The sequence below is a fragment of the Salinimicrobium catena genome (genome assembly GCF_900102915.1).
Lineage (GTDB): Bacteria > Bacteroidota > Bacteroidia > Flavobacteriales > Flavobacteriaceae > Salinimicrobium > Salinimicrobium catena.
This window is the reverse complement of the sequence record NZ_FNGG01000002.1, coordinates 288358-399046: the sequence shown is the minus strand read 5'-3', so window position 1 is coordinate 399046 and position 110689 is coordinate 288358. Positions and strand designations below refer to the sequence as shown.

At 41.8% G+C, this 110689-nt stretch carries 86 protein-coding genes, 2 tRNA genes and 2 pseudogenes (1 of these 90 cut by a window edge); 21 read left to right on the top strand and 69 right to left on the bottom strand.

Features of this window, described 5'->3' with window-relative positions; all coding sequences use genetic code 11:
* Positions 1-113: 113 nt before the first annotated feature.
* Both BLS64_RS06335 and BLS64_RS06330 read right to left on the bottom strand, forming a co-directional pair.
* Positions 114-188: transfer RNA gene (locus BLS64_RS06335), tRNA-Pro, on the bottom strand.
* An 84-nt stretch (positions 189-272) separates the two neighbouring features.
* A tRNA-Ser gene (locus BLS64_RS06330) sits at positions 273-357 on the bottom strand.
* Positions 358-670: 313 nt separating this feature from the next.
* Here BLS64_RS06330 and BLS64_RS06325 point away from each other — a divergent pair.
* Positions 671-2317 carry an ABC1 kinase family protein gene (locus BLS64_RS06325; RefSeq protein WP_093112667.1) on the top strand — a complete coding sequence of 549 codons (1647 nt, stop codon included), beginning with the start codon at positions 671-673 and terminating at the stop codon, positions 2315-2317.
* Position 2318: 1 nt separating this feature from the next.
* On the opposite strand, the gene BLS64_RS06320 is transcribed toward BLS64_RS06325, so the two are convergent.
* Positions 2319-3659: a capsule assembly Wzi family protein gene (locus tag BLS64_RS06320; RefSeq protein WP_093112666.1), complete on the bottom strand. Its 1341-nt coding sequence runs from the start codon at positions 3657-3659 to the stop codon at positions 2319-2321.
* An 89-nt stretch (positions 3660-3748) separates the two neighbouring features.
* Between BLS64_RS06320 and BLS64_RS06315 the strand changes: the two genes are divergently transcribed.
* Positions 3749-4507, top strand: a complete 759-nt coding sequence (locus BLS64_RS06315) for a tyrosine-protein phosphatase (RefSeq protein ID WP_093112665.1) — start codon at positions 3749-3751, stop codon at positions 4505-4507.
* Here the strand turns inward: BLS64_RS06315 and BLS64_RS06310 are convergent.
* From BLS64_RS06310 to BLS64_RS06155, 33 genes and pseudogenes are all read right to left on the bottom strand, one after another.
* Positions 4485-6872, bottom strand: a complete 2388-nt coding sequence (locus BLS64_RS06310; RefSeq protein WP_093112664.1) for a GumC family protein — start codon at positions 6870-6872, stop codon at positions 4485-4487. The genes BLS64_RS06315 and BLS64_RS06310 overlap by 23 nt on opposite strands.
* Positions 6873-6875: 3 nt before the next feature.
* Positions 6876-7643, bottom strand: coding sequence for a polysaccharide biosynthesis/export family protein (locus BLS64_RS06305; RefSeq protein ID WP_093112663.1), 768 nt, complete (start codon positions 7641-7643; stop codon positions 6876-6878).
* A gap of 52 nt (positions 7644-7695) precedes the next feature.
* Positions 7696-9699 (bottom strand): polysaccharide biosynthesis protein, encoded by a 2004-nt coding sequence (locus tag BLS64_RS06300; RefSeq protein ID WP_093112662.1) that lies wholly within the window; start codon positions 9697-9699, stop codon positions 7696-7698.
* A gap of 6 nt (positions 9700-9705) precedes the next feature.
* On the bottom strand, positions 9706-10881 hold the full coding sequence (locus tag BLS64_RS06295) for a DegT/DnrJ/EryC1/StrS family aminotransferase (RefSeq protein WP_093112661.1): 1176 nt from the start codon (positions 10879-10881) through the stop codon (positions 9706-9708).
* 23 nt (positions 10882-10904) lie between these two features.
* Positions 10905-11567: an acetyltransferase gene (locus BLS64_RS06290; protein WP_093112660.1), complete on the bottom strand. Its 663-nt coding sequence runs from the start codon at positions 11565-11567 to the stop codon at positions 10905-10907.
* 38 nt (positions 11568-11605) lie between these two features.
* Positions 11606-12211, bottom strand: coding sequence for a sugar transferase (locus BLS64_RS06285; protein WP_093112659.1), 606 nt, complete (start codon positions 12209-12211; stop codon positions 11606-11608).
* Positions 12212-12561: 350 nt separating this feature from the next.
* Entirely contained in the window at positions 12562-13461 is a 900-nt protein-coding gene (locus tag BLS64_RS06280) for a glycosyltransferase (RefSeq protein WP_093112658.1), read from the bottom strand.
* A 3-nt stretch (positions 13462-13464) separates the two neighbouring features.
* Positions 13465-15228 carry an ABC transporter ATP-binding protein gene (locus BLS64_RS06275; protein ID WP_093112657.1) on the bottom strand — a complete coding sequence of 588 codons (1764 nt, stop codon included), beginning with the start codon at positions 15226-15228 and terminating at the stop codon, positions 13465-13467.
* An 85-nt stretch (positions 15229-15313) separates the two neighbouring features.
* Positions 15314-16495 carry a glycosyltransferase family 4 protein gene (locus tag BLS64_RS06270; RefSeq protein ID WP_093112656.1) on the bottom strand — a complete coding sequence of 394 codons (1182 nt, stop codon included), beginning with the start codon at positions 16493-16495 and terminating at the stop codon, positions 15314-15316.
* Between the two features lie 112 nt (positions 16496-16607).
* Positions 16608-17591, bottom strand: coding sequence for a polysaccharide deacetylase family protein (locus tag BLS64_RS06265; protein ID WP_093112655.1), 984 nt, complete (start codon positions 17589-17591; stop codon positions 16608-16610).
* A 20-nt stretch (positions 17592-17611) separates the two neighbouring features.
* A complete protein-coding gene (locus tag BLS64_RS06260; protein WP_245693382.1) occupies positions 17612-18727 on the bottom strand; it encodes a hypothetical protein in 1116 nt (371 codons plus the stop codon).
* Between the two features lie 96 nt (positions 18728-18823).
* The gene (locus tag BLS64_RS06255; protein WP_093112653.1) at positions 18824-19765 is read right to left on the bottom strand and encodes a GNAT family N-acetyltransferase; all 942 of its coding nucleotides are present in this window, start codon (positions 19763-19765) and stop codon (positions 18824-18826) included.
* A gap of 11 nt (positions 19766-19776) precedes the next feature.
* Complete coding sequence (locus BLS64_RS06250; protein WP_093112652.1) at positions 19777-20925, bottom strand: glycosyltransferase; 1149 nt, start codon at positions 20923-20925, stop codon at positions 19777-19779.
* A gap of 64 nt (positions 20926-20989) precedes the next feature.
* Positions 20990-22090, bottom strand: coding sequence for a glycosyltransferase (locus BLS64_RS06245; protein ID WP_093112651.1), 1101 nt, complete (start codon positions 22088-22090; stop codon positions 20990-20992).
* A gap of 2 nt (positions 22091-22092) precedes the next feature.
* A complete protein-coding gene (locus BLS64_RS06240; protein WP_093112650.1) occupies positions 22093-22968 on the bottom strand; it encodes a GNAT family N-acetyltransferase in 876 nt (291 codons plus the stop codon).
* Positions 22969-23047: 79 nt separating this feature from the next.
* Positions 23048-24193, bottom strand: a complete 1146-nt coding sequence (locus BLS64_RS06235) for a glycosyltransferase family 4 protein (RefSeq protein ID WP_093112649.1) — start codon at positions 24191-24193, stop codon at positions 23048-23050.
* Complete coding sequence (locus tag BLS64_RS06230) at positions 24193-25053, bottom strand: sulfotransferase family protein (protein WP_093112648.1); 861 nt, start codon at positions 25051-25053, stop codon at positions 24193-24195. Before BLS64_RS06230 ends, BLS64_RS06235 begins: the two co-directional genes overlap by 1 nt.
* Entirely contained in the window at positions 25050-25865 is an 816-nt protein-coding gene (locus BLS64_RS06225) for a polysaccharide deacetylase family protein (protein WP_093112647.1), read from the bottom strand. The genes BLS64_RS06230 and BLS64_RS06225 overlap by 4 nt, the downstream gene beginning before the upstream one ends.
* A 9-nt stretch (positions 25866-25874) precedes the next feature.
* The gene (locus BLS64_RS06220; RefSeq protein ID WP_093112646.1) at positions 25875-26771 is read right to left on the bottom strand and encodes a glycosyltransferase family 2 protein; all 897 of its coding nucleotides are present in this window, start codon (positions 26769-26771) and stop codon (positions 25875-25877) included.
* The gene (locus BLS64_RS06215; RefSeq protein ID WP_093112645.1) at positions 26768-28108 is read right to left on the bottom strand and encodes a hypothetical protein; all 1341 of its coding nucleotides are present in this window, start codon (positions 28106-28108) and stop codon (positions 26768-26770) included. The genes BLS64_RS06220 and BLS64_RS06215 overlap by 4 nt, the downstream gene beginning before the upstream one ends.
* 1 nt (position 28109) lies before the next feature.
* A complete protein-coding gene (locus tag BLS64_RS06210) occupies positions 28110-29546 on the bottom strand; it encodes a lipopolysaccharide biosynthesis protein (protein ID WP_093112644.1) in 1437 nt (478 codons plus the stop codon).
* Between the two features lie 893 nt (positions 29547-30439).
* Positions 30440-30524: pseudogene (locus tag BLS64_RS15465) on the bottom strand (DapH/DapD/GlmU-related protein); the annotation flags it as partial.
* Positions 30525-30605: 81 nt separating this feature from the next.
* A pseudogene (locus BLS64_RS15460) lies at positions 30606-30755 on the bottom strand (hypothetical protein); the annotation flags it as partial.
* A gap of 150 nt (positions 30756-30905) precedes the next feature.
* A complete protein-coding gene (locus BLS64_RS06200) occupies positions 30906-32162 on the bottom strand; it encodes a sulfate adenylyltransferase subunit 1 (RefSeq protein WP_093112642.1) in 1257 nt (418 codons plus the stop codon).
* Between the two features lie 50 nt (positions 32163-32212).
* Positions 32213-33118, bottom strand: a complete 906-nt coding sequence (gene cysD, locus BLS64_RS06195) for a sulfate adenylyltransferase subunit CysD (RefSeq protein ID WP_093112641.1) — start codon at positions 33116-33118, stop codon at positions 32213-32215.
* Positions 33111-33707 carry an adenylyl-sulfate kinase gene (gene cysC, locus BLS64_RS06190; protein ID WP_093112640.1) on the bottom strand — a complete coding sequence of 199 codons (597 nt, stop codon included), beginning with the start codon at positions 33705-33707 and terminating at the stop codon, positions 33111-33113. Before cysC ends, cysD begins: the two co-directional genes overlap by 8 nt.
* Before the next feature lie 33 nt (positions 33708-33740).
* A complete protein-coding gene (locus tag BLS64_RS06185) occupies positions 33741-34235 on the bottom strand; it encodes a DUF2061 domain-containing protein (RefSeq protein WP_093112639.1) in 495 nt (164 codons plus the stop codon).
* Complete coding sequence (gene cysQ / locus BLS64_RS06180; protein WP_093112638.1) at positions 34225-35031, bottom strand: 3'(2'),5'-bisphosphate nucleotidase CysQ; 807 nt, start codon at positions 35029-35031, stop codon at positions 34225-34227. Before cysQ ends, BLS64_RS06185 begins: the two co-directional genes overlap by 11 nt.
* Positions 35032-35035: 4 nt before the next feature.
* Positions 35036-35977, bottom strand: coding sequence for a glycosyltransferase family 4 protein (locus BLS64_RS06175; protein WP_176763437.1), 942 nt, complete (start codon positions 35975-35977; stop codon positions 35036-35038).
* A gap of 329 nt (positions 35978-36306) precedes the next feature.
* Positions 36307-37701: a UDP-glucose 6-dehydrogenase gene (locus BLS64_RS06170; protein WP_093112636.1), complete on the bottom strand. Its 1395-nt coding sequence runs from the start codon at positions 37699-37701 to the stop codon at positions 36307-36309.
* A gap of 12 nt (positions 37702-37713) precedes the next feature.
* Positions 37714-39009, bottom strand: a complete 1296-nt coding sequence (locus BLS64_RS06165; protein WP_093112635.1) for a nucleotide sugar dehydrogenase — start codon at positions 39007-39009, stop codon at positions 37714-37716.
* 21 nt (positions 39010-39030) lie between these two features.
* On the bottom strand, positions 39031-40029 hold the full coding sequence (locus tag BLS64_RS06160) for an SDR family oxidoreductase (RefSeq protein WP_093112634.1): 999 nt from the start codon (positions 40027-40029) through the stop codon (positions 39031-39033).
* Between the two features lie 126 nt (positions 40030-40155).
* Entirely contained in the window at positions 40156-41163 is a 1008-nt protein-coding gene (locus tag BLS64_RS06155; protein WP_093112633.1) for a LacI family DNA-binding transcriptional regulator, read from the bottom strand.
* A 342-nt stretch (positions 41164-41505) separates the two neighbouring features.
* Here BLS64_RS06155 and BLS64_RS06150 point away from each other — a divergent pair, with 342 nt between their 5' ends.
* The 3 genes from BLS64_RS06150 (at position 41506) to BLS64_RS06140 (ending at position 43298) form a co-directional block, all read left to right on the top strand.
* Positions 41506-41829: a phosphoribosylpyrophosphate synthetase gene (locus BLS64_RS06150; RefSeq protein WP_093112632.1), complete on the top strand. Its 324-nt coding sequence runs from the start codon at positions 41506-41508 to the stop codon at positions 41827-41829.
* Between the two features lie 79 nt (positions 41830-41908).
* On the top strand, positions 41909-42400 hold the full coding sequence (locus BLS64_RS06145) for a Dps family protein (protein WP_093112631.1): 492 nt from the start codon (positions 41909-41911) through the stop codon (positions 42398-42400).
* Positions 42401-42410: 10 nt separating this feature from the next.
* Entirely contained in the window at positions 42411-43298 is an 888-nt protein-coding gene (locus BLS64_RS06140; protein ID WP_093112630.1) for a mechanosensitive ion channel family protein, read from the top strand.
* A gap of 68 nt (positions 43299-43366) precedes the next feature.
* Here BLS64_RS06140 and BLS64_RS06135 read toward each other — a convergent pair whose 3' ends face one another.
* A complete protein-coding gene (locus tag BLS64_RS06135; protein ID WP_093112629.1) occupies positions 43367-47083 on the bottom strand; it encodes a metallophosphoesterase in 3717 nt (1238 codons plus the stop codon).
* Positions 47084-47139: 56 nt separating this feature from the next.
* On the opposite strand from BLS64_RS06135, the gene BLS64_RS06130 reads away from it, so the two are divergent.
* Positions 47140-48327: a Pycsar system effector family protein gene (locus BLS64_RS06130; RefSeq protein WP_093112628.1), complete on the top strand. Its 1188-nt coding sequence runs from the start codon at positions 47140-47142 to the stop codon at positions 48325-48327.
* On the opposite strand, the gene BLS64_RS06125 is transcribed toward BLS64_RS06130, so the two are convergent.
* Positions 48324-50699, bottom strand: a complete 2376-nt coding sequence (locus BLS64_RS06125) for a GAF domain-containing protein (protein ID WP_093112627.1) — start codon at positions 50697-50699, stop codon at positions 48324-48326. The genes BLS64_RS06130 and BLS64_RS06125 overlap by 4 nt on opposite strands.
* A gap of 120 nt (positions 50700-50819) precedes the next feature.
* Here BLS64_RS06125 and BLS64_RS06120 point away from each other — a divergent pair, with 120 nt between their 5' ends.
* The gene (locus tag BLS64_RS06120; RefSeq protein ID WP_093112626.1) at positions 50820-51953 is read left to right on the top strand and encodes a TlpA disulfide reductase family protein; all 1134 of its coding nucleotides are present in this window, start codon (positions 50820-50822) and stop codon (positions 51951-51953) included.
* Positions 51954-52030: 77 nt separating this feature from the next.
* Here the strand turns inward: BLS64_RS06120 and BLS64_RS06115 are convergent, their stop codons facing one another.
* Entirely contained in the window at positions 52031-52711 is a 681-nt protein-coding gene (locus BLS64_RS06115) for an SIMPL domain-containing protein (RefSeq protein ID WP_093112625.1), read from the bottom strand.
* 44 nt (positions 52712-52755) lie between these two features.
* Complete coding sequence (locus tag BLS64_RS06110; RefSeq protein WP_093112624.1) at positions 52756-53409, bottom strand: rhomboid family intramembrane serine protease; 654 nt, start codon at positions 53407-53409, stop codon at positions 52756-52758.
* A 52-nt stretch (positions 53410-53461) separates the two neighbouring features.
* On the opposite strand from BLS64_RS06110, the gene BLS64_RS06105 reads away from it, so the two are divergent.
* Positions 53462-54373 carry a lysophospholipid acyltransferase family protein gene (locus tag BLS64_RS06105; protein WP_093112623.1) on the top strand — a complete coding sequence of 304 codons (912 nt, stop codon included), beginning with the start codon at positions 53462-53464 and terminating at the stop codon, positions 54371-54373.
* Here BLS64_RS06105 and glmM read toward each other — a convergent pair.
* The gene (gene glmM / locus BLS64_RS06100) at positions 54360-55751 is read right to left on the bottom strand and encodes a phosphoglucosamine mutase (RefSeq protein WP_093112622.1); all 1392 of its coding nucleotides are present in this window, start codon (positions 55749-55751) and stop codon (positions 54360-54362) included. The two genes, BLS64_RS06105 and glmM, sit on opposite strands and share 14 nt — an antisense overlap.
* Before the next feature lie 147 nt (positions 55752-55898).
* On the opposite strand from glmM, the gene BLS64_RS06095 reads away from it, so the two are divergent.
* Positions 55899-56486: an acyl carrier protein phosphodiesterase gene (locus BLS64_RS06095; RefSeq protein ID WP_093112621.1), complete on the top strand. Its 588-nt coding sequence runs from the start codon at positions 55899-55901 to the stop codon at positions 56484-56486.
* Positions 56483-58189 (top strand): gamma-glutamyltransferase, encoded by a 1707-nt coding sequence (gene ggt / locus BLS64_RS06090; protein WP_093112620.1) that lies wholly within the window; start codon positions 56483-56485, stop codon positions 58187-58189. Before BLS64_RS06095 ends, ggt begins: the two co-directional genes overlap by 4 nt.
* 55 nt (positions 58190-58244) lie before the next feature.
* On the opposite strand, the gene BLS64_RS06085 is transcribed toward ggt, so the two are convergent.
* The 6 genes from BLS64_RS06085 to BLS64_RS06055 all read right to left on the bottom strand — a co-directional run bounded on the left by BLS64_RS06085 (position 58245) and on the right by BLS64_RS06055 (position 67589).
* Positions 58245-59294: a M12 family metallopeptidase gene (locus BLS64_RS06085; RefSeq protein ID WP_093112947.1), complete on the bottom strand. Its 1050-nt coding sequence runs from the start codon at positions 59292-59294 to the stop codon at positions 58245-58247.
* 1099 nt (positions 59295-60393) lie between these two features.
* Complete coding sequence (locus BLS64_RS15430; RefSeq protein WP_218124600.1) at positions 60394-62058, bottom strand: thrombospondin type 3 repeat-containing protein; 1665 nt, start codon at positions 62056-62058, stop codon at positions 60394-60396.
* Positions 62059-62175: 117 nt separating this feature from the next.
* Positions 62176-63114 (bottom strand): hypothetical protein, encoded by a 939-nt coding sequence (locus BLS64_RS06070; RefSeq protein WP_093112618.1) that lies wholly within the window; start codon positions 63112-63114, stop codon positions 62176-62178.
* Positions 63115-63209: 95 nt separating this feature from the next.
* Positions 63210-64598, bottom strand: coding sequence for a hypothetical protein (locus BLS64_RS06065; RefSeq protein WP_093112617.1), 1389 nt, complete (start codon positions 64596-64598; stop codon positions 63210-63212).
* A gap of 153 nt (positions 64599-64751) precedes the next feature.
* A complete protein-coding gene (locus BLS64_RS15425) occupies positions 64752-66434 on the bottom strand; it encodes a thrombospondin type 3 repeat-containing protein (RefSeq protein ID WP_317039629.1) in 1683 nt (560 codons plus the stop codon).
* A gap of 156 nt (positions 66435-66590) precedes the next feature.
* Positions 66591-67589: a response regulator transcription factor gene (locus BLS64_RS06055; RefSeq protein WP_093112616.1), complete on the bottom strand. Its 999-nt coding sequence runs from the start codon at positions 67587-67589 to the stop codon at positions 66591-66593.
* A 395-nt stretch (positions 67590-67984) separates the two neighbouring features.
* Between BLS64_RS06055 and uvrA the strand changes: the two genes are divergently transcribed.
* The 4 genes from uvrA (at position 67985) to BLS64_RS06035 (ending at position 77142) form a co-directional block, all read left to right on the top strand.
* Positions 67985-70816 carry an excinuclease ABC subunit UvrA gene (gene uvrA, locus BLS64_RS06050; RefSeq protein WP_093112615.1) on the top strand — a complete coding sequence of 944 codons (2832 nt, stop codon included), beginning with the start codon at positions 67985-67987 and terminating at the stop codon, positions 70814-70816.
* A gap of 19 nt (positions 70817-70835) precedes the next feature.
* A complete protein-coding gene (locus BLS64_RS06045; RefSeq protein ID WP_093112614.1) occupies positions 70836-71525 on the top strand; it encodes an LOG family protein in 690 nt (229 codons plus the stop codon).
* Positions 71526-71718: 193 nt separating this feature from the next.
* Positions 71719-74532, top strand: a complete 2814-nt coding sequence (locus BLS64_RS06040) for a gluzincin family metallopeptidase (RefSeq protein ID WP_245693381.1) — start codon at positions 71719-71721, stop codon at positions 74530-74532.
* Positions 74533-74727: 195 nt separating this feature from the next.
* The gene (locus tag BLS64_RS06035; RefSeq protein ID WP_093112613.1) at positions 74728-77142 is read left to right on the top strand and encodes an alpha-ketoacid dehydrogenase subunit alpha/beta; all 2415 of its coding nucleotides are present in this window, start codon (positions 74728-74730) and stop codon (positions 77140-77142) included.
* 88 nt (positions 77143-77230) lie between these two features.
* Here BLS64_RS06035 and BLS64_RS06030 read toward each other — a convergent pair whose 3' ends face one another.
* From BLS64_RS06030 to BLS64_RS06010, 5 genes are all read right to left on the bottom strand, one after another.
* The gene (locus BLS64_RS06030; protein ID WP_093112612.1) at positions 77231-77773 is read right to left on the bottom strand and encodes a hypothetical protein; all 543 of its coding nucleotides are present in this window, start codon (positions 77771-77773) and stop codon (positions 77231-77233) included.
* A 78-nt stretch (positions 77774-77851) separates the two neighbouring features.
* Positions 77852-79357 carry a PH domain-containing protein gene (locus BLS64_RS06025; protein ID WP_093112611.1) on the bottom strand — a complete coding sequence of 502 codons (1506 nt, stop codon included), beginning with the start codon at positions 79355-79357 and terminating at the stop codon, positions 77852-77854.
* Positions 79350-79880 carry a PH domain-containing protein gene (locus BLS64_RS06020; protein ID WP_093112610.1) on the bottom strand — a complete coding sequence of 177 codons (531 nt, stop codon included), beginning with the start codon at positions 79878-79880 and terminating at the stop codon, positions 79350-79352. Before BLS64_RS06020 ends, BLS64_RS06025 begins: the two co-directional genes overlap by 8 nt.
* On the bottom strand, positions 79868-80707 hold the full coding sequence (locus BLS64_RS06015; protein ID WP_093112609.1) for a 1,4-dihydroxy-2-naphthoyl-CoA synthase: 840 nt from the start codon (positions 80705-80707) through the stop codon (positions 79868-79870). The genes BLS64_RS06020 and BLS64_RS06015 overlap by 13 nt, the downstream gene beginning before the upstream one ends.
* 95 nt (positions 80708-80802) lie before the next feature.
* Complete coding sequence (locus BLS64_RS06010; protein WP_093112608.1) at positions 80803-81210, bottom strand: DUF2059 domain-containing protein; 408 nt, start codon at positions 81208-81210, stop codon at positions 80803-80805.
* A 162-nt stretch (positions 81211-81372) separates the two neighbouring features.
* Here BLS64_RS06010 and BLS64_RS06005 point away from each other — a divergent pair, with 162 nt between their 5' ends.
* A complete protein-coding gene (locus tag BLS64_RS06005; RefSeq protein WP_093112607.1) occupies positions 81373-81876 on the top strand; it encodes a hypothetical protein in 504 nt (167 codons plus the stop codon).
* Here the strand turns inward: BLS64_RS06005 and BLS64_RS06000 are convergent.
* From BLS64_RS06000 to BLS64_RS15455, 5 genes are all read right to left on the bottom strand, one after another.
* Complete coding sequence (locus BLS64_RS06000; RefSeq protein WP_093112606.1) at positions 81864-82694, bottom strand: CvfB family protein; 831 nt, start codon at positions 82692-82694, stop codon at positions 81864-81866. The genes BLS64_RS06005 and BLS64_RS06000 overlap by 13 nt on opposite strands.
* A 58-nt stretch (positions 82695-82752) precedes the next feature.
* Entirely contained in the window at positions 82753-84486 is a 1734-nt protein-coding gene (gene menD / locus BLS64_RS05995; protein ID WP_093112943.1) for a 2-succinyl-5-enolpyruvyl-6-hydroxy-3-cyclohexene-1-carboxylic-acid synthase, read from the bottom strand.
* An 89-nt stretch (positions 84487-84575) separates the two neighbouring features.
* Positions 84576-85742: a chorismate-binding protein gene (locus BLS64_RS05990; RefSeq protein WP_093112605.1), complete on the bottom strand. Its 1167-nt coding sequence runs from the start codon at positions 85740-85742 to the stop codon at positions 84576-84578.
* Positions 85742-86164, bottom strand: coding sequence for a PaaI family thioesterase (locus tag BLS64_RS05985; RefSeq protein ID WP_093112604.1), 423 nt, complete (start codon positions 86162-86164; stop codon positions 85742-85744). Before BLS64_RS05985 ends, BLS64_RS05990 begins: the two co-directional genes overlap by 1 nt.
* A gap of 129 nt (positions 86165-86293) precedes the next feature.
* A complete protein-coding gene (locus BLS64_RS15455; RefSeq protein ID WP_093228633.1) occupies positions 86294-89020 on the bottom strand; it encodes a thrombospondin type 3 repeat-containing protein in 2727 nt (908 codons plus the stop codon).
* 584 nt (positions 89021-89604) lie between these two features.
* On the opposite strand from BLS64_RS15455, the gene BLS64_RS05975 reads away from it, so the two are divergent.
* Positions 89605-90246: an alpha/beta hydrolase gene (locus tag BLS64_RS05975; RefSeq protein ID WP_093112942.1), complete on the top strand. Its 642-nt coding sequence runs from the start codon at positions 89605-89607 to the stop codon at positions 90244-90246.
* Positions 90247-90486: 240 nt separating this feature from the next.
* Here BLS64_RS05975 and dnaK read toward each other — a convergent pair whose 3' ends face one another.
* Positions 90487-92418: a molecular chaperone DnaK gene (gene dnaK, locus BLS64_RS05970; RefSeq protein WP_093112602.1), complete on the bottom strand. Its 1932-nt coding sequence runs from the start codon at positions 92416-92418 to the stop codon at positions 90487-90489.
* Positions 92419-92627: 209 nt separating this feature from the next.
* Here dnaK and BLS64_RS05965 point away from each other — a divergent pair, with 209 nt between their 5' ends.
* A complete protein-coding gene (locus tag BLS64_RS05965) occupies positions 92628-94052 on the top strand; it encodes an L-serine ammonia-lyase (protein WP_093112601.1) in 1425 nt (474 codons plus the stop codon).
* A 251-nt stretch (positions 94053-94303) separates the two neighbouring features.
* On the opposite strand, the gene BLS64_RS05960 is transcribed toward BLS64_RS05965, so the two are convergent.
* Positions 94304-94780: a 3-methyl-2-oxobutanoate hydroxymethyltransferase gene (locus tag BLS64_RS05960; RefSeq protein ID WP_093112600.1), complete on the bottom strand. Its 477-nt coding sequence runs from the start codon at positions 94778-94780 to the stop codon at positions 94304-94306.
* 65 nt (positions 94781-94845) lie between these two features.
* Between BLS64_RS05960 and panB the strand changes: the two genes are divergently transcribed.
* The 3 genes from panB (at position 94846) to BLS64_RS05945 (ending at position 98466) form a co-directional block, all read left to right on the top strand.
* Positions 94846-95664 (top strand): 3-methyl-2-oxobutanoate hydroxymethyltransferase, encoded by an 819-nt coding sequence (panB, locus tag BLS64_RS05955; protein ID WP_093112599.1) that lies wholly within the window; start codon positions 94846-94848, stop codon positions 95662-95664.
* Between the two features lie 155 nt (positions 95665-95819).
* The gene (locus BLS64_RS05950) at positions 95820-96518 is read left to right on the top strand and encodes an RluA family pseudouridine synthase (protein ID WP_093112598.1); all 699 of its coding nucleotides are present in this window, start codon (positions 95820-95822) and stop codon (positions 96516-96518) included.
* Positions 96519-96729: 211 nt separating this feature from the next.
* Positions 96730-98466 (top strand): cache domain-containing protein, encoded by a 1737-nt coding sequence (locus BLS64_RS05945; protein ID WP_093112597.1) that lies wholly within the window; start codon positions 96730-96732, stop codon positions 98464-98466.
* A gap of 12 nt (positions 98467-98478) precedes the next feature.
* On the opposite strand, the gene argH is transcribed toward BLS64_RS05945, so the two are convergent.
* The 8 genes from argH to BLS64_RS05905 are packed head-to-tail and all read right to left on the bottom strand — an operon-like array spanning position 98479 to position 106550.
* Positions 98479-99759 (bottom strand): argininosuccinate lyase, encoded by a 1281-nt coding sequence (argH, locus tag BLS64_RS05940; protein WP_093112596.1) that lies wholly within the window; start codon positions 99757-99759, stop codon positions 98479-98481.
* A 12-nt stretch (positions 99760-99771) separates the two neighbouring features.
* Positions 99772-100854: a M20 family metallo-hydrolase gene (locus tag BLS64_RS05935; RefSeq protein WP_093112941.1), complete on the bottom strand. Its 1083-nt coding sequence runs from the start codon at positions 100852-100854 to the stop codon at positions 99772-99774.
* On the bottom strand, positions 100854-101633 hold the full coding sequence (gene argB, locus BLS64_RS05930) for an acetylglutamate kinase (RefSeq protein WP_093112595.1): 780 nt from the start codon (positions 101631-101633) through the stop codon (positions 100854-100856). Before argB ends, BLS64_RS05935 begins: the two co-directional genes overlap by 1 nt.
* Positions 101633-102580, bottom strand: coding sequence for an N-acetylornithine carbamoyltransferase (locus tag BLS64_RS05925; RefSeq protein WP_093112940.1), 948 nt, complete (start codon positions 102578-102580; stop codon positions 101633-101635). Before BLS64_RS05925 ends, argB begins: the two co-directional genes overlap by 1 nt.
* Positions 102581-102584: 4 nt before the next feature.
* A complete protein-coding gene (locus BLS64_RS05920; protein WP_093112594.1) occupies positions 102585-103724 on the bottom strand; it encodes an aspartate aminotransferase family protein in 1140 nt (379 codons plus the stop codon).
* A 10-nt stretch (positions 103725-103734) separates the two neighbouring features.
* Positions 103735-104700: an N-acetyl-gamma-glutamyl-phosphate reductase gene (gene argC / locus BLS64_RS05915; protein ID WP_093112593.1), complete on the bottom strand. Its 966-nt coding sequence runs from the start codon at positions 104698-104700 to the stop codon at positions 103735-103737.
* Complete coding sequence (locus tag BLS64_RS05910) at positions 104697-105884, bottom strand: argininosuccinate synthase (protein WP_093112592.1); 1188 nt, start codon at positions 105882-105884, stop codon at positions 104697-104699. Before BLS64_RS05910 ends, argC begins: the two co-directional genes overlap by 4 nt.
* A gap of 33 nt (positions 105885-105917) precedes the next feature.
* The gene (locus tag BLS64_RS05905) at positions 105918-106550 is read right to left on the bottom strand and encodes a GNAT family N-acetyltransferase (protein WP_093112591.1); all 633 of its coding nucleotides are present in this window, start codon (positions 106548-106550) and stop codon (positions 105918-105920) included.
* Between the two features lie 474 nt (positions 106551-107024).
* On the opposite strand from BLS64_RS05905, the gene BLS64_RS05900 reads away from it, so the two are divergent.
* Positions 107025-108428: an aldehyde dehydrogenase gene (locus tag BLS64_RS05900; protein WP_093112590.1), complete on the top strand. Its 1404-nt coding sequence runs from the start codon at positions 107025-107027 to the stop codon at positions 108426-108428.
* Here BLS64_RS05900 and BLS64_RS05895 read toward each other — a convergent pair.
* Positions 108415-109950: a carbon-nitrogen hydrolase family protein gene (locus tag BLS64_RS05895; protein WP_176763447.1), complete on the bottom strand. Its 1536-nt coding sequence runs from the start codon at positions 109948-109950 to the stop codon at positions 108415-108417. The genes BLS64_RS05900 and BLS64_RS05895 overlap by 14 nt on opposite strands.
* A 225-nt stretch (positions 109951-110175) precedes the next feature.
* On the bottom strand, positions 110176-110689 hold the 3' portion of the coding sequence (locus tag BLS64_RS05890) for a 5-oxoprolinase subunit C family protein (RefSeq protein ID WP_093112589.1). Its footprint extends 356 nt past the window's final position; 514 of the gene's 870 nt are visible here — the last part of the coding sequence; its start codon lies beyond the right edge, outside the window; the stop codon is at positions 110176-110178.

Here is a 110689-nt window from a genome sequence, read left to right as displayed (position 1 = left end):
CGGAACCTTTTTTAAGTCGGGGTGGCAGCCCCGAAGCATCGGGGGAACCTGCGGCATTATTATTTTGTAAAAAATAAAAAGGCTCCGCATTAACATACGGAACCTTTTTTAAGTCGGGGTGGCAGGATTCGAACCTGCGGCCTCCTGCTCCCAAAGCAGGCGCGATAACCGGGCTACGCTACACCCCGAGATCAGCTTAAGCTGATAAGTTTAAATAATCAACATCCAAATTTCAATTTTTGAATATTGAATTCAGAATACTGAATCTATCGCGGAGAGTGTGAGATTCGAACTCACGCGACAATTGCTCGTCGACAGTTTAGCAAACTGCTCCATTAACCACTCTGGCAACTCTCCTTTAAAAAAATATGAACTTGCAATTATTTTGCGGTTGCAAATGTATGTTATCAGATACTTTTGTGCAAACCTTTTCTGCCTTTTTTCGCTGACTTTTTCCCAAGCTATTTTGCTTCAGAATGTTATATTTCTAAAATAAATCCTTCCGTTTTATATTAGCCATGGGCTCTTTAACCCCACGGAAGAAAAAGAGACCACTTCAGCAGAATCACAAAGTTTCCTAAAATCTGCCGTATTAAGTAGGAGAATACTTAAGAGATAATCCTGAATTAATTAACTTAGGTAGTCAAAGTGCAAAATCTAACCAAAAGTTATGTCTCTTCTACCCGAAAATCTTGAGCGCTACCAAAAATTCCTCAGTTTCATGCTCAAATACTGGAACAGCGACCTTTTGAATGAAACCACCTCCCATGCCATGGAGGAAGAAACGGCAAGGAACTTTTCTGATTATGAGCAAACTCCCGAAGAACTTGTGGAGGACCTGAAGAAAATGGGGCCTACCTACGTCAAACTGGGGCAGCTTCTTTCCACCCGCCCCGATCTTCTTCCCGACAGGTATCTGCAGGCACTCGCAAGCCTTCAGGATGACCTGCCCCCTATTCCCTACGAAGAGGTTGAAGAAATAGTGGAGCATGAAATTGGAACCAAAATATCTAAGGCTTTTAATTCTTTTGACGAAGAACCCCTCGCAAGCGCCTCCATAGGCCAGGTGCATAAAGCTGAACTTAGATCGGGAAAGACAGTGGCAGTTAAAGTGCAACGCCCGGGAATCCGGAAAAAATTCCTTGATGATCTTAATACCCTGGAGGAAGTCGCTGCCCTGGCCGTCAAACATACGCAGGTTGGCAAACAGTACGGTTTCAAAGATGTACTTTCTGAACTTAAGCGGATCATGCTGCAGGAGCTGGATTATCTTAGGGAAGCCAATAATCTCATAAATCTTGGAACAAACCTGAAGGAGTACAGACGTCTTATTGTGCCACAACCCATTCCGGATTATACCACTTCAAAGGTGCTCACCATGGAATATGTCAAAGGCACCAAGATCACAAGTGTCAATCCTTTGAAAAAGACAGAAACAGATTATACCCCATTGGTTGATGAACTGGTTGAAGCCTACCTCAAACAAATCGTAGCTGACGGTTTTGTTCATGCTGACCCACATCCCGGTAACATTCATCTCTTGGAAAATGATAAGATCGCCCTGATCGATCTGGGGATGGTTGCCAAGTTTTCCAGAAAGATGCAGGAACATCTGCTGCGTTTGTTGCTCGCTTTAAGCAAAAATGATGGAGAAGAGATCGCAGACATTCTTCTTGACATGAGTGAAAGGCAGCTGGATGCTTCAGAAAAAGAATTTAGAAGGCAGATCTCCATAATGGTAGAGGATAGCAGGAACACTACTGCAAAAGACATGCAAACGGGGAAACTACTCATTCAAATGAACCGCAGCGCAGCCAAAAATGGCATTCACCTGCCTGTTGACGTAAATATCCTGGGGAAGATCCTGTTGAACATGGACCAGATCATCGCTTTTCTTGCCCCCGAATATGACCTTCGGGAAGCTGTAAAGAACTACATGAAAAAACTGATGCAGAACAAGATGGTGAAGGAACTGGCTCCTGAAGAATTGTTCTCTGTCTTGCTGGAATCCAAGAATCTGATAGGTCATCTGCCTGAAAGGGTAAATAAGATCACCGAAAATCTCGCCAATAACGACTTTAAAATAGTCATTGACGCGATAGATGAGAAAAGGTTTACAGATGGTTTTCAAAAAGTGGCCAACAGGATCACTTTAGGGCTTATCATAGCGGCAATGATCATTGGGGCTGCCATGTTGATGAGTGTCCCTTCTGCTTTTATGATCTTTGGGTACCCGGGTTTAGCGATAATTTTTTTCCTTCTGGCAGCAATGGGGGGAATCTATCTCAGTTATACTATTCTCTTTAGGGATGAGTAAGCTAGAAGAATTTTTTACTCAACTTTATGCCTGCTCCCAGAGTGGTTTGATCAAGGAGATCCACATCTACCCCTGCCTGTAGATTAATTGTAAAAAACCTCTCCCATAATCTTATATCTAAATACGTTGAAAGTATCTTACTGATGGGATTTTCCTGCCCTCCTTTTACTCCGTAATTCATACGGTAACTCCCTAAAAACCTGTAGGGATAGTTGAAAAAGGCTGTTCCAGCCAATCCAACATGATGGACATAAAAGGTGTTATTGTCAATTCTGAATCTTTCATCATCTAACAAGAAGAACGGAGCTCCTAAAATGCGATTTTCATAGGTCCAGCCCGAGCGATAGAGGTTATTATTAAAATAATTGTCCTTTCCGTCGCCCGTCGGAGTGTTTTTACTTTGATCCCGTGTATAGTAAAACTCATACATTAAAGCCGTGATCCACTTGATCTCATCATCCCGGTCTTCAATATAGATCCCGAAGCGACCATCGGGCGTATTACCCAGAACCCTGCCTGAATTATCTTCAAAAATGGTATTATAGATCAGCTGTACATCATAATGTGAGAATGAAGTGTTGAGATAAACCTCATAACTCCCAAGATGGTTTCCCAGGGCATTGGCTTCCTCTCCCTGCACATCATCCTTGCCTTCTTTTCCCACCCACACATTGAGGTAATCATGGAAGGTCTGCGGTAAACGCCCATAATCGGGAGAAATTCCGCCCCATTGGGCAAAATGCTGCAGGCCAAAGACCAACTCTATGTTTCTGATCTTGGTAAAAACAAAATGAAAGCTTTTATGATGGATTTTAAGGTTATCTACATAGCGTTCATCATCTGTGATATATTCTTCCCAGGATGCTTTAAAACCTAATCCTCCCTCCTTCCAAAACGTAATGGGCTTTTTGATCTCAAAACCTACACCGGGCACAGGACGAGCATGTAGAGACCAGAGAATATTGCTGTTGGTCGCACTTAAACCATTATAAATTTCTTTTTTCTGTTTCCTCCCTATAAAAGCATGGTATTGGTCATTTTCAAAGCTAACATAATATTCGTCCAGCCAAAACTCATTATTATATCCGTTTTGATAGGCACCTCCTATTCCGGCATCCAAATATGAGTCAGGGGTAATAAAGTAGCGGGCAGAAACGTTAGACCAACCGGCAAGGGTTGTTGCTTCGTCAATTCTGCCCCTGGTATTGCTGTGCATCCAGAAAGGAGATTCTTCTTTTGAAGAATAGATTCCCTGAAGAACCGCAGAAGCAGAATAATCAAAATACTGTGCCTGCAGGCTTGTATAAAAAATTAAAAAAAGTAGGGGTAATCTTTTCACCATAGATGATCATTTCTATAAGATAATAAACTCAATATTCATTTTGAGGAAATATAAAATCAGTAATTTTACACTATAAAAGTTTACTATAAATGTTATCCATTTTTAAGAAAAAGTTCTACCTCCAAGACCTTCTTGAAGGATATATCGATATTCACAACCACATTCTGCCGGGGATCGACGACGGCGCGGCAGAGGTAAAAAACTCCCTTGAGCTCATCAATAAATTTGAGGAGATGGGAGTCCATAATTTCATCGCTACTCCTCATATCATGAACGATTATTATCCCAATGATCCCGAAACGGTGGATGCCGCCCTTCATAAATTAAAGGAAGCTTTGGAAAGCACGGGAAAAACCAATGTGCAGGTCAAAGCCGCCGCCGAATACATGATGGATCATGCCTTTATGGAGACTATGGAAAAAGGTGATCTCCTGTGTCTTCACCAGAACTACGTCCTGGTTGAGATGTCTTATTTTCAGCCCCCCATCAATCTCAATGAGATCCTGTTCACACTGCAGACCAAAAAATACAGACCGGTGCTCGCCCACCCTGAGCGCTACGCGTACTTTCACTCAAAAAAGCTGGAGAAGTACGAGGAAATGAAGCACCGCGGATGCTCCTTCCAACTCAATATCCTTAGTCTCATCGGCCACTACGGAAGCAACATCCAGGCTGCCGCTTTCTCGCTGCTAGACAACGGCATGATAGACTTTATTGGTACCGATACACACCAGCTAAGACACCTGGAAAAACTCTCTGCCGCAAAAATTCCGGAAAAGAGGTTTAACCAGTTAAAGCCCATTATTGAAAGTACCAGGAACACCTTTATGCCTGCTTTTTCCGGGTAAAATATTTCTTTAAACCTTTTTCTTCGTCTACGCCGTAACCGTAACCGTAGCCGTAGGCATATCCGTATTTTCCTCCGTAAGAGAACTTCTTGTAGTCAACATCATTGAGCACAACAGTTACTTTCTGCAGTTTTCCTTGTTCCTTCAGGTCTCTGGGGAATTCGAGTAACTTTTTGTCGGTATACCCTGCACGGGTCACGTAGATAGTAGTATCTGCGAGTGGGCTAATCAACAGAGTATCAGTAACTATCATAGTGGGCGCGGTATCCACGATAATGTAATCATAGTTCATCTCCTCTTCCCTAAGTAGTTTTTTCAACCTGTCATTCATAAGCAGTTCTGCCGGGTTTGGCGGAATGGCTCCTGAAAAGATCACATCTACCGGAATTCCGTCCTGCTGGGTTTCATTAATGATGTCTGCAGACCTTGTGTCATAGTCATACAGATAATCTGATAGACCTTTTGAATCGATCTTTTCTTCAGAATACTTCTGAAGCTTTGGATTTCTAATATCGGCTCCTATAAGCAGGATCTTTTTGTTCGTACTGGCAAGCGTCCTTGCCAGATTAAAGGAAACAAAGGTTTTTCCTTCCCCTTTGATGGTCGAGGTCACAAAGATCACCTCGGCTTTTTCCCGGTTCCTCGACTGCACGAAGTAAGCCAAATTGGTTCTTAATATCCGGAAGGATTCTGCCAAAGGAGAACGATCGTTGACCTGGATCACCTCATTCTGATCGCTCGCTACTTTAGGAATTTCTCCTAAGAACGGGATTTGATCTGTCAAAGGTTTGAGATCTCCTTTATGGTGTACCTTAGTATCCAAAAAGTTCACACCAAAAATGATCAAAAGCGGAATTATGAAGCCAATGACACCTCCTCCCGTCAGGATCAACCATGGCTCTGGATCCACCGGATTGTTATATGTAAATGCGGGATCAATAACCTTAGCTACAGGCCCTGTAGCCGCAAAAGAAATAGCCGATTCTTCCCTCCGCTGTAAAAGGAACAAATAAAGCTGTTCTTTAATTTGTTGCTGGCGTTCAATGGTCCTTATCCCTTTTTCCAGCCCAGGGAAAGTGCTGAACTGCCCTTCTGCCTGCCTATCCAGCTGATTCAACTCTCTCAGCTGAATATTGATAGATTGTTTGCTGGTTTCAATATTGTCAAGCAGATTATCTTTAAGAGCATCAAGCTCCTCTGTAATACCTTCTACCAGGGGATTTTTAGTGGTGGAGGTTTTTAGATAGGCATTCCTTTCCAGGACCAGGATGTTGTACTGTGTTATTAGTGATGAAACTCCCCCGTCTGCAGCTTGCATATCGGTAGGTAGCAACCTGTAAGGTTTTGCAGAGGTAAGAGTCTCCTTTAGCGCATTAAGGATCATCAACTGTGTTTCCAGTTCAAAGATCTTTTGTTCAGCCTGAGAGGATTTTGCCATGTATTTACCTGCGCTACTGCTTATATCCATAATGCGGTTCTCCCGCTTAAATTCTGCTATGCCACCTTCAACAGAATCCAATTCCCCGGAAATGATCTCCAGGCGCTCCTGAATAAAGGCAGCAGTATTCTCTGCTACCTGACGTTTATCTGCTACTCCATCCGCATTAAAGTGGAACATTAGGGAGTTCAAAAAATCCTGGGATTTTTCAGGAACCGGTCCGGTGACATAAAGAGAAAGAATATCGTTAGCTGCTCCTTTAGGAAAGATATTCATTCGGTACACATAATCATTCGCCACATATCTCAATGGCTGTACCTTGATATTAACCGTGTTTGAAAAGCTCCTTTCCTCTTTTTTAGGGGAAATCGTGAATTCAACTCCATTCAACTCAACCGGCTCCCCATAGCGGTGGACCTTTGAGTACTGGCTCTCTTCTTCAACGAGAGTATAGGTCTCACCTGATCTTGGAGTAATGAAGATATCAAGATAGGATTCATGTACCACCTTTTCAGGTGAAAGAAATTCTATTTCAACTGGTGGATTTTTATAGACTTCGACAGCAATCACCTTTCCTTCAATAAAATAGGAAATATTCAGATCCAGTTCATCCACCACTTTTTCTACCAGCCTTTTGGATTTTAAAGTTTCGATCTGGTTATCGAGGGTATTCTGCTGCAGGGACAGCACAGAAGATCCTCCAGAAGGTAACGCTCCCACCACATTGTTGTCTTCCTTGCTAAGGATCATCATAGAAGCCTCGGTCGCATATTCAGGAATGGTATAGCGATTATATAAATAAGCTACGGCCAATCCTAACAGACATCCAATAACAAGCCAGTACCAGTATTTCAGGTACTTATATATTTCGGCTTTCAGATCAAGACCCGAATCTTTCTTTTCTGAAAAGTCTTGTAATTCTTCCATAAACTATCTTGTGAAAAGTACAATTAAACTAAAAGCTGTAGTGACGATAGACACTATACCTTGCCAGCTGGTTATAAAACCGGCAGATTTCACTTTTCTATAGGTTGGTTCGATATAAACGATATCGTTCTGCTTTAAATAGTAGTAAGGATTTTTGAATATATCTGCACTAGTAAGATCAACCCTTCCATAGGTAAGTTTGCCATTATGATCCCTTATCACGAGAATATTATCCCTCTTTCCGTCATAAGTAATATCCCCTGCCATGGCTATTGCCTGTGGCACCGATATCCTTTCATCGGGTACATCAATGACACTGCTCCCGGTTTCACCCAAAACTGTGATTTTAAAGTTAATGATCCTCACCCTTACGACTGCATCTGTCACATATTCTCTTAACCGGCGGGTCAAATAATCTTCCAACTGGCCCCGGGTTTGGTTGATCACACTGATCTCACCAAGTACGGGAAATTGAATGTTTCCTTCGGTATCTACCAAATAGCCATACATTGAGGCATTATTACTGCCCGAACTGCCACCGCGATTTCCAGACTGTCCTCCCATATCCATTCTGAAAGGTTCTACAACTTCATCGTTCATAGAAGAGACATTGATGCTCAGCACATCATTTATCTCTATACGGGGTTCAAATTTCCTGAGGGAATCGAAATTTTGAATTCTTTCGATATCCTGAAAATAAACGATCTCTTTACGGGTGGAACAACTTGAGAAGATTAGGAGGCCAATAACTATTAATAGGAATTTCTTCATATTATGGTTTAAACGAGTTGAGGCTTAACTTATTCCCCAAAATCGCATGTTTCTAACTTATTTTTTTATGAGTAATTTCATTCGGTTCATCATCTATATCTTCAGCAGACTCCTTGTCCAAAATCTCGAACGTGGAGTTGTTACTTTTAAATTCCGGGATCAGGTTCTTTAAATGGCCTACCACCTGTTGTGCTTTAAGCCCATTGGCCGCTTCTATGATCATTTCCACGGAATATTTGATCTTTTCAAAATCTCCCGGCTGATCCTGGGCGATCATGATCTTCTTGTGGTGAGTGGGCAGGGTTTTGCTCTTATCACTCAACAGCTCTTCATAGAGCTTTTCACCAGGTCTTAACCCGGTGATTTTGATCCCTATATGTTTATTAGGTGTAAAACCTGCAAGTTTTATCATTTTGATTGCAAGGTCCATGATCTTTACCGGTTCTCCCATGTCAAAAATGAATATCTCTCCTCCTTTACCCATAGCCCCGGCTTCCAAAACCAGCTGACAGGCTTCGGGGATGGTCATGAAATACCTGATAATATCTGGATGAGTAATGGTAACGGGCCCCCCTTTTTCTATTTGCTTTCTGAAGAGAGGTACTACAGAACCGTTCGATCCTAATACGTTTCCAAAACGGGTGGTAATGAATTTAGTTCTCATATCATTACCTGCAAAACTGTGGAAAAGAGACTGTACATACATTTCTGCAGCCCTTTTTGAAGCCCCCATTACATTACTTGGATTGACAGCTTTATCTGTTGAAACCATCACGAAATGACCTACTCCATGTTTTACTGCCATATCTGCCAAATTCTTTGTTCCCTGCACATTTACGAACACGGCCTCATGTGGATTTTCTTCCATCAGGGGTACATGTTTGTAAGCAGCAGCATGATAGATCACATCGATTCTAGATTTTTTCAGTAACAGGTCCAACCTGTTCCTGTTCCCGACATCACAGATGATACACTTGAAGTTAAGCTCAGGGAATTTTGCTTCTATCTCCAGACGCAGGTTGTGTAGTGGTGTTTCTGCCTGGTCAAGGATAAGTAGTTTTTTCGGTTTGTAATCTGCTACCTGCCTTACTATCTCGCTACCTATTGAGCCCGCTCCACCAGTGACAAGAATGGTCTTTCCGGTCAACTGTTGTCTCTTATTCTCTTTGTTTAGCAAAATAGGTTCTCTGTCTAAAAGATCTTCGATCTGAAGAGACTTAACCTTATTGGATAATGCTTTTTCATCTTCATAGTTCGAGACAATAGGCGCATTAAACACCTGAATATTGTGTTCGAGACAATCTTCAACTATGGCATATTTTTCTTCCGCAGTAAGAGTATTTCCCGAAAGTATCAAAGCAGAAGCACCCAACGCATCTATTTCCTTGCTGGTCTTACCTCCGTTATGAACCACGGGTTTATCCAGAATACGAACATTTCCCCGGGAGCTATCATTCGTGATAAACCCTTTAATAAGAAACCTTTTCGGATGTTCGATCTCAAGAGCTCCTGCAATGGAAATCGCATTCTCATCAGCTCCAAAGATCACTGCATTTTGAAGGTTACCGTTCTCCTGAGTTCGTTTGAAATATTCATACACCTGTTTTACACTCAGCCTAAAAAGGAACAACAAGGAAAACGAAATGAGGAAGTAAAAAATAAGGCCGGCAACCAGGTATATCTTTTCACCCACCACTGCATAAGTGGCGTAATTAATGAACAGCAGAGTTACAAAGGTACAGAAGCAGGCCAGCATGATCTTCAATGCATCAAGGAAGGAGGAATGCCTAATGAGCCCCGCATAAGTGTGGAACACAAAGAAATAAAGGATGTTCACAAGTACGACCAATGACATTCTTACCGGTTGGCTTAAAGTATCATAAAACCTTTCGGTAAGATCCTCTAAAGCCAATACTGTGAGGTATGCCGACAATACAATTATTGAAACATCTATGGCTAAAATGGCCCAGCGGGGCAGGTATTTGATATTTCGAATATCAAGCCTGTTCTCCTGTGCTAAAATTTGTTGTATGGCTGAATTAAGTCCTCTTCCCATTCTTAGTTAGATTTCCAGCTTTTCTTTCTTCTCTTCAAAAAAGCCTTTTAATGCATTAGCTATTCTTTCTTTTTCGGCTTCCCTCAGGTTCGATCCTGAAGGAAGGCAAAGTCCGCGTTCGAATGCTGCGGAAGCTATCCCGCTACCGTAAAACGGCGCGTCTTTAAAAACGGGCTGCAAATGCATTGGTTTCCATAAAGGTCGGCTTTCAATATTTTCTTTTTCAAGATGTTTTCTTAAAGCTTCACTCGTGAGTGAATTTTTTCCGCTCAACTCGATGATCGTCAACCAGTGATTAGAGAAAATATTCTCATCAGGTTCAGAAAAAACTTTCACATTATCGGAATTTATGAAAAAATCCTGATAAAACTGATGCATTTCCCGACGTTTTGCTACATGATCATCAAGCACTTCCATTTGTCCCCGGCCAATTCCCGCACAAATGTTACTCATTCGGTAGTTATAACCAATGTGACTGTGCTGGTAATGTGGCGCTACATCTCGGGCTTGCGTGGCCAGGAAAACAGCTTTTTCTTTCATTTCTGCAGTTCGGGTCACCAGCGCACCACCTCCCGAAGTGGTAATGATCTTATTCCCGTTGAAGGAGAGTATGGCCAGATCTCCAAAAGTTCCACATTTCTGACCGTTATAAGTACTTCCTAAAGCCTCTGCACTGTCTTCTATGACCGGAATTTCGTACTTGGCAGCTATGGAATGGATCTCCTCCACTTTATATGGCATTCCATAGAGATGTACCGCGATCAAGGCTTTCGGTTTTTTTCCTTTAGTTATTCTAGAACAGATCGCCTCTTCAAGATGTTCAGGTGATATATTTAGAGTTTCGGCTTCACTATCCACAAAAACAGGTGTCGCTCCCTGGTAGACGATAGGATTCGCAGAAGCTGCGAATGTAAGGCTTTGACAAAGCACTTCATCCCCTCTTTCTACTCCAAGCAGGATAAGAGCCAGGTGAAGCGCGGCTGTGCCCGAACTCAAAGCCGCAATTGAATTTTCTTTACTACCATGACCAGTAGAAAAAAGATACTTTTTCAGATCTTCTTCAAAACCATTTACGTTTGGCCCCAAAGGAGCTATCCAGTTCTGATCAAATGCCTGGTTGATATATTTCTGCTCACTGCCCCCCATATGAGGAGAAGAAAGCCATATTTTTGGCTGGTTCATTGACATGTATCTATATTTGAAAATTACAGATATTTTTCACTCTTCTTTCTCTTTTTAACAATTCGTGCAGGAACTCCGTAAGCTACGGAGTTATCCTCAATATCTTTATTGATCAAAGCCCCACCTCCAATCACACAATGGTTCCCTACACTTTTGCTGTGCAGGATATTGGCACCTATTCCTATTACAGAACAATTTCCCACGTTCACTCTTCCACCGGTTGTCACTCCCGGGCTAAAACTGGAATAATCTCCCAGATTTGAATCATGATCTAAAGAGGACCTGGTCAACAGTATACAGTGATCTCCCACACTGGAATTGTTATTCAGGATCACTCCTGGCATGATCAGGTTCCCCTCTCCTATTCGTACTTTCTTTCCAATGATCACCGAGGGATGTATGGCATTTACAAAATTGAATTCCGGACGTAGCTCCAGGATCGATTTCACCACCTTATATCTGGTAAAGTTGTCTCCTATAGCCACAATTCCGCCATAAACCCCATTGTCCTCTATTAGTTCTCTTATATTCTCTAAGTATCCAAGAACCGGATAACCTTCAAAAGTGGTTCCTTGCTCCAGTTTCTTATCAAGAATACCATAGATCTCATATTTTTTTTCCTGTTCAATTACATCAATCGTACAACGGCTTTGATCTGACGCCCCTATCACTACTATTTTTTTCATACTGCCGATCAGATGGAATTTATTTGATTCAGAAATGATTAATTATGTCCGTTGTAAGGTTCTGTGGTGGCTACATTCTCCATGTTAACGCCTTCCGATTTCACTACTTTCAAAACGGTCCTTCCTATGATCTTTAGATCGAGTAAAAAGGAAACGTTCTTCACATACCACACATCATATTCAAACTTCTTTTTCCAGCTTATGGCATTTCTTCCATTCACTGCCGCCCAGCCTGTAATGCCCGGTCTTACCAAATGTCTTTGCTTTTCAAACGAATTGAACATTTCAAGATATTCAGGTAAAAGAGGGCGCGGCCCCACTAAGCTCATATCCCCTTTTAAGACATTCAACAACTGGGGAATTTCATCAAGGGAGGTTTTTCTTATAAAACTTCCCACCCCGGTGAGCCGCTCAGAATCTGGTAAAAGATTCCCTTTATTGTCTTTAGCATTAGACATGGTCTTGAACTTTATGATCCTGAACAGTTTTGCATTCTTCCCCGGTCTCACTTGTAGGAAAAACGGATTGTCTTTATATACGATCCATAATACCAGAGTAACTAAAACAAACACCGGCAGAAAAATGATAAATGCCATAAGTGCTACTAAAAAATCAATGAGGGGCTTGAAAAAATTCCGGTACACGTTTTTTGGTTTAAGACAAAACTAAGGGTTTTCTTACGATGCCCCCACGTAAAGTTTTGTTAAATAGTAGTGAAGATTTCCGCTCATTACAAGCTTATTTTCAGAGGATTATACTTACTAAAATAATCTTAAATGAGCCTCTTATCTTATTCTTTTTGTGTTGCTTCCCTTTTTCTTCTGAAGTCCTTCCTACACCTACCACACCATCATCAATTGTTAATGCCTACTTCTTAAAAGTTAAATTTCTTATAACACTAAAAATTTGGCCTGCAGGTTTTACGAACCCGTCCTGGTTCTACTGAAAATGTTCTTTGTGGTATACACCTAAAAAATTGAAAGTTTCTTCGAATCTACCTGCCAAACCGCCCGGCAAGGAAATGTAGAATACCACGCCATTGCAAGCTGAAATTCTTTCTCCCGTAATTCCATCCATATCTCCAGCCGGCAAAGGATTTGAGGATCGATTTGACAAGGATAAAAAGGAAGGCTTTGTAAAAGTGATTTTTAAAGTAGATGTAAAGGAGGTTTCGGGTACTGTAGTAATCGCGCCAAAGAACCTCCCTTTTTCCGAAGTTGGAGGCCTTCCACTTAAAATCTTTATTATTAAAGCCAGCTTTAGAATTTTCTTTCAACCAAATTTCAGCATTAGCCAAAACTCTGTAACCGTTTTTCTTCACTTTCAGACAGAAATCAAATTCCTCAAAACCAAAGAATAGTTTTTTATCTGGAAGGATCTCTTCGCGAACCACTCGTGCGTTTACCAGCATAGATCCTCCACCAGGCACAGAGTCGACTTCCAGAATTGGCTGCTCTTCCAATTCATGATTTGAAAAGGTATTTATCCTGCCAGTGGTCCTGTTGAGTCTTCCACCCTTACCTCCTAATATTCCTACTTTCTGAACATCTTCCAAATTTTCAAGAACCCTGAATTGCTCTTCAAAGACCCATTTTTCAAAGGGCGGATCATCATCATCTCCCCAGTAGATCCATTTGTAGCCCCGGTTGGCCAGTACTTTCAAACCAATTCTTGCAGCTCCCGCCGGACCTGAATTATAACCAACTCTATAGTAGCCAACATCTTCCCCGGCCATTTCTTCCACGGCAAGACGGGTAGCTTTAGTTTCACTATTGTCAATAATATAAATAAAAGCTGGTGGAAAGGTCTGTTCCTGGAGATTCCTGATAGTCTTCAGAAGCGTTTCCGGGCGCTCATAGGTCATCACAAAAGCAGCAAATTCGGAGTTCTTCATTTGCTACAGGTTTTGAAATTCTATCATTTCCTGAAAAACTTCAGAATCGGTCATAAGCTCCTTATAGGAACCCATTGCTTGGATCTTCCCGTTTTTCAGGACCACGATCCTATCGGCGCTTTTAATGGTAGCCAGCCTGTGAGCAATAATAATGATAGTCATTTGTCCTTTTAACCGGTCAATGTTCTGCTGAATGGTGGCTTCGGTTTCTCCATCAAGGGCCGAAGTTGCCTCGTCAAGCAGCAAAAGGTCCACTTTCTTGAAGAGTTCACGGGCTATGGCCAGTCGTTGTTTTTGACCACCACTCAAATTGATGCCGTTATTTCCAAGGAATGTTTCTTCTTCTTTAGGAAGTCCTTTTATAAAATTGTAGATGGCAGCCTTTTCGACAGCTTGCTTAAATTTTTCCCGGTTTTCAGAAGTGTCTTCAGCCCAAAAAGTGACATTATTATAGATAGTGTCATTAAAAATATTCACATCCTGAGACACATAACCTATGTGGCGGCTAAGAGAGGTATTTTCGAGTTCTGACACATTCTGCTTGTCAATAAAATAGTTTCCTTTTGAAGGTTTCAACAATCCGGAAATGATGCCGATCAAAGTTGATTTCCCCGAACCGCTTTCCCCTACCAGGGCAACTGTCTCGTTCTTCCGGATCTCGAGCTCAATATCCTTGAGCACTTCTTTGCTGTCATACTGAAAGGAAACATGATCTAATCGTATTTTATCGCGTAATCCTTGAAAAATTTGACTTCCACTTGATTCCCTTCCGACTTTTAATTCTTCTGAAAATTTCTCCATGTTCTCCATAGAACCGGATACTCCCAGGAAGAAATTCCACTGCTCCTGCATGGCCATAAAAAAGGTAAGGGCCCGGTAGAGCAGCAAAAGGCTCAACAGGATCAAGCCAACGTTTTGGTCAAAAAACACTACCTGCAGGTAGATCGCCACCACAATTATGAGCACCACCACAGGCTCTCGGAGTGCTGCAAGCATAGAATCAATGATCCCGATCTTCCGCTGCAAACCTTCCAAAGAACGGATGTTCCGCTTCAATTTTTTACTGTAAGGTATGTTTAATCCGGTGGTTTTTAAATACTTAAAAAAAGCTACTTTCTGGATCAAAAGGTCCTGAAAAATATGATTTTCGGAAGTCAATTTTCGGGAAAGATATTTTGTTCTTTTATACAAAAAAGTGAACAGAAAATTAGTAAGTATTCCACCTGTGACCACCATTAGAGAAAACAAAGGATCAGCGAAAAATGCCATACTTACATAAACCACTACAAGCACCCCGTATTGAAAAGCCTTAAAATAAAACCTGAAGGCTGAGTTTACCTTTCCAACTTCGCCGGTAAATGTATTCTGAATCCTCCCAACATCAGCTTTTATAAAATTCTTATAATCATAAGAATTCAGAAGATCTATGTTCGAGATCCTGATCTTGCGCATAAAGTATTGCTGGTAACGCACCCTCACAAAACCCTCGAGGAATTTCGCGACTCCCTTTAAAGCAAAGAAGACGAAGATCAAAAGCAGAATATTTACAAGCGTGGGCGGGATCTCAAGGTAATTAACTACCAGTTCACTCACCGGATCTTCTCCTGCACCTTCGGCAGAAGTCGCAACCAGTTTTAATAAAGGTATGAAAAGTGCAAGCCCAACGCCATCTAAGAGGCCAACAAAAAGGCTGACGAAAAAGGTGATAAGGAGCCTGTACCCCAGATAGTTATAAAAATAGGAAAAGTACTGCAGGTTATTTTTCACTCATTAAAAATTCACGACGTCTTTCAAATCTACAAATATTCGAGAGGTTTTTAACATTAAAGCCGACAAATCATCATCTTGTGGTTCAGGTAGTTTGAGGAATCACATTCTTTTCGTACTCCTTTTCCAGTTCCCTGTATTCATTAAGGATGGCTTCCCATACTCCTTTCCTCTCATAATTTTCTTTGATGGTGATCCTGGAAAGCCTGCTTAATTTCTCTCTTTTGAAATCGTTAGCTACCAGTTCCTTCATTGCTTTAAGAAGGGCATTTTTATCGCGAACGGGAATAAGGGTTCCGTTCTTATCTTCTTCAATGATCTCATTACACCCATTGATATCGGTCACAATTGCCGGTAAACCCATGGCTCCTGCCTGCATCACCACGTTTGGAAATCCTTCCCGGTAACTGGGGAAGGCCAATACATCTGAACAAGCGAAAAACGGCCTTACATCATCCTGAAAGCCCACTTCGAATATTTTGGAGTGACTCTTTATTTTTTGGAGAGTGGTTTCTTTTACGGGATCCAATTCCTGTTCAAAAGGGCCCACCAACAGCAGGGATGTTTGAGGATGCATTTGATTGAGTGGTTCAAAAGCCTCAACCAGTTCATTAATGCCTTTATCCTTTACCAACCGCCCCACAAAGACAACGACTACATCCTCTTCTGGAATTCCAAGAGATTTTCTTTGCTCTCTGCTGGCTTCTTCTGTAAAGATGGCCGGGTCAAAATGTGCCGTGTCAATACCGTTAGAACTTCCCTTTCCTATGACCTTAAGTTTATCCGCAGGCGCGAATTTTTCCTGTACCAGAAACTGATGAATTTTTTGGGAATTCGGATACACCCTGGTGGCTGAAGCATAGGTAAGCTTCTCCACTACCTCCAGGATCTTTCTGGTCATTCCTTTAGCTTCCAAAAGGGGCAGGCCGGCTACAGTATGGAGCCTTATAGGCACTCCGGCCATTTTTGCAGCCAACATTCCAGCTATTCCCGCCTTGGGAGTATGGGTATGGACAATTAGGGGTTTTTCCTTTTTAAAGAACCTGTATAACCGCCACACTGCCTTCAGGTCTTTATCAGGAGTTATTTCCCGGGTCATTTCTACCGAAAAGGTATCCACCTTTATTGTTTCACCCAGTTTTTTCAATTTTTTCTCGTCGGAAGCTACTGCGGTTACGCGATAGTGATCCTGCATGAAATTAAGCTGACCTTCAAGTAGTTTTTCCAGAGAAAGAGGAACCGTAGTGACCCTGATCAATTTATTCATAGTTCGTATAGGTTTCGGCTGAAATGATTGGAAAGCGCATAATTTGATAGTTCCTCAAAAATATTGATAATGGCACACTTCTTCTGAAGAATGGCCAAATTTTAGGATTATCTTAAACAATTTCCGGCTGTTTCTGCCTCTGTAGATCGTACAACTCCTTCATGCTGACCGACTCAAAGCCGAATTCCCTGTTCAGCTGTTTATAGGTAGTCAGGATTTGCCTCAAATCCTCCAGGTTCTTTTCAGGGTTTTCTCCAAAGTTATGCGGGTGCCACCAAAGATGGTAGATCTCTTTCTTCATGGCCGCGGTTTTCATTTCAGCTTTTACTCGATTTAACTTCAACCGGTTCAAAAAGCTATTTTCGGAATAGGGCCGTAAAAGCCTGCTGGCCTTTTGCTCCATAGGTCTCCCCGGTTCCTGTTTAAGGGCCGAATAAGGGTAGCTTTTATCCTTTTTTCCGAAGTAGGCATCCCCGGTCCTAAAAACCTTTTTCAGAAATGAGGAATCTTCCGTCTCCTTCCAGTACCAGTTCTCGGGGTTTGATCTCACGGTTCCAATCCCCAGTTGTTTACAAATTTTCAGGTACTCCGGATTAAGCTGATTTCGGGGAAACACCAGGGATTTCAGTTCAACTCCCATTGCTTCGGCCATAGTTATGGCTTTCTGGAGATCGGCCTGAAAAGCCTCTACAGTTTGTCCCTTTTCAGAACAATAGTAATGGGAATAAGTATGCGTTGCCAGTTCCTGTCCCGGAGTTTCAGCGATCTGCCTCACCAAATCAGGAGCAAAACAGAGGTCTTCGGTTCCATTCGCTTTAACTGAATTTCCAAAATTGTAGGCAGAAAGTTTTGAATTGATATAAGCCGGTAATTTTTGGGGCCGGTTACACTCCCACTCGTTCCAGTTACTGTTAAACAGCATCCCTACAGTCGCCCAGGTACAGGAGATCTCAAATTCTGAAAAAAGCTGAAGGATCCTGGGAATGACCTGGCGGGTATTTTTGAAATAGGTAATCTTTTCCTCGTGGTGCACCTTGTCAAAAACTCCCCACAAGAGTTCAAAATCAAGAGAGATAACGAATTTCCCATTTTCCATTTGTTACTGAAATTTGATTATTAAACCGCTTCGGCCTGTGCTTTTCTCAGTGCCTCTTCCCTCGCTTTTTTCTTTTTCCGGAGTTTCATGATCCGCGTGTATTTCTTCTGCGCCAGGTAATAAAAGATCACAAAGAACAGGAAATACATTACCATGGACTTCTGCCGCATGATAATCCCCAAATTCGACATTACAAAGGTCATGGCTAACGAGGAGAGAAAGAAAACCGTAAGGCTCATTTTTACACTAATAGGAGAATTCCGAAGAAATCGTATAAAGTCCTTTTTCAGGATCTTAAAGAACAATAAAAGGTAAACCAGGTTCTCTACGGAAACGATCAACCCCAGGAATCCCGGGGCATCGAAGAACAATGGCCTAAACCAGAAAGTGAACAGTTTAAGAGGCAAGGGATATGAGGCCATGTCCACTCCTGAAGAAGACTTACTCAACTCCTTCGCCCTATCTTCTGAAAAATCCTCAAAGCCTTCAACAAGATCTTCAGAACCGGAAAGGCCTGCCATTTCCAGGATGGTATCTTTTGCCAGGAGCAGTCCGCCTATCATGACTCCATAGATCATCACCTTTCTCCAAAAAGATATCTTCTCGCTTCCGGTCATATATCCAAGTACTGTTCCAACTGCAACAAATAGAAATACGTGGGGACGAATAAAATAGATCAAAAAGGAACCAAGCGCCAGGGTGATCCATCTGGATTTAGGTCTGGCTATGGCATAGGCATACATCATTAACCCCAAAAAAATAGGCGCACCTTTCCCCAGGGAAGCAGTCCAAAAATGCATGTTTGGTAAGAACAAGAGCAATACCAACAAGTCAACGTTAAACACCTTGATCTTAATTGGGATATTTTCCCTGAAAAACAAATAGGCATATACAAAACCCAGGTACCCAAGCCAGGAAAACAACAACATCATCATTTCGTAACTAAAGCCAAAGACATTAATGAAGGGCCAGGTTAAAAAATCGATAAAGGTGGTACTTGTACCCCAGTAATATTCCCAGCTTCCATACCAGGTAGGCCGTTCAAAGTATTTTTTAGAATCTGAAGGATTGAACAGCGCATAGGTGTAATAAACTCCCGCAAAGAACAGGTGGTAGAAAAAGAGGATATTCATCATCTTTTTTGAGAAGAAACGGTGTTTCCTCTCAAAACCATTAAAAATGGATTGAGTGATAAGGAACAAAAAAACCAATAACACCAGTGCTCCTATCATCTAAAACAACTCTAAATCACCAAGGCTATAAGCCCAGGAATCAATGTTTAAAAATTCATTTTCTGTCGCTTCGGAAACTTCTATATTTCGAAAGGTAAGCACGGGACCAAATTTTCCAGAAACGGCAGTCAAAAATTTCACGTCACTAATGGGACTGAAACTAATGAAATGCACTCCGTATTTACGGGCCCAGCTTTTTATTTCTTTTTTAAGTACAGCGTTAGATATCTTTGGAGACTTAATGACTTCAGAGACTCGAAGTTCCTTGAATTTCCCCTGCTTTTTTACATATGCCGCCAAAAAAAGGTTGGAGGTGGCCAAAACATGGTAGTCCTGTAGCGGGTTTTTGGCGTACCTCCATTTTAGGTAAGCGGTATCTTTAGGAGTAAAGAGTTCTCCTTTATTGACAAGTTTTTCCTTATGATCGTTCAGGAAATCAAATCCATTATTATCATTCCAGGTTTTGGGATAGGCGGAAATCCCATTCGTGGATTTCCAGAAAAAAGGATTTACAGGTCGTAAGGAAGTTTTAAGCTTATCCACCTCTTTCCATCCCATCTTAAGGTATCCCGGTTTACTTTGGGTGTTAGGTGTATTAAAAACAAAATGGTCCCCTCTTTCCTTTCCTATTTCTAGCGCCTTTAAAGTAAGTTTTTTAAAAACTCCTTTCCCCTGGTGGTCCGGATGGGTTGCGGTATCTACTGCTCGAAACGCAGAAAACGTTTCTTCTCCCCGCTGCCATTTCCAGCGCATAAAAGCCCTCACTCCAATCACCTTTCCATCCTCAACGGCTAATAGCACCAAAGATTTTCCAAAAGGGTTATTTACATGCTTAAACCTCCAGACCTCTTCGGTCTTTTGAGAAGAAGTCTCTCCCAGACTTGCCCTTAGCACTTCTAAAATTGCAGGTATATCCTGTTCTGTACCTTCTTTGATCTCCATGATTTCGTGAATTAGACTTTACTTAAAGGATAAGATTTGTTTTTTGTTGAAATTGTCTTGGTATGAACCGCATAATACTCCTCCAGTTCCTCAACCATCTTTTTCAGACTAAAAGACTCTACCACCCTTTTTCTGGCAGCGCTTTTATACCTTTCCAGTTGGTGCTGATCATTGATGAGCAATTCACAACGGTCAACTAAATTTTGCCAGTTTTCCACCGGACAGGTGAGACCATCTTTTTCATTTCTTATCACTTCTTTGATACCTCCGGCATCTGTAGCCACCACAGCGCATTCCATGCTCATAGCTTCGAGTAATGCGATGGGAAGACCTTCGAACTGGGAACTCATCATAAAAATATCCATGGCTTCAAAATAAGGTCTCACCTCAGTCTGAAGCCCCGGAAGGAATACCTTCTTCTCGAGCTTCAAACGTTTCAGTTCGGTCTTGATCTCATCTTCCAGAGGCCCTGCTCCCACAATGATCCCATAAACTTTGGGATTTCGCTTCTGTATCTCCTCAAAGACCCGAAGCCATTCCACCAGTCTTTTCTGAAATCTAAAAACGGCGACATTTCCAATTACAATTGCATCTTCAGGAATACTAAATTCTTTTCTTATTTCTGAATTCCCTTTCCGCACAAAGCTCGTTGTATTCACCCCATTAAGCACGGTTTCCACAGGAATACGTGGGTGTATATTTTTTCTAATGGAATTGGTAACATCGTCAGAAACCCCAATGGCCAGGTTCTGGGAATTGAAAGTGAACTTATTAATGGTCTTGGTCGCTATATGGTACCGTTCCTGCATGTTATGCTCTGTATATAATACAGGAATACCGGTCTTTTGATGCACCAGTCTGCCTACAAATCCTGCCCAGGGTAAATGGCAGTGGATGAGTTCGATCCCATGTTCCCGGCAGTAATTGATCACCTTTTTATATTGAAGGATAAGCCGGATATTATCTTTAGCCCGGAAGCAGGTGACTTTTCCGCCTTCTTCCTGTATTCTACTGACCATTTGATCCTTCCATGGCAGAAAATAAATATAATGGAATTCGTATTTTTCCCTGTCGTGAAGCTGAAGGGTTTCGGGCAACAACATTTCGGCACCCCCGCGACCGAGGGATTTGATAATGTGGAGGACTTTAATTTTTGGCATTTATGGGACTTTATTTTAACAAAGTTAGGGTAAATGCCAGCCCAGCCAAGATTTTAAAATAACTTTAAGAGGATTGGCGTATTAATCTCTGCTTCGATACAATTCTTTGGTAGGCTTCAGAAAACTTTCGGGAGATTTCTTTGTTCATATAATGGCTACACACCTGCGCATAAGCAGACTCAATTCTTGCCAAGTCTGGGTTCAAAAGGTTCTCCTCAATCCTTTGTGAAAATGAATCTTCGTCATCTTTTTCTACCAAAGAACCGGTTCTTTCGGAGACAATTTCAGATATTCCACCAACATCATATGCCACTAAAGGGGTTTTGCAGTACATTGCTTCCAGTAAAACGCCGGGCAAGCCTTCAATTATACTGGGTAACACCAGTACATCGGCGGATTTGATAAAGTCCAGGGGATTATTAACGAACCCATAAAAAGTCACTCTATTCTCTAAGTTCATCGCTCTTACCAGATCTTCTATTTTAGACCGTAGAGGCCCATCCCCCACTAAATGTAAATGAGCACCGGAAACTGTCGATAACACTTTCTGAAAAATGTTTATTAGACCTTCATGATTTTTTTCAAAACTGAAACCACCAACATGCACTACATGATGGTTCCCCTTTGAGCGTAAATCAATAGCTTTAATATATGATTTTTCTTCAAGACCAATAGGAATGACTTGGGATCGAGATTGTAAAAAGGGAAAATGGTTAACCAGATCTTTTTTTGAAGCCTGGGAAACAGAAATCACCCAATCCACATGTTTGTAGAGAAACCGATTAAATTGTTTTTGAAATTTGGAATTCAGATAACGGCCCACTTCACTGGCATTCCTGAAAACTACGGGAACGTTCCATCTGAATATTAACTTTGAAAAAACAGCATACTTTAAAGTATCTCCTGCATTGGTCTGGATCACGTCAGGCTGAAATTCGCGAACAATTCTGTTAAGCCTTTTCCAGGCAGGAAAATCCAGAAAGCGATTTTTTACACTGGCCCTTAAAGAAGATATCTCTCCTTTCCAGGGCAGTTCGGCTTCGCCTGAAAAGATCGAGACCAACTTCACTTCATGACCTTGCGTGAGTTGATGATTTGCCAATTGGCATGCAAATGTTTCTGCTCCTCTGTTTTGAGGTTTTTGTATGAGGTGGAGGATTTTCATAATTATAGTGTACCTTCAAGATCACCCATAGAAAAATTCAACTGATCAGCTGAAACTTCTTCATTTTCTTTAAGCACGACCACTGCCTCCTTTCTTTCAAACGAAGTAAGCAGTCTTAGATCATGCAAATCTTTTGAGTTATAGTAATAAACCAAATAGGCGTTAAACCTTCTTGCTACCACTAAAAGTAAGTCATTGAAATACTCTTTCTCACCCAGCAATTCATAAACTATAAAACTTTTGATTCCTTTTATTCTAGTGATCGAAAAAACGATTACACCTTTATCAAAAGTGTAAATTTTATATTTAGGGTCAACATATCTCCATTTCAAATAGTTTTTGGTTTTATTGGTTTCCAAAGCTTCACCTGAATCGTTTAAAACAGGTAAGGTATCGAGTTCTTTCCTTAACAAATGAGGTTTGGTCTGAAAAGGATTGATCACTCCAACACGGAAAGTCGAACTATTAGGAGATTTTTCCCAGCCCATTTTCAAATAGCCCGGAAGACTATTATTGTTAGGGGTATTAAAAATAAAATCATATTGCCCCTTGCAGTTCTCCAATCCCTGTAAGGTAAGTTTTTTAAAGAGGCCCCTGCCCCTGTAATTGGAGTCTACCACGGTATCTACCGGGCGAATGCTTCTTAGAATTTTTCCATTCCTAATAAATTCCCAGAACATGAAAACCCTTAAACCCACTATCGTATTTCCAGACCAGGCAACCAGTCCATAGGATTTTCCAAAGGGGTTTTCCAGGTGTTTCCATTTAAAGAATTCAGTAGTAAATTCAGGATCAAGGTTGGATCTAATTAATTCAACAATTTGAACTAATTCTTCTTCGGTGTAATTTAAAGGTTTAATTAGTATTTCTTCTTTCACGGTTCAAATGGTTAAGTTAGTTAATGTAGTTGGGGTGCTCTTTAGAGCATATTTCTTTCAGGTAGGCACCATTTTTTTCTTAGGTTGAATGGGGTATGGAATGGTAAAGTTCAAGCATTTGCTGATTCACCCCTTCCAACCTAAAATTCTTCTCATAATTTTCAAGGCTTTTTTCACCCATTTTAATAAGATCTCTATTTAAAATTCCTGTAAGCTGTGTACTTAAAGCAGTGGGATCATTGGTTTGATGAAATACCGCATTATCTTTCGTAACCACCTCCTGAAAGACAGGGATATCTGAACAAATTAAAGGCAATCCTGCCGCCTGAGCCTCTATTAATGATCCCCCAAGCCCTTCAAACAATGAAGGAAAGACAAAGATATCTGCAGCGACCAGTAACTCATAAATATCATTACGGTGCCCCAAAAATTTAATTGTGGTTTTAAGATCATTGGTAGTCAGAAAATTCTCGATCTCTTTAGTAGAGTTTCCTTTTCTCCCACAAAATAAAAATTGAGCATTGGAATCTGATAGTTCCCGGTCAACAATTTTTATAGCCTTTAATATATCCAAATGAGCTTTCTGAAATTCCTGACGTCCAACATGAATAAAAATAGGGCCATTTGGGTTTAAATTGAGTTCCTTGACCACTCGAGATCTTAGCTTAGCTTTCTGCGTGATGAAATTATTTTTCTTCCTGCCCCTGTAAATTACAGAAATTTTAGTCGGTTTGATCATAAGGTGTTTTTCATAGTGGCTTTTTACTTCTTTTGTGATGGCGACAAAATGATCTACCCCGAATTTAGCTGTATATCTATCTACAAACTCGTAAACTTTTAAAAGCCTGGCATTCACTTTTGGATCTTTGTACCTGATTTTATCATATGTACAATTTACCAGACTTTCTATATTGATGAATTTCGTTTTCAGTTTAGCGAACCTGGTTCGCAAAGCAGCCTTAAAAAGAACTGAATGAACTATATCTGGTTGGAAATCTTCTATAATCTGTTTGACCTGAGTCACATGACTCCAAAAAGAACCTTTCTTTAGAAAGACGACGTCAAATCCTTTATCTAGGATCTCTTTTTCAACTCCACTGGTTCTGTGTTCCAGCACTGCAATTTTAAGTCTAACACCTTTTTTTCTAAGGTAATACCACAACTCGGCATTCGACCTTTCTGCTCCTCCCGCTCCTAAACTATCCTGAATGTAAAGTATTTTCATCAGTTAAATATTTTGTAATCATATTCTTTTAAATATGCACCGGCCACTTCATTTATCATTTTTATCTGAGATCTGGTCAAGCGATCAAAACTAGATTGATTCATATTCGTGATGGTGCTTTCCTTTTCGTGTATCGAAAAGGACTTTTGAAAATAATCTGCTGAAAAGCCATCCAGTCTCAATATTCCAAGAACTTCATTGATCACCTGATTTGGGTTAGAAGTTAGATCTTCATATTTTATTTCGATCACATTGGGTAAATCATTTTTAACGTCATTAAAAACTTCCAATGATCTGACCCACTGTCCGGCACAATCTTGAATAGGATAACGTTCCCGACTTCCGAAATACGGATTTCCTTTCATAATCCTCGCCTTTCTGTATATCCCTTCGGCAACGGCATAACCGTTTCTTACAATATGGATGAACCATGCAGGTTTAAAGTTTTCCTGAAAGAATTTTAAGCGGGTCATATTGGAAATGGATTTTTCCAGTAGGAAGGGCTTTTTGCAGTCATAAAAGTGAGACCAATGTCTTTTAATTAATTTTGGATCCTTATGCCTATTTCTAGGCGCCCCCTCCATTTCCTTTTCGCATTGGGCCCACATTCTTCTCCAGCCAAAATCTTCAGGCCTTACCAGTTGATTGGTTAACATCACCCCTTCATCTGGCAAACCACTAATTTGAGGATGGGTTGCCAAAATTTGATCCAGTAAAGTGGTACCCGAATTATAACAGCCTGTAATAAAAATCCAATTCTTATTGGCCAGACCAGTACCAGATAAATTCAGAATCCCTGCCCATACCGGGTTATATTTATACCGTGCGGTTACTTTATGCAGGAAATCCTTTTTAGTCATCTTCTTAATTTACCTAAAGTTCTCGTTACCGGCAGTACTCTGCTATGCCATCCACTTAAGATGAATTTTAATTTCCAAATTGGAGTATTATCATTCACTTTTAGCCTGGAAATACGCAACGGATTAAGTTTACCGGTATTGATCTTGTGGTCAAATAAAAAGGAATATTTTATACCATGCTGAACTAACTTTTTCTCAGCCCTTTCTGAATAATTCCCGTTTGGATAGGCGAAATACTGATAATTAAAATTTCGCTCCTTCAGCTTTTCAGTAGAATTAAAAAGTTCTTCTTCCAATTCATCTTCCTCACATTTATCCAGCATTGGGTGAGTATGGGTGTGATTAGCAATAAGTATGTTCGCATGTTGCATCTCCTTTAACTCCTGAATAGAAAGTTGAGGATATTTATATTGCTCTTTATTTGATTTTGATCTTAATTCCTGGAGATATTGGACTCTTTTCTTATTGGGCCAGGTTTTGACTTCCCAGACCTTATTGTTCCCTTCTTCTTCCCCTAACAGGTATTCCAACTCATCCCACCAGAAAGGTTCATTGGTTCCGATTAAATTTGTAATTACAAATATGATAGCCGGAATATTTTCTCGTTTTAAGACCGGAAATGCATTTTTATATAATGTAGAGTCCCCGTCATCAAAAGTTATCATCAAGGAATTCTCTGGTAAAGATTTTCCGTGGCAAAGGTGATCCTCAAGGCAAGTAGGGTCTATAATATTATAGCTGCGTTTGAGAAACTTAATCTGCTTCTCAAACTGAGTTTTATCATGGATTTTATGGTAGACTAAAACTTTCATTGTAGGGATTTATATTGTGGAACCACTTAATTTATTATGAATGTTCCGGGCAATATTTGTAGGTAAAAAATTATACAGTATAAAGGAATAAAAAGCTTTTAATTTAAAAACACCATGCTTCAATTGTCTCAACAAAAACTTATTTCCATTTCCTAAATTACCAGACTGATAATTTAACCATTGTAGCTTATATAAGAATTTAAATAAAATAGAAGGATCGGAATAAATATCCTTTTTATTCTTTTCTAGAATAATTTCATACGATTTTAGAAGCTTACTTTTATCATTTCTTACTCGTTCGCCTTGGTGTTTAACAACAGTGACCAAACATTCATCAATTACCTCATATGAAAACTCTTTTTCCAATCTTATAAGCCAATCCGTATCTACAGCCACTCTTAACCTCTCATCAAAAAATCCTATTTTTTCAAAACACTCCTTTTGAACTAATAAACCACAACCGGTACCTATTTTTAGTTCTCGAAGGAAACTTTTGGACGGATCGGGTTTCCACATTTTTTTATTCTTGGTTCCGGTTTCTTTATTTAATATATAATAACCTCCAAATGCGAATTTGGTCTCAGGCTTGTTTTTTAATAATTCAGAAAACAATTCAAGACAATTCACTTCCATTTGGTCATCACTATCGAGAAACACAATATATTTACCACTTGCATTCTTCACCCCTTCATTTCTGGCTCCTGCATTCCCTTTGTTTTCTGGTAATTTAATGAATTTTAAACCTTTTCTTCCCTCAAGTAATTCCTGAGTTTGATCGGTTGAACAATCGTCAACAACGATCAACTCCCAGTTTTTATAAGTTTGGTTTTCTACACTCTTTATGGCATCAAGAATTATATGATGTCTATTATAGGTAGGGATTATAACAGATATTAAATCAATCATTCATTTATTCTTTCTAGTGAGAAAATATTTTCATCCAAACTGGAATAATAGTCCTTTAATTTTTCAAGATCATAATAGTTGACTTTGTTATTGGTGACACTGGAATATTTTTTTTGATGTTTCTTTTTTACCTTATTCGTGACCTCAGGTTTCCAATCGGAGTTAAATTCGTTACTAACGAATTCAAAAAAAGATTTTGCATTGGTATTGATATCTTCTAACTTTAAAAGATATTTTTTATTCGAAACAGATCTCAATTGGTGTTCAATTAATTTATTCCAATAAAACCAATACCATAGAATTTTATCATCATGACTTAAAGACAGCCATTCTTCTTTCGTAAATTCATCAGTAAAATCTCCAGTTAACCTACAGGCGTCAGACATCATCTCTGGAGTTATTAAGACCTGATTATTTAAGACCGTAGGATAGTCATTTAAAAACCACCCTCGTGCCTTTGCACTTTTCAAGAAGCTACCAGGACTTCTAATAAGCCATATAAATTTAGCCTTTGGGAAAAGTGAGGAAATTATCTTAATAAAAGGAACAAGCTTTTGATCTGATTCTAAGTAAATCTTCTTCCTTTGGGAGATTGGTGCAGACAAATATATTTTGATCAAATTGTTCTTTGCTTCTTCTTCAGAAATAAAACCTGCAGAATAATTAAAAGCTAAGATCTTTATCTGAGCATAAAAAGGTTCATGGAAAGCATTGATCCGAGGATTTTTATTCGCCAGAGTTTCAATGGCGTTAGAGCCTGATCTTCCTGTAGAAAACACAAAAACGACTTCATCTGGGAATTCCTCGTATTTTTCGATTACTGATACTCGATCATACTCTTGCCTTTTTGCTCCGTGAAAATTTTGAGCAGTTGCAGTAGTTCGTGACAAATCTGCAGGAGTACCGATAAATGAATAAGGTGGGATGACCGTGTTGGAAGGAATTTCAACTTCTGACCTGATTATACTTCCTTTACCTATTAATACATTATCGCCTATGATAATTGACCCGGGTAGTTCTGAAATAAAAGTGGGGTCATAGTTATTGCGAACCACAGGGTAACTTGAAATAATTCTACAATCATCCTCAATTATAACATCATTTCCGATTATAACTCCTCCATGGCATCTCATTTCAACGTCTTCTCCAAAATATACATTACCGCCTACGGTTAAACCAGCATTATTAATAACTTTGATTTTACCGGTTATCTTTACTCCTTCGCCAGTCTTTTGAACATTTTTGAAGAAAAGGTATTTAAAATACCCTACCCTGGTTGGCTCAAAAATTAGCAGGAATATTTTGGTCAGTATAAAATTAATCTTCTGTATCAACATTTTATTTTTTTAAATAGGATCTAAACAACTTTATATACCTTTCTATAGTATTTTTTGCAAATAACATGTAGGCAGCACCTAGAACCACCAAGTAGATAATCAATTCAAAATACCAGGAAAATGGAACATTGAAAATGTAAAAGATGGCAAATGGAATTAAACCTATCAATAATGAACTTTTGACTTCCTTCAGTATTTCCATGGGAGTTATTCCGAACAATTTATTCAATAAATAGATTCCAAATATCACCGTTAAAACTTTGGCAATTAAGTGTGCCCAGGCGGTTCCCATTATACCATAATAGTAAGTTCCAATAAAAATTAAAGGAAGATAAAAGACTAAAGCTCTAATAAATTGAAAATTAAGTTCTGTTTTTGGCTTTCCCGACCCCCTGATCATCGCCGTAATGGAAACTAGAGGCATATGAATAATTACAGCCCATGCAAATATTTTAACGATCGGTATAGCTGCATCCCATTTATGCCCAAACAAAAAAGTTAATAAACCTGTAGTAAAATAAATTAGTAACAGCATTGGTGGGATTATTACCAAAGAAATCACTTTAAGTAATTCCAAATAGTAATATTTCAGCTTTTCCGTATTATCCTGATCCTTACTAAAAATAGGATACATAACTTTAGTGAAAACATTTATAATCTGAGCCCGTATCATTTCGGTTACTATAAATGCAAAAGTGTAAACCCCTAAAGAGATTTTTCCTACCAACTTTCCCACTAACAAATAATCCATCTGGCTCGTCACTTTAATTAATAAAGACGAACCGGTAGTAAATACTCCAAAACCAAAAATGTCTTGAAATGCTTTTTTATCCCATATAAACTTTGGAATAAAAGAAGTGGCCATAAAATAAAGTGGAATGCTTAAAATTACGGGAGTTACGACATTAAAAACCAAAGCCCACACACCATAGCCTAAGAAGGCTAAAATTATTGCTACAATCCCTGCTGCAATGCTTGTACTAAAACTTATGAAGGAGAGTTTTTTAAAATCAAAACGCTTAGTAAGAATAGCCCTTTGAATGGAAACTAGTGGACTAAACAAAATACTCAGACTCAATACCCTGACTATTGCCAAGAGTTTATGTTCATTATAGAAATCTACTATCAATGGGGCAATTAAAAAGTAGATCAATGCATAAATAACCCCAGACCAAATAATCCCAGTCCAAAACGAGGTATAATAATGCTTATCATCCAGTAATTCCTCTTTTCTTTGAACTAATGCCGCATTCATTCCTATATCATTAAACACCTGAATGAAAGAAATAAAAACAGTTGCCATACCAATAAGACCAAAGTCCTCTGGAAAAAGAAGTCTGGCAAGAAGTAATTTTATAAAAAATCCAGCTGATCTGGAAATAACTTCTTGAAGTACATTCCAAAAAACACCAGACAATATAGCTTTTCCAACATTCATGTTTTAAGAAGACAATTTTTCTGAAGCTACAAATTGATCATAGGCCTGATTATATTCTTTTAAATCCATAGTGTTATCTCCGTCAAATTGTGATTCTTTTCTATAAAAATCAGGTCCAGATATTTTAATGTCGAGCTGTAAAAATTTCCCGAATTCTTTTAAATCTGAATTTTGAGATGATTTTAATAGGAATTTATGCGATGGTGGAATTTGTTGAAATGAACCATAAATTATCGAATTCCACCTTTTCCAAAATCGTAATTCCTCAACTGATTTATTCGAATTTTCAATTTCACTTTTCTCCAAACCATTGATTTCACAATAGCTTTCATAGACGGTAGCCCTACTTAAGTACTCATTATGAATTTTTGGGTAACTCTCATTCACTAATCGGGGATGCTCAACAAACCAAACAAACTTGGCATCTGGGAACACTTCTAAAAACAAGGATAATAATGGAATTGAAGTGGAGTGAAACTCAATGAATTTTTCATTCCGGTTGGCAACAGAAATACTGGAGTAAAGTTTCCTTAAATCATCTTCCGCTTCTAATTTTGTTATCAATCCTCTTAGATATTGAACACACAAAGTACTCAACTGGGTCGAAAAAATTTCTTTGGTAAATTCAACCTTATCAGCGCTGCTAACAAATTTTAAACTTTTATAGCTGCTTGTAGAAAATATGAATATCACATTTTGTGGTGTTGATTCATATTTTTCTTGAATAGTACATTTTTCAGAAACCCAATTGGAGCTGACCGGATACCCAGATCTACCGCCAACTTTTGTTGTTTTTAATTTTTGATCAAAGGAATCTATATTTCTTTCAGCAACTAATCTTTGCTGGTTAGAAACTGCAATCTTACCAGCAGGTACATCTTTTGAAATGACAGATCCCATTGCAATTATAGCCCCATCACCTATTTTAACTCCAGGTAAAATGGAAACATTCATACCTATCCACACCCCTTTTCCAATAATTACACTGTTGCAAATAAGGTCACTGTTGTAAGGAATTAAGTCACCCTCGTAATCATGATTAGTTGAATAAATCGTAACATTCCTACTTATATGGGTATGATCACCAATAACAACTCCACCTCTGCAGTCAAAATGAGCATTTTTCCCAATGTGAACGTTATTCCCTAAAGATAGGCCTTCAGGAAAAATAAGGTTAATCAGCCCATTGAAAAATACTTCCTTCCCCATGTAACCAATGGATTTTTGATATTTTTTATAGACATATTTTTTCTCCAAAGACCTTTGTCTATTTTTATAAGTCTCATAGAGAAAAAACAAACCTTTATTAATTATACCTTTCAAATGGAGCTAATTTTTGATCGATTACCTTTGAAATGATCACACAATCATCCCCGCCGCCACGGTTTCATTGGTATTTTCATCAATTAAAATTATACTTCCCGTATTTCTATTGTCCCGGTAAGCATCGGTCATTAAAGGACGGGTACATCGAATCTTGACGCGACCAATATCATTCATGCTGAGATCCTTGTCATCGGTAATTCGATTATAGGTGTTGATATCAACCTTGTAAACCACGTCCTTGATCATCGCTCTCTGTTCGTTAGAGGTATGCATGATCGTGTATTTGGCTCGAGGTTTGGCAGGCTCATTGTTCAACCAGCATAACATTATATCAAATTCCTGTGAACTCTCCGGCTGATTATTTGTTTTCACGATCATATCTCCCCTGCTAACATCAATATCATCGTCTAAAGTGATCGCTACAGACATGGGTGCAAAGGCTTCCTGCACTTCAGTCTCTCCGGCATTTATTGAACGAATTTTAGAAGTAAAGCCAGATGGCAGGACCGCAACTTCATCACCAAGTCTGTAAATTCCACTAGCGACCCTACCCGCGTATCCGCGATAATCCCTATGCTTCTCACTTTGAGGCCTTAATACCGTCTGCACGGGGAAACGGGCATCAATTTTATTGATATCACTGCTTATGTGCAGGGTTTCCAGAATGTTCAGTAAAGTACCTCCCTGGTACCAGTCCATATTCACTGACCGGTTGACCACATTGTCTCCATTTAAGGCACTAATAGGTATAAACCTAACGTCTTTCACTAACAGTTTAGAGGAGAATTCCTCGAACTGCCCAATGATATCATTATATACATCTTCAGAATAATCAACCAGGTCCATTTTATTGATGCACACAATCAGGTGTGGAATGTTCAACAAAGAGGCTATGAATGAGTGTCTCTTGGTCTGTTCAATAACTCCGTGACGGGCATCTATGAGAATCACGGCGGCATTGGCCGTAGATGCTCCGGTCACCATGTTCCTGGTGTATTGAATATGCCCGGGAGTATCGGCTATGATGAACTTTCTTTTTGGGGTGGTAAAGTACCTGTAAGCAACATCTATAGTGATCCCTTGCTCTCTTTCATCTCTAAGGCCATCAGTAAACAGGGCCAGGTCCACACCATCGTGCCCTTTTTTGGCACTGGTTGCCGTTACGGAGTCCAGTTGATCTTCAAAAATGGATTTCGAATCGTATAAAAGCCTTCCGATAAGGGTGCTTTTTCCATCATCTACACTACCTGCAGTTGTGAATCTTAAGAGTTGGTTGTTATTTATTTCCATGGTGATTGTATGCTATTCTTGTATAATAAAAGTCTGATAGAAATAGGATTTTAGAAGTACCCTTGTTTTTTTCGGTCTTCCATTGCAGTTTCGGAACGTTTATCATCTGAACGATCCCCTCTTTCGGTTTTTCTCATTGCCGATACCTCCTCAACTATCTTCCCAAGAGTATCTGCATCAGATTCAATTCCGCCGGTGATAGTAATATCTCCTAAAGTTCTAAAACGGATCTTCTTCTTATGGATCTCCTCTCCTTCTTCTAAATTCAGAAATTCTGAAGTAGGAATCCAGGAATTGTTTCTCCACACCACTTCTCTTTCGTGAGCAAAGTACAGGGATGGAATTTGAATGTTTTCTCTTTTAATATAGTTCCAGACATCCATTTCTGTCCAGTTACTGATAGGAAATGCCCGAAAATGCTCTCCTTCAAAGTGTTTCCCGTTAAGAAGGTTCCACAGCTCAGGCCGCTGATTTTTGGGATCCCATTCCCCAAAATCATTTCGATGTGAAAAGAAGCGTTCTTTGGCCCTGGCCTTTTCTTCATCTCTTCTTCCCCCACCAATGGCGCAATCAATCTTGTTTTCTTCTATCGCATCAAGCAAGGTGGTTATCTGCAGAGCATTTCTTGTCGCATTTTTTCCTTTTTCCTCGGATACTCTTCCGTTGTCAATAGACTCCTGAACAGATCCTACAATAAGTTTTACTCCTAATTCTTTAATAAGATCATCCCTGAACTTAATGGTTTCAGGAAAGTTATGTCCGGTATCCACATGCATCAGGGCAAAGGGGATCTTCGCCGGATAGAATGCTTTTTTAGCCAGATGAGTGACCAAAATGGAATCCTTCCCACCCGAAAACAAAATGACCGGATTTTCAAATTGAGCCCAAACTTCTCTAAGGATATAGATCGCTTCAGACTCCAGCTCATCTAGATAGTTCAAAAAATATTTACTCATTGTATGCTAGTTTTCCTTTTAGAACCTGAAAAATCCTTTCCACCGATTCCTCGATACTTTCATTTTCAGTTTTAATTTCAATATCAGGATTTACGGGGGCTTCATAAGGCGAAGAAATTCCCGTGAAATTTTTGATTTCCCCCTGCCTTGCCTTTTTATACAGGCCTTTTACATCCCTTTCTTCACAAACTTCCAGCGGGGTATTTACGAATACTTCGATAAAATCCTCATCTCCAATTACTTCCTTCGCCTTCTCCCGGTCTTCTGCAAGAGGAGAAATAAAGGCTGTTATAGTTACCAGCCCGGCATCCATAAAAAGTTTGGCAACCTCGGCGATCCTTCTGTTATTCTCTGTCCTGTCTTCCTCGGTGAACGACAAACCTTTGTTCAATCCACTTCTAATATTATCCCCATCCAGGGAATAGGTTTTAACCCCGAGATCAAAAAGTTTTTTTTCCAGTTGATTGGCAATAGTTGACTTTCCTGAACCTGACAATCCTGTAAACCAGATCACAAAAGAGTTATGCCCGTTTTGGCTGTTCCGGTCTTCCCTGGATACATGGTAGGTATGTTTAATGATATTCTTCAAATTTTTATTTTTTCTTAAAAGACTTACCTCTTCTTATTCCTGTTCGATGATCTTTTCATTCTTTACAGTGCCCACCTGAGGCTCGGCTTCATTCTCTTTTTTCTTCCTTTTCCTGTTCGGTAAACCAAAATCGATTTTATACCAGGTGCGCTCGTGCAGATAATATAGTATCATTTTGGTTACCACTTCGGCCGCACCAATTTTGAAACCCGTTAAAGGACTTCCCGAAATGATCCAGGCAAGGATCATGGTATCCAGAGTTCCGACGAACCTCCAGGTGAAAGTTTTCGCAAGGTGTCGTTTTTTACTGTCATCACCATTCCTTTTAACACCCATTTTAACTTTAAACCATACCCTTTCGTGGAGATAGTAAAGGACCATTTTAGTAATCACTTCAGAAATTCCAACTTTAAGGCCGGTATAGGGATTTCCTGAGATCAGCCAGGCCAGGACAATAGTATCCAGAGTACCTACAGTTCTCCAGGTAATGGCTTTGGCAATATGTCTCTTGTAGGTTTTATCCTTCATAAGAAACTGAAAAATGGCCATTCAAAAGATCCTCCCGATTATAGGTCATAGGTTCCCCTGTTTCCTTGAAAACACATTTCAAACCTACGGCTTCACAAATAGCATGGCCTGCTGCCGTATCCCATTCCATGGTGGGCGCAAATCGCGGGTAAATATGAGCATTACCTTCGGCCACGAGACAAAATTTTAAAGAGCTACCTCGGGAAACTATCTCAATTTCTTCTCCGTAGGTTTGTTTAAGATCTTCAATATATCTTTGGGTATCCTCATTCATATGAGATCTACTGCCTACCACTTTTAGGCGCTCACCTTTGGAAGCCGCGGGATTTATCTCTTCCGCCGTATCCAAAACTTCTTCTGCAGACACCCCTGTTTCAGAAATAATATACTTAAAGGCTTTTGATTCTGAAACCACAGCAAAATACAAGGTATTCAATGCAGGTGCAAAAATAACCCCCAGTTCAGGTTTACCTTTTTCAACAAAAGCTATATTGACCGTGAATTCATCATTCTTTTTAATGAATTCTTTTGTACCATCCAACGGGTCTACGATCCAGCACTGTGTCCAGATCTTTCTTTCCTCGTAGTCTATTTGTTTATTCTCTTCACTGATAATGGGTATTGCATGCGGAACAAGAAATTCATTGATGATCTCATTGGCCTTTTTATCGGCCAGAGTCAAGGGGGAATCATCTTCTTTATTTTCTACTCCAAAATCATCATTCCTGTATATTTCCATAATCGCTTTTCCCGCGGCCACAGATGCTTCAATAGCTGTTTTAAGCTTCTCTCTCATAACCTTAAATATCTAAAAAGTTCATAGCCTTTTCCAGTTCCTGCTCCCAGGTTCCTGAACCAAGGATCTTCTGTTTTCCATTCTGCGCTATTTCCTGTTTTTTATCATCATTCTCAATGAGGAACAACATTCCGTTTTTAAGACTCTCAATATTTCCTGCATTAAATAACTTCACATTTTGTTCATCCTGAAAGGTAGAAGGGATCTCCCCAGCATTAGGCGCCAACACTGCTTTACCTGCAGCCATATACTCCCTCAACTTTAAAGGAGAATAATGAAAACCCTCACCACTCCTTGCGCTGACAACTGCGACGTCAAACAGTGAAATATACTGAGGGATCTCTAAAAACTTTAACCTCCCGGTAAAGATCACTTTATCATGTATCCCTAACTTTTTTACAAGCCTCTCAGAATTTTGACGTTCCGCACCATCTCCTACCAGCATTAAAATAGTATGAGGATGTTTGTCTGAGACCTTTTTAAAAGCTTTGATCACGTGGTCAAGACCATGAAACTTACGAAAACTTCCGGTCCATCCAATAACGAACTTATCTTTCAGTTTATAGGCTTCATTGATTTCCTGGGAGAGTTGTTTATTTTCTGAAAAAAGCTGAGGCTCAACGGCCATGGGAGAGATCAGTATCTTTTCTTCAGCTACTCCCATTGTCATTACCTTCTCCTTTACTTCTTCGGAAACCACTGCTACCAGGTCCGCTTTTCTAAGACTCTGGGCCTCTAATCTTTCGAGCCACTTTCCCCACCAATATCTTTTCACCCCCCATTTTGAAGCTTCCCATACTACCGGGGCATGAACATAACTGATAAGAGGTACATTTAATTTTTGCGATAATTTCTTTCCGGGTCCAAAAAATAGATCATGCTTCTCCCAAACAAATGCCGGATTTTTACCCTGAAGAAGATCACTTTTAAGTAATTTCCAATCCATCAGATTTTTGCAAACAACCAGATCGTTAAATAATGTCCTGCAAAAAGAAGGAAAATAAGAGTATCTTCTTTTTGCCACCTGCCTGCCGGATTTCTGGTTTAGAGGGTAATTCCAAACCTCACTAGGTTCTGCAATCCTGTCAGAGGTAACAACAATAGCATTACCAAATTTTCTTTTTGCTGCCGAAGCCCACCCTGCTGCTGTTATCCACAACGCCTCAGAACCTTCCCAGGAACTACTTGAACGCGGCATTATAAAAATTGCAGTATCAGATCTTTTTTCTGAGTTCATCTATTGTGTATTATCTCAGCAGGGGAAATGAGTTGTTGTTAGTTTCCTATCGCGTAAAATTCAAATCCTATTTCTCTTTTTGTATCTGGGCGAAGCAATCGCCTTCCATCAAACAAGAATGCAGGTTTGAGCATATTATCATAAACCTCTTGCCAGTCCAGCTGTCTGAATTCATCCCATTCTGTCAGCACCGCTATAGCGTGTGCGCCTTTACATGCCTGCATAGGATCGTTCACTACAGTAACGGCCTGCCTGTTAGCATCATTGCTTCGGCTGCCAAGGTAATCGAGGTCGGAATAGATCTGTTCTGCAGTTACCTTCGGGTCGTACACCAGGATCTCTGCCTGCTCATTCAGCAGGTAATCGGCTACATAAATGGCTGCAGACTCCCTGGTATCGTTCGTATCTTTCTTAAAAGCCCATCCCAGAATAGCGATCTTCTTATCTGCCACTGTATTGTACATGGTCCTGACCATGTTGGCTGCAAAACGCCTTTTCTGATGATCGTTCATGATGATCACCTGCTCCCAATAATCGGCTACTTCCTGCAGGTTGAAGCTTCGTGCGATATAAACAAGATTAAGAATATCTTTTTGAAAACAAGATCCTCCAAAGCCCACAGAGGCTTTTAGAAACTTGGGTCCCACTCTGCTGTCCATTCCAACGGCCTTTGCTACTTCATTCACGTCGGCACCGGTCTTTTCACAGAGTTCAGAAATGGCATTGATCGAAGAAACTCTTTGAGCTAAAAAGGCATTTGCCGTTAGTTTAGAAAGTTCTGAAGACCATACATTGGTAGTAAGGATCTTTTCCTTGGGCACCCAGGAAGCATAGATATTCACCAATGCATCCATAGCTTCCCTTCCTTCTTCAGAATCAATGTCCCCACCAATCAATACCCTGTCCGGATTCCTAAGATCTTCCACGGCTGTTCCTTCAGCAAGAAACTCGGGATTGGAAAGGATCTGAAATTTTACTCCATTCCCCGTACTATCCAGGATGTCTTTCAAAGCAGCCGCCGTACGTACCGGTAAAGTGGATTTTTCAATAACAATTTTATCAGATTTTGATACTTCAGCGATTTGTCGTGCACAGAGTTCGATCCACTTAAGATCTGCGGCCATACCTTTCCCGATTCCGTAGGTTTTTGTAGGGGTATTGACAGAAATGAATATCATGTCGGCCTCATCTATCGCCTTTTCAACATCGGTGGAAAAGAACAGATTTCTGCCCCGGGCTTCTTCAACAATTTCGGAAAGGCCGGGTTCGTAAACAGGAATATTATTCACATCGGGATCATTCCATAGCTGGATCCTTTGCTCATTAATATCAACTACGGTAACCTTTACTTTTGGGCATTTTTGCGCAATGACAGCCATAGTTGGCCCTCCAACATAACCAGCTCCAATACAGCAAATATTTTTAATTTTCATGAAATGCTTCTTTTAAAGTTTTTTATCACACCTGTCTTTTAAGACACCTTTGACGTCATATATCACTGTTTTCTGATTTTTTAAGACTTCCAGATCCATTTCCAGGAATTCATTATGGGCAACAGCCAAGACTACCGCATCAAATTTATCCTCAGGTATTTTAATTACCGTTTTTAGACCGTACTCGTGTTCAACTTCTGCAGGACTAGCTAAGGGATCATATATTGTTACATTAGTGCCATACTCTTTGAGATGTTTTACCACATCTACCACTTTTGTGTTTCTGACATCGGGGCAATTCTCCTTAAAGGTTATTCCCAAAACAAGAACTTTTGAGCCTTTTACTTTCATGTCATTTTTCAGCATAAGCTTCACTATTTCACTGCTTACGTAGTGTCCCATACTGTCATTCATTCTTCTCCCGGCCAGGATAATTTCAGGATGATATCCTATTTCCTGAGCCTTCTGAGCCAGGTAATAGGGATCTACTCCTATACAATGCCCTCCAACTAATCCTGGTTTAAAAGGTAAAAAATTCCATTTTGTTCCCGCCGCTTCTAAAACATCCTGGGTATCAATATCAAGCATATTAAAGATCTTTGCCAGCTCATTGACAAAGGCAATATTTATATCCCTCTGAGAGTTTTCGATAACTTTTGCTGCTTCAGCAACTTTAATAGTTGGTGCCAAATGGGTCCCGGCAGTGATCACAGATGCGTAAAGTTCGTTTACTTTCTGTCCCACTTCAGGAGTGGAGCCTGCCGTAACTTTCAGGATCTTTTCTACAGTATGCTCTTTATCTCCCGGATTAATTCTTTCAGGAGAATAGCCTACAAAAAAGTCTTCATTATATTTTAAGCCGCTGCTCTTCTCCAGCACAGGTACGCATTCATCTTCGGTAGCGCCAGGAAACACAGTAGATTCATAGATCACGATATCTCCTTTTTTAAGCACCTTACCTACACTTTCACTGGATTTGTAAAGCGGAGTAAGATCTGGCCGGTTATTTTTATCTACCGGTGTAGGCACAGTGATGACATAGTAGTTGCAGTCTTTAATATCATCCAACTGATCTGTACAGAATAATCCGCTTTCAGCATTTTCAGCACCTAAAGGGTTTGACTGCAACAAAACCGACTGCAAAACATCATTTTCAACTTCTAAGGTTGTATCCTTACCCTCCCGAAGCTCTTCAATTCTTCTTTTATTTATATCAAATCCCACAACAGGATATTTGGTGGCAAATAGGCGAGCCAAAGGCAGCCCCACATAACCAAGGCCGATAACGGCGATCTTCTTTGATTCCATTTAATCTGTTCTAATTAATTTTTATTGCAGGTTTTTCCAGTACCAGTTCACGGCTTCTTTAAGTCCGTCTTCTATTTTATATTCAGGTTCGTAGCCCATCAAGTTTTTGGCTTTGTCTACAGATGCCAGGGAATGCGGAATATCTCCCGGCCGGTTAGGCCCATGCTTCACTTCCACCTTCTCGATTTCAGGATCGTATGCAGAAAGATATTTCCTGAGTAATTGAGTAAGCTCCACAAGATTGGTTCTATCTCCAACTGCTGTATTGTAAACTTCGTTCAACGCTTTCTCATTTGAAGTCGTCAGCGCCAGCAAATTCATTTGCACAACATTATCGACATAAGTAAAATCCCTGGAGTAGGTTCCGTCACCATTGATCACGGGACTTTCATGTTTCATGAATTTCATCACGAACTTTGGGATCACCGCCGCGTAAGCTCCATTGGGATCTTGCTTTCTTCCGAAGACATTAAAATATCTTAGGCCAATCGTATCAATACCATAGGTCTTGTGAAAGATTTCAGCATACAGTTCATTGACATATTTGGTGATAGCATAAGGAGACAGTGGTCTTCCTATTTTATCCTCAACTTTTGGAAGTGCTTCGGAATCGCCATAGGTAGAAGAGCTTGCAGCGTAAACAAAACGTTTCACCCCTGCATCACGTGCTGCCACAAGCATATTGACAAAGCCTGAAACATTCACATCGTTACTGGTAATGGGATCATTAATGGACCGGGGAACCGAGCCTAATGCCGCTTCATGTAGGACATAATCTGCTCCAGAAACCGCTTTTTTACAGTCTTCCAGGTTTCGAATATCGCCTTCTATTAAAGTAAAATTTGGATGATCTTTAATAGCCTCCAGGTTCTCTCTTTTACCTGTAGCAAAATTATCAAGGCAGACCACCCGGGCATTTAGTTCTAATAAAGCTTCACAAAGATTGGAGCCTATAAAACCCGCTCCACCTGTCACCAAAACTTTTGCAGATTGAAGAACTTCAAACTGTTTATTGTTCATTAAGAATTATTTGGGTTGATTAATCGTTCTTGTCCAAAGATAAAATTTCCCTGTAAGGTTATTCCTAATTTAATCTTAAAGATGAACAATTACAAAAACAGCTCAAAATAATTCTGAACCACCTTCTTAAGCCGATGCTGTTGACTCTAAATGAACAAGTTCCGTTTCCACGATTTGAGTATCCCTTCCCTTCTCATTTGGATTATTTATACGTTTCTTTAAGAGAATCATCGCATTTTCACCGATACGTTCCGGTTTTTGATCTACATAAGAGACAGAAGGTGCCAAATATCTGGCTAGTTTTCCATTGATGAAGCCCACAATCTTCAGGTCCTTCGGAATCCCTAAACCATTTTCAAAAGCAAGACGATAGGCCATCATCGTACTCTCAAAATCGCTGCACAGAAGAGCGTCAACCTTATCCTGAAGCATTAATTTCAAAAGTTTTTCTCGAAGGCTATCAGGCTTGGCTGAATTGGCTATGAAAAAATCTTCCTTACTGGCTAAAGCTTCTTTGTAGCCTGTTATCCTTAACTTCCCAACCCCCATGTGGTGAATGGACGTTGCAATTCCTATTTTCTTTAAATTTAAAGTTTGAAGATATTTTGTAGCATCAAAAAAGATCTTTCTGTCATCAACACCTATTTTATCCACTGTCATGTCAAAATCGATTCGATCATATAGAACGACGGGAATATCATAATCAATTAGGTTTTGAATGTGCCCGAATTCCTTTTTTCTCTGTGTTTCTTCCGCGATGGCTATCAAAACCCCATCAACAAAACCCGTTGCCAGCATTTCGACGATCTTCTTTTCTTCTTCCCAGGATTCATTTGAAATATAGGTGATCACCTGTAAACCTTCTTTCTGTGCCTGCGCTTCTATTCCCGAAAGTACATTGGCAAAGAAGGCATTTGAAATATTAGGAATGATCACGCCAATGGTTCCGCTCTTACTACTTTTTAAATTGACAGCCGTGGGATTTGGGCGGTACTTATGCAAAGCAGCCAGTTCTTTTACCCGCTGAATGGTCTTGGGACTAATTTCGGGGCTGTCATTCAGAGCTTTTGAGACAGTTGACACAGATACATTGAGCAACTTGGCAAGTTCCTTTAAGGTGATGCGATTTTTCATAAACTTCAATAGGCTAAGCTACAAATGTAGTAAAGCCTCACAAATTGAAGTTCAAAAAAGGTCTCGAGAAGTTTCTTTTTTATAAATTATCTGGAGAAAATCAACCTAAAGATGAAATTTTTAAGGTCCTATTGGTTTTATATTCTTGCAGCCGTTATTACCATAATTGGATTAGTAACGGGATGGTATCTTTTTATCTTCCTTGTGATCCCTTTTAGTCTGTTTACCCGCAATAAAAATGACAGAGATCAGTGACAAGTTAAAGTTGTATTAAAGCAAGGCTTGTTTTTGCATAGCTACTACTTCGGGCGTAATTTATAATAAACTTCAAAATTCAAGATCATGAAACAGAAAGGAACATTATCTGAAACTATAAATATGCTGAGGACAGAAGAAGGTTATGATGAAGATTTCAATCTCCTGGATGAACATCTGGAAATAAAATCCAAAAGTGAAAAATTAGGACCCGATGATTTTACCGTCGACCAGGTGTTTAGATTTGAGGGAGAATCAAATCCCTCAGATAATGCAATTTTATATGCCATTACAACTTCAAGCGGACATAAGGGAGTTTTGGTGGATGGTTATGGTTATTCCAGCGGACAGGTATCTGATGAAATGATGGCAAAGCTTAATGCCAAGAAAAATCGGCCAATATCTGACTAAGATCAGTTCAAAAAATTTGGTTATACAACCAAACTATTGTATTTTAGAATTGAATTTTAAAAACCAATAAACAAAAACTATGAGCTACTTAGGATTAGACGAAAAAAAAACGTCAAATACCGTTCAGGAGTTAAATGTCTTACTGGCAGATTATCACCTGTATTATCAAAAATTGCGCAATTATCACTGGAATGTAATAGGCAAGAACTTCTTTGACCTTCATGAAAAATTTGAGGAACTCTATGATGATGCCAAGGAGAAGATAGATGAAATAGCAGAAAGGATCCTTACCTTACGTTTTCAGCCCACCAGTAACCTGAGTGAGTACCTTGAAAAATCAAATCTAAAAGAATCCAAATCTGATCTCTCTGATTCGCAAATGATCAAAAATCTTTTGGATGACCACGGCGCTCTTTTGAAGCAGATGAGAAAAGTAGTTGAAGTAGCCGAAAAAGGAGAAGATGAAGGAACCATTGACCTCATCGGAGCTTATATAAGGGAACTGGAAAAGACCAGCTGGATGCTTGACGCCTGGAAAATGAAAACCTCCGAACAACATAAGCCAGTCTAAACTTTTCTGAATGCAAGAAAGTTTTGACATAAACGATTCCATAGAAGGAATTTGGGAAAAATTAGGCGAATGGACAGATTCATTGATCTTAAGTTTGCCTAATTTTATTTTGGCCATTCTGGTCTTTGTCTTGTTTGTTATCGCGGCTAAATATGTGGGCAAACTGCTTGGCAGGATCTTAAGGTTCAAAGTAAGACAGGATTCTATTCGCGAGATCACTATAAAGATCGTGAAGGTTTTGGTGATCGTACTGGGCTTTTTTGTGGCCCTGGGGCTGCTCAACCTTGACACAGTACTCACCTCTGTGCTTGCCGGTGCCGGAGTTGTTGGCTTGGCAATAGGCCTTGCCCTGCAGGGAACTCTAAACAACACCTTTTCGGGAATACTTTTAAGCTTTCTTCCTGAAATTCAGATCGGGGATTGGATAGAGAATAACGGTTATGCCGGTAGAGTTGTAGAGATCAACCTTAGGAGTATTGTTATCAAAGAAGCCGATAATAATTATGTTGTCATACCCAATTCACAGGTCGTTGATGCACCTTTCAAAAATTTCTCCAGGACCTCCCGCTCAAGGGTGATGCTGGATTGCGGGGTAGGATACGAATCAGATCTTGAATTGGTAAAAGAACTTACAATTAAAGCCATTTCTGAACATTTTCCGCAGAAAGGAAATGAGGAAGTGGAATTCATGTACAAGGAATTCGGTGACAGTTCAATCAATTTCGTGGTACGGTTCTGGACCGATGTTACCTCGAACCGGGAAATTCTGCTTGCACGCAGCAAGGCTGTCATTGCCGTTAAAAAGATTTATGATGAGAATGATATCAATATTCCGTTCCCAATAAGAACTTTGGAGTTTAATAACAAACTCAACATCGATCGCTCTTCTGAAGATTGACCTTTTCAAAACTATAAAAAAACTCCCGAAGAATTCGGGAGTTTTTTATCATCAAATTTTTGTTTTTCCTAAAAATTCAGTCCGAATCCAAAGCTGAACCTAAAGCCTTCCTCTCCGGTAAAGAAATTGAACCTTCCGCTTAACGCCTGCGCACTGGTAACCCAGAATCCGCCTCCATAGCTTTCATGCCATGGGTTACTGTCCTCTCCATCCTGCCAGATCTTTCCGGCTTCATATCCCACAAATACCCCAATTTGCACGGGCAATACTGGAGTTTTGAACTGGTTAAAGCTATATCTCAGATCGGCACCCGTAGCAAAGGCACTTTCTCCGGCAAATCGATGCAGCCTGTAAGCTCTCAGTCCATTGTCGCCTCCCAGATTAGCAGCCTGATAGAATTCAAAGTCATCACCCAGGTTTATTTCTGCCTGTACTCTTGGATTAAGTACCAGCTTGTCGCTCCTTGTAATCCCTCTAAAAAATCCGAGATAAGGGTTTATATATCCATAAAAATTGTCGGTGTGCTGAGTGTTCATCTTTCCTCCAACTACCAGTTCGAATTTCATTCCGTTGGAAGGATTGATCACATCATTATAACTTTCATAGCGAAAGGTGCCCTCGATGCCCAAAAAATATTTTCGGTTAAAGAAGTCGGGACTGTCTGCAAATTCTTCGGTGATAAATCTTCCTTCAGTCTCCTCAACCTCTACTCCTTCAAATGTGGCTACATATTTAAAATAACTTCCAAAGGGACTCTCACGCACAAAGCCTGCTTCCCCTCCAATCCGACTTATTTTAACCCGGTTATAATCTTTTCCCAGCTCATCTTCAGGATTAAAAGTGTCATTTCCATACCCAAAGAAGTTGCGTGTAAAATTAGGGCTTGTAAAATGAGCTCCTATCATCAGATTATAAGTACCAAAAACGTTGGCAAATTCCCCGTCATAATACACATCAAAACCCTGGGTGGCAAAATAATACCCCCCGCTAATACTGTGACGTGAAGTGAAAGGATTCCTTCTAAAGCCATAAGTAGTATAAGAACCTCGTAGTCCTATTTTGATGCCGTCATCGGGATTGTAACCTACTGCAGGAATAACCCGGGTAGTGGAATAGATCTTTCTATCCTTATCAAAAATATTCACTTCATAATCATCGGTGAAATTAATATCCCCGCCCTGGTTCACTTCAATAGTGTTGGGTTTTGATTTATGATCATAAACCTTCAGGTTCTTTCCATTTCTTATCCGATAAACATCATTGTTCTGCCCCCCTATCAACCGGGTAAGCAGCGGATCTTCTCCCTCTCCGAAAACCTCAAAAATATCATCATCATCAAGACCATAAACCCAGATCTGCTTTGTAAATTCATCTGAATAAACTCTTGAATTCACCACATCTGCCTTTTTACCTTCTTTGATCCTAAACACTGTGACTTTTGTCTTACCCTTAGGCAACCTTTCCACTTCAATATGATCGTCCTTGTCTGTACCGGTCACAATGGCGGTTTTGGCAAGAACTTTATAATATCGCTTGGTAATATCTACGAGGTTTTCCCTGCGGGCTTTCAGACTTTTTATGATATTTTCTGAAGATTCCCCGCGGGTCTCCTCGGGAAGCCTGGAAAATGCTGCATTTATGACCTCATCTGTAATGTGCTCCTGAAGGTATTTCGCCTGCTCTATCCATTCTTCCCTTCCGGTATTTTGCAAAAGGCTCCTGTCAAGACCCAGTGCGGCCGAATTGAACCATTCCACATCTTTGATATCTTCGTTGTACAAAGCAAATTGATTGGCAATACCAGTAAGTCCCCTGAGAGTGGCCAGGAAGGCACCGTCAAAATTGGAAAATACCTGGTCCCTGTCTCGCGGAATTGGCTTAAAAAGGTGATTTCCTTCTTCATCTTCAAATTCGCTCCACCTCCATTGATCCTGATGACGGTCCCAATCACCTACCAGCATGTCAAAGATCCTTGCCCGAATATAAGCTTCTTCATCAAGCCTGTATTTTTCATCTCTTCTCAAACGTTCGAAAACTCCTGAGGTGCTCTCAATATCATGATCTGGGGAACCGAAAGATTCATATCCTGTCCAGTTCTCTTCAGGTCGCTCCACGATCATATACAGCTCATCACCATATTCATCATTATACGGTCCTAAAGCTTTTTGTTTTGGTACATAATATAGCTTCGGATTGGTATGAAATATTCCTGCGGCCTTGGATAAAGTAGGAATAGCCATAAATCCGTATGGATGTGCGGAAGTATAAAAATCTTCAATAATGTCCTCAGCCAGTGTATTTTCAAATTCAGATTCTACTGAGGCATCCTTGAAAGCCACCGTCTGGAGAAACTGTACCGCACTTTTCTTAATAGCTCTCAAATTATAGTCCCTGCCCTGCTTGTCTTTCAACCTTAGGGAACGGGTTTGGTGCCCACCACCGGTTCTGACCACTTCCAGGCCGCCAAAAAGGGTGTCCAGATCCACTACTTCGGCTTTTATTTTGGTACCGTATATTTCCCGGTAACGATCTCCCCAAACGCTTTCGTAAACTTCGTTCTTTTCAGTCTCTTCCGGCTCATAAACAGAGGCCTCTACAAACTTTGGAAATGAGGTGGCCAACGTATCCAAATTAACTGGTTTTGGTGCAGGAAATACTTCTTTTTGGTACAGAAGTTTTGGCTGGTTGTCAAAACTTCCGTAGAAACTTGCCCAGGTAGAGCCGTCTTCAAAAACATCCAAAACAGCAAAGCCCTGCCCCTCTATGGCAAAGAGCCCATCATTTCCAAGGGAAACATTGGTCGCTTTGGACCCAGAGCCTGAAACGATCTGTTTGACACCTTCATGTTCAATATATTGGAGGCTGTGCTCATGGCCGGAGACAAAGATCACATTTCCCCATTGTTTGGAGATCGTGGAAAGCCTTTTTACAAGGGTCTTGTATCGAAGGTTTTGCGCATCCTGAATAGAAACTCCCCCACTCGTCCTTATCAACATGGCAAGAGAACCTAAAATTGGTACCGGGATCTTCTTTTGTGACGGATATAAATGCTGGTTGAAATTATAATGTCCCCCATGTACCCCATTCGTATACAGCGGGTGGTGCAAGGCAAAAACCACCGTTTTGTTCTGATTCTTTTTTAATTCGCTTTCTATTTCAAGGAAAAGCGCTTCCCTGGTTTTGATCGGACATTCATCATTAATAGAAGGATGGTTATCCCAATTAGTGAGATACCATTGGGAATCAACCACCAGCAGCTGGATATTTTCAGATACTTCTATACTCTCAAAAGCACAACCTGGATCGGGATGAAACACGTCTTCTCTTTCCAGTACTTCCTCCAGATAATCCTTCTCTCTTTTCAACCCGGGAACCCCTTCATTATACCAGTCGTGATTACCAGGAATGAAAATAACTTTTCCGTCATAATTTTCAACAGCATCAAGCTGAGCGTCCAGTCTGTATTCTGCCCTTTCCCTCAGCGGATGATCTTCCCGAACAAGGCCATCGGGATAAATATTATCTCCAAGGAAAAAAGTGTAATTCCCAAATTGCTTTACTGAATCAAGGTAAGTCTTGAAAGCCAGCAAACCTTCAGAGGTTCCTCCCGGAAGAGCGTAGCCGCCATCCCCAAGAAGGTAGAAAGACTTCTCGATCTTTTTGTCGGTGGGGTAGCTAAAATCAGCTTTGGGTTCTCCTTCTTTGTACTTGGGAACATTGTAGGTAGAACAGGCAGTAAAGGCAATAAGTACAATCAGTGTTAGAAATTTGTTATTTTCTTTCATAGAAATTAAATCGGGGGATTTTTTTGTAATTTGGCAATGAACCTAACTCATACTGAATGACACCCCTTGTTGAGAAAGCTGAAAAATTTGTCAAGAAATTATTCCGAGAAAAATTACCCAATACTTTCATTTATCACAACTTTAAACACACACAAAGGGTAGCTAAAAGTACTAATGAATTAATTGAAAAATCTGAAATTCATGTTAAACAAAAGGAAGCGCTCCTTTTGGCGGCATGGTTACATGATACCGGCTACACCGAAACCTACTCGGGGCATGAAGAAAAAAGTATTGAGATAGCGAACGATTGGCTCAGGAAAAATGGGGCCGACGAGGAATTGATCAGCGATGTGAGCCGCTGCATAAGGGCCACCAAAATGAGCGTGGAGCCCAGTGACCTTCTGGAAAAGATCATTAAAGATGCCGACACTTCTCACCTGGCACAGGATTATTTTAGTGATGTAAGTGAATTACTGCGGCAGGAACTTCGGCTGCAGCACATTAAGAATTTTGGTGCCCAGGAATGGGTGGAACAGAACATCAAGCTCTTTACCCAAAAGCACCAGTTCTATACAGATCATGCGCTGAAGAAATGGAAGGAGCAAAAAGATAAAAACCTTCAGGACCTCCTGGAGAAAGAGAGAAAGATCAAGAAAAAGATCGCCAAGGAAGAGACCAAGGCGAAATTAAAGGTAAAATATAAGGATAAAAGTCCGGACAGGGGAATTCAAACCCTTTTTCGGGTGACCATGAGAAATCACCTAAAGTTAAGCGATATTGCGGATGCCAAGGCGAACATCCTGCTTTCGGTGAATGCCATCATTATCTCGCTGATGATCGCCAATCTAATACCGGACCTTACCGCACCCACGCCAGATTATCACCTGATGATACCAACGTTGGTCCTAATTTGCTTTAGCGTAGCCTCAATAATTGGAGCTATCATGTCTACCAGACCTGATATTACTACCGGGGAATTTACCCGTGAACAGGTCAAAAAAAGGGAAGTGAACGTCTTATTCTTCGGAAATTTTCATCGCATGCCATACGACCAATTCGAGTGGGCAATGAACGAGATCATACACGACCACAGTTACGTTTATGAATCGCTGATGAAAGATCTTTACCTCCTGGGAGTAGTGCTGAACAGGAAGTACCGATTACTGAGGATCACCTACAATATCTTCATGGTAGGTATTATTCTGTCAGTTTTAAGTTTTATAGTTACCTATTACGTGGTCTAATCCAGTTCGTTGATCAGATCTTCATAGGTGATGACCTGTTCTGAAGAGTCTTCACCGGGCATATTGTAAAGTACATCCACCCGTATGGCTTTTAAGCCTATTACACCCTGTACATCTTCCATTTCCAGCATTTCCACATTTTGCCCCAGGTATTTTTTGGCCTGCAGATATTCAATGTAGCGCAGGTATTCGCGTTCATCTTTCCTGTTGGAATAAATGATCGCGATCTTCCCTTTTTCAGTGATCCTTTCCTCGGTACCTTTAATAAAGGCCTTGTCTATTCGCTTTTTAATGATCTCGTATCGCGCGTTGTAAGTACCGTCAACATCGAATTTCTTCTCATCCATTCGATAACGGATAGAAAGGGTGCTGTTGTAAACGAGTATTAAGGATGCAGCCTCCAGCTTTAGCGGCATGTTTTCCTGCACCTGGTAGAACCTGTTTTCCATTTCACACATGGTGCTCAATTGCCATAATCTAAGATTGAAGAGGTAAACTTCATCAAAAGGTTTTATCCTGTCGTTTGTAAGGGCGGCGCCAATGTAAATATTATGCTCTACCCCGTCGGTCTTATAGCGTTCAAAGTAATGCGGATAGATCTTCTGGGCCTCGACCTGCTTGCGATCAATATATCGGGCCATGGTTCGGTTGATCTGCTGTACAGCCTCATCATAATTCTTCCGGTGGTTGTAAATAATACCGGTATCTGAATTGATCTTCTTCCGGTAGTTCTCAACACTTTCCTTTAAACGAGGAGTCTGTTTCTGAATATGATCCAGTACCGGACGTATTTCCCGCTGAAGCAGATTGAACACCTTTTGTTCACTGGAGGCGTTCAGGCTTTGAGAAAGTTCATCTTCAAATTCCTTTATCCGGAACTTTACCTGCTCATAAATGTCCAGTTTCTCCCTCGCTTCGGCTTCATCCACTATCTTTCTAATGAGCAGCAATTGATCGAGTAGATCCCGCTGAATCGCATCATTACGGGCTTCCGAAGAAGCCACAATATCTATTTGCCCAAAGAGGGGATGAATATTTTCAAAAGAAATATCCTTAAAAGACGCCAACCCGTCTTCATCAAGGTCTTTGATGAATTTTCGAGCCTCCTTTTCAAAGATCCAGAGCACGCTGGGATGTATTGAGGTACATTCGCTCTGAATGACCGCCTTCACCCGGTTCTCATATTCGGTTTTATTTCGCTCTACCGCAGTGACGATGTAAGGCAGGATATCTTCAAGCTTGGTAGCGTTCACGCTGTTGAGCTCATTCTTTCTGAAGGAGGCGATCTCAAGAACTCCGAGTAAAATATCATTTTTGGCAATGGGCGCTAAAATGGCACTTTTCACTCCTCTCTCCATAAGGTTTTTTCCGAGGAGATTATCGGGATAATCTTTCGTATATTGTTCAATATTTGAGATAGAAAAGTAAGTATGCTGCTGCATCAAAGCTTCATAAGCGTCATCTCCCATCGCCGCCCTGCAATCAAGGGTGCTTTCTGAATTGAGAATGAAGCTATTGGTACCCTTTCCACCCATTTTTTCAAAACAAGATTCCTGTTCGTTGTAAAGCGTAAAACCGACACGAAGATCCGGGATCTTATAAATGGACTTAAATATCTCTTCAAATTTTTCGACCTCTTCCTTTCCTGAAGTATTCCGTTGCAACAAAGTCGTTTTCAGATCAGAGATGGCGTCGTCTACTGTTACATCGGTAAGAGTAATAATGGTAAAACCTTTAAAGATCCAACTGCGCGGAGGAAATTTTTTCTTCCACAGCTCAATATCTTCAATATTCTGGAGCAGGGAATCAACATCTCTATCAGAGATCTCAATGGCCTGCTCTGTAGGTTCTATCTCGACAAAATCTGAATTCAGGTCAATCCTGTAGTGTCTAATGATCCCTTTTTCATCGGGTATATCATAATACAATGGGCGCGAAAAATCAATATCGTAACCATAATGAGTGTTCAGGATCATGATACAGGCAAAAATGTAATCCAGATCCTCATTAAGGTTTCTCATGGAAAGATTATAATCCTCCCCTGCCTCTTTCAGAATTTCCCTGAAGCGGGCCGTAGAATTAAAGATCACATTATGAAATGGAATAGAGATAGCCTTGATCTGGTTTTCAGAAAGGATCTCTGGAAAAAGGTCTTTCATAAGGATCTTTATAGGATCTTTATATTTCACCAGGTCCTCTCCACTTTCAATCCCTTCAGTAAGCGCCGGAAACTGCGCCACATAATTCAACATCTTCTCAATGTATTCTCTGGAGATCGTACTGGTCTCACATTCCAGCTGCCTCCGGTAAAGCTGAGTGATCTTATGAAAGCTGATCTTGATATTGAGGGGAAAATCCTTTTGCTTCTTCATATTTTAAAAATAGATATTTTCTCCCCGAAGCCTGAATTGGCTCTTTATATTAACAATATTTTATACAAATGGGGTTCCGCACAAATACAAGTTGATTATTTTTGCACAAAACAATTAATTATGCGCAAAATTTTAATGCTTGGTGTACTTGCTGCTTTTGCTTCCTGTGAGGAGGACAAAGAAGGCTACTTCATCAGCGGAACGGTAGAAAACGCTACCGAAGGACAAGAGATCTATGTTTCTGAACTTAATGAAAGTAATACTCAAACTGTACCCGTTGATACCGTACAAGTAGTTGATGGAAAATTTGAGCTTGACCTGCCTGAAAAAGACAGTCCGGCCATTAGTTTCCTGAATTTAAAAGGTACCAGGGGTAATATTTTATATATCGCCGACAATACCCCTATCTCTTTTACTATTTACCCGGACAGTCTTTACGCCTCTACAGTGACGGGCGGAAAAGATAACGAGATCCTTTACAATTACCTGGGTGAGATCAAGGAGAATAACAGGAAAATGGGTGAGGCAAGAAACGCCATGAGAGAGGCTTTTTCCACTCAGGATACAGCGAAACTGAAGGCTCTACAGCAAACTCAGCAGGAGATCACCGATAAGGATAAAGTGAACAAAAAGGAACTGGTAAGCCAGAACCCAAATTCTATAGTATCGGTAATGGTACTTCAGGATATGCTGAACACTAAAATGTATTCTACTTCTGAACTCAGGACTCTCTTTGATAATCTTTCTGCGGAAGTAAAACAAACTTCCCTGGCTCAAAATCTTGATCAAAACCTGAAGAACATGAGTCGCACCGATGTAGGCAACAAAGCACCCGGTTTTAGCGCTCCAACCCCCGAAGGTAACGAGCTGTCGCTTCAAGAGGCACTGGGCGAGGTAACTTTGGTTGATTTTTGGGCCTCCTGGTGTAAGCCTTGTAGAGTTGAGAATCCTAATATCGTAAAGGTTTATGAAAAATACCACGACAAAGGTTTTAATATAATTCAGGTTTCTCTTGACCGTCCCGGTCAAAAGGACAAATGGATAAAAGCTATTGAAGATGATAATTTAGGTAACTGGAATCATGTTTCAAACCTTAAGTTCTGGCAGGATCCTATCGCTGCTCAATATGGGGTAAGGGCTATTCCTGCAGCCTTCCTTCTTGATAAGGAGGGAAATATCGTAGCAAAGAATTTAAGAGGCGAAAGTCTTGAGCAAAAGGTTGGTGAACTTTTGAACGCTGAAGCTTCCAATTAATATTCTAACACACTTATAGAAAAAGCCTCCAAAAATGCAATTTTGGAGGCTTTTTCATTTTAAGTTTTCTCAGTTATCTACTTCAGAAGAAATCCAATATTAACTTTTGCCGTGATCTCCATTTCTCCCGGAGCCAAAGTCTCCTGCTGCTCACTATCTGCAGCCTTCATTTCCATGGTTCGGTACATGGGTAGAGGGTAATTTCCATTTTCTATCTCGCTGATGGTATGAGCAGCTCCAATTTCCTGCCCTAGTGCTCCTGCAAATTCCTCAGCCTTTTGCCTCGCATCTAAAACAGCCTTTTTGCGGGCTTCAGATTCCAGTTCTTCTCTTTTGGACGACTGAAACTGGATCCCATTGATCCTGTTCAAACCAGATTCAAGTAAACCGCTCATAAGCTTCTCGTATTTGCTAAGATCATCAAGGGTAATAGAAATAGCCTGGTTAGCTGAATAAAAGGTTTCTTTAGACTGGTAATTATAATCTTTATTTAGGGTAATGTATTCGGTCTGAAAATTTTTGGAAGGAATATCCTGTGATTTCAGGTACTTGATCACATCATTTACAACCTTGTCATTTTGCGCCTTAACTTCAGTAGCATCTTTTCCCGTATGTTCTATTCTGGCCCTTATAACCACTTTATCGGGAACCACTTTTACGGTACCTTCGCCGGTAACGTTGACCAGTGATACAGGTTTTTCCTGAGCCATTCCGGCTATACATACAAATAGAGAGAGGGTAAAAATCAGTTTTTTCATAACAAATTTGGTTTAGTTTTTGTTTTTGGCAAAATCAATACCAATTATCCTATTTTCCCCGCTTTTTGCAGAAAAAATAATAATACAATTGGGATAGCAAGGAGAATGACCATCAGTAAATGATCTGTAAAGATCCACGGCGCAAGTACCAACGTTAGAAGGTAACCCCCTACGGCTCCTCCAAAATGGGCATCGTGACCAATATTTCCCAATTGTCTTTTCATTCCGTAGATAGAATACAGCATATAACCAATTCCGAAGACATAAGCCGGAATGGGAATTGGTATCAAGAAAAGATACAGGCTCATATCAGGGTACAACAGTATGGCTGCATAAATTATCCCTGAAACCGCCCCGCTGGCACCTACGGCGTTATAGGAATAATCGTGTTTATGAAAGTAATAGGAAAGCAGGTTACCCACAAGAAGGCTGGCAAAATAGATCAGTAAAAATCCAATGGTACCCATAGAATCTATTACCACATCGGCAAAGAAATAAAGGGTTAACATGTTCAGGAAAAGATGGGAGGTGTCTACGTGAAGAAATCCGGAAGAAAGAATTCTGAGTTTCTCCCCTCTTTTTACGGCTGCTGCGTTGAATTTATATCGGTCAAAAAAATATCTATCTTTAAATCCTTTGTATGAAATGATGACGTTGGTGGCAATTACCAGTATGGTCACCAGGTTTAAATCTCCCATGAACGGTTCTGTTTACTGCCAAATATAGCATATATTTGCCTAAATTTTTTTCATGCAGCGTTTAGTTTTCTGGCTTGCTTACCCCCTGCTCTGGTTTGTTTCCATTTTACCCTTCAAACTCTTCTACATGGTTTCTGATGTGGTATATGTGCTGGTGTATCATGTGGTGAGGTATCGCAGAAAAACAGTCACTTCAAACCTAGAGCTGGTCTTTCCAGAAAAGTCTTCCGAAGAAATAAACAAAACAAGAAAAAAGTTCTACAAGCACATGGTAGATATGTTCCTTGAAATGATCAAGAGCATTTCTATTTCAAATGAAGAGCTGAAAAAGCGGTTCACCTTTACCAACCTGGAGGAACTCCAAAAGATCAGGAAGATGAACAAGAGCATTATCCTTGCCTGTGGGCATTACGCCAGTTATGAATGGATGAACGCACTACAACTATATGGGTTGGATTATAAAGGCTTCGGAATTTATAAAAAGGTCAAGAACAGATATTTTGACAAGCTGGCAAAAGACATACGTGGGAGATACGACGGAGTTTTAATATCGACCAGCAAAGCTACCAAGACCATAACCGAAAACCAGGAAAAAGGAATTTTAGGGGTATACGCAATGATCGCAGATCAATCTCCTAAATTAAGCCGAACCCGAGCCTGGGCCAAATTTATGGGAATAGGTGTTCCGGTATTTACAGGAACAGAAAAACTTTCAAGAAGCCTGGATATGGCAGTGGTCTACCTTCATGTAGAAAAAGTGAAGAGGGGGTATTACGTAGCTACATTTAAACCCCTTACCTGCCAGCCGAAACAAGAGCCTGAATATGAAATTACCCGCCAATACTTCAGCTTACTGGAAGCACAGATAAAAAAGGCTCCCGAGTATTATCTCTGGACCCACAAAAGATGGAAACACCGGAATGCTTCCATCCCTCATGATGCCGTAGTCATTAAACCAGATTAGCTATTTCTTTGATCTCGGAGATCATTTTTTGTGCAACCTCATCGGCCTTTTGTTGTGAACCGGCCTCTGTATAGATCCTGATAATAGGTTCTGTATTCGATTTTCTCAGGTGCACCCAGTGATCCTCAAAATCTATTTTTACACCGTCTACCGTAGACACTTCTTCTGAATCATATTTTTCCTCCACATCTTTAAGGATCTTATCCACATCCAGTTCGGGTGTTAGTTCGATCTTATTTTTGCTCATATAGTAGGAAGGATAGGTTTTACGAAGTTCAGAAACCTTCATTTTTTTCTCGGCTAAATAGGTCAGGAATAAAGCTACTCCCACAAGACTATCCCTTCCATAGTGCAATTCAGGAAAAATGATCCCTCCATTGCCTTCCCCACCAATAATGGCATTGGTATCCTTCATTAGCTGAACTACATTTACTTCGCCCACGGCACTCGCTTTATAAGTTCCACCGTGTTTTTGAGTGATGTCTCGCAACGCCCTTGAAGAAGAGAGGTTACTCACGGTATTTCCGGGGGTTTTGCTCAACACATAATCGGCACAGGCCACCAGGGTATACTCCTCTCCAAACATCTCTCCATCCTCGCTGATAAAAGCTAGACGATCCACATCCGGGTCGACCACAATACCAAGATCGGCATTCTTTTCCTTAACAAGTTGGCAGATGTCTGTAAGGTGTTCTTTCAAAGGTTCCGGGTTATGCGGAAAATGACCGGTAGGTTCACAGTACAACTCGATCACATTCACTCCCAGCCTTTTCAGTAAACGCGGAATAGCGATACCTCCTGTGGAATTCACCCCATCAACTGCTACTGTAAAATTGGCTTCAGAAACCTTTTTTGCATCCACCAAAGGCAGCATTACCACCTCTTCAATATGAGTATCGATATAATGAGTGGCCGGTTTAATATTTCCAAGAGAGTCTACATCTGCGAATTCAAAAGTGGCTTTTTCAGCCATATCCAGGATCTCAGCGCCGTCAGAACCGCTTAAGAATTCCCCTTTTTCATTCAACAGTTTAAGAGCGTTCCACTGTTTGGGATTATGGCTGGCTGTAAGGATGATCCCGCCGTTGGCCTTCTCCATTGGCACCGCCACTTCTACAGTAGGGGTTGTGGACAGGTCAAGATCTATGACATCAATTCCCAGGCCTATGAGCGTGTTCATTACCAGTTGCTGGATCATTTCTCCCGAAATTCGGGCGTCTCTTCCCACCACTACTTTCACTGAATCTCCTTCTGTACGTTCTTTAAGCCAGCTGCCATATGCCGCTGCAAATTTCACTGCATCTATAGGTGTAAGATTATCTGAAGGCTTTCCTCCAATTGTTCCTCGAATTCCGGAAATCGATTTTATTAAGGTCATTAAAGTTGGTTTAGTATTAGAAATTAACTTCGGCTCACAACGTCCTATGAACAGGATTTCTTCCGAAGGCATACAAATATACAAGGCTTCTGAAGCAGTAACAAAACTTAACAAAAATTAAACAGTCAAATTAGTACCTTAGTCTGCATGAATTTTCTTGCCCATATATATCTATCAGGAAAAGATGAGGAGCTCACCGTTGGGAATTTTATCGCCGATTCAATAAAGGGCAGGAAATATCTTGATTATCCTCCGGGAATTCAAAAAGGCATCCTTCTGCATCGCGCAATAGACACTTATACAGATGCTCACCCTGTGGTTAGAAAAAGTGCCGGTCGACTTTACAAAAATTACAGTCATTACAGTCCGGTGATAGTGGATATATTTTACGACCATTTCCTGGCTTCGAACTGGAGCTACTATTCCGACCGGCCACTGGAGGACTTTATAGCCGATTTTTACCTGCTACTGAAGAAAAGATTCTCTATACTTCCCAGTGCAGTACAGCAATTTTACCCTTACATGGTTGAAGACAATTGGCTGTTGAGCTATGCGAGCATCGAAGGAATTAAACGCATATTGTATCAAATGAACCGGCGCACCAAAGGCAGATCAAAAATGGATGAAGCCGTCAAAGAGCTTAAGGAACATTATTCTGAGTTTGAAACCGATTTCAGGACCTTTTTTCCAGATCTGCAGGAATATTCAGACCAAAAGATCAAATCCCTTTTATGAAAAGAATTCTACTATGGGCTTTTATCGCCCTACACCTCTCCTGTAAAACAACAATTCAAGAACTTCCGGCCACCCACCTTAAGGAAGGCCGTGGCGTAACAGCCAAAAACGCGATGGTGGTCTCTGCCCGTGAGGAAGCCTCTAAAATAGGATTAGAAGTTCTGAAGTCCGGCGGGAACGCTTTTGACGCTATGGTGGCTACAGAAATGGCCCTGGCAGTAGTTTATCCCTTTGCAGGAAACCTCGGCGGAGGTGGCTTTATGGTCTATAGAATGGCTGATGGGGAGACGGGCGCATTGGATTACAGAGAAAAAGCACCTTTAAGAGCCCACAGGGATATGTACCTGGATGAGAATGGAGAAGTTGTTCCTGAAAGGAGCCGCTTGGGAGGACTGGCCGTAGGTGTCCCGGGAACGGTAGCAGGAATATTCGCTACCCATGAAAAATTTGGGTCCAAACCCATGAAGGACTTATTAGCTCCTGTGATCGCACTGGCTGAAAAGGGATTTGCGGTCTCCGATAATCAGGCGAGGAATTTCGAGCATTACCGGGATCTTTTCCTGGAAGTGAATATAGACACCATACTTTTTGCAAGGCAACACCAATCTGGAGATACAATTAAAAATCCGGCGCTTGCTAATACGCTGGAACTTCTTGCGGAAGGTGGAAAAGAGGTTTTTTATGAGGGGCAGGTTGCGAAGCAACTGATAGATTTTCTCCAAAGCCATGGAAGCATTATCACTTTAGAAGATCTGGCTGCCTATGAAGCTAAATGGCGGGAGCCGATATCTGTAAAATATAAAGATTATACTGTGCTCTCGATGTCACCGCCTTCGAGCGGCGGAATTGTACTTTCCCAGATCCTCAAGATGGTCGAACCTTACCCCTTGAGAAAATTCGGACACAATTCTTTGAGATCAATTCAGGTTTTAACCGAAGCAGAAAAAAGAGCATATGCCGACAGGAGTCATTTTCTGGGAGATCCCGATTTTGTGGAAATCCCCACCTCCTTCCTCACAAGTGTGGAATATTTACACAATAGAATGAAATCCTTCAGTTTTGATAAAGCCACTCCTTCAGTAGAAATAAGTCATGGAAATATACCCGGTTATGAAAGTATGGAAACAACCCACTATTCAATAGTAGACCAGTATGGGAATGCAGTATCAGTTACTACTACGCTTAACGGCGCCTACGGCTCAAAGCTTTATGCAGAAGAGCTTGGTTTTTTCCTGAACAATGAAATGGATGATTTCAGTGCAAAGCCCGGAGTACCCAACATGTTCGGCCTTATTGGCGCTGAGGCAAACGCTATAGAACCGCAGAAAAGAATGCTGAGTTCAATGACCCCAACTATAGTTGAGAAGGATGGAGAATTGTTCATGGTCCTGGGGTCTCCCGGAGGCTCTACTATCATAACCTCGGTCCTCCAAACAATCCTAAACGTTACCGAATATGGCCTTACCATGCAACAGGCTGTGAATGTGGCAAGGTTCCACCACCAGTGGCTTCCTGACGAAATCGTGTTTGAACCCGACTCTTTTGATCCTGAACTTTTGGAAGAACTAAGAGCAAAAGGATATGAATTAAATGAAAGAAATTCCAGGATCCTGGGAAAGGTAGATGCGATCTTAAAGCTGGACAACGGCTGGCTTGAAGGCGGTGCAGATCACAGGGGCGATGATACTGCCGTTGGTTTTTAAACATAAAAAAACCCGGCGTAAAGCCGGGTTATCTTACAATTCTTGATTGGATATCTTACACCCAATACCATCTATCATTGATCAATTCTACTCGTTTATATCCGTATTTAGTACTGAAATACCAGGTATCAAGATAACGAAGCACTGTTAATCCACTTATGTAATAGGTCTCCCCGTTTACATAAATTTCCTCTTCGGTCTCACCACCCGAGCTATAAGGGTACATATTATTAATTCCAGTAACATCTCCTGACGATAGACCACTTCTTTGAATGTTAAAAGTGCTTCCGTCTTTTTTAACAATAGTAGGCTGCCCATTAGCAGAAAAGGAATACGAACCATACATCATTATAGATCCAAAATCTAGAGCACTGGTGAACTCTGCTCCATCAAATCCCTGATCGGCATATGTGTAAAAATTATGTTCTCTTCCACTCTGGATATTACCATAATTAATAGTGATGTAGTTCTCTCTGTCTACCCTGCTTTGTTCGTGCCACAGGCCTATTGCGTGACCTATTTCATGAATAGTATTTCCAGTAGAGCAGCTGCTGGAAAGCGTAATATTCTGTTTTCCCCCAATCATTCCAATATAAGAGGAGCAACCTGATCCGCTCACGAAATAGACATAATTGGATTGCGAAGTTCTCTCAACAAATTGAATATTGGTTTTTGACTCCCAGTGAGATATAGCATCGTATACCCTGGATTTATTATCTAAATTACTGTCTATGGCATAATATACAGTATTATTTGGCCATCTTGCCGAAGTTCGCCCCACACTTTTGTTCTCAGGCGAATCTCCCTTATCATACACTACCTGCACTTCTTCTGCAGATACCATGTCATTTGGTAAAATTATGTCTCCCTGATAAACATATTCCCCATTAAATTCTTCAACAGGAACTTTATGACCCCCAAAGTACATTTCACGTACACTTCCGGGAGCATCAGCATTAGCAACTTCAGCCATCGCATCTGTTTCAACCATTTCTACGGCAGTCTCCGTACCGTCTACTTCTTCTAATTCATTAGGATCGTCTTTACTACATGACGCCAATAAAGCCAAAGCTGGCAACAAATAAACAAATTTCAACTTTCTCATAAGTAGGTGTTTTGCATTAGTTAGCAACATACCTTTGGGTAGTACATTGCTTTTATGATTATTATAGGTTTTGATGATTTCCAATTTTTCGTTAAAGCTAGATTCTGAAAACATAAAAAAATCTTAATTTGATTCTCTGCTGTAACATTTGTAATAACTGTGCCAAAAAAAAAATTCTGTAAACTTTAACTTTTAAATGATCTTTCTTTTTTAAATCTAATTCGCTAATCCTTTAAACAGGCCCATTTTTTAGATCATTTGAAAAAATTCATGTTTCAGATTAACGAGATTTTATATACTTTAATCTGGTCCAAAAATATAAATTAATATTTTTTTAAACCTTTTTAATTAAATTTTAACACTCTGACAATAAGTATTTTCTGTTAAGAAGAATAAACAGTTTTAAAAAGATTTAATTTTTTCTGGAAAGGAATGTGTTAAAAAGAAGAACAAGTAAAAACCAGTAAATTAAAAAGGAGTGAACATTATAGTTTTGAAATAAGTGACAATGGTTTTTATCCCTTGAGAAGACATTGTAAAGGTTGCTTTTAAGCTACTGGAAGAACATTATCCCGAATTCTGAGGCTAAAAACCGGCACATACCTTCTTGTCGCTAACCACCTAACGAATAATAAGTAAAGTGATTACTTTTTTTTGAATATTGGATACTCCAGGATCGGTTGGGAGACAACTTTTTCTGATGACAATATATACCTCCTGGTGCAAGGGATCTATATTCTATTTCATCCAGAAAGCCATCTTACTTTTAATTTTCTGAGCCGGTGTTACCTTTCATCTGGATATTAAACAAAGCTTAGATGATTTCAGATTAAGATACCATGTTTTTGTTTATCAAAACAAAGTCGTACTCCGGCCCTATGTTCAATAAGGATCTTGGGCTTATGAGTCATTTTGAACCTTTTTCTATCTCCTATACAACTGTTAATTTAAAGCCCAAATTAATCTTTCTGGTTACGCTTTACCACTTGTTCTTAAGTGGTTTCATAAGTAAGCCGGTCTTTGTTTCAGGACAGGCCATGAGTATAAAAAAAGCTGCCCAGAAGGACAGCTTTTTTCAAAGGAGTTTATAAAAACTATATTAATTGGAAACGTCGCAATAGTTGACGGTAACTTCCACATCAAAGGCAGCATCACCAAAATCTCCTTCAACTGTTCCAGTTACACCTGATTCGGGCTCAGTGGTTGAATAACACTGGATCAGTGCTTCAGACTCAACATACACTTGAAGATCTGTCAATTCGTAGGGAGCAACAGGAGTTACACCTACAGTTAGATTTCCAGTAGCTTCATCAACCTGAACTGTAATATCCCCATAAAATTCCTGAGAAATTACAAATCCATCCTCAACTGTAAGAGTTGTAGCTTCTGAAGTTTCACATCCTGTTACAGGAGCTGGAATACAATCAGCTATTTGAATTGGACAACCCACTTCGTCAACTTCTGTCCCCTCAGGAGTATTTGGACATTGATCTACGGAATCTACAACCCCGTCATTATCCTCATCGTCATCCTCAATTGGACATCCTACTTCATCGACTTCAACGCCTGATTCAGTACCAGGGCATTCATCAATAGAATCAACTACGCCGTCATTATCCTCATCACCTTCCTCTACAGGACATCCTACTTCATCAACCTCAACTCCGGCTTCAGTATCAGGACATTCATCAATGGAATCTACCACTCCATCATTATCTGAATCCTGATCCTCTACAGGACAGCCATTATTGGACGCTGGTCCTGCTTCATTTGGACAATCATCTTCAGAGTCTATAACACCGTCATTATCTGAATCTTCAGGTACCTGACCATCATCACATCCAAATCTTAGGTGCTCATACTCTACGGCTTCTTCTCCGTCGAAATTGGCCATGATCTCAGCTCTGCTTAAGCTTCCGGTTATTACCATTTGCTCTACATCGCCATAAGCACCTTCAGCATCCCAATCTAACAGGGTGATGGTATAGTCAATGTATTCCTCTTCATCACCATATGTTTCAATATTAGGCAGTGCGAAGCACAATGGCTCAGCGAATAGATCTCCGTCTTCGTTAGTTCCTGTAGTATTCTCTACTCCACTGTAAATAGTATTTCCGTCAATAGAAATGTCTACAGAATATCTAGCAGGGAAGTGACGTCCTTCTGGAGTACAATAGTTTGCAAAGAAGCAGTATTCAAAGGCTTCATTCATATCCAGTTCAAAGAACATATATCCATATTGGTTCACATCTCTGTCATCATAACAGATCACAGAAACATCTACATATTTTTTAACTCCTGCACCAAGATTAATATTTAGTGGCAGAGGATTGTCAACAAATTGAGCCAGCACACCTCCTTTTGGAGCTAACCAGATCAATGTTCCTTCTTCATTATATACTGCGAAGTGATCAAGAGAATAGGTCCCGGGGGTTAACTCTAGTTCTGGAACTTCTTCTGTAAAAAGTTGTCCTGCTACCAGGTCTACTCTAAATGGTTCAGTTGTGGTTCCTACAACTTCGTCTTCTCCCTGCATAAGTACGATCTCTACATATGCAGCGGTATCGTCTGTACATTCTGGCATATCTCCAATTTCAGATTGCTTATTGGAGGATTTATTTGCCAGATCCTGTACTATTGCTCCAAAGGACAAAGTGGCCTTTTCGGAGTCTGGGTTTACACCCGAATCTTCATCTTTACTACATGAAGTAAAGAGCAGCGCAAAAACTGCCAGAAAACTCAAGTAAAAATTGAATTTCTTCATAGTCTGTTAGTTTTAATTAATAATTATTAGAATGGTTAATTTTTATAATATGGAAGCTCCAACAGGCGGATAAGCAATAGCTTTCCACCCGTCAGAAATTCCATTTATTCAATGATCTTATTGATCACATCCGAATCTCAGGTGGTCATATTCCACTGCTTCGGTTCCGTCAAATTTCGCCATCACTTCAGCTCTGCTCAGGCTTCCGCTGATCTCCATTTGGTCAACATCTCCATAAGCACCTTCCCAGTCTAGTAGGGTTACTGTATAGTCAATATACTCTTCATCATCACCATATTCAGCAAGATCTGGAAGAGCGAAACATAATGGGTCTGCATAGAAATCACCGTCCTCATTAGTTCCGGTAGTATTCACTACTCCACTGTAGATAACATTTCCATCTATAGAAATATCTACAGAATAATGGGCTGGATAGTGACGTCCTTCAGGAGTACAGTAGTTTGCAAAGAAGCAGTATTCAAAGGCTCTGTTGATGTCCAGTTCAAAGAACATATAACCATATTGGTTTACGTCACGGTCATCATAGCAGATAACAGAAACATCTACATACTTCTTAACTCCGGCTCCAAGATTGATATCCAAAGGAAGTGCATTGTCTACAAACTGAGCCAAAGTACCGTCAGCTCTTGGTGCTAGCCAGATCAAAGCACCTTCTGCATTGTAAACTGCGAAGTGCTCTAAAGAGTAAGCTCCTGGATCTAGTTCCAGTTCAGAAACTTCTTTAGTGAATAATTGTCCTGCTACCAGGTCAACTCTGAAAGGTTCCGCTTCGGTTCCCACTATTTCAGTATCTCCCTGCATAAGTACGATCTCTACATAAGCAGCAGTATCATCGGTACAAAAAGGAAGGTCTCCTATAACATCAGTAGATTGTTTGTTGGAAGATTCATTAGTGAGGTCTTCTACCAGTGCTCCGAAAGAGAGACTGGCTTTGTCAGATTCGGGGTTTACTGCAGTGTCTTCATCTTTGCTACAAGAGGTGAAAAGCATTGCAAAAATTGCCAAAAAGCTTACATAGGTTTTAAAAGTTTTCATTAGATAATTGGTTTTTGATTAATATTTAGAATGGTTAATTATTAGTTCACTTTTTAAAAAGAGGCCAAAAGTTGCCTTTTGGCCTCTTTACTTTACTAGTCTAAGTTTGAAACTTCTCCACAAGCTACAGGAAGGTTTCCTATGTATTCTCCTCCTGCATTACCGCCGTGAACTACTACAGACATATCTTCCCATGCCGGTAAGTTCATTCCGTTTAGGTCGAAAGTTCTTGTATAGGTATAAAAACCTTGTGCACTGGCAGCCGGGAATGACCCATCTTCATTGTCGAGGAAAAGTTTGGGTGCTCCGTAATAAGGCGCACCTTCTTCCAGACTGATCCAACCATCTCCATTTTCATCGGCTTCCATAGGTGGACAAGTTGAATTAGTTCCATCTTCAAATCCGTGAAGGTGTTGTGCATGTTGCTGGTTTGGAGTAACACCTGCCGCAAGAACTGTTGCTTTTAAAGTGTTACCCTGTACTTCAAGGTAGGTCAAAGCAACTGACTTGCTATCGTTCATTGGATAAGCACAAGTCTTGTAGTAATCTGCTTCAGACTCAGGATCTTCAAAGATCGGTGCAGAATCATCTCCACATCCTTCACCTTCTCTAAAGTGATAGTAATCAAGATTGTTATCACCATCAAAGAAAGCTTTTACAATATCATCTGTTATAGATCCGGTTCTGATAACTCTCTCAGTTACTTCTCCATATTCATCAGATGATCTTAATGTGATCTCGAAGTAGTAGTTATCAACACCTTCTTTGTCCGGAAGAGCAAAGCAAAGTGGTTCTGCATAGAAGTCTCCATTTTCGTAGTACCCGGTTTCATTAGAAACATTGGTATAAAGAGGAGCTCCTGCGGCACTGGTTCCTGACCATACACTCACGCTGTATTCAGCAGGATAGTGTCTTCCAGATGGTGGGCAATAGTTACCGAAGATACAGAACTCTATCGCCTCGTTAGTGTCGATATCGAAGAACTGGTATCCATATTCGTTAACATCCCTGTCATCGTAGCAAAGAACAGAAACGTCAACATACTTTTTAACTCCTGCTCCAAGATTGATGTCCATTGGCAGTGGGTTATCGATAAAGTCTGCCAACACGCCACCTTTTGGTGCAACCCAGATCAATTCATCTGCGTCATTGTATACCATAAAGTGATCAAGAGAATAAGTACCAGGCTCCAACTCCAGTTCAGGCACTTCTTCAGTAAAAACCTGTCCTGCAACCAGATTTACTCTAAAAGGAGCATCTGTTGATCCCACTACAGCCGTTCCTCCCTGGGAAAGAACAACTTCTACATAGGCCGGGGTGTCTTCTGTACATACCGGCAGATCATCTGTGGTGGTTTGCTTGTTACCTGATTTTGAAGCGAGGTCATTTACAATAGCCCCAAATGATAGGCTGGCTTTGTTTGAGCTGTCGTCAGCAACAGCTGGTTCATCTTTACTACATGAAGTAAAGACCAATGCGAACATTGCGATTAAACATAAGTAGCTTGAAATTGTTTTCATAAGAATTTTGGTTTTTGATTAATATATAATGGTTAAATAATTCCTTTTTTAAGCCTCACGTAACTCGGGGCGTTTGTTTAACTGCACCGGGAAACCCGGTGCAGTTTATTTAATCTATTAGTCTGCAGGACAAGCCTGTACATGAACTATCAGCCAGAATCCGCCTCCATCTTCATCAGTAAATGAATAGCTCATTCCGTCTTCATCAGTATTATCGAACTGACCAGGAGCTGAGGTAGTAGGTTCGGCTTCGCCTATATAAACATGAATATCACTGAATTCATTACCCTCAAATGCTTCAAGTTCAATTGTGTATTCATCACCTTCTGCAGTAACGGTCACATTACCTACCCAGTAACCTTTTTCCAAATCATTTTGTCCGGCTGCTGCCCAAATTTGATAAACGCCAGGACCATTGGTTCCATCTTCGCCAACACCTACGTGTTCAGCCCATCCCCAACGGTTATTGGCTAATCCTAGATCCCAGAAGGTAGTGTCACCATACATAATAGCAGTTTCGCAGTTTTCCACTACATCTCCGGTATCTCCACCGTTATCTCCACCTGGGGTTTGATCACAGGCATTTCCTTCACCATCTCCGTCAGTATCAAGTTGTGTTGGATTCCACACATTTGGACAATTATCGCAATCGTCAGGTATACCGTCTTCATCCATGTCTGCAGCATCATCATAGCCTGGGCAGATATCACATTCATCTCCTACTCCGTCTTCATCAGTGTCTGCCTGATCTTCATTAGTGTCTAGTGGACAATTATCACATGCATCACCATGGCTATCATCATCTGAGTTTGCCTGGTCTGGATTAGGAATCAAAGGACAGTTGTCATCATCATTAGGCACACCATCGTCATCATCATCGCCCGGAGGTGGGGTTTCACCATCACAGTTGAACCTTAGGTGTTCATAGTTGACGTTATTTTCTCCATCAAAATTATCCATGATATCCTGAGCGGTAAGCGTACCTGAAATCACAGTTCCCGGAGCGACAGTTCCGTAGTTATCTGGCCAATCAAGAAGTGTTACTTCATAATATAGATATGGTGTGTTTAGATCATCATTGTCTGGTAATACGAAACATGCTGGCTCGGCAAAATAATCTCCGTCCTCATTCACTCCGGTTACAGGTGTAACACCGGTATATAATGGAGTTCCTGTGGCGTCAGTTCCCCACCAGATGTTTACGCTATAATTGGCGGTGTAGTGTTTTCCATCTTCTCCAGGTGGACAGTAGTTAGCAAAGAAGCAGAATTCTACAGCCTCTGTAGCATCAAGTTCAAAGAACAAATATCCGTACTGGTTCACATCCCTGTCGTCATAACACAAAACAGAAACATCAACATACTTTTTAACCCCTGCTCCCAGGTTTATACTTAATGGTAGTGCGTTATCAACGAAATCAGCTAAAACTCCTCCTTTTGGCGCTAACCAGATAAGTTCTCCCCCTTCGTTGTAAACCGCAAAATGTTCCAGTGAGTAAGTTCCAGGGTCAAGTTCCAGTTCGGGAACTTCTTCTGTAAACACCTGTCCCGAAACAAGATCTACTCTAAAGGGAGCTCCTTCAGCTCCTACAACTGCCTGATCTCCCTGCATCAAGATGATCTCCACATAAGCGGCGTCATCATCACTACACGCCGGTATATCTCCGATCTCCTGTTTATTGGCAGATTTATTTGCCAGATCCTGTACTATTGCCCCAAAAGACAAAGTTGCTTTCTCATCAGGATTCACGTTATTTTCGTCCTTACTACAGGCGTAAAACAACAATGCGAATACCCCCATAAACGCAAAGAATAATTTAATTTTCTTCATAATTGAAAAGGTTTTTGATTAATAAATATTAGAATGGTTAATAAACTTCATTTTGTGCTTTTCTTACAAGCATTTTAAATGTAGGATTTATCCTAATCCTCATCAATGGGGAAAAACCCCTATTTTTTAGATCTCTATCATATTATGGTTAAGAGCGAAAACAATGCTCTCGACAATAGTTCCTGAATGGGTTCTTTTGATAATATTGGAGCGGTGTTTCTCTATGGTCTTGGTAGAGATACACAGCGCTTCAGAAATTTCTTTTGTTTTATAACCTTTACATAATAAGGTGATCACTTCTTTCTCCCTTTTGGTGAATTCCCTTTCCTCATGATCATTAGAATTGGAAAAACAATTTTCTATTTCAGGGGAAGAAGAACCAATTTCTTCGTTGATAGGAAGTTCTTTTCCGGTTAAGTTGATCATCATGACCAACTGGCCTCTCAGATTCTTATCCAGTTTGGAAAAGGTGATCTTGGCTTCCCTTAATTTGCCATTCATCTGCAATGCCGCAGTAGTACTGGCTTTCATATGTTTGCTTTTATCAAATTTGCGTAGGGTTTCCTTGATCTTCAATTGATTTTGCTCTGTCATAAGATTTGACAGTCTCATTTGGTGTGGTTTAGCAACAAAGAAATCCCTTTTAAAGGCGTCGTTCATAGCAATGATTTTCTCATCCTGGAGAAGGATCACAGGATTTCCCAATAAGTTGAAAAGGCCCATAAAAGCATCTTTCCAATAATTGGTCAAACAGCGCTTCATTTTTATGGTGTCCTCAATTTGCTCAACAAGGTCCTTACAGTTAGTTCTAGCCTGCAGGATCCCGTCTACTTGATCTTTGATCTTTTTATTTATAAAAGGTCTGTCTTCAGGGCTCACCAGAAGAAAGAGAAAGCTTTTATTTAGAAAATGAGTAGATTTAAAGTTCGTTAGGCTGCGTAAGGAATCGGGCCCAAGGGAAGAATGATCTATAACCACGACATCTGGAAGATAACTAAGTGCTAAAGGATAACCTGCATGAATGCTTTTTACGGTAGTTATCTCGTAAAATTGACAGGCTTCATTATCTAGGTCAGAGGTTAAATTTGTGTTCTTGGTAATTAGTAGTAGTTGTTTCTTTTCCATAGTATTTTGTCAACCATTTTTTACATTATCTTCCTACTAAGGAAGTTTCATACACACCATGCTCCAAAAAGCGGTTGTAGAGGGACAAAGCCAGGGATAACTCCCTGATTACAAGGATAAAGGTAGGTCTTCTAGTTTAAAATTAATGCTAATTTTACGTGGTATTACTCTGACAATTAATAAGTTAAAATTGCATTTTATCCACCATATTATGTTTAATTATGAAAATTTTTATCCTTTAAGCGTAGGTTTATGATAAAATTGGAAGGAAAAAGATTTTGATTTGTAGGAAGCCTTTTCAATAGTTTAAGAGGTCTTATCAATAGTTTAACAGAGATAGGGGCTGCTTTATTAATTTATACAGTTTCAGTACCTTTGCCCTCTTGAATAAATTTATGGCTGTTACTGAAGAATATATTGAGATTTTAGGGGCGCGAGTTCACAACCTAAAGAATATTGATATACGAATACCCCGCGAAAAGTTAGTGGTCATCACCGGCCTTTCCGGCTCCGGAAAATCTTCCCTTGCTTTCGACACTATTTATGCCGAAGGCCAGCGCAGGTATATCGAAACTTTTTCTGCTTATGCCCGGCAATTCCTTGGAGGACTCGAACGACCCGATGTAGACAAGATAGACGGGCTTTCCCCGGTGATCGCGATCGAACAGAAAACCACCAGTAAAAGTCCCCGCAGTACTGTAGGAACCATTACAGAGATCTATGACTTTCTCAGGTTGTTATACGCACGGGCCAGTGATGCCTACAGCTACAATACGGGTGAGAAAATGGTGAGCTACGGAGATGAACAAATTCGCGAACTCATTATTGAAAAATTTACAAATAAAAAAGTAAACGTACTTGCGCCGGTAATTAGGTCCAGAAAAGGGCATTATCGTGAGCTTTTTGAGCAGATCGCCAAACAGGGCTTTGTTAAGGTAAGAGTCGATGGGGAAATTCGGGATATCGTAAAGGGTATGAAACTGGACCGCTACAAGACCCACGATATCGAGATCGTTGTGGATAGGCTAAAGATCACTTCTAAAGAAGAGGTCGAAAATCGGCTTAGCGAGAGCATCAAGACCGCCATGTACCACGGTGATGATGTTTTGATGATCCTGGAACAGGATTCTGAAGAGCTAAAATACTTCAGCCGAAACCTGATGTGTCCTACTACCGGCATCTCCTATCCTAACCCGGAACCCAATAATTTTTCTTTCAACTCTCCAAAAGGAGCCTGCCCGGTTTGTAACGGCATAGGGACCCTTCACAAAGTTAATCCCGATAAGATCGTGCCCGACAAAAGCCTGAGCATCAAAAAAGGCGCGCTTGCTCCGCATGGTCCGCAAAAGAAAAACTGGATCTTCAAACAGCTTGAAATGATCGCTGAGCGCTTTGAATTCTCTCTTAATGATCCCATAAAAGACATTCCTGCAGAAGCTCTTGAAATGATCCTTTACGGCGGAAAGGAAAAATTCTCCAAAGAATCGAAAACTCTTGGAATAACCCGCGACCTAAAAATAGATTTTGAAGGGGTGGCCAGTTTCATTGAGGAAACTTACAACAAGAATGAATCTACCTCCTTACGCCGATGGGCGAAGGAATATATGGACAAGATCGTTTGCCCCGAATGTAACGGCAGCCGATTAAAAAAGGAGTCCCTCTATTTCAAGATAAACGAAAAAAGCATTGCCGACCTCGCTGAAAAAGATATCGTTCACCTTGCCGAATGGTTTAAGGAATTAGAACCTGAACTGACTGAAAAGCAAAAGAAGATCGCTTCCGAAGTCATTAAGGAAATAAACGTAAGATTACAGTTTCTCCTGAATGTTGGGCTGGATTATCTTTCACTGAATCGCGGATCAAAAACTCTTTCGGGAGGTGAAGCGCAGCGTATTAGGCTGGCCACCCAGATCGGTTCTCAGCTTGTAGGGGTTCTTTATATCCTGGATGAGCCGAGTATAGGGCTGCATCAGCGGGACAATGAGAAACTGATCAATTCCCTCGTGTCCCTGAGGGATCTGGGAAATTCGGTACTTGTGGTGGAGCATGATAAGGACATGATAGAACGTGCGGACCATGTTATTGATATAGGCCCCGAAGCGGGAAGGCATGGCGGAGAGATCATCAGCCAGGGCACCCCTGAGGAGATCAGGAAGCACGATACCATTACCGCCAATTATCTTAACGGCAGCATGGAGATCGAAGTTCCGAAGAAAAGGCGTAAGGGAAATGGCAAAAGCATAGAGTTAATAGGAGCCACCGGGAATAACCTCAAAAACGTTTCGGTCACTTTTCCATTGGGAAAGATGATCGCCGTGACGGGAGTTTCGGGAAGCGGGAAGTCTACTCTTATTAACGAGACCCTCTACCCTATTATGAATGCTCATTATTTTAACGGAGTAAAAAAGCCGATGCCTTATACGCGCATCAAAGGCCTGGAACACATCGATAAGGTTATAGATATTAACCAGACGCCCATTGGCCGCACACCTCGCTCCAATCCTGCGACTTACACAGGTGTTTTTTCTGAAGTGAGAAGTCTTTTTGCCAAGACACCTGAGGCCATGATAAGGGGGTATAAACCAGGACGCTTCAGTTTCAACGTCAAAGGCGGAAGGTGTGAAACCTGTAAAGGCGGAGGCCTGCGGGTAATTGAAATGAATTTCCTGCCCGATGTTTACGTGGAATGTGAGACCTGCCAGGGAAAACGATTCAACCGGGAGACGCTGGAAATTCGGTATAAAGGGAAATCGATTTCAGATGTACTCGAAATGACCATCAATGAAGCTACAATCTTCTTTGAGAACATTCCAAAGATATACAGGAAATTAAAGACCATTAAAGATGTTGGCCTGGGATATATCACCCTTGGGCAGCAAAGCACTACTCTCTCGGGTGGGGAAGCCCAAAGGATCAAACTGGCCACCGAGCTTTCAAAAAGAGACACCGGTAACACCTTTTATATACTTGATGAACCCACTACAGGGCTCCATTTTGAAGATATCAGGGTGTTGATGGAGGTGCTGAATAAACTCACCAATAAAGGAAATACAGTTCTTATTATAGAACATAACCTGGACGTGATCAAGATCGCAGATTATATCATTGATATCGGGTATGAAGGCGGAAGGAATGGCGGGGAAGTCGTGGCTACCGGTACGCCCGAAGAAGTAGCGAAACACAAGAAAAGTTATACTGCACAGTTTCTTCAAAAAGAGCTAATTTAGCAGGCAATCGAAATAATTTATGAGAACAGAAACAAGGAACAAAAGCTGGAATGAAATAAAAACGAACGACTCCTGGGCCATTTTTAAGATCATGGGAGAGTTCGTGAACGGATATGAAAAATTAAGTCAAATTGGCCCCTGCGTTTCCATTTTTGGATCTGCACGTACCAAGCCCGAGAATCCCTACTATAAACTTACAGAAGAGGTGGCCAAGAAGATCGTTGAGCACGGCTACGGGATCATTACAGGAGGTGGACCGGGAGTCATGGAAGCTGGAAATAAAGGTGCTCACCTCGCCGGAGGTACTTCTGTAGGACTAAACATTCACCTGCCGTTTGAACAGCATGACAATCCTTATATAGACAGTGACAAAAACATCAATTTCGACTACTTTTTTGTAAGAAAGGTAATGTTCGTCAAGTATTCTCAAGGCTTTGTGGTGATGCCCGGCGGTTTTGGTACACTGGATGAACTCTTTGAAGCCATCACCCTTATTCAGACTAACAAAATAGACAAATTTCCAATTATCCTGGTAGGACGTGATTTTTGGAGCGGGTTGATAGATTGGGTAAGAACCACTTTACTCGATACCTTCCAGAACATTAGTGCAGGAGATATCGATATTGTCCAGGTAGTAGATACGGCTGAAGAGGTGATCGAGATCCTTGATAAGTTCTACGAAGAATACAATTTAAGTCCAAATTTCTAATTTGGAAAATATCTGTAATAAACGGTTTTTCGGGGATGAAAAGCCGTTTGTTATTGATAAGAGATCATTCCTCCTCGTTGGTTCGGAAAACTCCTAAAATAATACTAATTCCCCTTATATTTACTCATCAAAACAATATCTTGCCCTCCTGAAGAAGCAATTGTACAATTCCATCTCTACACTTAGAATTACCTTGACCAGCAAAAGCACTTTTGGAATACTTTTCTTACTCCTGTGCGGCAGTATTTACGGGCAGCAAAAAACCTATCTTAAAGCAACCCTTAACGACTCTACAAAATCTGTCTATGTGCAACAGGTGCTGGAGTATCGCAACCTAAGTCAGGATACGTTACAGGAGATCTATCTCAATGATTGGATCAATGCTTTTTCTGACAAGAGAACGCCTCTCGCTCGCAGATTTTTTGAAGATTATGACCGAAATTTCCATTTTGCGAGGCAGGAAAAAAGAGGGGGAACTACAATAAACTCGATATCCAACAAAGAATTTGAGATCTTGTCCTGGAAAAGACCTCTGGGCCACCCAGATCTTATCAGTATTATTCCAGACAATCCTATAGCACCCGGAGAGGAATATGTGATCAACCTGAATTATTCGGTCAAAATCCCAAGTGAAGATTTTACCCGTTTTGGTTATTCCAATCGCGGAAAATACCAGTTAAGATATTGGTTCCTGACCCCCGGCGTATATAGGAATGGCTGGGAGGTATACAGCCACAAGAATATGGGAGACCTTTTCGTTCCGAAGTTAGACCTTAAAATCGACATCATCCTGCCCCCGCACCTGGCTGCAATTTCCCCTCTTAAAGTAGAAGATATTGAGCAGCAGGAAAATTCAAAGTTGGTTAGCCTTTCAGGATATGACCGCCTGGAAACCGAACTTTTCCTCACTCAAAGCTATGTTTTTGAGGATATTGAAACCGAAAATCTTCGCGTTCTTACCAATATGGAGGACGACGGCTTAAACCCTGTGCACAAGTCTCTTATTGTAAAACGGATTATTGACTTTCTGGAAGAAAACCTGGGAACATATCCTCACGATAAGCTACTTTCCACCCGGGAGCAATATGCAGCCAATCCTGTATACGGTCTTAATCAGCTCCCAAAGTTCCTAAGGCCTTTTCCGCAGGGATTCAATTATGACTTGAAGCAGTTTAAGACGATTACCCAGAACTACCTTCAGAATACTCTTATGCTCAATCCTCGGGAGTCGAAATGGATCTTTGACGGGATCCAGACATACCTGATGATGGAGTATGTCAACGAAAATTATCCAGATCTAAAAGTATTAGGAAGCCTGAGCAAGGTAATTGGAATAAGGTGGTTCCATGCTGCAGACCTGGAATTCAATGATCAATATCCTCTGCTTTACCTGTTCATGGCAAGACAAAACCTGGATCAGCCACTCTCCATACCCCAGGATTCACTGGTGAAATTCAATAAGAATTTGGCGAATCCTTATAAGGCCGGAGTTGGCTTTAAGTACCTCGATCATTTTTTGACAAATGAAACCGTAAGCAAGTCTATTAAAGAATTATATGAGGATTATAATTTACAGCCTGTTGATCCCGAAGATTTCAGAAAGATCCTGAAAAAAAATGCCGACAAAGACATTGAGTGGTTCTTTAAGGATTACATCGAAACTGACGAAAAACTCGATTTCAGAATACGTAATGTGAAGATTGAAGGTGATTCCCTGGAGATCACTATCAAGAATAAGACTGGAAATGGAATGCCTGTTTCATTGTACGGGCTTAATAATGGCAAGGTAGTGTATAAGACCTGGGTAGAGAACGTGAGAGACACCAGGGTGGTTTCCATTCCTTCAAAAGGAATAGAAACTGTTGCACTGAATTATGAAGGCGAGGTCCCCGAGATCAACCAGCGAAACAACTACCGCAAAGTGGGAGCCATAATAAATAAACCATTGCAATTTCGTCTTCTTAAAGATGTGGAAGATCCACGCTACAGCCAGCTCTTCTTTATGCCGCAGGCCGAGTACAACTTATATGACGGTCTCTCTCTTGGCGCCAAGGTCTATAACAGCACTTTGCTCAACAAGAATTTTGAATTTGAAATAGCGCCGCTATACGGGACCGAAAGTAAGACTTTGGTGGGAAGCGCCGGCCTTACACATGAAATATTCTTTGAAGATGAGCATTTGCACGCACTTAGGTATGGAATAAGCGGCAGTCGTTTCTCTTATGGGTACGGCCTTTTCTATCAACGGCTTACCCCCTACCTCACCATGTCCTTTAGGGATAGCCCCCTAAGGAATAGCCAGAAAGAATTTTTGGTCGTGAGGAACGTAAACGTCTACAGGGATGAAAATCCGGAAGAACCACTTGACGTTGCCGATTACAGCGTGTTCAATGTCAATTACTCCTACAGCAATCCGGGGCTTGTGGAGCATGTGACCGGAAGCGTTGACCTGCAGGTAGCCGAACAATTCGGGAAATCCTCTTTTACACTGGAATATCGAAAACTCCTGCGCAGTGACCGTCAAATCAATGTACGCTTCTTTGGCGGCGCCTTTTTCTATAATGATATGCCGAATTCAGATTATTTCAGCTTTGCTTTAGACAGGCCTACAGATTATCTTTTTGATTATAATTACTACGGGAGGAGTGAGACCAGCGGAATTTTCAGTCAGCAGATCATCATGGCCGAAGGTGGCTTTAAATCTGATCTGGACCCGCAGTTCGCCAATCAATGGATCTCTACGGTTAACGCAAGTACCACTATTTGGAAATGGATCTTCGCTTATGCCGATGCAGGCCTGGTCAAGAACAGGGATCAATCGGCCAAGTTTCTTTATGATTCAGGAGTAAGAGCAAGTATCATTCAGGATTATTTCGAGATCTTCTTCCCCATCCACTCCAGCGACGGCTGGGAATTCACTTCGGGCCGCTACGATCAAAAGATAAGATTCATAGCTACTCTTGATCTAAGAACAATATTAGGGATCTTTACCCGTGAGTGGTTCTAAATGTCTGAAAAAAAGAACCTTCTGATTTTCACATAATTTCAGTATTTTTAATAAACTTCTGTTATTTGGTTTTTCACTGAAAAATTTTCACTGATAAGGAGGTTAAATTCAGAAAAACGGAATTTAATCGCATATTTTTGAATTGTAATTAATCATTGTTTTTTTTACATTTGTGCATATATAAAATACATATTTATGCAAAGTGAAACCTCCTCTAAAAGTGCTATTTCTTTTGAAGATTTCAAGACTCAAGTCATTGAAGATTACAGGCTTGCGGTCACCAGCCGGGAGTGCAGCCTTCTGGGAAGAAGGGAAGTGCTGACCGGGAAAGCGAAATTCGGGATTTTTGGAGACGGAAAAGAAGTGCCGCAGCTTGCCTGGGCCAAAGTTTTTCAAAATGGAGATTTCCGGTCAGGATATTATAGAGACCAGACCTTTATGATGGCTATAGGCGCACTGAACATTCAGCAGTTCTTTGCCGGCCTTTATGCCACCACCAATATAGAACAGGAACCAAGCTCTGCAGGCCGCCAGATGGGCGGGCATTTCGCCACTCACAGCCTTCAGGAAGACGGAACCTGGAAGAACCTGACTCAGCAAAAGAATTCCAGCGCAGACATCTCCCCTACTGCAGGGCAGATGCCCCGGTTAGTTGGACTGGCTCAGGCTTCTAAAATATATCGAAATGTAGAAGGCATTGATGCTGCAAATTTCTCTCAAAACGGAAATGAGATCGCCTGGGGAACCATTGGAAATGCGAGTACCAGCGAAGGCCTTTTTTGGGAAGCCATCAATGCGGCCGGGGTGCTACAGGTACCCATGGTAATGAACGTATGGGATGACGAGTACGGGATCTCTGTGCATGCCCGTCACCAGACCACCAAGCAAAATATTTCTGAAGTGCTTAAGGGCTTTCAAAAAGATGAAGACAAGAACAATGGGTACGAGATATTTACCGTAAACGGTTGGGATTATCCTGCTTTGATCGAAACTTATGAAAAGGCAAGCAGGATAGCCCGCGAGAACCATACGCCGGTCTTGATCCATGTGAAGGAATTAACTCAGCCGCAGGGACATTCCACTTCAGGTTCACACGAAAGGTATAAAAGCGAAGAGCGCCTTCAGTGGGAAAGAGAGCACGATTGTAATGTGAAGATGAGAGAATGGATGATCTCCGGGAACATTGCTACCGAAGAAGAACTGCAGGCACTTGAAAAGGAGGTCAAGAAGGAAGTTCGCGACGGAAAGAAAGCGGCCTGGGAAGCACATGTTTCCCCGGTAAAGCATAGACACCAGGAAGTGCTGCCTTTATTGGATAAAGCGGCTGCATCCAGCTCAAATAAAACTTTTATTCTTCAACTGAAGAAAGAACTTTCAGAAAACAAGGAGCCGCTTAAAAAAGACCTTTTAGTGGCCGCTCGCAAGACCCTTCGTTACATGATCGGCGAGGAATCTGACGCCAAGCAGGAGTTGATCAACTGGATCGAATCTTTTACCAAAGATACGCAGCCACAGTACAGCAGTCACCTGTACAGCGATTCACAGTACAACGCCTTGAATATAGATGCGGTCGCTCCTGCTTATTCTGAAGATTCCGAAGAGGTTGACGGGCGTGTGGTACTGAGAGATAATTTTGATAAGATATTTGAAAAATATCCTGAATCTCTGATTTTTGGAGAGGACACCGGGGAGATCGGGGATGTGAACCAGGGACTTGAAGGTCTGCAGGAAAAATATGGAGAATTCCGCATTTCTGACACCGGAATTAGGGAAGCTACCATCCTGGGACAGGGAATCGGAATGGCCATGAGAGGCCTTCGTCCAATCGCTGAAATTCAGTACCTGGATTACCTGTTGTATGCCCTGCAGATCATGAGCGATGACCTGGCTACCCTACAGTATCGTACTGCTGGAAAACAGAAGGCGCCGCTTATAATTAGAACCAGAGGCCATAGGCTTGAAGGTATCTGGCACAGCGGTTCTCCTATGGGCGGAATCCTTCACCTGTTGAGAGGTATTCATGTACTCGTTCCGCGAAACATGACCAAAGCAGCCGGATTCTACAACACGCTTTTAGAAAGCGATGAACCTGCCCTGATCGTGGAATCGCTTAATGGTTACCGTCTCAAGGAAAAGATGCCTAATAACCTGGGAGAATTTAAGACACCTCTGGGAGTTGTGGAAACGATGAAAGAAGGGAATGACATCACGCTGGTGTCTTATGGTTCCACTTTACGCCTTGTAGAACAGGCTGCAAAAGAACTTTTAGAGTTAGGAATTGACGCCGAAGTCATAGATGTGCAATCCTTACTTCCGTTCGATCTCAACCAGGATGTTGTGAAAAGTGTGGCTAAAACCAGCCGTTTGCTAGTCATAGATGAAGATGTACCGGGAGGAGCGTCTGCCTACATCATGCAAAAGGTCCTTGAAGAGCAGAATGCCTGGAGGTATCTGGACAGTAAACCACAAACGTTGACTGCAAAAGAGCACCGTCCGGCTTACGGAACAGACGGAGATTACTTCTCAAAACCTTCTGTAGAAGATATTTTCGAAAAGGTATATGCCATCATGCACGAATCAAATCCCGGAAAATATCCGCAGTTAAGATAAAATATCAGATAAAGATAAATTGGAAAAGCCACAGTACTCAAACGTATCTGTGGCTTTTCTCTTTATGGAAACTAAACTAATTAAACTACTACTTCATCCATTCAAATTCTGACATGCTGAATCCTTCAAAACAATCGTCTCCGCATAGGTCTGGAACGTTTCCGCATAAGGTCATCACTCCTTCCTCTGTAGTGTCGAAATAGAGGGTGTGAGTTTCAGGATCGACCATCAGGTAATCTGATCCGCATTCGGTATACATCTTGTCCATATCGTAAGCCGGCCAGCCCTCTGAATGACTTCCAATATCTTCTCCTTCTTCAAAATAAGAATTCAACACCTCTTTACTTCCATCATCTTCAGACATTTGAAAAGCTTCATATTCTCTCGATACCACTTTCCCGTCTATAACAGTAACGGTTGTCTCACTTCCGAAACCTGAAAAAGACAGTTCAAGCACGGTGTACCGGTAAGAATCCTGGTGCCGTTTTTTTAGAGTTTTCCATTCCTTTTGACTTTGCACAAAATTATACCCATTCTCTCCCGTGACCAGTAAATTGGGTGCAAAGACCTCTGTACTGCAAGAGTATGGCATCAGAAAAACCAACAAAATAATTGATAAGTAAAGTTTCATCTTCCCCTCCTATTCTTTCAGTTAATTTACGGAAAAAGAATCGGGTGTGCAGATTTTTAACACCGGGGAATTGTTAATTTACATCCAGGATCTTTCAATGCTCTCCACCCGGTACATCAGAAAATTGACCAGCGGGGTCACCTCTTTTTTGCGTACTCCGTTGAAGCTGATATCCCCTCCCGCGGAATGGAAAGTCAGATTTACGATCCCTCTTCTTTTATACCAAAGAGGCTGCCGAACAGATACCGCCTGCAGCCGATAGATCTCCAAAAACTGCTCTTTCCTGTTCCATAAGCCTGAAGTTTTCACCAGAATGTCCTTATCCAGGCCTAGTTTTAATCTTTGGAAATAAAAATAGTTGTACAGGCTTAACAGGATCAGGTAAACACTCACTAAGCCTCCCAGGAGCAAAGTAGGAAACTGAAAAATAAATCCTACTACGAGGCCTAGAACTGCAGGGATCGAACCCCTTGAAAATTTCCTCCACAGGACGATCTTATGCGGAAGTATGGTGACCTTTTCTGAACTCTCCTGCTTAAAAATGAATTTCTGGACCTGTTTCACCACTTCGGGAGATAGGCCGGGCATTTTTATACGGCTTTTTTCAAGATCATCCTGACTGCTGGCAAGGGAGATCTTAAGTGTATAAAGATCAAGGAACTTTTGAACAGGGTTGGTGCTCACTTCCAGCATCTGCACCCGGGAAGACCTGATGTTCACTTTGGTATTGTTCCGCAGGCCCATTTCCACCTGCAGCGATTCGTGAAACTGCTTCAGGTTAAGGTCATAATACTTGATCACGGTTTCGGCCACTGTTATGACCATCCCAAAAAGCAGTAATCCCATTATAAAAACGAAGGAACTCTTTTCAACAAACTCCTGCTGCCCTGGTATTTCATTAGGAAAGACCTCATCAAGCATGAATTGGTCCCGCAGAGTGAAATAAAATGCGAGGATAAGACCTACCCCGCGCAGGTAATTAGAGGATAAACCGAGTTTTATAAGAGTCAAAAGACTTACATGGTATTCCCATTTTGGTTTTTTAAAAGTTGCCTTTTCCGGTGACTCTTCAGCAGCGGCTTCCAGATCTTCACGGCCACCGAAAATTTCAGCTTCCTTCAGCTCCATCAGCCGTTCGGAAAGTTCATTCGCTTTCTCCTGAAAGAGGGCTTTAATTTCAATCTCCTTGTCCTGGCTTCCGGCTGTTTCAATTACCACGCTATACACTCCTATTAACCTTTGCAGCAGGTTTCTTCTGAAGTTTACCTGCTGTATCTTCTCAAAGGGGATATTGATCACATCCGTAGAAACCACTCCTTTCCGCAGCACAAACTCCCGGTTCTTTTCATCAATATGGAACTTAAAATTCAGAAAAGCCAGCACCGAATATGCAAGCGTTAAAAGCAGCACCACAAAGAGGCCCAGAATGGTCAGCAGCATGATCTGCCGGTCCACCTCCCTTACCAGGAAATAGATCACAACCACCCAGAGATTCCTCACCAGGTGAAAAAGTGCGGTCCCAAAAATGAGGATAAGGCCTACCTTTGACTGTCTTTGAGGTTGTGAAAAATCATATTCAGGCATGGCCGGAAATTCTTTCGGAGATCTCTTCCTTTAACGCAGTCGCTGTCTCAGGCGGTAAGCCGGGGATATTCACATCACTTCCCGAGCCGCCGGCAGTGAAGATCTTGAGCGTGGAAATGTTCAGAAGCTTGTCAAGGAAATTCCGTTCTACAGAAACATGCTGAATACGATTAAAAGGTACCACAGTCACTTTTTCAAAAATGAACCCGCGCCTGTAGATCACGTCCCGCTCCCTTAGACCATAGCCATTCCTTTTTGCCAGTTGATAGTTATTGTAATAAGACCAGCCGAAAAGCAGCACGAAAAACCCAAAGACCAGCCAAAAGATCAATTGATAACCCGCTAGAAAAAAAGAGGCCACTAATATGCCGCCCATAAAAAAGGTCAGGGAAATGCTGGTATTGATGTGAAGCTTAAGCAGGTATTTTTTGGAAAGCGAATGCAGCTTCACCTGCTCATATTGAGGCAGGGAAGCTACATCAACTTCCAGATTCGAAAAATCTCCTGATCTTACGGGATCCATTTTTTCTCAAAGTTAGGTTTTCTTTTCTCCAGGAAAGCATTCCTTCCCTCCTTGGCCTCATCGGTCATGTAGGCCAGGCGGGTGGCTTCTCCCGCGAAAACCTGTTGCCCCACCATCCCGTCATCGGTAAGGTTCATCGCAAATTTCAGCATTTTAATGGAAGTTGGGGATTTAGCCAGGATCTCCTGTGCCCACCCATAAGCCGTGTCTTCCAGCTCCTCATGTGGGATAACGGCATTTACCATTCCCATTTGAAAGGCTTCCTGCGCCGAATAATTTCGACCCAAAAAGAAGATCTCACGAGCCTTTTTCTGGCCCACCATTTTAGCAAGATAAGCCGATCCGTATCCCCCATCAAAACTGGTCACATCGGCATCGGTTTGTTTAAAGATCGCATGTTCTTTACTGGCAAGAGTGAGGTCACAAACCACGTGCAAACTGTGTCCGCCGCCTACTGCCCAGCCGGGAACGACAGCGATGACCGCTTTAGGCATAAAACGGATCAGGCGCTGCACTTCCAGAATATTCAGGCGGTGCATGCCGTCTTCTCCCACATATCCCTGGTGCCCCCGTGCTTTCTGATCTCCTCCGCTGCAGAAGGAATAAACACCGTCCTTAGACGAAGGCCCTTCCGCAGAAAGCAATACCACGCCAATAGAGGTATCCTCCTGCGCATCATAAAAAGCGTCATACAGTTCACTGGTGGTCTTCGGCCTAAAGGCATTGCGAACATCGGGTCTGTTAAAGGCGATCCTTGCTACGCCGTTCGCTTTTTTATAGGTGATATCTTCGTATTCTTTTGCTGTTTTCCAATCAATAGTAGCCATAGTCAAATAATTTCAGTAAAAATAGCCTTTTCAAGGCCAATAAAAAAGTCCGCCTTTAGCGGGCAGACCTTATTTTGCTTTTCTGCGGAAAAATACTATTCCTGCATGTATTTCATCATGATGGGCTGCAATTGCATTCCCCATTCCTGCCCTATTTCCATACCTCTCTTGGTAAGTTCAGGAGTGATGTCCCTCATCTTTTTTCCCACAGGAGTATTGTAAAAGGCAAGTATCTGATCAAGCTCTTCTTCAGTAAACTTTTCTGTATAGATCTTTGCAAGGCGTGTATAAACATCATCTAGACTGGCCATCATTTCATTTTTAAAGGCTTCCTGGTTCTTTTCCGGGATCATTTTTACAATAGGATCCAACATAATATCGAATTGTTGTCCTGAAGTCATTTCGATAAGACTAACCGCCTTTTGCTGAAGGTCACTGCTTTCCTGCGCCTGAGACTGAAACCCGATGAACCCGAGGAAGAACAGGCAAATAAATTTTTTCATTGCTAAGTGTTTTTGATTGGCCTCTAAAATAGATTTTTAATTTAAGTACCGGGAGAAAAAAAATGTTTTTCAGCTATGAGGCTTTTCAAAGGGAAACTTGCCCGCCAGACATTCTTTTGCAATATTTGTATGGTTTTTGATTTCTGAAAGAAAAACGACTAAATGAAATACCTGCCTGTCATAATAGCCTTTCTCTTATTTTCTGCCACAGGATCTGCTCAGGAATTTGAAATTCCGGCTGCGATCTCTGTAGGCGAAACAGCTGATTTCGGCCTCGAGAGAAGAACCGTTCCCAGTCTGTCCTTACTGGCTCCCGCAATACCTTCTCAAAATCTCACTTTAACTGAAGTTAATTTTAGTAAAGAAGTGAAAAGAGAAGTGAATTTGGTGGCTGTCATGGAGAGAGAACGCTATGAAAAAGAAAGCCGCTATATTGAACTGGAATCACCCATGCCCAATTTAAGCCGATCTGAACAGGGAATGATCGAGGTGACCAACGATTTTAGAATTCACGACCGCAGTTCCAATTATGACATCTACACAGGGAAGAAAAAGATCCCGGCTTACGAAGACATTCAGGTGCCACTATTTAGCAGTCCGCTACATTCCCGCGGCAGGGTAAGAGGCTTTGTCTCACCCAATAACTACAATCCTTATTTGAGATAAATTCCGCTGTCTTTAATATCTACCAGCCGCTGTTTGTAAAGATTCCCCAGCGCCCTTTTAAAGCTCTTTTTGCTCATTTGCAACTGCTTTTGTATCTCTTCAGGCGAAGATTTATCGGTAAGTTTCAAAAAACCTCCTTTTAACTCGAGAATGGTAAGTAACTCCTGGGCATTAGGCTCAATGCTCCTGTAGCCAGGCCTTTGCAGTGTCACATCTATCTTTCCGTCAGGACGGGTTTTCTTGACGTATCCCGTTAATTTATCGCCGGTGTGCAGTTTTTGAAAAACATCATCTTTGTAAAGCAATCCGCGGTGCAACTGATTCACGATCACGTTCCAGCCCAATTCGGTAGGATTGCTTACAATAAGTTCTACTTCTTCAAAAGGCTCTACGGTCAGTTCTGTATTATCGAGGAATGCATTCGTCTTGCTCGATGCCACCAGTCTGCCGGTAAGCTCATCTAGGTAACAGAAAACGAGATAACGATCGCCTTTTCGCATTTTTGTCACCTGTTCCTTAAAGGGCACAAAAAGGTGTTTTTCCAGCCCCCAGTCCAAAAAAGCCCCAATATCAGAAACCTCAACGCACTTTAGATAACCAAATTCATCCAGTTTGATGAAAGGTTTCAGGGTGGTGGCTACAGGCCGCTCCTCATGGTCTAGGTACACGAAAACCTCAAGCTCATCTTCCAGTTCATAGTTTTCAGGTTTGTACTTATTGGGCAACAAAACCTCATCGCCATCCTCATTTTTCAGGAAAAGTCCCGGTTCGGTATCTCTGTCTATCTTTAAAGTATGGTATTCGCCAATTGTAAGCATGATCTCAATTTATCCTGCAAAGGTACTGTATTTTTCACGGCTTTTCTTCGGAAGGATTTCAATCCTTCATAAAGCTGAAGTATTCCAGCAACACCTCGTCATTTACCTTTCTCGGGGTGAAGATCTCCAGCACTTTCGGTTTTTCTGAAGCATCAAAAAAGCCATTTAGCCGCATCTCTATTTCTTGGGAAGAACTGGCTGAAGCATACTCAAAGCCATGCAGATCACAAACAGGTTTGGCGTTAAGCTCATGCACGGTTTCAAAGTAGGTATCAAAAATTTCGAAATTCTTATCTCCCGGAAGTATCCTGAAGATCCCGCCACCCTGGTTGTTCAGAATGATAATTCTGTAGTTCTTCGGAATGTAATTGTTCCATAAAGCGTTACTGTCGTAGAAAAAGCTCAGGTCACCGGTGATCATCAGGACCGGCTCGTTCGAGATCATGGCCGCCCCCACTGAAGTGGATATGCTGCCGTCAATTCCGCTGGTGCCACGGTTACAGTAGATACTAAGGCTCTCCTTCCATTTAAAAAGCTGCGCGTACCTTATGGTTGAACTGTTGGCCAGGTGTAAAATGTGACCTTCGGGCATTCGGGGAACAACAGCCTGCATGGCCTTAAGATCTGAATATGGGATCCTGTCCATATATTCATCGTGGCGCACCTGTCGCCTGCTTCTCACCTCCTGCCAAAATTGGGCGTAAGTGCTTTCCACTTCTTTGGTCAGCGGAAAGAAGTGAGTGAAAAATGAATTTACCGAAGTTTCAAAATGTTTGTTGAGGCAGAAAAAGGTGTTGTAAGCCTTTTTCGTATCAATATGCCAGTGGTGTTTTGGCTGGTAACTTCGAAGGAAGGCTTTGATCTTTTTGGATACGATCATTCCTCCGAAAGTCAAAAGGATGTCGGGTTGCAGAGCTTCGAACATCTCCTCCTTGTTTTCGTCCTTTTCTATAGGGCCAATCACCGTATCTATCCGGGTGAAGAACTTTGGATGATGCACATTTGAAGTGGTTTCGGTAAAGACGATGACCGACTCATCTTCGGCCAGCCTGTCCAGGAATTGTTGTTCTACAGCATTCGGTTGGGCCACCCCCACGATCACCATCTTTCGCTTCGCTTTGTTCCATAAATCAGCATACGCCTGCAGCTGATTTTCAGAATACGTTCTTTCGACTACCTCTGGCAGGATCTGGATAGGAATCACTTCCACGTCCTCTACAAGATCGTATAAAGGCTCGTAAAACGGTACATTGATGTGAACGGGACCTTTTCCTTCAATAGCTTTGTTCAACGCAAGGTTGATCTCCCGTTCGTTGTGCTTCTGAGATTCAAACTGCTTTTGCTGCAGTTTTTTATCTACAGCCTCATTTTCGAGTACCAGTTCAGAATGCAGATTCGCTGAATAAAGAATGTGATTCTCAAAAACGTTCTTTTGGCGGATGGTTTGTCCGTCCCCAATGTCAATGCGTTCTACCGGCCTGTCTGCGGAGATGACCACCAGCGGAATATCACTGTAAAAGGCTTCTGAAATAGCCGGATAATAATTGAGAAGTGCCGACCCGGAGGTACACACCACCGCTACAGGTTTTCCCAATTGCTGGGCCATACCCAGCGCCACAAATCCAGCACAGCGTTCGTCAACCACGCTATAGGTGGAAATGTTCGGGTTCAATGCAAATCCGTTGGTAAGAGGTGCGTTCCTCGATCCCGGCGAGATCACCACATGCTGAATGTTTTTGGCTTCGCAAAGAGCGACGATGGAACGGGCGACTGGTATTCTGGGGTATTTCACTATTTGATCAATTTTTGGAGACCTAACAGGTTTTGAAAACCTGTTAGGTCTGGTCCACGAATTTACGATTTCCAAAGAACTTCAAAGACTTATTTAAAAAGCACTTTTTTCATGGTCTGGGATTTATTGACCGTTTCTTCCCACTCTGCCACGGGATCGGAATCTTTGGTAATCCCGCCTCCAACAAAAATACTGACAGTGTCGTCTTCTATCTTCATGCACCTAAGGTTGACATAAAGCGCTGTTTCCTGTTTCACCGCACGATAAGCAAGGTTTTCCACATTCCTTCTCGTTCTGGAGCGCTGTATATTTTTTTGAAGATTCAATTCCCCCAAAAACCCAGTGTAAAATTCCCGGTCATACCCCTCTTCAGAAAGGATAAATTCTTTGGCTTTTTTCTTCGGAAGTCCGCACACCGCCGGGGTGGGGTGAAGGGCTGCAACTAAAGCGTTCACACCTGCCTTTTCCGAATTTGGAATTTGGAATTTGGTGCTTGGAATTTGACCAGTAATATCGGTTCTCAAATGGAGTAAATTTCCTGCTTTGGTGGTATATACTTCAGACCTCTGGATCTCTTCCGTAGAGACACCGGCCTTTTCAAGATTCTTAAGAATAGAATCTGTCACAAAAAGTTGTTCCTGCTTTTCCTTATCTCTCCACTCAACTTCTGTAGTTCCCTGATATTTCTGAGTGCCGGCCAAAGCCATGGTCTTGAATCTATTGCCTTCCACCTTTAATAAAGTCTCGGGCGTTGCGGCAAGCCAAACCTTAGTGGCCGGATGATACCAGAGATAGACAAAAGCAGCAGGATAAGTTTTAAGGAGCCTGCGAAACAACTCTACAGGATCTACTCCAGGAATATTGATCTCCTCTTTTCTGGAAAGCACCACTTTTTCCAGTTCTCCGGATTTCAATTTTTCCAATGCACTTTTTACCAGGGAAACATGTTCTTCTTTTGCTGGATTATCTGCTTCGGAAGGAGCATCAACAGAAGGATTTTCCTCACCAGAAGTGAGTCCGGAAGTCTCGAAAATGATCTTTTCAGATCCCTTTTCAGGAATAAGAAATTTCTGCTCCTTATCGTCAAAAGGGGCAAAAACGAAGCCTTTTTCAGTAAGTTCTTCAGAATAGAATATTTCAGCCGACTTCTGCAAAAATGCGGTTCCACTATTTTCGCCCGGCTTCCTGTAAGCTACAAAAGGTAAATTTTGGGCGTACTGCTTCCCAAGCCGGTCAAAAAACTGTTCTTCGGTCATTACTGCTTCTTTTTTGGAAGGGTGATCGTGGTCAATTTCACTACCGAAATAAGGTTTTCGGATTCATCTGTGATGCGAATGTCCCAAAGCTGGGTGGTCCTGCCCTTATGCAGGTAAGTCGCTTTGGCAATTACAAAGCCTTCAGAAATGCTTTTTATATGGTTGGCCGCGATCTCAATGCCGCGAACGTAGAATTCATCTGTATCCAGAAAAAGATAACTGGCCATGCTGCCCACGCTTTCTGCCAGGGCAACTGTGGCCCCACCGTGTAAGACGCCATCGGGCTGATGCACTTTAGGTGTAACAGGCATTGTAGCAACAAGGAAGTCTTCTCCGGCTTCAGTAAATTCAATTTCAAGGGTTTCCATGAGCGTGTTCTTGCACACTTTTTTTGACAGCTCGCGAATTTCCTTTTGGGTCATAATGATTAGATTGGTTACTTTGTAAAAGTACGAAACCTGTGAAGATCTTGTAACGGATTCTTTCTATAGTAAAAAAAGGAGCCGCAATGTAACGACTCCTTTTACTTATTAAACCAAAATATAATGTTATCACCAAGTTGGAGTCATTGTGTATTCTCCTGTAGTAGAACCTCCCCAAGAGCTTAGAATTACTCGGTAAGTCCCACTTTCAGGAGCGCTATTTACTACCAATTCAGTAGATGTTCCCCCGTTTCCAGCAGAAGCCACAACATCACCAGTAGGTGAAATTAAACGTATAATTGGTCTAAACGTACCTGAAGTTTGACCTACTGCAATATGAATAAAATTACCTTGATTTACTGTTAAGGACCACTGATCAAGGTCCCCTAAAGGGATGTTTCCTGAATAATCTGTTCCGTTAATTAAATTCCCACCTTCATCCCCATTTGGTACCACAAAAGCGGTCGGAGCTTGAGCTAAACGTAAAACATATTCACCAGTTGAAACCCCGCCCCAAGAACTCACGATAACTCTATAAGTTCCACTTGTGGGCGCATCATAAACCACCATTTCTGTTGATAAGCCACCGTTTCCGGCAGAGTTTACCACATCACCCGATGGTGAAATTAAACGTATAATCGGACGGAATTCCCCTGAAGTATTACCAATCGACAAATGAATAAATTCTCCAACATCAGCTGTAAAACTCCATTGATCAAGATCACCAAGAGGTATTTGGCCCAAATGATTTCCACCATTGGTCAATTCACCTCCTTCATCATTGGAAGGAACAACAAATTCTTCAGGTGCATGGGCTAAGCGTAACGCATATTCACCACTACTACTGGCTCCCCAAGCACCAACGATTACTCGATAAGTACCGGTTACAGGTGCGTCGGCCAATAAAAGTTCAGTTATGGTTCCGCCATTGCCAGCTGAAACCAACAATTCACCTGAAGGTGAAAGTAAACGAATTAATGGACGTAAATTACCAGAAGTTTGAGCCATTGTTAGGTGAATAAAATCTCCCTGATCAGCTGTAAAAGACCAAGTATCTAATTCTCCCAAGATAATTTCTCCTGTGTGGTTAGCACCATTGGTCAAAGATCCACCATCTCCCGGATTTCCTGTATTTTCACAGGCATCTCCCTCACCATCAGAATCAGCATCAGCCTGGTCTGGATTTGCAGTATCCTTGCAATTATCGCAGGCATCACCTATTCCATCTCCATCCGCATCGGCCTGGTCTGGATTCGAAACATTGGGGCAGTTGTCTTCATCATTACCCATTCCATCGCCGTCATCATCTGCAGCCTCGCAGGCATCACCTGTTCCATCTTCATCGCCGTCTTCCTGGTTCGGGTTGGCATTATCTGGACAGTTGTCACAGGCATCTCCTACTCCGTCTTCATCAGAATCAGCCTGATCGGCATTAGCGGTATTCGGACAGTTATCAACATCATCGGCAATACCATCTTCATCTGAATCGGGAGCAGCTTCTTCACAGGCATCCCCTGTTCCGTCTTCATCGCTGTCTTCCTGGTTGGGGTTGGCAGTATCCTTACAATTGTCACAGGCATCACCTACCCCGTCCTCATCAGCATCAGCCTGATCGGCATTTGCTGTTTTAGGGCAGTTATCTACATCATCGGCAATACCATCTTCATCTGAATCGGGAGCAGCTTCTTCACAGGCATCCCCTGTTCCGTCTTCATCGCTGTCTTCCTGGTTGGGGTTGGCAGTATCCTTACAATTGTCACAGGCATCACCTACCCCGTCTTCATCTGAGTCGGCCTGATCGGCATTTGCGGTATTGGGGCAATTATCAGAATCGTCCATAATTCCGTCATCATCAGAATCTACAGGGCCTCCGTTCCCATCGTCTTCGCAATTAAACCGCAGGTGCCTGTACTCGACTTCCTCCTCACCGGTGAAATTTTCAGAAATATCATTCCAGCTAAGGGTACCACTAAGAACCATTGCATCTACGGTTCCGTAGTTGTCTTCCCAGCTTTCCAAAGTCACTTCATAATAAAGATAAGCCTCATCATCTGCCACTCCATCAGCGGGATGAGGAACAGCCAGACATACCGGATTTGCAAAGTAATCACCGTCTGCATTCATTCCTGTTTCAGGGACTTCACCAGTGTATAATACCACTCCTGATGAATCTGTACCTCGCCAGATGTTTACGCTATAATTTGCAGGATAATGCCTTCCGTCATTATCACAGTAGTTGGCAAAGAAGCAAAAGTCAACCACTTCGCCTGGTTCGAGCTCAAAGAAAAGGTAGCCGTATTGATTGACCATCCTATCATCATAACACAAGACGTCTACATCAACATACTTTTTCACTCCGGCTCCAAGGTTAAATTCCAGAGGAAGTGGGGAGTCTACCCAACTTGCAAAGTCACCTGTGGCTAAAGGAGCAACCCAAATGATCTCACTTGACTCGGCTGCAGGATCTCCATTATATACCACAAAATAATCCAGGGAGTAAGGTCCCGGCTCTAATTCAAGTTCAAGAGATTCTTCGGTAAAATATTCTTCTACACCGTCATCGTCATAATCTCCCGGAGTAGGATTTACTTCTATGACCAGAGGGTTTTCAGCAGTACCCACTTCTTCAGTCCCACTCAGCACAATTTCAACAAAAGCAGGGGCATCATCAGAACAGGCTGGAAGGTCGTCCAGGGCCTGCTTTAATCCAGATCGATTGGTCAGATCATTTAAAACAGCTCCAAAGGAAAGAGTAGATTTCACATCTTCCGGAATTGTTTCATCTTCCTTGCTACAGTAAGTAAACAGCAACGTACTTGCCGCCAGTAGCATCAGGTAAAGTTTAATTTTTTTCATTTGAAAAAAGATTAATGAATTGTTTAAAAAAAGTCACCACTACATTATCCTTCAAAAGAATATGCATAAAGGTCTTGTAGGGAGTAAACTCAGCAGGCAGTCCATCTTGGATGAAACAAGGCTCATAATCCTGCAAAATTTAAGAGTAGGGTTGGTCATTGGAGGAATATTGTCAATTCACCCTCTCCTTTTGGAGGTGTTGACATAGTGCTCGAGAAACGGGGGAAGGATAAGTACGGAAAGAAATGAGGCCTTGTAGGAGCTCCAAAATTCAATCCTGAAATTACGATAATATGTCGCGCAATTTAGAATTACAGGCCTTTATCTTACATTTTTAACTCATTGTTAATCAGATTCTTACAATGCGCTAAGCATGAATAAATCTTGTTAAATAAATACCTATACCATCTGTCAGTGTATCAGAAAAAATGAGGATTAACAATGATTTACAATTATTCTAATGCGAAAAAACCTGTTAATTGTAGGAGAAAAACAGGTTAGATTGCGATAAAAAAGATTTTCGTTTCTTTATTTCAATGCAATCATGAACTTTTATGTGTCTGATTTTCAAAAAATCAAAAATTATGACCAACGAAAAAGAGGTTTCTTATCAAACCACCAATACCTATAGCACCCTGAATGATTTTACCGAAAAGACAAAGAATGTGTGGGTGGTCTTTCACGGCATTGGTTACCTGAGCCGTTATTTTCAGAAATATTTCCGCCACCTGAATAAAGAAGAGAACTACATCATTGCTCCACAGGCACCTTCTAAATACTATTTAAATGGTAAATATGAACATGTAGGAGCATCCTGGGCAACCCGGGAAAATACAGAACTTGAAATTCAAAACCTGCTGGCCTACCTGGATGAAATTTACAAAACAGAAAACCTTGAAAATGCTCCTAACCTGATCCTTTTCGGTTACTCGCAGGGCGTTTCTGTTGTGTCCCGCTGGGTTGCACGGCGGAAGATCAACTGCTCCAGACTCATTTTTCACTCCGGCCGACTACCCCAAGAATTAAAGAGTGAGGATTTCATTTTTTTAGGTGATACAGAAGTCAGTTTTGTTTACGGCACAGATGATCCTTTTGTAAGTGAAGAATTTCTGGCTTCAGAAAAAGAGCGGCTAAAAACCTTATTTCCGAAGAACCTGAAGTTACTTCCTTTTGATGGAGGACACGAGGTAAATAAAGAGATCATACTGAAGTTGGCCGAGGAATAGTTTCTTAGCCTTAGCTTTGTCAGGTCGAGACCTCATTCCAACATGCTGCTTCATAGAGACCTCTCGACTCCGCTCGAAGTGACATTTAGCAAAAAACCTAAATTCATCCCTGAAATAAGTTCAGCCTTGACGTACGGAAAACTTAAGGCAAAAAAAAAGCGCTGACCCGAGAAAACTGGGTCAGCGCTTTCAATTTATTCCCAACTCCTCCCCTTATTTAAAGGGGAGGCCGGGAGGGGTTTATTTCACCTCCTCAAAATCAACGTCTTCTACATCGTCACCTTGCTTGGAATCGCCACCGGCTTGTTCACCACCAGCTGGTCCTCCCTGGGCTCCGGTTGCGCCTTGTTGGGCACCACCCTGAGCTTCGGCTTGTGCTTTGTACATTTCTTCTGAAGCTACCTTCCATGCCTCATTGATCTTGTCTAATGCAGGCTGAATGGTTTCTACTTCTTTTGTTTCATAAGCTTTCTTCAACTCTTCCAAAGCATCTTCGATAGGCTTCTTCTTGTCATCAGAAAGTTTATCACCAAATTCCTTCAACTGTTTTTCAGTCTGGAAGATCATAGCATCAGCTTCGTTCAGCTTATCTACTTTCTCTTTGGCTTTTTTATCAGTTTCAGCATTGGCTTCAGCTTCCTGCTTCATCTTTTGGATCTCTTCTTCGGTCAATCCTGAAGAGGCCTCGATACGGATGTCCTGAGATTTACCGGTAGCCTTGTCTGTAGCGCTTACTTTGATGATACCGTTGGCATCGATATCAAAGGTCACTTCAATTTGAGGAGTTCCTCTTGGCGCAGGTGGAATACCGTCTAAGTGGAATCTACCGATCGTCTTGTTATCGGCAGCCATTGGACGCTCTCCCTGTAACACGTGGATCTCAACAGACGGCTGATTGTCGGCCGCAGTAGAGAACACCTGTGATTTCTTGGTTGGGATCGTAGTGTTCGCCTCGATCAATTTGGTCATCACCCCACCCATGGTCTCAATACCAAGAGATAACGGAGTCACATCAAGTAACAATACATCCTTAACATCTCCGGTCAATACACCACCCTGGATAGCTGCACCGATCGCTACAACCTCATCTGGGTTCACACCTTTAGAAGGTTTCTTTCCGAAGAATTTTTCAACCTCTTCCTGGATCTTAGGAATACGGGTTGAACCACCAACAAGGATTACCTCGTCAATATCACTTTTTGAAAGACCTGCATCACTAAGCGCTTTTTGCACAGGATCCATAGAACGTTTCACCAAAGTATCGGCAAGTTGCTCAAATTTAGATCTTGTAAGCGTCTCAACAAGGTGTTTAGGTCCGCTAGCAGTAGCGGTCACGTATGGCAGGTTGATCTCGGTTTGAGAAGAAGAAGAAAGCTCGATCTTCGCTTTCTCAGCAGCTTCTTTTAAACGCTGAAGTGCCATTGGGTCTTTTCTCAGGTCGATATCTTCAGCTTTCTGGAAGGTATCGGCAAGGAAGTCAATGATCACCTCATCAAAATCGTCACCACCAAGGTGAGTATCTCCGTTAGTAGATAATACTTCAAATACTCCGTCTCCTAATTCAAGGATGGAGATATCAAATGTACCTCCACCAAGGTCATAAACAGCGATCTTCTGGTCCTGAGACTTCTTGTCAAGTCCGTAAGCCAGTGCAGCTGCAGTTGGCTCGTTGATGATACGTCTTACTTTAAGACCAGCGATCTCCCCGGCTTCTTTGGTAGCCTGGCGCTGAGAGTCATTAAAGTAAGCAGGAACGGTAATTACCGCTTCGTTCACATCCTGTCCAAGATAATCTTCAGCAGTTTTCTTCATTTTCTGAAGGATCATTGCTGAAAGTTCCTGAGGAGTATACATACGCCCATCAACCTGAACTCTTGGAGTATCATTATCTCCTTTTACAACTTTATAAGGAACTCTTCCCGCTTCTTTAGAAGATTCAGAATATTTATTCCCCATGAATCTCTTAATGGAAGAGATGGTTTTTTCCGGATTGGTTACAGCCTGACGCTTTGCAGGGTCCCCGACTTTTATTTCACCTCCTTCTACAAAAGCGATCACAGAAGGAGTAGTTCGTTTTCCTTCGGCATTAGGTATCACCGTTGGCTCGTTACCTTCCATTACGGCAACACAGGAGTTGGTAGTACCTAAGTCGATTCCAATTATTTTACTCATAATCTATAGGTTGTTATTTGTTGTTTCCTAAATTAAATTTTCGATCATCCACTTAAAGTCAATCATTATGCCAGCAGAAATTATATGACAGGATGTCATTTTTGACTGTTCAGCTGAACATTTCCGCAGAACCAACCGACAAAATTGTCAATATTTTTATTTCTGAATTCTTTGAAGGTATTATTACCTTTGCCCGCTAAATTGACGGAATGGAAAGTATCAGCGTATTCGATATGCTCAAAATAGGGGTTGGACCGTCCAGCTCCCACACCCTTGGCCCATGGCGTGCCGGCGAAAGATGGATCAAAGAACTTAAAGAAGCCGGAAAGTTTGATCTGGTTGAAGGTGTGACCATACATTTATACGGTTCCCTCTCCCTTACCGGAATAGGCCATGCCACAGATCTTGCCTCATTACTGGGGCTTCTAGGATACGATCCTGTTACCATTCCTGTTGAAAATATTGATCCCGAAATCAATAATATCAAAACTTTCAATCGGCTTAACCTTAACCAGGAGCGCAGTATTGACTTTGACTTCGAAAACGATATCGTTTTCAACAAGAAGTTCCTCCCGTTCCATCCCAACGGGATGAAGTTCACCGCCCGGCTAAGCAACGGAAAAACTACCTCTTCTACCTTTTATTCCATTGGCGGGGGCTTTGTGGTGAAAGAGGAAAGAAAGAACGCTAAAAAACAGCTTCAGAAATTCAAGCAATTTCCTTTTCCAATCGTAAAGGGAACCGATCTTGCTCATTTCTGCAAACAGGAGAACAAGAAGATCTCCGAGATCGTTTATGAAAACGAGAAATCTCTTCGTACCGAAGAAGAGATCGATGCAGGACTTAAAGCCGTGTGGGATGTCATGCTTGAGTCGATGTACCTGGGGTGTCATACAGAAGGTATCTTGCCAGGAGGTTTAAATGTACGCCGCCGGGCTCCGGACTCTCACAAAAAACTGATCGGAGATTTCAAATATGATACTCCGGAAGAATGGATCGAAGTCATTCGAAAGACCGAAGTGAAATTCCGCTCCATCTTAAAATGGGTAAGCTGTTTCGCTTTGGGGGTGAACGAAGTGAACGCTTCTTTAGGTCGGGTGGTAACTGCGCCTACCAATGGAAGCGCCGGAGTGATTCCCGCCGTATTGATGTACTACCTCACAATTGAGAACCACGATGCCGGATTCGAGAAAATAAAGCAGTTCCTGCTGGTTGCCGGGGAAATTGGAAGTCTGTTCAAGAAAGGCGCTACAATTTCAGCAGCTATGGGCGGTTGTCAGGCAGAGATCGGAGTTTCCTCTTCAATGGCCGCCGGTGCTTTAGCCGAAGTGATGGGTGGTACACCTGAACAGGTCATGATGGCTTCTGAAATTGCCATGGAACACCACCTGGGCCTTACCTGTGATCCAATTGCCGGCCTTGTTCAGATTCCGTGTATCGAGCGAAATTCAATGGGTGCCATTAAAGCGATCAATGCTGCCGAAATGGCCCTCGATGCTGATTCTATTCACGCAAAAGTGCCTTTAGACAAAGTGATCGAGACCATGTGGGAAACCGCGAAAGATATGAATTCCAAATACAAGGAAACCTCAGAAGGCGGACTTGCCGTGAGGGTGAGCTTGAGTGACTGTTAGGTAAGATAAGAGATTTTAGTATTGAGATTTGAGATTTTGACTTCCCCGCCCTTCGGGCACCCCTCCTTAAAAAAGGAGGGGAATATTTAGGAGTAGCAAGCGCTTTCCTCTTGCAGGTAGTACAAATGCGAAGCAAAAAAAGGAGATAGTTCCTCCACCTGTGGAGAGTTTCACGCAGTGAAATTTACTCCAACGTTCCCCTCCTTGTCAAGGAGGGGTGGCAGCCGGAAGGCTGACGGGGTGGTCAGATTTTATTTCAACTTCTTCTCCTCACATCCTTCCCTCCTCCTGGTGTCGATCAAATAAATAATCTTCCAGTCGCCATTTTCCTTAAACAGCTGGAAATTGTTGACCCCACAATGACTAAATTCTTCGTTGATATACAATGAATATGGTGTCCAGGCATTGGCCATGGCGCCGTCTATTTTTATTTCAAAGCTGTGCAGAACTTCTTTAAAATCGGTGTCCAAAGGAATGGAAACGATCCCCTTCAGCACTTTATGAATGTCCTCCTGGTGAAGTTTTATTTCTCCAGACTTTGCCTTTCCTATTGTTTGCACGATAACACCATCTGCCAGTACCGATTTCATGATCACTGAGTCCCTGGCATGAAATCCTTCAAAGAAGGTTTCGACTGTTTTCTTTATTGCTTCTTCTTCCGAAGAATTTTGAGCCGAGATGGTAAAGGTCAGGCAGAAAAAAAGCAGGCTGAACGAAAATCTTTTCATTTTTGGATAGTTTTGAATGTAGAAGCCGAATTTACTACTTTTACAGGAATTTTAAATCCACCTACATGTCAGTCGCTAAAAAACAATACAAACGTGTCACTACGAAATCCCTGGTAGAGATGAAATCTCAGGGAGAAAAGATCGCAATGTTGACCGCCTATGATTATACCATGGCCAAGATCGTTGACGGAGCGGGGATCGATGTCATCCTGGTAGGAGATTCGGCCAGTAATGTAATGGCGGGACATGAAACGACGCTTCCCATCACCCTTGACCAGATGATCTATCATGCCGCCAGTGTAATTCGTGCTGTGCATCGCGCTTTAGTGGTGGTAGACCTTCCCTTCGGAAGTTACCAAAGTGATCCTAAAGAGGCTTTGCGCTCTGCGATAAGGATCATGAAAGAGAGCGGTGGACATGCCGTAAAGCTCGAAGGAGGAAAAGAGATCAAGGATTCTGTAAAACGGATCCTCCATGCCGGAATTCCTGTGATGGGTCACCTTGGACTTACCCCTCAATCCATCTATAAATTCGGTACTTATACAGTACGTGCCAAGGAAGAAGCCGAAGCGGCTAAATTAAAAGCCGATGCCCTGATGCTGGAAAAAGCCGGATGTTTTGCCCTTGTTCTGGAAAAAGTCCCTGCCAAACTTGCACAAGAAGTAGCAGAGAGCCTTACCATTCCGGTCATAGGAATTGGAGCCGGAAACGGCGTGGACGGCCAGGTGCTGGTCACTCATGACATGATAGGGATGACCCATGAGTTTAATCCGCGTTTCCTAAGACGTTACCTTGATCTTTATACCGAAATGACCAGTGCTTTTGAGAAGTACAGGGATGATGTGAAGAGTCGGGATTTTCCTTCGGATGAGGAACAGTATTAATAATTCAAGGTTCATGGTTTAAGGTTCATGGTTGACCGCAGAAATCTTTAATTGAACCGTCTTTGCGAAGGAGCTTTAAAGCGACTGAAGCAATCTCCCTCTCATGAAAAATGACCTTATTTCTGCAAAAATAAATATCTTAAAATTTCTCTTTTTTGGAAGATAAAGTAATTTCCACTCCCCAGAACCTGCAGGTTCTCTATGAAGACAATCACCTGATCATCGTGAACAAGCGGCCGGGTGATATCGTGCAGGGAGACAAAACCGGGGATGTGCCGCTAAGCGAGGTGGTAAAAGAATATTTAAAGGTCAAATACAACAAACCTGGAAATGTTTACCTGGGTGTGGTTCACCGGCTCGACCGGCCTACCAGCGGAATAGTAGTATTTGCCAGAACTTCAAAAGCCCTTCCACGGCTCAACAAGCTTTTTAAAGAAAAAGACGCAAAAAAGACTTATTGGGCGATCGTAAAGAATGCGCCTCCAAAACAGCAGGACAGGCTGGTGCATTTTATGAAACGAAATCCAAAACAGAACAAATCTTACGCTCACCTCAAAGAAGTAGCCGATTCCAAAAAGGCCATTTTGGACTACCATGTTTTAAATCAATTTAATAATTATTACCTGCTGGAAGTTGACCTTCACACAGGAAGACATCACCAGATTAGAAGTCAGCTATCAGCCATTGGCTGCCCAATCAAAGGGGATCTTAAGTACGGATTTGATCGCAGCAACAAAGACGCGAGCATTCATCTGCACGCCAGAAAACTTGTTCTCACCCATCCGGTAAAGAAGGAGAAGCTGGAGATCATTGCTCCGCCACCGAAAGATCCCTTGTGGGATGCCTGCGTTTAGGTATTTCTGAAGCTAATTTTTCCTAATGAAACTGATCAAAATCAAACTTGATCAACAGGGGATTTTGTATCTTTAAGTAGATCAGGAATAAATTTCCGTTTCTCCTCCAAAAACGGATCTGCCCTAAATTCTCTCCAATCTTTCTCTACCCATTTTATTGGCACTTTCTCAGATTCCCCCCCATTAAAAGTAGCATCTAATTCTTATCAAAATGAAAACAACTATTGTATTTGTGCTTTTGGTCGGGGCAACCTTCTTTCAGCAAAATGCCTACAGTTTTGAACAAGTTCCAGATACCGCAAAAGCTAACCGATCCTCGAAACAGGATTCGGCACAGTATCTAATGAATCTTGTCAAAGATGCGGCAGAAATGGTAAAAAAGGATGGAACCGCCGCATTTGAGGAATTCAGGAAACCCGGTAGCCGCTGGCGCCAGGGAGAAACCTACATTTTCGTATTGGATAAAGAAGGCAACATGTTGGTGCACACAGATCCTGAAATGGAAAACAAGAACCAGCTCGACCTGAAGGATGTCAATGGAAAACCCATTATTCGTGGGCTCCTGTCTGCCGCTTCAGCCTTGCCCGATAAGCAGGAGGGCTGGTTCCATTACCAATGGCCGACACCCGAGGGACTTCTTCCCCGCTGGAAAAGCAGTTTTGTAAAAGCCGTCAGCTCACCCGAGGGAAAGGAATACATTATTGGCAGCGGAATGTATACAGACCGTATGGAAAAGGAGTTTGTCACCCATATGGTGGATGAGGCCGTTGCAGAGATCGAAATAAAAGGTAAGGCTGCGTTCAAAGACTTCTATGACCCGGCAGGACCTTTCCTGATCAAGGATACCTATATCTTCGTCATGGACACCTCTGGGGTGGAACTGGTAAATCCCGCCTTTAAAAATCTTGAAGGACGAAACCTCATGGATCTTAAGGATACCGAAAACAAGTTCCTGGTAAAGGAGATGTTCAAAACCGTAAAAAAGGACACTGCGGGATGGGTGAATTATATGTGGCCAAAACCAGGAGACAATCTCTCCACCCAGAAATCGGCTTATGTAAAAAAGGCACAGCTGGATGATAATTGGGTATTGGTGGGAGCCGGGGTCTATCTGGCTGATGCTCCAAAAACTGCCTTAAAACGAGAGGAGATCACCCCTTTTGACCTCAAAAATTTCGTGACCGATGCAGCTGTGAAACTGGAAAAAGAGGGCGAAAAGGCGTTCCCAGATTTCAGGAGAAAAGAATCACAGTGGTTTGAGGGGGATAAATATTTGTTTGTCTGGGACCTTGACGGAAAAAGGATCTTTCATGCAGCTAATCCTTCAATAGAAGGAGAGGTTGTCGATGGAACTACAGATGCCATGGACAGGCCTTATGGAAAAATGTTCCTTGAAACTGCTTCTTCCCCGACAGGCGAAGGCTGGGTGCATTATGTGTATCCTGAACCGGGAGACATATTTCCCGCCTGGAAATCCAGCTACATCAAAAAAGTAACCTTTCCTTCTGGAAAAGAACATCTTGTAGGCAGCGGGATCTACAATATGAAAATGGATGAAACTCTTATCGAGGATATGGTAGAACAGGCAGCAGCCTTGATCAAGGAGCAGGGCCGGAAAGCTTTTGATGTACTAAGGGATAAAAAAGGTCCTTTCTATTTTATGGACACTTATATTTTCGTCACCAGCCCAGAAGGTACCGAACTGGTCAACCCCGCCCAGCCCACTCTGGAAGGCCGGAACCTGATTGACCTGAAAGACCTTAAGGGGGATCTTACAGTGAAAAAGGAGATCGATCTTGCCATGGACAAGGGCAGCGGATGGCTGGAGATGACCTGGTTCAAACCCGGTACCAATACTCCCGCTCCTAAAATGACCTTTGTGAAAAAAGCAGAAGCCAACGGAGAAACTTTTATTGTGGGTTCAGGATATTACCCGGATAAAAACTAATTGAACAAAAATTTAATCTCTTTTATTTTTCTTTTCCGCGATCTTATCAAGAGCAAGATTGTCCTTACTGCCAATATGGGAGTGGTTTTTTAGATCTGTAGGTTCATAGGTGCCATTTTGTACCTGTTCGCCTATTTGTTTATAAGCGTCCCTAAATGAACTTCCCTGCACCACCAGGTCATTTATACTGTCTACGGTAAACAGATATCTGTACTTATCATCCTTCAGGTCAATCTCCTTTACAATAATAAGACCAATAGAATACGTAAAAACATCAAGGATCTCTTTGATATTTTCAACCGCGTAAATACTGTTCTCTTTGATCAACTGAAGATCTCTGTGGTAACCGCTTGGAAGATTGTTTGTGATAAGGATCATTTCATTGGCGATCGCCTGCAGCTTATTGCATTTTCCCCTGATGAGTTCAAAAACATCCGGGTTTTTCTTGTGGGGCATGATACTGGAACCGGTAGTAAGTTCATCGGGAAAGCTGATGAAATCGAAGTTCTGACTCATATAAAGGCAGATATCCATAGCAAATCGTGAAAGCGTATTTGCCAGGGATGCTATATTGGAGGTTACCGTACGCTCACATTTCCCCCTGCTCATTTGCGCGGCTACCACGTTGTATTTTAAAGTGGAGAATCCAAGTTCTTTGGTAGTAAACTCTCTGTCAATCGGAAATGATGATCCGTAACCTGCCGCCGAGCCTAAAGGATTCTGATCGACGATCTTCAAACCTGCTTTCAGTAAATGCAGGTCATCTATCAATATTTCGGCGTAAGCTGAAAACCATAAACCGAAAGAAGAAGGCATGGCCACCTGCAGGTGGGTGTATCCCGGTAATAATTTATCCTGATGCTTTTCAGCAAGCCCTAAAAGGACATCTATCAATTCAGAAGTTTTTCCGGAAATTTCCTGCAGATTCTCCTTGAAGTACAACTGCATGGCAACTAAAACCTGGTCATTCCTTGACCTGGCCGTATGTATCTTTTTGCCCGTATCTCCAAGCGATTTGGTTAGCTCAAATTCAATTTTTGAATGCACATCTTCAAAATCCTTTTCGATCTGAAAGCTTCCCGACTCCACTTGCTGCTGAAGTTTTTCAAGCTCAAAAAGAATAACCTTCACTTCTTCCCCGTCAAGAATCCCGATCTTCCCAAGCATTTTTGCGTGGGCAGCCGAAGCTGTTAGGTCATACTTTGCCAGGTGCATATCCAGCTCCCGGTCGTTCCCAACCGTGAAATTTTCTATTTTTTGATCTATAGAGTTTCCTTTGTCCCAGAGTTTCATATTATTTTTCTTTTAATTCTGAACTTGTTGTTTCAAAGCTCTTTCAAGCAGTTTTATATATTTTTCAATTCCTTCCTCTATCTCATATACATATATGAATTCATCGGCGGAATGTGACCTGGTGGAATCTCCCGGTCCCAGTTTTAGAGAAGGGCAGCTAAGCATGGCCTGGTCAGATAATGTAGGTGAGCCATAGGTATTCATTCCCAGAGAAATTCCTGATTTCACCAGTTCATGATCTAACGGGATGGAGGAAGAATTCAACCGAAGCGATCTGGCAGTAATACGATCAACCGGAGCATTTTTCTGCAGGATTTCTTCGATCTCTTTATTAGAATACTGGTCATTCACCCTCACGTCGATCACCAGGTCAACGTTAGCGGGCACCACATTGTGTTGTGAGCCGGCGTTGATCTGCGTAACGGTTAACTTTACATCTCCTAAGACCTCCGACCTTCTTTCAAATTCAAACTCCCGAAACCAGTCCAGGATTTTTGCTGTCTTATAAATGGCATTGTCTTCATTGGGATGCGCGGCATGGGAAGGCGTTCCCTTTATGACAGCATCAAACACAACAAGGCCTTTTTCTGCTACCGCCAGGTCCATCAGGGTAGGCTCACCAACTATGGCAACATCTATCTTCGGAAGGAGGGGTAAAAGACAGGCTATTCCGTTCTTTCCATTGGTTTCCTCTTCCGCAGTACCTGCAAAAATCAGATTGTATTCCAGATCTTCAGACTCATAAAACCAGGTAAAGGCCGCTAAAAGCGAAACCAGGCAACCCCCGGCATCATTGCTTCCCAGGCCAAATAATTTTCCATCTTCTATTTCTGCCTTGAACGGGTCACGGGTATAAGCCGAATTGGGTTTTACGGTATCATGATGGGAATTGAGCAACAAGGTCGGTTTTGAGCCATCAAAGTGCCTGTTCACCGCCCACACATTGTTCAAATGCCTTTTATACGGAATTTCTCTTTCTGAAAACCAGTTTTCGAGCAGGGCTGCGGTTTCATCCTCCTCTCCTGAAAAGGATTGGGTCTCTATCAGTTCCTTTAAAAGCCCGATCGCCTGCTGTTGTAATTTTGTCAATTCCATCATTTTACAATTTCGGTGTGAAGAGAGGTTTTGCTCAGCAATCTTTCATTTCCCAGACAGATCTTTGAAACCCCTTTTTCAAGGGCTTCAAAGCAATTCTGAAGTTTCGGAAGCATACCTTCAGTGATCACTTTATCCTTCAGTAATTCCCCGTATTTATTTCGATCTATGTGTTCAATTACAGATTCCTCATTTGTGACATCTGCCAAAACTCCGTTTTTTCCGAAGAGATAAAACAATTGGGGTTCGTACAATTCACTCATTGACATGGCTATTTCCGCGGCAACCGAATCGCCATTTGTATTCAGCAGTTCTCCCTCACTTGTACAGGAGATCGCCGAAAAGACCGGAACCATCCCGGCCTTCAAAAGTGAATTTATAAAGGAAGTATTGATGGTTTCAATATCGCCAACAAATCCGAAATCGATCTCTGCAACTTTTCGTTTTTTTGAAATGATACTTCTGCCGTCTGCCCCGCACAACCCAATTGCATTGCAGTTCAAAGCCTGTAGTTTACCTACAATCGTCTTATTGATCCATCCCGCATAGGTCATCACGATGACTTTCAAAGAATTTTCATCGGTGATCCTTCGGCCGTCGATCATTTTGGTCTCAAAACCGAGTTTGGCAGCAATTTCAGTGGCCATATTTCCACCGCCATGCACCAGGATCTTCGGGCCTTGGAGAGCAATAAAGTCCAAAAGGAAAGCCTGCAACTTAGTTTCATCTTCAATGAGCTTCCCTCCTATTTTTATGACCTTTAATGTTTCCTTTATCATCACTTATTGTTTTCCAGAATTCTCTTTAATACAGCCTGCGCCGCGAAAGTTCGGTTTCCTGCCTGTTGAATGACCACGGAATTTTCACCGTCCAGAACTTCATCTGCTATCACCACATTTCTCCTTACAGGCAGGCAGTGCATCACCTTTGCATCATTTGTAAGACCTAGTTTTTTATTATCAACTGTCCAGGCAGGATTTTCACTCAGGATCTTTCCGTAGTGCTCGTAACTGCTCCAGTTCTTCACATAAACGAAATCGGCGTCTTTTAAAGCCTTTTCCTGATCGTGATAAACCGGAGTATCTTTTCTGACGTCTTTACTCAGGTCATAGCCTTCGGGATTGGTGATCACCAGGTCCACATCCATTTTTTGCATGTATTCCACAAGGGAATTGGGAACCGATTGCGGCAAAGCCCTGGGATGCGGGGCCCAGGTAAGCACAACTTTCGGCCTTTTTTTAGTGCTCATTTCAGTAATGGTCATCGCATCGGTAAGCGCCTGTAAGGGATGTCCCGTCGCGCTTTCCAGGTTCACAACTGGTACGGTCGCATATTTTGTGAACCCCAAGAAGACCTGATCTGCCTCATCCTTTTCCCTGTTTTCCAGCCCGGGAAAGGCTCGTACGGCGATGATATCGCAGTACTGGGAAAGCACGCCGGCAGCTTCCTTGATATGTTCAGCTTTATTGGAGTTCATGATCGCTCCGTCTTCAAACTCTAAAGCCCAGCCATCCTTATCGGCATTCATCACCATAACATCCATTCCCAGGAGCTTTGCGGCCTTTTCGGTGCTTAAACGGGTTCGAAGGCTGGGATTGAAAAACAGCATTCCCAAGGTCTTTCCTTTTCCCAAAGAGAGAGCCGAATTTTCCTTTTTAAGCTGCAATGCTTCTGAAACAAGCTCCTGCAGGTCATTTACATCTTCTATTCCTATATACTTCTTCATCTTATTAATTTTGTGTTTGAGCCAGGGCAACTTCAATTGCCTGGAAAAACCGGTCAAAATGATCTTTTTGAATGTTCAATGGCGGCAGGATCCTCAATAAATTCTTATTGGAGGCCGCCCCTGTGAAAATATGATGTTTGAACAGCAATTCCTTCCGAAGGGCTGCCACTTCAAAATCGAATTCCAGTCCGATCATTAGTCCCCTGCCTTTTAACTTTTTTAATTGCGGAATTTCATTGGATCTTTCCTTTACATACTCATACAGATCTTTAGCATTTTCTGAAAGAGCTTCATTTTTAAGAACATCCAGAACTGCGATCCCGGCAGCACAGGCCAGGTGGTTCCCTCCAAAGGTCGTGCCCAGCATGCCGTGGCTGGCTTTGATCTCTTCAGCAATAAGGATCCCGCCAATTGGAAATCCGTTGCCCATTCCCTTGGCCACAGAAATTATGTCTGGTTGGATACCATGCTTCTGAAAGGCGAAAAAATCCCCCGTTCTTCCGTAACCCGACTGAACTTCATCTGCGATCAAAAGCGTTCCATGTTGCTTACACAACCTTTCCACTGTTCGATAGAATTCCGTAGAAGCTTCATCCAGGCCACCCACCCCCTGGATAGCCTCGAAAATAACGGCTGCAACATCCTTTTTGGATAGCTCCTTTTCCAGGCTTTTTGGGTCATCAAAACAGACCTTTGTTACTTCATGTCGCTGATTGAAAGGAGCTTTTATCTTTTCATTATCGGTTACTGCAACCACTCCGGAAGTCCTTCCGTGGAAGGCATTTTCAAAATAGATCACCCTGCTTCTCCCGGTTTGAAAAGAAGCCACTTTTAAGGCATTTTCATTCGCTTCGGCTCCCGAGTTGCACAAAAAGAGATTGTAATTCTCACACCCGGACAGTTTCCCAAGTTTCTCTGCCAATTCCTCCTGCAGAGGGTTTTTTATTGAATTGGAATAAAATCCTAGTTTTTGAACCTGTTCGCTAATTGCGTTTACGTACTCAGGATGCGCATGCCCGATCGAGATCACCGCGTGACCGCCGTACAGGTCCAGATATTTAGTTCCATTTTCATCAAACACATGCACGCCTTCCCCTTTTACGGGGGTGATGTCGTATAACGGATAAACGTCAAATAAATTCATAGTCAAAAATTTAAAAATAGGTGGCTTTCAATTGCAACCCCTGGGTTTCAAGGAACCCGAAGATCAGATTCATGTTTTGAACCGCCTGCCCTGAAGCTCCTTTCAACAGGTTATCCAGTACACTTGTGATCAAAAGTTTGTTCCCGAACTTTTGAAGCCTCAGCAGGCACTTGTTGGTATTGACCACCTGTTTCAAATGCAATTCTTCTTCAACCACAAATGTGAAAGCGGCGTCCCCGTAAAATTCCTGGTAGATCTTCATGGCCTCTTCCAGGCTTCCATCAAAACGAGTATAAGCAGTACAATGAATACCTCTTGAAAAATTCCCCCTGTTCGGGATAAAATTTAATTCCGAAGAAAAATTCGGCTGAAAGCTTTTTAAGCTCTGCCCGATCTCTGCCAGATGCTGATGTTCAAAGGCCTTGTAAGCCGAAAAGTTATTGTCTCTCCAGGTAAAGTGAGTGGATTCAGAAAGGGAGGTGCCCGCACCGGTGGCTCCTGTCACTGCATTTATATGCACATCTTCCTTTAATAGGCCATTTTTAGCAAGTGGTAAAATCGCCAGGGTGATGGCTGTCGCGAAACACCCGGGATTTGCAATGAGATTGGCTTTTTTTATCTCTTCCTTGTTTAACTCCGGAAGACCGTATATAAAGGAATGATCTTCAGCAGCCATTCGAAAATCGGTGCTAAGGTCTACAATCTTTGTATGATCTGAAAACTGGTTTTCCTGAAGAAATTTCATTGAATTTCCATGGCCCAGACATAGAAAAACCACATCTGCTTCAGGATTGATCTCTCCGCTGAAAGTGAGTTCAGTTTCCCCCAGCAGGTCCTGATGAATACTGCTCACGGGCTTTCCTGCCTGGGAAGTGCTGTAAATAAAATCCAGTTTCACTTCAGGATGTCTCATTAAGATCCTGATCAGTTCCCCGGCCGTATAACCGGCCCCGCCTATAATTCCTGCCTGTATCATGCTTCCTGTTTTACGTACTGATAGATCTTCCCGGCATTCGAACTTATCTTAATGAAACCTTTGGCATCATTTGCCGTCCAGGCCTTGTTCTCCTCTCCGTATTTTCCGAAGCCGTTGTTCATAAGATCATATTTTGATTCAATGCCATCCAGAACAAACCTGTAAGGATGTAAGGTCAAAAAGACCTTTCCGGTCACCTGTTCCTGCGAACTCTGAAGGAAGGCTTCAAAATCGCGCATTACAGGATCCAGGTACAAACCTTCATGCAGGTGCATTCCATACCAGTTGGCGATGTAATCCTTGTGCTGAAGCTGCCATTTGCTCAGGGTATGTTTTTCAAGCAGGTGATGTGCTTTGATGGTTATCAATGCCGCAGCAGCTTCAAAACCAACCCTTCCCTTGATCCCGATAATGGTGTCTCCAACATGAATGTCTCTCCCTATCGCATACTTCGAGGCTATGTTTTCGAGGATCTCAATGTTTTTCTCAGGAGAATTTTCCTCATCATTTACCGCTGTCAATTCTCCTTTTGTAAATGAAAGGCTAACCTGTTTTGGTTCCTGCACCTGTAATTGGGAAGGATATGCGGTTTCAGGTAACGGCTTATCAGAAGTGAGGGTTTCTGCTCCTCCAACGCTGGTACCCCAAAGCCCTTTATTCACCGAATATTTAGCTTTTTCCCAGTTCATCTCCACCCCGTTAGCCTTCAGGTAATTGATCTCTTCCTGTCGGGTGAGTTGATTATCCCTGATGGGAGTAATGATCTCAATTTGGGGGGCAAGGATCTGAAAGATCATATCGAACCGCACCTGGTCGTTGCCGGCACCGGTACTTCCGTGAGCGATGTATCTAGCACCGATCTTTTTCGCGTAATTCACGATCTCGATGGCCTGAACGATCCTTTCGGCACTTACTGATAGCGGATAGGTATCATTTTTCAATACGTTCCCAAAAATGAGGTATTTGACCACCTTTTGGTAAAAGGAAGAGATCGCATCAATGTTTGTATATGAGGTTGCCCCTATCTTTTCTGCATTCCCTCCTATTTTCCGGATCTCTTCAGAAGAAAATCCCCCGGTGTTCACACTCACGGTATGAACCTCGAATCCCTTGTCTTTAGACAAATATTTGGCGCAATAGGAAGTATCCAATCCGCCGCTATATGCTATTACTACTTTTTCCATTTTATTCAATTTTGTTTGGCCGGAAAGCACAGGTTATTCAACTGCTTTTTCCTTCTCTTTCTTGTAAAAAAGTGTTTGTTTAATATTCTTTAATCTCTTAAAAGCCTTTTCATTTAGCTTCTCCCTCTTTTCCAAAGGTTTCTTTTTAGCCGGATCATACAACATGCCTGTACAAAGGCACATTTTGCGCTCGGTGCGAGTGAGAATATCAAAGTTCTTACAGGTCTGGCATCCGCTCCAGAAGGTCTCGTCATCTGTAAGTTCAGAAAAGGTTACGGGTTGGTACCCCAGTTCGTAATTGATCTTCATTACTGCAAGGCCGGTAGTGATCCCAAAGATCTTGGAGTTAGGATACTTCTTTCTGGACAGCTCAAAAATGGCTTTTTTGATGTCTTTTGCAAGGCCCTGGTTCCTGTAATCTGGATGCACGATCAAACCCGAATTGGCCACGAACTTCTCATGGCTCCAGATCTCTATGTAACAAAAACCAGCGAACTTGTCCCCGTCTAAAGCGATGATAGCATTGCCATTCGACATCTTTTTCAGGATGTACTCGGGGCTCCTTCGGGCAATACCTGTCCCGCGAACCTTTGCCGATTCTTCCATCGTGTTACAAATGATCTCCGCATACTTAGCATGAGACTCGTTAGCAATGACAATTTTCATATGCTAAAAATTTAAAGTGAAAAGATTAATGAGTTTTTAAAGGGGGAACCGGACTCACCTAAGTTCCAAAAGATTAAGCGCGCACAAACGTGCGCCGGAAACTGCGACAGCGCCTAAAAGAACTTTCGGGAGAGATCCTGAAAATAAAAACTAAAAATATGTGGGTAATGTGGTTCAATATAAAGAGATCAAATAATTAAGGACTTTGGCGGATGTAAATATATCCTTACCTGCGGCGGTTATAGAACCGGCGCCTTAAAAATGGCCTTATTATTTGCAGTATCGAAATCACGGCGGTAAAAGTATATTATATTTTAATACCGGTCCCCAATTAAGTTTTAAAATTTCAGAAAGGGCATGTTAAAATCACAACTTGCTGGTAAAAGGCTAATTACAATCAAGACTTTGACAAAAAATATTTTCTTCCATCTATTTCTAAAATTGTAATTTGGGCATGGTCTAAGTTCGCTTTTCATGAATCAAAGAAATTTCATTCCTTCAGAAAATAATATTCTGGAAATTATTCAGAGGCAAAAGGCTTTTTTCAATTCCGGGGGAACCAGAGATATTAATGTCAGGATTAAGAAGCTGAAGGCATTGGAAGACAAGATTCAAAAGCGAGAAAAGGACATTTCCAAAGCCCTTTACAACGACTTTCAAAAACCCGAATTTGAAACGGTTGTCACAGAGACCTCTTTCATCTTAAGCGAGCTTAGGTATATCATTAAGAACCTGGAAAAATGGGCGAAGCCGAAAAAGGTAAAAAGCAGCCTTCTTAATTTTCCTTCTAAGGATTTTATTCTTTCAGAGCCCTACGGCTCCTGCCTCATCCTCGCGCCCTGGAATTACCCTTTTCAACTGAAGGTTTCGCCTGCCATTGGCGCTATTGCCGCCGGAAACACGGTTGTGCTTAAACCCAGTGAATACGCTCCCTATACCTCGGAAATTGTCAGGGAAATATTTGAAGAAGTCTTTGAACCCGAATGGGTACAGGTGATAGAGGGAGATGCTTCTGTATCTCAAAGGCTTCTGGAGGAAAAATGGGATTATGTTTTTTTCACCGGAAGCGTTCCTGTAGGGCGCAAGGTCAACCAGGCTATCGCGCCGCACCTTACTCCTGCCACGCTGGAACTCGGCGGGAAAAGTCCGTGTATTGTTCACCGCTCGGCTAAAATTGACCTGGCCGCGAAAAGGATCGTGTGGGGAAAGTTCATCAATGCCGGCCAAACCTGTATCGCGCCCGATTATCTTCTAATAGATGCTTCTGTAAAAACTGAATTTATTGAGGCCGTAAAAAAGGAGATCACAGCAGCTTTTGGGGAGCACCCGAAATCTTCCCCCGATCTTGCCCGCATCATCAACCAAAAGAACTTTGAGCGCCTCAATGCCTTACTGCACAATGAAAAATGTATCATAGGCGGCGCAACAGATATCGATTCCCTCTACATCTCTCCTACTCTTTTAGATGAACCGGGCCTCGATTCGGAGGTCATGAAAGATGAGATCTTTGGGCCCATCCTTCCGGTGATCTCCTACACTTCAGAAGCTGAAATTGAGCAAATCATCAATAAATATCCCAAGCCTCTTTCCCTCTATGTCTTTTCCGAAGAAAAGAAGTTTTCAGAAATGATCCTGAAAAAGTTCAGTTTTGGAGGAGGCGCTATTAACGACGTGATCGTGCACATTGCCAACAAGAACATGCCGTTTGGCGGAGTAGGCAACAGTGGATTTGGCGCTTACCACGGCAAATATTCTTTCGACACTTTTTCGCACAAGAAGAGCATCAGCAAGCGTGCCACCTGGCTGGACGTGCCGCTTCGATATGCGCCCTACAATGGGAAACTGAAGCTGGCGAAAAAGCTGCTTAAGTATTTTTAGGATTCTTCTTTTTCAAAGAATAAAGATCTTTTCGACGATCGGTAAGGTTACGCACACTTCCAAAAGCATGAAGTTCCTTCAACAGGTCAAGATCAACATCCACCAGCAGCGTACTTTCGGTGTTGGGGGTAGCCTCAGCCTTGATCCCGTTCACCGGGAATGAGAAATCTGAAGGCGTGAACACGGCGCTTTGCGCATACTGAATATCCATGTTGTTCACCTTTGGCAAATTACCAACAGAACCTGCAATGGCCACATAACATTCGTTCTCTACCGCACGGCTCTGGGCACAAAGTCGTACGCGAGAATAACCGTTCTGGGTATCGGTCATAAAGGGTACAAAAAGAATGTTCATTCCTTCGTCTGCAAGAATTCGGGAAGCTTCAGGGAATTCCACGTCATAACAAATAAGGATGCCTATCTTTCCACAGTCGGTATCCATGGTCTGCAGCTTGCTCCCGCCCTTCATACCCCAGGCAGAGGCTTCGGCCGGAGTGATGTGCAGCTTCTCGTACCGCTCATAACTTCCGTCCCTTCGGCACAAATAGCCCACATTGTACATGTGCTCGCCAATGATCTGCGGCATACTACCCGTGATAATATTGATATTATAAGTGATGGCGAAATCTACAAAGGTCTCCAACAGTTTATCGGTATACGAGGCAAGCGAACGAATGGCTTCGGCCTCATTAAGATGGTTATACTCCGCCATTAGCGGCGCATTGAACAATTCCGGAAACAGAATAAAATCGCTCTGGTAATCGCTCACTGCATCCACGAAAAATTCGATCTGGGATACGAGCGCTTCAAAATCCTTGAAAAGCCGCATCTGCCACTGTACCAGTCCAAGCCTTACTACGGTTTTTGGAGTTAAGATAAGCTTATCGGGCTTAGTGTAGTAGATATTGTTCCACTCCATCAAAGTGGCGAATTCCTTGCTCTCGTGATCTCCTGCCAAATAGCCTTTGATCACTTTTTTTACGTGGAAATCATTGGAAAGCTGAAAAGAAAGAACGGGATCATGAATCTCCTTGATCTTTACCTTTTCAATGTACTGCTTCGGGGTTAATTCCGCAGCATATTTTGCGTAATTGGGTATCCTCCCTCCAAAAATGATCGACTTCAGGTTTAACTGTTCGCATAGTTCCTTTCGGGCTTCATAAAGCCGTCGTCCCAGCCGCATTCCGCGATATTCTGGGTGAATGAAAACATCAATTCCGTAGAGAACATCACCATTCTTAGTGTGGGTAGAGAAATTTTCGCCACCGGTGATCTGCTCATAGGTGTGATTGTCGTCGTATTTGTGGTAATCTACGATGATGGACAATGCACACCCCGCTATTTTTTCATCGATAATGATACAGAACTGGCCTTCGGGAAACTTTTTGATCAGGTTCTTGATCTCTTTTTCACTCCAATACTCTTCAGCAAGACTCCCATAGCTCTCCACCATAGAGATCTTCAGTTCCTTGTAATCTTTTACGCTAAGGTTGCGCAACTCAATTTTAGCCGAATCTATCACTTGCAATTTTTTTTACGAAGATATTGCTTTAAAAAATCTTTTTAAAATGTATCTCAGTTCTTCTGAAGGGGTTATTCATTTTAGGGTAGCTACAGATGAAACAGATCACTTTTTTAGTTCAAAATACACCCTACTTTTTCAAATCTCATGATTTTCACTAATTTAGACAGGACAGAGGTGCCTGATTCCTGATGATCTTTCTGAGTGTAGGGTTTAAGTTGGTCTTCAGGACAGCACCTCATTTTTGATGCCGAACTGAAATTTTTCTCCGGGAATTCGCTGCGCTATAATATTGATCCCTCTCTCAGTTAATTGCAGGATTCTGGGATATCCGCCTGTAGTTTGCCCGTCTCTCATGAGCACAATGAGTTTTCCCGAAGGTGTAAGCTGAACCGTACCGGGCAACACAGGCGAAGTTAGAATGGCTTCAAGATTGTTCGGAAATACTTCGGAAAGCTGAAAACCCATCCGATCACTATATTTACTCAATGTAAACTCTGAATTCTTTAGTTTTTCTGCTTCTGAAGAAATCAGTCTGTCAAATTCAGGTCCGGGTAGAACTTCAACTTTTACGGCAGATAGATGTTCTCCTTGTTTGATGGCAGCGTACGAATTCACTAGTTCACCTGAAGCTTCGGCGTCGTACGGAAGTTTCATTCCTTTCACAAGCCTGTAAACAGAGGTGATCCCTTCATAAAAGCTTCTGCTCTTCAAAACTTTGGGGGTTTGAAAACCGCCT

Excerpts from the sequence above, each read along its gene's own strand:
- BLS64_RS06325 (WP_093112667.1), top strand. The coding sequence starts at position 671 with ATGTCTCTTCTACCCGAAAATCTTGAGCGCTACCAAAAATTCCTCAGT.
- BLS64_RS06320 (WP_093112666.1), bottom strand. The coding sequence starts at position 3,659 with ATGGTGAAAAGATTACCCCTACTTTTTTTAATTTTTTATACAAGCCTG.
- BLS64_RS06315 (WP_093112665.1), top strand. The coding sequence starts at position 3,749 with ATGTTATCCATTTTTAAGAAAAAGTTCTACCTCCAAGACCTTCTTGAA.
- BLS64_RS06310 (WP_093112664.1), bottom strand. The coding sequence starts at position 6,872 with ATGGAAGAATTACAAGACTTTTCAGAAAAGAAAGATTCGGGTCTTGAT.
- BLS64_RS06305 (WP_093112663.1), bottom strand. The coding sequence starts at position 7,643 with ATGAAGAAATTCCTATTAATAGTTATTGGCCTCCTAATCTTCTCAAGT.
- BLS64_RS06300 (WP_093112662.1), bottom strand. The coding sequence starts at position 9,699 with ATGGGAAGAGGACTTAATTCAGCCATACAACAAATTTTAGCACAGGAG.
- BLS64_RS06295 (WP_093112661.1), bottom strand. The coding sequence starts at position 10,881 with ATGAACCAGCCAAAAATATGGCTTTCTTCTCCTCATATGGGGGGCAGT.
- BLS64_RS06290 (WP_093112660.1), bottom strand. The coding sequence starts at position 11,567 with ATGAAAAAAATAGTAGTGATAGGGGCGTCAGATCAAAGCCGTTGTACG.
- BLS64_RS06280 (WP_093112658.1), bottom strand. The coding sequence starts at position 13,461 with ATGAAGAACTCCGAATTTGCTGCTTTTGTGATGACCTATGAGCGCCCG.
- BLS64_RS06270 (WP_093112656.1), bottom strand. The coding sequence starts at position 16,495 with ATGAATAAATTGATCAGGGTCACTACGGTTCCTCTTTCTCTGGAAAAA.
- BLS64_RS06265 (WP_093112655.1), bottom strand. The coding sequence starts at position 17,591 with ATGGAAAATGGGAAATTCGTTATCTCTCTTGATTTTGAACTCTTGTGG.
- BLS64_RS06260 (WP_245693382.1), bottom strand. The coding sequence starts at position 18,727 with ATGATGAATATCCTCTTTTTCTACCACCTGTTCTTTGCGGGAGTTTAT.
- BLS64_RS06255 (WP_093112653.1), bottom strand. The coding sequence starts at position 19,765 with ATGGAGATCAAAGAAGGTACAGAACAGGATATACCTGCAATTTTAGAA.
- BLS64_RS06250 (WP_093112652.1), bottom strand. The coding sequence starts at position 20,925 with ATGCCAAAAATTAAAGTCCTCCACATTATCAAATCCCTCGGTCGCGGG.
- BLS64_RS06245 (WP_093112651.1), bottom strand. The coding sequence starts at position 22,090 with ATGAAAATCCTCCACCTCATACAAAAACCTCAAAACAGAGGAGCAGAA.
- BLS64_RS06235 (WP_093112649.1), bottom strand. The coding sequence starts at position 24,193 with ATGAAAATACTTTACATTCAGGATAGTTTAGGAGCGGGAGGAGCAGAA.
- BLS64_RS06230 (WP_093112648.1), bottom strand. The coding sequence starts at position 25,053 with ATGACTAAAAAGGATTTCCTGCATAAAGTAACCGCACGGTATAAATAT.
- BLS64_RS06225 (WP_093112647.1), bottom strand. The coding sequence starts at position 25,865 with ATGAAAGTTTTAGTCTACCATAAAATCCATGATAAAACTCAGTTTGAG.
- BLS64_RS06220 (WP_093112646.1), bottom strand. The coding sequence starts at position 26,771 with ATGATTGATTTAATATCTGTTATAATCCCTACCTATAATAGACATCAT.
- BLS64_RS06215 (WP_093112645.1), bottom strand. The coding sequence starts at position 28,108 with ATGTTGATACAGAAGATTAATTTTATACTGACCAAAATATTCCTGCTA.
- BLS64_RS06210 (WP_093112644.1), bottom strand. The coding sequence starts at position 29,546 with ATGAATGTTGGAAAAGCTATATTGTCTGGTGTTTTTTGGAATGTACTT.
- BLS64_RS06200 (WP_093112642.1), bottom strand. The coding sequence starts at position 32,162 with ATGGAAATAAATAACAACCAACTCTTAAGATTCACAACTGCAGGTAGT.
- cysD (WP_093112641.1), bottom strand. The coding sequence starts at position 33,118 with ATGAGTAAATATTTTTTGAACTATCTAGATGAGCTGGAGTCTGAAGCG.
- BLS64_RS06185 (WP_093112639.1), bottom strand. The coding sequence starts at position 34,235 with ATGAAGGATAAAACCTACAAGAGACATATTGCCAAAGCCATTACCTGG.
- cysQ (WP_093112638.1), bottom strand. The coding sequence starts at position 35,031 with ATGAGAGAGAAGCTTAAAACAGCTATTGAAGCATCTGTGGCCGCGGGA.
- BLS64_RS06175 (WP_176763437.1), bottom strand. The coding sequence starts at position 35,977 with ATGGATTGGAAATTACTTAAAAGTGATCTTCTTCAGGGTAAAAATCCG.
- BLS64_RS06170 (WP_093112636.1), bottom strand. The coding sequence starts at position 37,701 with ATGAAAATTAAAAATATTTGCTGTATTGGAGCTGGTTATGTTGGAGGG.
- BLS64_RS06165 (WP_093112635.1), bottom strand. The coding sequence starts at position 39,009 with ATGGAATCAAAGAAGATCGCCGTTATCGGCCTTGGTTATGTGGGGCTG.
- BLS64_RS06160 (WP_093112634.1), bottom strand. The coding sequence starts at position 40,029 with ATGAACAATAAACAGTTTGAAGTTCTTCAATCTGCAAAAGTTTTGGTG.
- BLS64_RS06155 (WP_093112633.1), bottom strand. The coding sequence starts at position 41,163 with ATGAAAAATCGCATCACCTTAAAGGAACTTGCCAAGTTGCTCAATGTA.
- BLS64_RS06150 (WP_093112632.1), top strand. The coding sequence starts at position 41,506 with ATGAAACAGAAAGGAACATTATCTGAAACTATAAATATGCTGAGGACA.
- BLS64_RS06145 (WP_093112631.1), top strand. The coding sequence starts at position 41,909 with ATGAGCTACTTAGGATTAGACGAAAAAAAAACGTCAAATACCGTTCAG.
- BLS64_RS06140 (WP_093112630.1), top strand. The coding sequence starts at position 42,411 with ATGCAAGAAAGTTTTGACATAAACGATTCCATAGAAGGAATTTGGGAA.
- BLS64_RS06135 (WP_093112629.1), bottom strand. The coding sequence starts at position 47,083 with ATGAAAGAAAATAACAAATTTCTAACACTGATTGTACTTATTGCCTTT.
- BLS64_RS06130 (WP_093112628.1), top strand. The coding sequence starts at position 47,140 with ATGACACCCCTTGTTGAGAAAGCTGAAAAATTTGTCAAGAAATTATTC.
- BLS64_RS06125 (WP_093112627.1), bottom strand. The coding sequence starts at position 50,699 with ATGAAGAAGCAAAAGGATTTTCCCCTCAATATCAAGATCAGCTTTCAT.
- BLS64_RS06120 (WP_093112626.1), top strand. The coding sequence starts at position 50,820 with ATGCGCAAAATTTTAATGCTTGGTGTACTTGCTGCTTTTGCTTCCTGT.
- BLS64_RS06115 (WP_093112625.1), bottom strand. The coding sequence starts at position 52,711 with ATGAAAAAACTGATTTTTACCCTCTCTCTATTTGTATGTATAGCCGGA.
- BLS64_RS06110 (WP_093112624.1), bottom strand. The coding sequence starts at position 53,409 with ATGGGAGATTTAAACCTGGTGACCATACTGGTAATTGCCACCAACGTC.
- BLS64_RS06105 (WP_093112623.1), top strand. The coding sequence starts at position 53,462 with ATGCAGCGTTTAGTTTTCTGGCTTGCTTACCCCCTGCTCTGGTTTGTT.
- glmM (WP_093112622.1), bottom strand. The coding sequence starts at position 55,751 with ATGACCTTAATAAAATCGATTTCCGGAATTCGAGGAACAATTGGAGGA.
- BLS64_RS06095 (WP_093112621.1), top strand. The coding sequence starts at position 55,899 with ATGAATTTTCTTGCCCATATATATCTATCAGGAAAAGATGAGGAGCTC.
- ggt (WP_093112620.1), top strand. The coding sequence starts at position 56,483 with ATGAAAAGAATTCTACTATGGGCTTTTATCGCCCTACACCTCTCCTGT.
- BLS64_RS06085 (WP_093112947.1), bottom strand. The coding sequence starts at position 59,294 with ATGAGAAAGTTGAAATTTGTTTATTTGTTGCCAGCTTTGGCTTTATTG.
- BLS64_RS15430 (WP_218124600.1), bottom strand. The coding sequence starts at position 62,058 with ATGAAGAAATTCAATTTTTACTTGAGTTTTCTGGCAGTTTTTGCGCTG.
- BLS64_RS06070 (WP_093112618.1), bottom strand. The coding sequence starts at position 63,114 with ATGAAAACTTTTAAAACCTATGTAAGCTTTTTGGCAATTTTTGCAATG.
- BLS64_RS06065 (WP_093112617.1), bottom strand. The coding sequence starts at position 64,598 with ATGTTCGCATTGGTCTTTACTTCATGTAGTAAAGATGAACCAGCTGTT.
- BLS64_RS15425 (WP_317039629.1), bottom strand. The coding sequence starts at position 66,434 with ATGGGGGTATTCGCATTGTTGTTTTACGCCTGTAGTAAGGACGAAAAT.
- BLS64_RS06055 (WP_093112616.1), bottom strand. The coding sequence starts at position 67,589 with ATGGAAAAGAAACAACTACTACTAATTACCAAGAACACAAATTTAACC.
- uvrA (WP_093112615.1), top strand. The coding sequence starts at position 67,985 with ATGGCTGTTACTGAAGAATATATTGAGATTTTAGGGGCGCGAGTTCAC.
- BLS64_RS06045 (WP_093112614.1), top strand. The coding sequence starts at position 70,836 with ATGAGAACAGAAACAAGGAACAAAAGCTGGAATGAAATAAAAACGAAC.
- BLS64_RS06035 (WP_093112613.1), top strand. The coding sequence starts at position 74,728 with ATGCAAAGTGAAACCTCCTCTAAAAGTGCTATTTCTTTTGAAGATTTC.
- BLS64_RS06030 (WP_093112612.1), bottom strand. The coding sequence starts at position 77,773 with ATGAAACTTTACTTATCAATTATTTTGTTGGTTTTTCTGATGCCATAC.
- BLS64_RS06025 (WP_093112611.1), bottom strand. The coding sequence starts at position 79,357 with ATGCCTGAATATGATTTTTCACAACCTCAAAGACAGTCAAAGGTAGGC.
- BLS64_RS06020 (WP_093112610.1), bottom strand. The coding sequence starts at position 79,880 with ATGGATCCCGTAAGATCAGGAGATTTTTCGAATCTGGAAGTTGATGTA.
- BLS64_RS06015 (WP_093112609.1), bottom strand. The coding sequence starts at position 80,707 with ATGGCTACTATTGATTGGAAAACAGCAAAAGAATACGAAGATATCACC.
- BLS64_RS06010 (WP_093112608.1), bottom strand. The coding sequence starts at position 81,210 with ATGAAAAAATTTATTTGCCTGTTCTTCCTCGGGTTCATCGGGTTTCAG.
- BLS64_RS06005 (WP_093112607.1), top strand. The coding sequence starts at position 81,373 with ATGAAATACCTGCCTGTCATAATAGCCTTTCTCTTATTTTCTGCCACA.
- BLS64_RS06000 (WP_093112606.1), bottom strand. The coding sequence starts at position 82,694 with ATGCTTACAATTGGCGAATACCATACTTTAAAGATAGACAGAGATACC.
- BLS64_RS05990 (WP_093112605.1), bottom strand. The coding sequence starts at position 85,742 with ATGACCGAAGAACAGTTTTTTGACCGGCTTGGGAAGCAGTACGCCCAA.
- BLS64_RS05985 (WP_093112604.1), bottom strand. The coding sequence starts at position 86,164 with ATGACCCAAAAGGAAATTCGCGAGCTGTCAAAAAAAGTGTGCAAGAAC.
- BLS64_RS15455 (WP_093228633.1), bottom strand. The coding sequence starts at position 89,020 with ATGAAAAAAATTAAACTTTACCTGATGCTACTGGCGGCAAGTACGTTG.
- BLS64_RS05975 (WP_093112942.1), top strand. The coding sequence starts at position 89,605 with ATGACCAACGAAAAAGAGGTTTCTTATCAAACCACCAATACCTATAGC.
- dnaK (WP_093112602.1), bottom strand. The coding sequence starts at position 92,418 with ATGAGTAAAATAATTGGAATCGACTTAGGTACTACCAACTCCTGTGTT.
- BLS64_RS05965 (WP_093112601.1), top strand. The coding sequence starts at position 92,628 with ATGGAAAGTATCAGCGTATTCGATATGCTCAAAATAGGGGTTGGACCG.
- BLS64_RS05960 (WP_093112600.1), bottom strand. The coding sequence starts at position 94,780 with ATGAAAAGATTTTCGTTCAGCCTGCTTTTTTTCTGCCTGACCTTTACC.
- panB (WP_093112599.1), top strand. The coding sequence starts at position 94,846 with ATGTCAGTCGCTAAAAAACAATACAAACGTGTCACTACGAAATCCCTG.
- BLS64_RS05945 (WP_093112597.1), top strand. The coding sequence starts at position 96,730 with ATGAAAACAACTATTGTATTTGTGCTTTTGGTCGGGGCAACCTTCTTT.
- argH (WP_093112596.1), bottom strand. The coding sequence starts at position 99,759 with ATGAAACTCTGGGACAAAGGAAACTCTATAGATCAAAAAATAGAAAAT.
- BLS64_RS05935 (WP_093112941.1), bottom strand. The coding sequence starts at position 100,854 with ATGGAATTGACAAAATTACAACAGCAGGCGATCGGGCTTTTAAAGGAA.
- argB (WP_093112595.1), bottom strand. The coding sequence starts at position 101,633 with ATGATAAAGGAAACATTAAAGGTCATAAAAATAGGAGGGAAGCTCATT.
- BLS64_RS05925 (WP_093112940.1), bottom strand. The coding sequence starts at position 102,580 with ATGAAGAAGTATATAGGAATAGAAGATGTAAATGACCTGCAGGAGCTT.
- BLS64_RS05920 (WP_093112594.1), bottom strand. The coding sequence starts at position 103,724 with ATGAATTTATTTGACGTTTATCCGTTATACGACATCACCCCCGTAAAA.
- argC (WP_093112593.1), bottom strand. The coding sequence starts at position 104,700 with ATGATACAGGCAGGAATTATAGGCGGGGCCGGTTATACGGCCGGGGAA.
- BLS64_RS05910 (WP_093112592.1), bottom strand. The coding sequence starts at position 105,884 with ATGGAAAAAGTAGTAATAGCATATAGCGGCGGATTGGATACTTCCTAT.
- BLS64_RS05905 (WP_093112591.1), bottom strand. The coding sequence starts at position 106,550 with ATGAAAATTGTCATTGCTAACGAGTCTCATGCTAAGTATGCGGAGATC.
- BLS64_RS05900 (WP_093112590.1), top strand. The coding sequence starts at position 107,025 with ATGAATCAAAGAAATTTCATTCCTTCAGAAAATAATATTCTGGAAATT.